Here is an 81,121-nt window from a genome sequence, read left to right on the forward strand (position 1 = left end):
TATTGTCACTGGCTCATTGTATTTCCATGCGCTTATAAATAAAATTATCAGATATTTTTGGAGCATGTATGCATACTCCTTCATTATAGACTTTTACTTCAGCATTATCTCAGGGTATTCGATCGCCGAGGCATCCAACGAGCAAAAAGAGGAGCGAAAGCATTATTACTCTCAAAGCGCCTCCGGTGAGGGGGATGAGCCAATTTTCTTTATATAAACGCTTTTTAAAATCCGCTAAGAAATGTAGAGTTAATTTAATTAATATTCGTGGTGATTTTTTTTTAACTTATAATCATTCGACTCAAAATAAGACCCGAAAATTTCCAAATCGGTCAGGTGATGGTTTTATGAGTCGATGAAAACCGTTTTGCCAGCGCGATTTCTCCCGTGGTAAGTCGCCTCAGGCCACCTTCTTTTGTTTCGTCCATTCGATTCTTCTTTTGAAGTGGCCGCATCTTGGTCTTTTTTAGGGGGGATCAAATTCCAAAATAATGCCTTCTTCTTCGGTCCAATCCATGGTTAGCAAGGTGGCACGTTGTGGTTCGTTCATGCGCACAAGTAACTGCTGACTTAATACCGGAAGGATTTGTTGATTGAGCAGGCTGTCTATGTTGCGTGCTCCAGTTTCTGGAAGCAGGCAGGCGCTGACCAGCGTTTCGTAAAGCGGTTCTTTGAAAATGCATTGCAGGGCGTAATATTTCCCCAGGCGTTTCGCCACTTGGCTCAGCTTCATTTCAACAATAGTGCGCATGGCCCGAGCGCTGAGCGGCCGATAGATAAGCGTTTGGAATCGAGCGAGCAGGGCGGGCTGAAAATAGTCGCGCAGTATAGGATGCAGCAATTCTTGCAGTAAGGCCGTTGGCGCTTCTGGCTGTCGTTCAATCAGTTGCATCAGTTCGCTACTGCCGAGGTTGGCAGTCATTAAAATCACTGTGTTGCGAAAATCAATTTCGCGGCCTTCTCCATCTCGCATCACGCCTTTATCAAATACTTGATAAAAAAGGCTAACGACATCCCGATGTGCCTTTTCAATCTCATCGAGCAACACCACGCTATAGGGCCGTTTGCGCACCGCTTCGGTTAAAATCCCTCCCTGACCGTAACCCACATAACCCGGCGGCGACCCCTTAAGCTGAGAGGCGGTGTGTGATTCCTGATATTCCGACATGTTTAAAGTAATCAGTGCCCGTTCGCCGCCAAAAAGAGCCTCAGAGAGTGCTCGGGCAGTTTCTGTTTTTCCCGTTCCACTCGGCCCGACCAGCAGAAACACCGCAAGCGGCCCTTGTTCTGAAGTTAGGCCGGTTTTGGCAGCTCGAAGGCGCTGCGCCATGTGGGTCAGCGCTTCATCCTGACCCACAACCTGCGTAGCGAGGTGCTGTTCCAACTGTAAAAGGTCGGTTTGTTTATCTTTGAGCAGGTTGCTGAGTGGAATACCTGTCCAATCTGCCACCACCGTCGCTACCGTACGGGCATCAACATCAAGCGAAAGCAGGGAGGTAGTGCTTTGTACGGCCGACAGTTGTTGCTGCAAATCTTTTAACAAAGAAGCCTGGGGATTTTCTCGGCGTGCTTCAATAATAAGCCTGCACAGGCTTTGTTCCTTTGCAAACTGTTGTTCTAGCCGGTATTGCTCAATTTTGAGCTCGCTGCGGCGCAGGCTGATTGCACCCGTATACCCATCAGGTGCAGGCGCTGCAATCAGCAGAATATCTTGTTCAATAGCCTGTTGTTCAACTTCAAGAGCAGAGAGCTCAGCATTTATTTGCATCAACACGGGGGGGAGAGTATCAAGACTTACGCGCACACGAGCGCCTGCGGTATCGAGCAGGTCGATGGCTTTGTCAGGCAGCTGTCGCCCCGTTAAATAACGGCGCGAAAGGGCTACGGCGGCAGTGATGGCAGCATCCGTGATGTATACGCCGTGATGCTGTGCATATCGGCTTTTTAGGCCGCGAAGCATCATGCTGGCCTTGCTGTCGTTGGGCTCGTCAACTTTTACGCGCTGGAATCGGCGTTCAAGAGCGGCGTCACGTTCAAAATACTGCTTGTATTCCGACCAAGTGGTCGCCGCGATGGTGCGTAATTCTCCGCGCGCCAAAGCTGGTTTTAGGAGGTTGGCGGCATCGGTGCCACCGGCCTGATTTCCTGCACCAATTAACGTGTGGGCCTCATCAATAAACAGCAGTATCGGCGTAGGCGATTGCTGCACGGCATCGATGACGTTTTTTAAGCGCTGTTCAAATTCGCCTTTTACCCCAGCTCCGGCCTGTAATAGCCCGAGATCAAGCGTGCGCAGGGTGACGGATTTAAGGCTGTCGGGTACGTTACCTTGAGCGATGAGTAGCGCGAGTCCTTCAACCAGCGCAGTTTTACCTACGCCCGGATCGCCCACCAGAATGGGATTATTTTTACGCCGACGTGAAAGGATGTCGATCATTTGGCGAATTTCATGGTCTCGGCCATAGACAGGGTCTATCTGCTGGGATCTGGCTTTGGCAGTTATGTCTTGGGTGAATTTATTGAGGGCTGATTGATGTGCCTCGCTGAGTGAGCTTTTGGACAGATTTGTGTCTGATAAACTCGATGCACTTAACGTTGATCTCGGTAAATTCAGGCTAGCCAGTTGCTGAATGTCGGGGCGCTCCTCAGACTGGGCATCCAGCAGCGGCCGCAGGCGCAAAATTTGCGGCTGACTGAGGCTAAACAGCTGCCAGGCTCCTTCACAACGCATTATTTGCGGTTGTGCAATGAGTGCTTCAAGCAGGTGGATGCTGCGCACCCGATCGGCATTTTCCTGCAATGAGGCCGTCAGCCAAGCCCCCCGTATTAAAGAGGTCAACGCATCCGAAAGCAGCGGCCGCGTCTGTACCGAACGAGGCAACCTGTCGAGATGGCCGAGCAACTCTTGCCACAAACTGTCGAGGTCCCACTCGTATCGGCGTGCCAGTACGGTAATGTCGCCTTCACCTTGTTCGAGAAGTTTAAGCAGCCAATGTTCGAGGGTTATCTCACTGTGCGCACGGGTTTGGCATAAAGATGCAGCGGCTTCCAGTGCCTTGGCGCAGTAAGGATTTAAACGACGGAGTAAAACGGCGGATTGATTTTGCATACTCACTTTTCCTTTTGGATACGCTACCGCCCTTGGCCTTTACCTTTGCAGGAAACCGAGGCCCATGAGGTCATACCCTATTAAATTATTTCGCTGTGGTTGGCTGATTAATGACGATGTTTGTTAAATAACTTCACGGAAGTGACTTAACAGACAGCATGAAAAGCAGCAGGTGAATGGCCACCTGCTGCGGTTTTCGCTACGCGGTTGCGCGCTCTTTCCATTCGTCGGAGTGAACGATTGTGCCGTCTATATAGGTCCAGATTATTTTGGTATAGCGAAGTTCAACCACTTCTAAGTGGTTGTATTTCTCTTTGGCTATGTCCTTGATATCATGCATTTTTGGTGCAACTTTAACGACTTTCACATTTTCGAGCCTGGTGTTGAAATATTCTCTTTCCTGACCCGAGTCGTCGATTTTGTACCATCTGAATTCTGCCGATTTCAGGGTTTGTCCCGTAGAAACCGCCTTGTATAAATACGGGCTGGAAGAGTCGACTTCTTTAGTAATAACAAAAGGTGTGTGAATGCGCGTGCCGGTCAATTTGCCGGTGTTATTATCGGTTGGGATATACAGGCTGTGGTCCTGTGCTACCACTTCGATGCTGCCTTCACGGCCCTGTACATCAACAGAGCCTTTTATATCTCCATCGTTGTTGTCTTTGAGCCATAAATAAATGGGAATTGCCATGGGTTACTTTTCCTTGTGAGTCGTGATTCCTGCATCATTTCCTGATGAGGATGGGGGAACGAGTGCCTGAAGAGTGTCGTACCCTGGCACCTGTCTTATTTCGACGCGTCGGTTTCTTGCGCGGCCCAGTGGAGTATCGTTTGTAGCAATAGGCTGCGATGAGCCCAGCCCTTGAATTGAAAATGCATTGGGTGAAAGATCACTGTTGGCAAGAATCCAGTCGCGCAACGCTTCAGCTCGTTTCACAGAAAGCTTCTGATTAAAAAGGGAATTGCCGGTTGTATCGGTATGCCCTGAGATTTCAATTAGCCAGCCGGAGCTAACTTTGAGACTGACAAGTACGTTGGTCAGCAATTTTGCACTGTCAGGTTTTAGCTGAGACTTACCGATATCAAAGAGTGCAAGGCTGCTGAGGCGATAAGTTTGCGGTGTAGGCTGCGGTACAAGTTTAATGGGCACCGGAGGCGGGGAGATAACCGGTGCAGTCCAGTTGCTGATAGCCTGCTGAATCGGTAGCCTCAAATTTCCCCCCTGATACAGCGCCATGCTTAATGACAGCGGCACGCCTTCTATCTGATGGCGAGTAATTTGCTGCTCGTCGTCTCTCAACTGCCGCTGAGCCAAAATCTTGTGCTCCGGCGGTGTACCGCTGAGATGTTTATAAACGCGCAGATCGTCGCTGATGGCGTGGATAAATTTTTTATTGTTGGCATAGCTGGCAAGCATCATCGCCATCAGCGCCAGTGCAACAATGCCGCCGCTTGTCAGGATAAAACGTTGCATGGGTGAGAGTACTGCAGGTTGGCGTAACATCGGCAGCAAGCAGTCAGGAAAGGGCAACCCATTACTTTTAAATGTGCGTGCAGAGATCGACAATGTTGTTTTGTCGGTCAGCCTGTGTTGCCAAAGATTATTTTCTACAGACTGGAGCGAGGAGAAGTTTATGGCCACGGCGGTTACGTTAATCACTGGCGTACTTTGCTGAGTCTGAAGTAGCTCATCAATGACCACGGTATTAAGCCAGTCTGTAAGAGTATTCAGCCAGAGAATCTGGCCAATGCCGCCACTCTGCAACTGTTGCCAAGCTGCTATATCTATTCCGCTGCCGTCTGCGGATTGAACGCGTATTATTGATTGCTGGCGGCTGTTAAGTGCACTTTCATGCACAAACCACTGCCCGGAGCACGGCATCGTTGTCGATAGCGGGTTGAGGTATGCACAAAGCAGAATCGGCGGGGCGGCGGGTAGCCAGCGTCGAGATTCATTTATTCTTCTTCTCCAAAGATGGATAACGGCGCGAAATTTGGCTTCGTCATTGTGCTGCTCCGGGGCGATACACAGTACTATTGACAGTTGGCTAAGACGGTCGGGTGCGACGGCGGCAATCCATTTTATGGCCTGCATAAAATCTTCAGGTTCAGGCGTGGCGAGATACCATCCCTGACGAATCTTTCGTGGTTCCGGTTGTTCAGAGGCCTGAGCCGTGGTTGAAAAAAGTAAGCGGCTGTCTCCACACAACAGCACCAGCATGCCATCAAATCCTGCTTCCGGCAGTGACCAACCGCTGGCATTGTCAAGCTGACTCCGTGAGTGACGATGCCATAAAAGGTAAATGCAGCCCGATGTCACCCACAGAATAATGATGCAGGTAAGCGCAATGCTGATGCTGATATTTAGGCGCAGAAATCCCCATAGAATGAGCACGGCCAGTGCGCCAGTAAAACATCCCAACAGGCATTTTGTGATGTCAGGCATGAGTATTCCTCATGGCAGCATCTGCGAAATATACTGCTGTAGCAGCGAGTCTACTTGCCACCACAGGGCAACCAGTGCAAAGGCGGTCAAAGGTAGCCACATCCAAATAGATTTTTTGTGCGCTAGTCTTCTACCTTGACTCGCCATAATGGGCAAATCCTGGCTGACTGTAAAAGGTGCCACCCTTTTTGACAGCGCCTCACGAATGTTTTCACCGCGCGGATCGTCCTGCTCCCTGTAGCGTCCACTGAACCCTAAAAGCAGCACGCGGTGAAAACAGGTAAGCACAGCGATATCGGCGGAGGGCTGGGCCATGACGCAACGGATCCTGTCCCACAGTCGCTCACCTGCCTCAAGCGTATTAAAATATTTTGCCTGCAGAGGGGATTTGAGCCATTCGTGATAACCCTCGTCCAGCTCGTGCCGATTCATTACGCTTTCATCCCAAAGGGCACAGAGGGCATAAAGTATGTGTTCAATGGATTGTGCCGGCGCGTCGAATGATTCAAGTGCTTCTCGAGCGCTGTCGATTTGGTGACAGGCTTGGCGATAAAGTGTCTTACCGTTGCTAATCTTTGCGCCGTTGCGCAACTGACACACGGCCAGCCAAGTGTCGGCAAAGAGTATGTCTACGTTGAATGGCCGTGGGCCGTGGGAATGCGGCGAACTGTTATCGTTCATGTGCGCAGCACCGCAAAGAGTTCGAGTTGGATTTCCCCCAGCGTGGCAGGGACATAAAATACGCAGCTACCGGACTCCAGCATGGCCTGCGCCGCTGGGTGAGAGACGTCTAAAGCAAAGTATTGATTTTCGAGACGCAGTGGAAGGGCGGCAGGGACATGGCTTAATGCCTTAAGCGGCACGCCGTGTAAAGCGACATTAATGACATCGGTAACGTCATCGGGGCTGCCTGCTTTACAAAGCATGGGGAACTGTTTGTGTATCACGTTTGGCGCGAGAGTAGAATGAACCGATAGATAGAGATCCGCTCCCTCACGCAATCGAGCGTCGTGCAGTTCGCCTTTCCAAAACTGCCCATTGTTCGTCAGTTCAATAACGATGACGCGTGAAGGCAGACTCGCTTCAAGAAGATTGCTCAGTAACGCCAGAAGCGGCGGAAATACGCGCTCGGGCACGTTATGCTGATAGGGCGGTATCGCGTCGGTACTGTGCTCAAGAGAGAAAGTCAGCAGACTTCCTGCCAGACGTGCAAGCTCGCGATAAAGCAGTTCGGGATGCAGACGCGGATGTGATAGCAGATTTTCAAGTACCGGCTCATGACTGTTCAAGGCATTCAATAGCCAAAAAAGCGAGACGTCGGCGACGGAAAAGTCAGCCATGCGCTGGTTGTTTTCACGCCGCATCGCCATAAGTCGACTGCGTTTTGCTTTTAAACGATGAGTGAGTTGACGCAGCGACTCCAGCAGCATCGGGCTAGCGGTAAGCGCCATCATCGGAGGAATAAACGCGGAATCAAACGTCCATTCGCCTTGAGAATTACGAGCCAGGCGTGCGATGGGCAACGTCAAATACTCCTTATTCTCCTCATGACCATAGCGCAGAGTCATTGCGTGGCGCATTACGGCGATGTCCGTCTGCTCTAGACCCGCAAGATCCTGCACGCTAACCCATTCTTGCTGATAGCGACGTGGATGCTCGCTGTGCCGGTTTTCATCAACGTTTCCACCGTTGGCATGGAGCAGCGGCAGTGCGAGTACGACTTCGACGGCGCTATGTCCGCTGAGAGTAGACAGGTCGCAAGGCGGTGGCAGGTTGTCGGCAATGGCCGTATTAATCAGCGTGCCATCCTGAAAGCGAACGCTCAGTTTTAGCGCGCTCAGCCGCAATATGGCAAGGGCGCTGTCATCAAATTCTGCCTGCAGTACCCCCCAAGGATGCGCGAGTGCCATATAGGCCAGGCAGTCAGAGGCATGGGCGTTCCACAAAGTTTGTTGCTGAAACATCTGAGGGGCCAGAAAAGCCCCGTCGCTCCAGAGTGGTCGATAAATTCTCATTACAACTCCGGCTTCAGGCTTTCGCTTTCGGCATTTGGGAGACCAGCGATAGGCTTACGTCCATACCTTCAACCTGAAAATGTGGGACGGCATACAGTTTCACGCGGAAAAAGCCCGGGTTGTCGTCGATATCCTCGACTGATACGCGCGCATCGCGCAGCGGATGGGAAGCTTGCAGATCATCGCCAGGGTCTGTCATTTCGGTGACCAGATTGCGCACCCAATTGTTGAGTTCCATTTCAAGCAGGCTGCGGTCTTTGGTCGTACCGATATTTTCGCGTTGTATAAGTTTCAAGTAGTGAGCAATGCGGGAAAGGAGAAAAATGTAAGGCAAGCGGGCGTTGATTCTGCTGTTTGCTGTGGCATCAACCGTGTCATACAGAGCCGGTTTTTGCGTCGAGTTAGCCGAGAAAAAACAGGCATAATCGCGGTTTTTATAGTAGGAAAGCGGTATAAAGCCTAGGTTCGCAAACTCGAACTCACGGGTTTCGGGGATCATCACTTCAGAGGGGATTTTCACCTGATTGCCAGTACCAAGGTCGTAAAGGTGGATAGGCAAATCGGCGACTGCACCGCCGGCCTGCGGGCCACGAATCTGTACACACCAACCGTTCTGAATAAAGCTTTTCACCAGATTTGCAGCAAATGAGAACGATGCATTCGTCCACAGGTATTTTTCGTGATCCGGGCCTTTAACCTCTTCAACATAGTTAAAGCTGCGTACCGGAAGTGTATCGGGGCCGTAAGGCAAGCGTCCGAGTACGCGAGGCATTGTCAGGCCGATGTAGCGCGCATCGTCAGATTCGCGAAACAGTTTCCATTTAATATATTCGGCGCGATCGAAGTAGTTACCGATATCCTTAATAGCAGCAACATCTTCCATGGTTTTTTTAAGAAAGAATTCAGGGCCGACCGAGCCGATGAAAGGCATATGTGCGGCTGATGAGACTTTTGAAATATTGCGCAGCAGGGCGATATCCTGAGGGCTGGCGTCAAATTCGTAATTGGAGATGATCGAGCCGATAGGTTCGCCGCCTGGCGTATCGTATTCCTGAATGTAGGTGTGTCGATAAAGGCCACTTTGAATAATTTCAGGACAGTCCTCAAAGTCCTGTCGCAGAGCGTTTTTAGAGACGTCCAGCAGCTCTACTTTAACATTTTGGCTAAAATCCGTGCGGTCAATTAGAAACTTCAAACCGCGCCATCCTGATTCAATGCGTTGAAATTCAGGATGATGCATGACGACGTCTAGCTGGCTACTGATTTGCTCGTCCAGCATGGCGATATGACAATCCAGCAGACTTTTATTTAGCCTCTCTACTTTTTGGCCAGACTGTTTCAGGCGCTGAAGAAAGACCTGCACGCTAGCCGTGACGCGTTCATCGGTGGTAACGTCCGACAGGGCCTGATTGTCTTGGAAGAGGTTAATATCCCCGAGAGAGGACACCGGTTTCAGATTTATTTTTTCAAACAAAGACGCATAGACACTTCCTTGTTCGGCATGTTCTATCACAGTGGTCTGGCTTTTTTGCGTTGTTTCAATAGCAGGCATCGGTATAGTCTCAAGTTAATTTTGACAAGAAAGAGTTAGGCGTCTTTAGGGGCTAGGGCGGCCAACTCACTGCGCAGGTCGTCGCTCAATACATCACTTTTTAGAATGACCTCAAGCTCTTTACGAAAGGTTGCGTTATCTAAAAGGTTGGATTTTAGATCGCGCAATAAATTACGCATTGAAAGCAGCGCGCGCAGTTGGGGTATTTGTCTTGCCACCTGTTCCGGTTCAAAATCTTTCATGTTTTTGAAACGTAGCTTGATATTTTCCTCACTGTTTTCACCTGAAAGTGTATTTTTAACGGTTAAGTTTAAGAGAGGGTTGAAATCGGCTAATACATTGTTGAAGTTGTTTTTATTGATGCTTGTTTTTTTTCGCTCAGACAGTGAGCTTTGATCTTTTTCATTACTGTAATCCCCCATTACCATTAATTTTAAGGGCAGTTCTACCTTCTTTTTTGCCCCCCCCGTATGCAGGTCGAGTTGAATGTTTACGCGCGCCTTAGGTATTTCTTCCTGAAAGCTATTAGACATATTTAAATTCCTTTTAATGTTTTTTATTACGGTTTTATAGCACGCGGATAAACACTGTTATGCAGTATTACAAGGCTATAAAATGTTTGGATTAATTGTTTTTATAATTATCGGTTTAAGCCTTTTCTTATTTTTGACATGATATTCCTGAGTGGGAAATAATCAAGCGAGTAACGTGTTGCAATGGAAATATTTTTTAAATGTGGGGTTTATTGATTGTTTGATAAATGAGTTGAAAGCATTCATGTAATATACTTATGCTTTATTAGGATTACTGTTAGATAGTTTTTTTATTTATGAAAGATTTAATTAATTAAATTGGTTTTATGCATAAATTTTAAGAAAATAAAATACCTGAAGGGCAGTCGCCACTTCAGGCATTTTTAATAGGGAAGAGGCGCGCTTAACCGTCGGTGCTAGAGGTTTGCATGCTGCACTGATTGCGGTTTCATCGGGGCGACCACTACGTTGATGTTTTTATCCTTCATGCGCTGAATAATTGGCAGCGGTGTGCCCTGATTGACGATGACAACGTCAAACTCCGAAAGGTGAGCAAAACTGTGTAGAGCACGGCGTTCAAATTTCGTGTGATCGACCAGTAAAATGCGTTTTTGGGCTGACTCAAACATGGCACGCTTAGTTTCAACCATTTCTGCCGACTGGTGAAATACCCGGTCGTCAATAATGGCAGACATGCTCACAAAAAACATGTCTGCTCGCAGGTTATTGATTTCATTGCGCGTCATCTGGCCCATAAAGGCATTGCACCAGTTATAAAACTGACCGCCGAGGCCCATCAACGTGATGTCGCGCATCTCTTTCAGTTCGGTCATCACGGTCAGTGAGTTGGTAATCACGGTGAGCGGTGCTTTGGAAGGCAGAAAGCGGGCCATTTGCAAAACGGTGGTGGAATCATCAAAAAATATTGCCTGTCCGGGTTCGAGATAGCCTGCGGCAACCTCGGCGAGCGCGCATTTTTCTTCAAGCTGGCGGGTGGAGCGATAGACGTCGCTAGATTCGATTAGGCTGGTGGGCGTGGCAGAGACGACGCCGCGCGATTTTCTCAGCAGGCCGCGCTCGACCAATTCATCAATATCACGGTGCGCGGTCATCAGACTGATGCTGAAACGCTCGGTGATATCTTCAATGCGCATGGCGCTTTCGGCCATCACCGCTTCAACAATAAGCTGACGACGCGCAAGCTGCCGTGCTTGACGGCTGTCGCTGGGCAGAGCTTCCGCCATAAAAACGTCAACAGCATTATTTTGTGGTGCCTGGGCCATAGTGATATCCAAAAGACGAATTATCGTAACCCCATCATTTAACTAGCCAGTTGGGGTGTCCTGTTGCAAAACGGCCTATTACAACGCTGATTTACCGGTTTGGCAAATCAGCGTTTCGGTTAGGTGAAAATTATTCTGACAGCACAAACGGTGAGGTATATTTCGCTGCGTTTTCTTTAGTGATCAGCACGCAGTCAAACAGTTGCTTTTCCTGAGCTGCACCGGTTTTACCTGTTTTCAAAAAGGTGTCGGCTTCATCAATGGCTTTTGCAGCAAACACGGCCACGGGCTGCATCACCGTATAGGCCAGCGTACCGGCTTTTACAGCGTCAACCGCGTCAGGTGAACCATCAAACGCGCCCACTTTTACTTGGCCCAGTTTACCGGCCTCTTTCAGCGCGGCGATAGCGCCCAGAGCCATTTCATCATTACCGCTGATAACCCCTTTGATATCTGGGTGAGCCTGCAGCATTGACTGCATTTTGTTGTAACCCTGAGTGCGGTCCCAGTTGGCGACGTCTTTCGCGACCTGTTTTAGGTCAGGATACTGCGACAGTACTGTGTCGTAACCATTGGCGCGGGTTGCGGCGTTATTATCTGACTGAGAACCGAGCAGTTCTACATAATTGCCAGAGTCCCCCACCGCTTTAACCCACTGCATGGCGCCCAGTGCTGCACCTTGCGCATTGTTTGAAACCAGCTGTGCTTTTGCAAGTCCGCTTTGGTTAAGCTCGGCGTTAATCACAAATACGGGTATACCGGCGGCAATGGCTTTTTTAACTGAACCGACGGAGCCGTCGGCATTGGCCGGGTCAAGAATAATCGCTTTAGATTTGTTGGTGATCGCCGTATCAATCAGCTGGCTTTCGGTGTTGGTATCGCCTTTATGGGCGCTGACCGTGGCGGAATAGCCCAATTTCTCGGCCTGTGCTTTGGCAACCTGACCTTCTGTGTACCAGTAAGGGTTGGACGGGTCGTTGACGATAATCGTCATCAGCCCTTTAGCCGCCCACGACGGGGTAGAGAACACCGTCATGGCGGCGACGGCGGCAATCATGATGAAACGTTTGCTGTTATGGAACATGTTGGATACTCCAGTGTTGTAGGGGTAGAGTTTTTCTTTTTTATCAACCACAGACTACTTGCTGCGTCGCCCGTATTGCAGGGTGTTAAGCAGTACGGCCAGTACAATAACTGCACCGGTGAACACGGTTTGCCAATAGGCTGAAACGCCGATGATCACCAATCCATCAGAAAGAAAACCGATGACAAACGCGCCCAGCAGCGTACCGCGAACGTTGCCGCGACCGCCGGTCAGAGCCGCACCACCGATAACCACGGCGGCGATGGCGGTCAGTTCATAGGTCGTGCCTGCCGTTGGTCCAGCCGAGGTCAGCTGAGAAGAGAGCACCAGTCCTGCAATAGCCGCGCAGACGCCGGAAAGGACATAAACGGCAATTTTGACTTTTTTAACCGGTACGCCAGAGAGGTCGGCGGCGCGTTCATTGCCACCGGAGGCATACAGCCAGCGGCCAAACGCTGTACGGCTGAGTAAAAATCCGCAGGCCAGGGCAATGACTAACAGCGTCAAGACGCCAATCGGGATAGTAAAGATGCGGTTAAATCCGAGCCAGTCGAAACCGGTATTGCCCAGTGCGGCCTCACCCGACAGTTTGTTGTAGGTCAGTCCGTTGGTCATTAGCAGGGCGATGCCGCGGGCAACATACAAAGAGCCTAGCGTGGCGACGAAGGCCGGTACGCGGAAAATGGCGATCAGTACGCCGTTGATAAGTCCGACAATGGCCCCCAGCGTGAGGGTTAAAATCACCACCGCCCACACCGGGAAGTAAAGAATGACGCCAAAGGCTTGCAGGTTAACGCCCTGCATCAGAAAGCCGGCGAATACGCCAGTCAGGCCCAGCGTTGAGCCTACCGACAGGTCGATACCGCCGTTGAGGATAACCAGCAGCATGCCAATCGCGGGCAGGCCGAAAATAGCGACGTGAGACGCCATGGTCAGGAAATTGGCGGACTCAAAATAGTTCGGCGACAGGAAGGAGAAAACCACAATAATCAGCAGCAAGGCAAAAAATGCCCGCCCCTCAAGCAGCAGCTTGGCCAGACTAAAGCCGCGCGAATTGGCCTTTTTTTTCACCGCCGGCGCATGCGGAGTACTTAAAGCATGGGTTCTGTCGTTCATGATAATTCGTTTCCCATATTGGATGAGATGAGATCTGTGGTTTTATGTGTCAGGCAACAAGCGATTCGCCTGAAGCGGCCATGATCTGTTCTTTACTGACGTTGGCATCGAAAATGGCGGAAATATGTCCCTTGCTCATGACCACTATCCGGTGCGCCACGCTCAGGCATTCCCCCACTTCCGAGGTCGAATAGAGTACCGCCAATCCTCTGCGCGCATTTTCTGCCAGTAGTTTGAACACCTCTGCCTTGGCGCCGATATCAATACCGCGGCTGGGTTCGTCGAGCAAAATAACCTTGGGGTGGGTGGCCAGCATTTTACCAATCACCACTTTTTGCTGATTGCCTCCGGAGAGTGAACCGATGGTTGCTTCGCCGCCGGAGGTTTTCACCGTGACGTTGCGAATAGAGTCATTAACCAGCAGTTTTTCCCGTTTGGGGGAAAGCACCATCCGGCGCACAAATTCACCGATGCTGGCTAAAGTGAGGTTTTCTCCCACGGTCATGGTCTGGATAAGACCGTCGCGCTGGCGATCTTCGGGCACCAGCGCCAGCCCTTTTTCGATACGGTCGGCGATGCTGAGGCTTGAAATTGGCCGATTATTCAGTGTAATGGTGCCTTTTTCGGCGGAGATACGCCCGGCGATGCACTCCATCAGTTCGGTGCGCCCCGCGCCCATCAGGCCGTAAATGCAGACAATTTCTCCCGCCCGCACCTCCAGCGACAGGTTATCGACCACTTTGATGCCGGTCGGGCCTTTCACCGTCAGCTGATTTACCGCGAGCGCAACGTTGCCAAGCTCATAGCCGGTCGGCGGTGAACCCAAGTCGAAGTGCTCGCCGACCATGTTGCGAACGATCCACTCGAGGTTTATCTCTTCGCGTTTGGCGTAGGCGGTCATCACGCCGTCGCGCAGCACCACGGCGCGGTCGGTAATTTCCAGCGCTTCTTCTAAATGATGCGAAATATAAACAATAGCGACGCCGCGACTGGTTAAATCACGAATAATTTTGAACAGTACTTCGACCTCGGTGGCGCTCAGTGCCGAGGTCGGTTCGTCCATAATCAGGATGCGTGATTTCACCGACAGCGCGCGGGCAATTTCCACGATCTGTTGCTGACCTAGACGCAAGTCTTCAACCAACGTCAGCGGATCGATATCTTCTTCAAGTTCCTCCATAAGCGAACGCGCGATGCGCTCCTCTTCAGCGAAATTAACCCCAGTGATGCCGTGAATTTCTCTGCCGACGAAGATGTTGTCGCGCACGTTCATGTTCGGCGACAGATTGAGTTCCTGATGAATTATTGAAATGCCGCATTCACGTGCCTGATTGGTCGAGGCAAACGTAATCGGCTCGCCGTTGAGAATGATTTGCCCTGAACTGGGTGTTACCACGCCGGATAGGATCTTCATCAGCGTTGATTTACCCGCGCCGTTTTCGCCAAACAGGGTCGTCACCTGGCCACGACGAATGTCGAAATCGACCTCTTTCAGCGCGTGCGTTGATCCATAGACTTTACTGACATTGCGTGCCGACAGTACAACCTCACCTTCTGTGCGCGAGGCGTTGGTTTCGGCTGAGTTTAAGGTTTTCATTGCACAGTCATCCTTACCGGTGTGACCAGCCAGTTTTTCGGATTAAGCAGGCGGAACACGCCCGTAACGTTGACGGTTTTTCCCGTAAGATGCTGATTATCAATGCCACCCAGCACCGCTTTTTTCATCGCCCGATTAATCCCCGATCCTGCATTCTGGTACTCAATCTGATTTTTGAAGTCGCCAAACTGAATAGTCCCGGTGGCATCACGCAGGTCAGTGCCGTTAATTGCTGGGCCGGTCTGAAGCCGGACTCTAATGTCATCGGGCAGTCCGGCAACATTCAGTTGATAGACACCCAATTCACCTTCTCCCACTACTCCAGTTAGCGTGATAGAAAACACCGGCATTGGGTTGCCGACGCCGTATTTTGTCGCCGCCGCATTCGCGTCAGCCGCGAGCGCTGTCGCCAACGTTGAAGCATCAACTGCGCGTGCTTCGACGTTTTTTTGAATTTCAGGAAACGCTTTCTCGCCGTATTTATCCGGTGAGAAAGCCTGCTCGGCCACGTCTTGTGCAGAACCGATTTTGACCACTTTGGTGTTCAGGCCAATGGCGGCAGCTACGGCTAGCGCCACGAGCAGGGCGATACCAACCCTTTTTAGGGCTCTGGGTGTCACCTGGTTAGAAAGGGGAGTTACCGTCGTCATTACGTTGACCTCATGGTGTCTTTTACGCACTCATTAGGGTGTTATCCCACAGTTAGTGTGATTACTACCCTATCTTTACGTTATCTTCTGCGCTGCTCAATGTTATAAATATGATAACAAGTAGCGTTAAAAATGTGATAGCCAATAAATCTTGTCAACCGGTTTAGTCGATTTATTTCTGGTTGGAGATCTGGATCTCTTTCCTGACCTGCAAACGACGTTTTGTTGCTATTTTGAACATATTGTCGCTGACTGATTATGTGGGATTTTTGTTTAAATTATTGTTTATATTGTTAATTTATAATTATCACGGTGCGAGGCGATAAGAGGGGTGTGAAATAAACTTAAAAAAGAGTTCCGCCTACTCGCCGCTCATTTTCCCTGGTGCTGGTCTATAAACAATAATGATTTTCACGTTGAATGTGATCATTTATGCAACAAAAATGTGATCGAGTACGCTTACTGAATTGAAAAATTTTATTTGTTGTGAAAATTAATTCATCCTGCGTGTTATGTTAGTGATATGTTTGGTTTGCCCTTCTACTTCGGGAGTGATAAATGGATAACCGCGACATTATTCTCGGCATTGACTCCGGAACCTCGGTGGTAAAGGCCGTCGCGTTTGACCTTGAGGGTCAACAATTGGGCTGTGCTTCGGTAAGAAACACCTATCAGCGCGGTGAGGACGGCTCGGCGCTTCAGTCAATGGAAAGAACTTGGCAAGACTGTGTCTCAGCGATTCGACATTTGGCCGACGAGATTGAAAACCTCTCCTCGCGCGTGGTGGCGTTGGCCGTCACGGCGCAGGGGGATGGGACTTGGCTGGTGGGCAAAGATAATCGCCCGGTCGGAGATGCGTGGATCTGGCTTGACGCCCGTGCGGCTGAAACCGTTAAGGAGCGGGAGCATTCTGCACTTTCGCGTCAGCGCTTCGAAGCCACCGGCACGGGCCTCAATACCTGCCAGCAGGGCGCGCAGCTCGCCTATATGAACGGCAAAAACAGTCCTCATCGTCAGCAGCTCGAGCAGGCCGAAGTGGCGATGCATTGCAAGGACTGGCTGTATCTCAATCTCACCGGCGTGCGTGCCACCGACCCTTCAGAAGCCAGTTTTACCTTCGGCAACTTTCGTCATCGCGGTTATGAAGACGTGGTTATCGAGGCGTTGGGCCTCAGTGACCGCCGTTATCTGCTGCCCGAAATTGTTGAAGGCACCCAGGTTACGCATCCGCTGACGGCAGAAGCGGCCAAGGCGATCGGGCTACTGGCCGGAACGCCGGTTTGTCTGGGCTACGTCGATATGGTAATGACCGGATTAGGGGCAGGGGTTCACACCGGGGATAAAAACACCGCCTGTTCGATTATTGGTTCTACTGGCGTTCATATGCGCTCGGTGCACTCTTCCGAGGTATTCCTAAATCAGCAACAAACCGGCTACGTCATCACGCTGCCTTCGCCGCATCAGGTGACGCAGGTGCAAACCAATATGGCATCAACGCTGAATCTGGACTGGTTGCTGAACATGACGCTGTCATTAATCGAGGAGTTTGGCGGAACGGCGGATCACGCCACGCTGGTTAAGCATCTCGATAAATGGCTGGCGACCACTCATCCCGATGGCCTGATGTATCACCCTTATATCTCCCTCGCCGGGGAGCGCGGCCCTTTTGTTAATGCCGATGCGCGCGCCAGTTTTATTGGCCTGCGCTACAGCCACGGCTATGCCGATTTACTGAGAGCGGTAATAGAAGGTATCGGCATGGCCTCGCGCGACTGTTATCAAGCCATGTCTGACCTTTCTCCCCGCGAGCTGCGTCTTTCCGGCGGGGCTGTGCGCTCGGCCAAAGTGCGGCAAATTTTGTCGGCCTGCATTGGTGCGCCGGTGCGGGTCAGCACACGCGATGAGGCCGGTGCTGCCGGTGCGGCAATGATGGCGGCGGTGGCTATCGGCGCCTATCCGAATATGGACAGCTGCGTCGCCACTTGGGTCACGCCGCTGCTTAACGCTGCCGAAGCGCCACCGTCAGAGTTAGCCGAACATTATCGTCGGCTTTTTGCAACTTATCAGCAAACCCGCCTTACTTTGCCGCCGGTGTGGACTGAGCTTCAGTCAATTCATAAAGGAGTAAACAATGAGTGAGTCAGCCTTATTGGATGTTTTCGTTATTGGCGGCGGGATTAACGGTGCCGGTATTGCTCGCGATGCCGCCGGGCGCGGACTGTCAGTCATGATGTGCGAGAAAGACGATTTGGCGCAGGGCACCTCTTCACGCTCCGGCAAGCTGGTGCACGGCGGCCTGCGTTATCTCGAATATTATGAATTTCGCCTGGTTCGTGAGGCGCTGATTGAGCGCGAAGTGTTGCTCAATTCAGCCTGCCATATCATCTGGCCGATGCGCTTTGTTCTGCCACACAGCCCGCAGGACAGGCCCGCCTGGCTGGTTCGTCTGGGGCTGTTTCTCTATGATCATCTCGGAGGCCGCAAAAAGCTGCCCGGCACCCGTTCGCTGAATCTTGAGCGTTGCCCGGAAGGGGCCCCGCTGCTTAACCGCTATCATCGCGGCTTCGAGTATTCCGACTGCTGGGTGGATGATGCTCGACTCGTCACCTTAAATGCGCTGGATGCCAAAGAGAAGGGTGCGACGATAGCCACTCGCACCACCTGCCTATCGGCCAAGCGTAGCCAGGGCCGCTGGAATATTACCCTGCGTGATGAAAACAGTGGTGAGCTGCGACAGGTGAGCGCCCGTGTGCTGATTAACGCCGCGGGTCCGTGGGTGTTGGATATTGTTAATCAGGTGACGCACACCACCAGTTCCCGCAAGGTTCGGCTGGTGAAAGGCTCTCACATTATTGTGCCGAAGTTCTGGGAAGGGCAGCAGGCCTATCTGGTGCAAAACCATGATAAACGAGTGATATTTATCAATCCCTATGAGGGAGACAAGGCGCTTATTGGCACTACCGATATTCCCTATAAAGGTCGCGCTGAAGACGTGGTGGCCGATGAAAGCGAAATTCAATACCTGATGGATGCGGTGAATCGCTATTTTAAAGTGAAACTGCGCCGCGACGACGTGATTACTCACTTCTCGGGCGTGCGTCCGCTGTTTGACGACGGCAAAGGCAATCCTTCGGCTGTCACCCGCGACTACGTCTTTGACTTGGATACCCAAGGCGGCGCGCCCTTACTGCACGTTTTTGGCGGCAAAATTACCACTTTCCGCAAGCTGGCTGAGCATGCTATGCAGCGCCTGACGCCCTTTTTACCCAATATGGGGCCGGACTGGACGCGAGAGGGCGTATTGCCCGGCGGTGAAATTGAGCACGCCGATTTCGAAACCTTCAGTCAACAACTCCAGCAGGATTACCCTTGGTTGCCGCAGACACTGCGCAAGCATTATGGTCGTCTTTACGGTGCGCGAACTCGCGACGTTATCGGCGGCGCGACGTCGCTTTCGAGCCTTGGCCGTCATTTTGGCAGTCAGTTTTATGAGGCCGAAGCGCGCTATCTGGTGAAAACCGAGTGGGCGCAATGCGCTGAGGACATCCTCAAACGCCGTACCAAACACGGGCTGCATCTTACGCCAGGGCAAATTGAAGCTTTCGAACAGTGGTTTGAACAGACACTGGGCACGCGGCCGCCGGAGATTTTGCAGGCCAACGTCGGTTGATTAAGGGGGCAATGATGGCACTCACACTGTCTTTGAACACCAATCCGCTGGTCAACCGCCTTGCGGAGCCGGAAGATCTGATTTACACCGTCGCGCGCGAAATCCGCATTCGTGACCTTCAGCTGACCCACGAATTTATTAATCCATCGTGGCCCGCTGCAACCCTGCGCCGCCTGACGCGCCGAATGAGTGCCGCGATGGCGAGCACCGGCGTGCGCGTCACGTCGGGCATGACTGGCCCTTACGGACGGCTTAATCATTTTGGTCATCCCGATGCAGACGTGCGCCGCTATTACCTGGATTGGTTTAAAACCTTTGCTGATATCACTGCCGATTTGGGGGGCAAATCGGTCGGTTCGCAATTTGCTATCTTTACTTATCAAGATTATGACTATCCCGCACGACGGGAAGCACTGCAAAATATCGCCGTTGATTGCTGGTGCGAAGTGGCGGAGCATGCCAAAGCCGCAGGCCTGGAGTTTCTTTTTTGGGAACCGATGAGCGTGGGCAGAGAGTTTGGCGAAACCATTCAAGCCAGTATGAGTCTGCAAAAACGGCTGGCCGAGGCATCAATGGCGATACCGATGTGGATGATGGCTGACATCGATCACGGCGACGTGAGCTCTACTAATCCTGAGGATTATGACCCTTACGCCTGGGCCGCTGCCGTGCCGCGCTTCTCGCCAATTATTCATATTAAGCAAAGTATGTTAGATAAAGGTGGTCATCGCCCCTTCACTGCGCAGTATAATGCTAACGGCCGAATTCAACCCGAGCCGTTACTTGATGCTTTTGCCCGCGGGGGAGCAAAGGACAACGAAATTTGTCTGGAGCTAAGTTTCAAAGAGCGTGAGCCCAGCGACAGGCAGGTTGTCGCACAGATTGCCGAAAGTGTGGCTTTCTGGGCACCGCATATTGATGCCGGCGGCCAGCATTTATCACTATAACGGCTGTGTTATCGTGGATGATAAGGGCGATTCCCTTGATTATAATGATGAATATTATTGAACCTTTACTGGAGTTTTTATGACCGCCCCTATTAAGATTGCCTACATCAAAGCCAACTGGCACGCCGATATTGTTAACCAGACGCTGGTAGGTTTTAAACAGTATTTGGAAACCCATCAGCAGGCGTATGAGCTTGAAGTGTTTGACGTCCCCGGCGCATTTGAAATGCCTTTGCTGGCCAAGCGTTTGGCCCAGCGTGGCAACATTGATGCTGTAGTTTGCGCCGCTTTGGTGGTTGACGGTGGTATTTATCGCCATGATTTTGTTGCGCAGGCAGTGGTTAGCGGCCTGATGCAGGTTCAGCTAGAGACCGACGTGCCGGTGTTTTCCGTTTCACTGACCCCACACAACTTCCAGCCAGAAAAAGAGTTCACCGAGTTCTACCATACGCACTTCGTCAAAAAAGGCGCAGAAGCAGCCAAGGCCGTTTGCATGGTTCACGCTATTAAATGATCGAGACGGTTTTGAGGTAATCCATGAAACATTCTTCCTCGCAGGCGGACGCTGACGACTCCCTTGCACTACGAGCCGCTTGGCTGCACTACGTAGGAGGACTGACTCAGGCAGACGTTGCAAAACGTCTGGGGTTACCTTCCCTAAAAACCCATCGAATGATCGCCCGCGTGGTGGCCGACGGTGCGGTAAAGGTGACCATCGATGGCGATATCGTTGAGTGCGTCAAGCTTGAGGATCGGCTGCGGGACAATTTTGGCTTGAGCTTTTGTCGTGTTGCGCCAGATTTGGCCGAAAGCGGCCTGCCGGTCAGAGCCTTGGGCATGGCGGGCGCAGACTATTTGCGCAGCCTGCTGGTTTCCGACCAACTGACGACCTTGGGACTGGGACATGGCCGCACGTTGTCTTCTGTGGTGCATCAACTGCCGCGTATCGATGCGCAACGGGTGCAGTTTGTTTCTCTTTTGGGCTGTCTGACGCGCAATTATGCCCTTAATCCGCACGACGTCATGCACCGCATCGCCGAAAAAACCGGTGCACACGCCTACATCATGCCGGTACCATTTTTAGCTAATACCGTTGAAGATAAAGACGTTCTCCTGTCCCAACGCGGGGTGAGAGAAGTTTTCTCGATGGCTGAAGGTGCCGAAGTAAAACTGGTGGGTATTGGTACGGTAGAAGCCGCGGCGCAGTTGGTGGAGGCCGGTATGGTGCAAGAGGACGAAATGCAGGATATTTCATCCTCCGGCGGCGTGGGCGAGTTAATAGGGCATTTCTTTGACCGCCACGGCCGCGCCATCAATACCCAACTCACCGCCAGAACGCTGGCCGTGACGCTGGATACCAATCGCGCCGATAAAATTGTGGCGATTGCCGGCGGTGAAAATAAAATCGATGCGATCCGCGCCGTGCTGGCCAGCGGCCTGCTGCACGGATTAATCACCGATGAAATTACCGCCAGTGCATTGGTCAAAGAGTAATTAAACAACGATCAGAGGGCGCTGCTGGTTTCATGCAGATGGCGCCACACAATGTTACCCTGCGCCGTGCGTTCAAACACCGCGGTGGAATAACGCAGCGTTGTAATGTCGGCAAGTCGTTGCTTTTCCTGATAACTTACCACAGCACCGGTTGGCCACTCTGCCACCGTGCGAAGATCAAATACCTCAATCTCCAGTCCACTTTTTGCCGAGCCGTTAGCGCGGAAAAATCTGCTCAGCCCGGCAAAGTCCAGTGCATTTCCCGCGACGCCGATCATGCTGTACTGCTCGCTGAAGCGGGTTATCAGCCGATCGCAGACCTCTTCAGGCACCTCGCCTTCGCCCAGCCATTGCTCAATTAAGCGATGGGCCTCAATGACTTCGTTAAAGTATGGATTAGTGTGCAGCATAATATTTCCTGTGTTATGGCGTGAGCCTAGCGACAATGCGGCAATTATCAAGTCGCAGGCAGAGCGCTATGGGGAGAAGGGTGCTGAGTGCCGCGAGGGCAAAACAACTGCGATAGGCTTCACTTGCCGGCTGTAGCGCCGAAAGCAGATTATACAACAGCCCCATTAGCGTAACGCCGAGGCAAAAACTTAGCTGGCGATTGATATTCCACAGCGCGCTGGCATCGCTAAGTTGGGCATTGTCGATATCGATAAAGGCTGCGCTCTGCGCCGTGCTACTGCAAAGACTGCTGCCAAAGCCCATCAGCGCAAAGCAAACAATCTGAGTGATCCTGTCATCGGCTGTGCCAATCAGTGTGAGTCCTGCCAGGCCGCAGCCGTTGATTATGCAGCCGGCAATAAACAGCGGACGTGGACCAAGCTGATTGAATTTTTTACCGGTCAGGCTAATCGCCAAAAAGGCGGCCAGTGCCCAGGGCAGCATCAGTTCACCGACCTGCGTGGCAGGCATCCCCAGCTGGTTTTGCAGATACAGCATCGTCAGCAGACTAACGCCTGTGAAAATGCCGGGCACCAGTTGATAAATAAGCATGGAAATTTTAAACAGCGGCAGTCTGGCAAGCCGCAGATTGAGCAGTGGGTGAGGCTTTTGCAGCGACCGGTAAATGAAAAATAGCATGATTGCTATCCCGGCCATCAGTAACAACGCACCGATAAGTTGGGTGCCGTTGCCGCCTAGCAGCGTCAGCCCGAGAAGAATCAGCAGCAGCGCGGAGGAGGAAGTCAGTAATCCGCCCACGTCTAACCTCTGGACGGGTAGAGCAGACTTTTCGCTACGCAACCAAAGGGCCGCCAACAGCAGGTTCACTGCCGCCAGTGGAACGGAGGCAAAAAACACCCATCGCCAGCCAACGTTGTCGGCAATAATTCCTCCCACCGCCGGTGAAAGCGCGGGCGCCAGCAGCCCAACCAGCATAATAATGGCCGAAAGGCGTGCCCGTTGGCTTGGGGGATAAAGTGCATAAGTTAGCGTCTGACCAATCGGGATGAGCAGGCCGCCTCCTAAGCCTTGCACAACTCGCCAGCCTATCAACGCAGCCAGTGAATTGGCGGTGCCTGCACCCACAGTGGCCACCAAAAAAGTCATCAAAGAGATCAATAAAAGGCGCTTGGCACCGAGTCGGCTGGCCAACCAGCGGCTGGCGGGGATTACCAGCGTAAGGCCGACGATGTAACCGTTGCTTATCCACGCCAACTGCTCCACGTTGGCCTGAAAGTGGTGCGAGATTGCCGGATAGGCCACGTTGGAAATAAACATGTTAATCAAGTCGATGAAGAATCCGAGCAGGTAAACAACAGCGACGCGCGTGCGATAATTCATGGGGTTCTCCGCAAATGAACGGCGAGTGTAATCGACATAATCAGGCGGATAAACCGCACCTCAGCAGTTACACTGTCAAAAAAATTTTGACAGTGGGTTGAGTGATGCTGAATTTTCAACGATTAGAGATATTCGTCAACGTGGCGGCAGCGGGAAGTTTTACCGCCGCCGCCGGTGCGATGGGGCTGACCAAAGCGGTGGTGAGCTTCAACATTAAGCAGCTGGAAGCCGAACTCGGCGTCGCTCTGCTGCATCGCACGACGCGCCGTGTTTCATTAACAGGCGCAGGGGAGGGGTTTTATCAACGCTGTTTACTGTTGCTGCAGGATGCCGAAAGCGTATTGGACGAGGTTCGCCGCGACCATCATGGACTGAGTGGCGTGTTGCGATTAACCACCACGCCTGAATATGGCGCGCGTAAAGTCGTGCCTGCACTGAGTTCGTTTGCTGAACGACATCCTCAGCTGCGGGTGCAGTTAGTGTCGTCATCCACGCATAGCGATTTGATTTCAGACCGCTTTGACGTCGCAATTCGGCTAGGTCAACTTGCAGATTCCAGCCATCACGCTACGCTTATCGACAGTTTTGACATTTTACCTGTTGCCTCACCGGCTTATATACAGCGTTTTGCACCGCAGGGCATTCATTCGTTAGCGCAGTTAGCGCAGGCGCGATGGATTGCCCACAGTCGATTATCGACGCCGCTGAGTTGGGTCGTGACCACGCCCCAGAAGCACAGTTGTCTTTTTAACGTTGAGCCGGGTGCATCAATCATGGCCGACAGCGCGGCGGCGCTGTTATCGTTTGTCCTTAACGCCGCCGGTGTGGCGCTTTTGCCCGCCTGGCTGGTGGCCGACGAAATTGCGCAACAGAAACTGACGGTGTTGCTTGCGGATCACCACTTTCCGCGCCAAGGGATTTATGCGCTGTATCCCAATACACGCTATGTGCCGGAGAAGGTGAGACTGTTTATTGAGCATCTTAAGAACAGGATTTAACGCACTAGAAGAAGTGTGATCTAGGTCACATTTCATCGGTAGAACTTATCTATTTCAATTTATACATAGTTAATACCTATTAGCCCCGAGATATATCGCGATAGCGGGGAAATAATTAATGAAAATATCGTTGAAGAATTAGCGTTAAATAGGCCGTGTGAATAAGTGCGGCATTTGGCGCGATTAGTAGACAGTTGACGTTTTGTAAAGGTCAGTTAAGCGAAATTATGTCTAATAATTGCGCGTAAACAGGCGTGAGCGGTTACAATTTGGCGGCTTTTTCTTTGCATAATAACCCGTGGTTTGGTGTTGATAAAACAGGGGTTGGAATATTATCGGTCGGGTAAATCTGTTTTATAACGCGGGTGATTTCGACATGTTTGGCCGGTTCTCTCCGCCATGTTTTTTTATGTAATTGATTTTTAATGATCTATTTGAAATAATTATTACCGTGATGCAAATGTGAAAAGCCGTTTTTTAAATAATGGGTTATAGATATGATTCATGTATTTTATGTGTGTAATCGATTACACTGATTGGAAGATACATATTTTATACGTACAGATAACTTTTAAAATCATGCACGTTAACTCTGCGTGCTATATTTTTTAAAATACAGCCATCCTGTAAAGTTCTGTATATACTCTCCGTTCGTTTAAATTTATATTATGCAGCTGCGTGACACAGTCTCTGGGGATTGCGTGCCTTGATTGACTTATTCATCTACGTTGTGGGCGCGTGAGCAGGCTTAACTTTAAAAATCGAAAACTTTCCGTGAATAACAAAACTTCAATTTCAACTTTCGTTTTATTGTCTATGTTTCAGCCGTTATCAGTCAGTTATGCGCAAACGTCCGCGCCTGCTGATAAGCCGTCTGCCGCTGACAAAAAGGTTAAGTCCGATTCCCAAGGCAACACGCTGCTTATTGTTGCGCAACAGCAAAACGGTGGACTGTCGGAGCTCGATACGCCCGCTGCGGTTAGCGTAGTCAATGGTGACGATGTGCGTGACAGCCGGCCTCAGGTCAATCTCTCGGAAAGTTTAACCGGCGTTCCTGGCCTACAGGTTCAAAATCGTCAAAACTATTCGCAAGATCTCCAGCTTTCCGTTCGCGGCTTTGGCAGCAGCTCGACTTATGGCGTGAGCGGCGTGCGTATTTACGTTGATGGCATTCCGGCGACCATGCCTGACGGGCAGGGCCAGACGTCAAACATCGACCTCAGTTCTGTTGATAAAATTGAAGTTCTGCGCGGTCCGTTCTCAGCGCTTTATGGCAATGCCTCAGGCGGCGTCGTTAACGTCGAAACACAAACCGGCCAACAGCCGACCACGTTAACCGCCGGGACTTACTTCGGCAGCTACGGCTCATTTCGCAACAGCGTAAAAGCCTCAGGTTCGACCGGCGACGGCACCCACCCCGGTGACGTAAATTACACCATTTCAGCCTCACGCTTTACCACGCAGGGCTTTCGCGACCACAGTTCGGCGCGTAAAAATCTCGGCAACGGCAAACTTGGCGTGCGCATCGACGATCGCAGCACCCTGACGCTGATGTTCAACAGTGTCACCGTTGACGCGGGTGACCCAGGCGGGTTGACCGAATCAGAATGGAAGGCCAACCCAACGCAGTCTCCGCGTGCCGATCAGTACAACACGCGCAAGTCGATAGATCAGACTCAGGTCGGTTTGCGCTATGTGCGCGAAATGACGGACAACGACGAGCTGAGCATCATGACCTATAAGGGTGAACGTCACACCACGCAGTATCAGTCAATTCCACCAGGACCCCAGGCGAGTCCGGCTTATCCGGGCGGCGTTATCGTGCTCGAACGTCGCTATCAGGGCATCGATACGCGCTGGAAACACGACGGCCAGTTAGGCGCGGTGCCGGTCACGCTGATTGGCGGTCTGGACTATGAAACCATGACGGAACGCCGCATGGGGTACAAAAACTTTATCGTTGAAAACGGCGTTAACGAGTACGGCGTCAAGGGTGACGAGCGCCGCAACGAAAAGAACAAGATGTGGAATCTTGACCCTTATTTGCAGAGCACCTGGAAACTGACCGACCGCTGGACGCTGAATGCGGGCGTGCGCTACAGCACCGTCAGTTTCAGCTCAAAAGATTATTACATCGTTCCCGGCAATGGCGACGATAGCGGCAGCACGCGCTATCACAAAGCGTTGCCAATGGGATCGCTGAGCTATGCGCTGACGCCGGCCTCAAATCTCTATGTTTCAGCGGGACGCGGCTTCGAAACGCCAACCATTAACCAACTTTCTTACCGCCCCGACGGTTCTACCGGTTTGAACATCAACCTGAAACCGTCGACCAGCAACACCGTTGAGCTGGGCAGTAAAACGCGTATTGGCTATGGCCTGCTGACGGCGGCTATTTTCCAGACTGACACCGATAATGACTTGGCGGTTGCGACCAGCGGCAGCGGACGCAGCAGCTATGCCAACGTCGGCAAAACGCGCCGTCGCGGTCTCGAGCTGTCATTCGACCAGCAGTTTTCCTCTGACTGGCGTTTGCGCATGGCCTGGACGCTGCTTGATGCCACCTATCGAGACAACGTGAATACCTCGGTCAGCAACATTCCCGCAGGCAACAAGCTGCCGGGCATTGCGCGTAACTCGGCCTATGCTTCATTGGGTTGGGCGCCGCCTGAGGGCTTCCACGCCGGAGCCGAGCTGCGTTACATGAGCGATATTCAGGCCAACGATGCCAACACGGCGCAGGCTCCGGCCTATACCCTCACCAGCCTGAATGCCGGTTACCGACTTAACTGGCGCAGCAACTGGTCACTGGACCTGTTTACCCGCGTCGACAACCTGTTTGACCGCCACTACGTCGGCTCGGTTATCGTGAATGAAACCAATAGCCGTTATTTTGAACCGGCACCTGGAAGAAATTGGGGCGGCGGCGCAACGCTTACCTATACTTTCGAATAATTGCTGAAGAAAACTACATTGGCTCCCGCCAGGGAACAGGACAGGGCCTTTACAGAACCTAGAGCAAGCTGGCTCTTAACGCCGATTTAACCGGGTGTTAAAGAGGGCTTGCCCGAGGAAGGACATTCCGCACTACGCCGAATGTTTTTAAGATCTCCTTTCACGGCGAGATCGAAGACAATGAAAATCTTGTAAGGTTAATAATATGCAAACTAAAGCTTCGTTATCGCGCATAGTCGTCATAATCACCGCTTTGTTCGCCGCGTTAAGCGGATTATATTTATTGGTCGGCGGAATATGGCTGACGGCAATAGGGGGCTCCCTCTATTACATTATCGCCGGTGTTGTTTATCTGGCAACGGCATGGTTGCTTCTGCGCCGCCGTGCTTCAGTTTTGCTGCTTTATGCCGTGTTCCTTTTGGCAACCACTATTTGGGGCCTGTGGGAAGTGGGGTCCGACTTCTGGGCACTGACGCCGCGTTTAGACGTGACGTTCTTCCTGGGCCTGTGGATCCTGCTGCCCATCGTTTACAACACCATGAGCAAAAAGAATGCCTTCGCACGCGCTGCGCTGGCAACCTCGCTGGTGTTCACCGTGGTGGTACTGGTTTACTCAGTATTTAACGATCCGCAGGAAATCAACGGCACCATCCCAGCGGCAGACAATGCACCTGTGCAGTCTACCTCTGGCGTTGCCGATGCAGACTGGCCTGCCTATGGACGTACCCAGGCGGGCACCCGTTACTCCCCGCTGAGCCAGATCAACGATAAAAACGTTGGTCAATTGAAAGAGGCCTGGACCTTCCAGACTGGCGACGTGAAAACGGCGCACGATCCAGGTGAATTCACCGATGAAGTTACGCCGATTAAAATTCGCGATACGCTTTATCTGTGTACGCCGCACCAGAAACTGTTTGCTCTGGATGCCGCAACCGGTAAGCAGAAGTGGGTATTTGATCCGCAGTTGAAAACCGATCCAACCTTCCAGCACGTGACCTGTCGTGGTGTGTCTTACCATGAAGCGCCAGACGTTGCCCAAGGCAATGCTTCAGGTTCTGCTGCACCAGCACTCTGTTCTCGCCGCGTTCTGCTGCCGGTGAATGACGGTCGCATGTTTGCCCTTGATGCTGAAACAGGCGCGCGCTGCCCTGACTTCGGCAACAATGGCGAACTGAATCTGCAGAGCAACATGCCTTACGCTTCTGCGGGTCGTTACGAGCCAACTTCACCGCCGATTGTCACTGATAAAGTGATCGTGGTTGCCGGTGCGGTTACCGATAACTACTCAACCAAAGAGCCTTCAGGCGTTATCCGTGGTTTCGACGTGAACACCGGTAAACTGCTGTGGGCCTTTGATCCCGGCGCTGCTGATCCGAACAAGATCCCTGGTCCGGGCGAAAACTATACGCCTAACTCACCTAACTCTTGGGCACCAGCTGCCTACGATGCGAAGCTGGACCTGGTTTACCTGCCAATCGGTGTGGAAACCCCTGATATCTGGGGCGGTAACCGTACTCCAGACATGGAGCGTTACGCGAGCAGCCTGCTGGCGCTGAATGCTTCTACCGGTAAACTGGCTTGGGTGTATCAGACTGTGCACCATGACCTGTGGGATATGGACGTACCGGCTCAGCCCACTCTGGCAGACATTACCGATAAGAACGGTAACAAAGTTCCGGTTATCTATGTTCCTACCAAAGTGGGTAACATCTTTGTTCTGGACCGTCGTGACGGCAAGCTGGTTGTGCCTGCAACGGAAAGGCCTGTTCCACAGGGCGCAGCCAAAGGCGACCACACGTCTCCTACTCAGCCGTTCTCTGACCTGACTTTCCGTCCAGAAGCCAAGCTGACCGGCAAAGACATGTGGGGCGCAACTATCTACGACCAACTGATGTGTCGTGTGATGTTCCACCGTCTGCGTTATGAAGGCACGTTCACCCCGCCTTCAGAGCAGGGTACGCTGGTGTTCCCGGGTAACCTGGGGATGTTCGAGTGGGGCGGTATCTCCGTTGATACCGATCGTCAGCTGGCTATCGCTAACCCGATCGCGCTGCCGTTTACCTCTAAACTGATCCCACGTGGACCGGGTAACCCAATTGAGCCGCCTGCAGGCTCTACCGGTGGCAGCGGTACCGAGTCTGGTATCCAGACCCAGTACGGCGTGCCTTACGGCGTTGAACTGAATGCGTTCCTGTCTCCGCTGGGCTTCCCATGTAAGCAACCTTCATGGGGTTACATCTCTGGTGTTGACCTGAAAACTAACGATATCGTTTGGAAAAAACGTATCGGTACCGTGCGCGACAGCTCACCAGTGCCGCTGCCGTTCAAGATGGGTATGCCAATGCTGGGTGCGCCAACCTCAACGGCGGGTAACGTATTCTTCATCGCAGCAACCGCAGACAACTACCTGCGCGCGTTCAACATGAGCAACGGCGACCAACTGTGGCAGGCACGTCTGCCAGCGGGCGGTCAGGCTACTCCGATGACTTATGAAGTGAACGGCAAGCAGTATGTGGTGATTGCAGCCGGTGGTCATGGTTCATTCGGCACCAAGCTGGGTGACTACATTATCGCCTACGCACTGCCGGACGATGCTAAAAAATAATTAACTTAATGGCGGCGGAAGCTGTCAGCGGTTAACTCGATATCAAGGGCCACTCAGCAATGGGTGGCCCTTTTTTGATCCCTTTATGAAATTTACTTAGTTGAAACGTTAGAGTTTTATATTGGCCGGCTCGGTAATGTGTTTACCCTTTCAAACACCAACAGGTGTTCGCCTTCAGGACACTTTCACCGAGATCGATTAATGAATAATCAGCCCGTTTCACAACATTATATTGTATCGCCCGCGTTAATCACGGCGGTTAAGGTGATAACCCTTCCACAAAATATTGTCGTTGTTCCGACCGTGCTTATGGTGGTGAACAATCCTGCTCAGCCCGCGTCAACAAGCGGGGAAAGTGGCTTCAGTACCGCCGTAAACCTCCCTGGCAATAATACGTTTAATCGTGCGGAATTTTTTTCCAGGGCGGAATGTATATCAAGACAACAGATCGAGGCGGCAAAATTAGCCACACCAAGACTCCCCCTTCAGACCGGGAGTGAGTATGTGACTACGCTGGTAAATGCACCGGGAGGAGACAGACTTAGTGCAAAACAGTTGGCGGATGCGGCGGATGTTTCACGCTATACGGTGGGCCACATCATAGAAATTAGAGGCGAAACGAAAGGGACGACGTCCTTACGAGAGATTAAACGTGATGAAGGGGAAACCGATTTAAAGTACGGAAGAAGATTAAAATTACTTAGGCCTAACTACTCTAATGATGATTATGTCGCGGTATCGGGTGCGGCTAGAACGACGTTATTAGACTACCCCGAATTTCAGCCAGATACGCCTAAGGTAGCATCGTTAAGAACCAAACCAGAGGCTGAGCAACGTGAACATGAGTCAGTCAAGGACTGGGGGTTACGTTTAATGACTGAGTATAAACTGGCTCCAGCCGAATGTGCCCGTTACTGCGATCAAAAAGTCGGAATTTTCCGGTCATTGAGTCTCAAACGCACTGCTGGGCAGGCCAGTGACCCAAAAAAAGTGGTAAAGGCGCAACAGGCGGCTAATGTGTTCACTAAGCCTGATCTACCTGCGCCCGTTCTCATCAATATTGCCACTGCACCCAATTTGACAATGGCCATGAAAGCGCCAAATAATTTTCCAGCTGCGGACGTACCGCAGGCGACAATTGATCTTTCTGATATTGAATATGCCAATTTCACACCGATAGGTTCACCGGCGCCAGTGCAGAGTCCTCTCTCGCCACCGCCGCTTGCCTCCTCATCCCATGAGCGTGCATATCTATTGCAAGAAGCTAACCAAATCAATTCGCTGCTTAACGCTGCTGATTTCCCGCCGACACGATTCATTACCGTCCAAGGTAATGACGCAACCATTAATACTTACCGAAGAGTAAATATGCCGATTTCGTCAAGTGCTAATCCTCACAACGAAATCCGACTGATGCGGACTAATCTGCCTACTGGCAGTGCGACACAAGCATATTATGAGCTGTGTGACGGTGCCTACCGTGTTCCTAATCGTCACGATGCAGAGTCGCTGTATCGCGCATTGGCGCAGTACGAAGTATTGCAAGTCTCTGCGATTCCTATCGCCCAATTAGATCCTGATACCGTCACGCCGGGTGAAAATAACAGTAAGAATGAAGAAGAAAATAACAGAGAGCATGAAGCTGCCCAGCTGGGAGCAGATGCCAGAATGAGTGTTGTCGAGACAATAAGGCGTTATCAGGAAATGGCGGGAAATGCGTTAATGGCTCAGCCAGCCATGACGACCCACATTACGCGTGTCGATGACTCACCAGAAGGCATCGCGTCGTTATCGAGTTCGATAAGTTCGCTCTCAGTAGAAGAGAGGGCACCCGCGGCGAAAAAGGCCAAGTTACGGCAGATGATATGGAAAGCAGAACCAGAAAAATTACCGGGTTTATTAATCGAACTAGAAAAGGTTACGGCGAAAAGTCCTGCGGAGGTTTTAAATTGGATCAGCAGTGAACAGTTAATGGAGCATGCGGTTCTCGCAGTCTTAAGCGGAAAGGCTCATCATACGGGGTCAAGGGTGATGCGAGATACGGCGAAGGCGCTATTCAATATTCTAGCAACCCAATCTGAATTACTACATCAAGTTTACAATACGCTATTTCCAAATAACCGTGAGCTGGGCCTTCGCTTTGTTAATACAATACCTTTGGTTATCCACTCGACGACGGGCGTAGTTATCACCCAATTGCTTAAAAAATTATGCGAAAATTCTGAAGTCAGGAGAGAGATAAAAGAATTTTTCAAAGAAAAATATGTCGCTGACAGAGAGATGAGCGAAGAATATTCGCTTGGTAGTAATTTTTACGGGCGCCTTGGAATAATGTCCCGTGAAATGGCCCCAGCAAATAATAGTCTGGAGGAACGTAAAAGGAAAAATAAAGAAGACAGTATTGAAGGGGGGGGGCAACAAGCAGATAATTGGAAGTCAAATCTGTCAATATCACTAGAAACTTTGCGCGAAAGTGGATTATCTAGGCGCACATCATTCTGGCGCACGCTAACACACAAAAAACTTTTCAATAAGCCAACGGCAGAAGAGCAAGCACGCCAGCGCAATAACCTTGCCAGGATTATGTATGAGCATGTGCTGCCGATGTCTGAGGATAGGATACAAAGGTTACTGCAACTAGATTTAGAGAAATATACTCGCTGGGAAACGAATACCAACGCATTTCGTGCCTCAGGACGAAAACTTCATGATGAACAACAGAAGGTTAGGGCGCAAAAACGGCTGGAGTCGTTTGCCGCGACGGCGCTAGCTTCGACTTCTTTGGCTATTCATGGGCAGAGACGCGCGGCTGCACGTAATGCCGAAAAATACCTGGAACAGGATGCTCTAAAAAATAGGCAGTGGCAGGAAGACCGGACAGTCCGCGATGTTGCCAACGAGACGCTACGCCTGCGGTCGCCTAATTTTATTGCGGCGGCGGCGGGCGCGGTAATCAATGCGTCGATGGGCGAGCTTCAAAGTCGAGTCAGGCCTTCGGCAGCCAGTATTCGTTCGTTAATTCGTGAAGGCCACGCCCTGCAAGAAAATGAAAAAATGAAATCGAAAATCAGTAGCCCTCAGAGTGTGGCTTTGAATGAAGAGGCCTCAATAGACCAGCCTTATTCGCCATTAACGCGTCCCGGCAGTGTGAGTTCGCAGATTGAAGGCCATATTAATGAAATTGTGGACAGGAGCGAGTTTGCTAGGGAGGAGGACATTCCTTCTATTCATTCAAGCGACTTTGATTCCGATATCGATAATAGCCTATGGACGCTTGACAGTGAAGCAACGGAGGTATATTCCCAGGCAGATGCTATGTCAGTTGATACCAGTATTTACTCGCTGGATGATTCAGTGACAAGTAGAGAACTTACAAACGAACCTAATCTAGGATTCAATGAAACCCTAGACAGAACGATTGTCCTGTTGGACAGATTTAATAATACTCTCGATGCAGAATTGCCCGCTATAGAAGTCGATCAGCAGGAAGTCGACGCTCTTTTGACTCGATATATCGAAGAGCATGATTTGAATTTGCGGATTTCTTTACCAAACACTCCTCTACATGAACCCGGTGTAGATGAACTTTCCCTCGAAAATATAGAGCTTCAGATTATTGAAGAAATAAAAATAGTAGAGGAGGGCAATAAACAACCCTATTCCCGACAAGCTACTCGACCCGTTGATCCGTCGCCGCGGCATGAACAAACCGCCTTGCTGGCGGACTAAGCTCGACGTTTACAGCGTTTAATTAAGGGACATCGCGTTGTCCTTTCTTTTGTCCGTTTCATTAATGGCAGACAGTGAATGTTTCAAGCCGTGTTTACCGATTGAACCATTCGTTAATGGGGTGTCTACTTTTTTTGGCCCTTTTTCGTCATGAAAAAATTATTCAAATGATTGAAAAATAGCAGTGATTTATTAGCCGAACACGTAGTCTCTCTTCTCCTTCTATTGGTAAGTAACGCGTTATTGCAACGCCTCTTCATAGAGAGTGACACCCGATGTCTGATAAAATTACACCGTCGTCAACTCCCCCCTTTATTCCTCTTCCTGATACTCGCGCTATGTCTCAGCCGGTCAGTCCGTGGATTTCCAGTCTGCAAGGCGTGGCTAATCCAGCCTCTTTTATCCCGTTACCTCAGGTAAGACCCTATAAATTGCGTGATAATGAAGCCAAAAATAAAGAGATGTTTGCAGCGAAGGATAAAACGCCAAGGGAAAAGCACGAAACCTCACTTCAGTATGCCTACAGGCTGGGAATTGCCGCACCCCACTTAACGCATGCTCAATTGGCCGATGCGGCAGGGGTGACGCCGATTACGCTGCATCACTCACCTCTATTTCGAAAGCCTAATGAAGCTATCGATAAAATGCGTTCCGAAACGCACTGTCAACCGGACGAAACGCCTTTAGAGTACGGCATCCGTCTAAAGATGCTTTATCCAAACTACTGTCTTAGAGACTATGCGACGGTGGCTGGGGTTAGCGCCAACACACTGGGGACGCGACCCCTATTTCAAAAAGTTACCGAAGGGGTAATACGCGCGCAAACTGAGTCTCCAAGATTACCGGGTGAAACTCAAATTGAGTGGGGGTTACGGCTGAAAGAATTACATGGCTTAAACGCCAGTGAGTGCTCTGCTGCAACCGGCGCTTTATTGAATAATTTTAGAAGAACCAAAGTGTTTGATGCACAGCAGCTCATTGATACATCAGCGTGTGACGCACAGGGGGTCACTGTCCCAGCAAACCTGCTCGACCTCGCCGGGATTGAATATCGCGATACCACGCCGAGTGCCTCACCGGCGCCTTCTACCTCATGCTGCTTACCCGAACCTGGAGTCGCACAACATGACTCCACCAGTGATATTTACAATCTTCCGCTCTCGCCAATGCCCTTATTTGGTCTTCAGGACATTCACAATATAGCGGAGTTGATGCTGCGAGAACCCGGTAGTTTTAATAATCAGCTGGGCGATCAGGTGGTGCAGCTGTTGCTGAATTCGGGGAGGTTGCCCGCTGATCTTGTCATCTCCGTTATTCAAGACGGTGAACAGCAACCGCTTTATTTTCGTGGGGTTACCGATATTCCAGTCAATCGAGCGCCGTCAATCGGTGAGGCGACTATTGCGCTGGTTAGGTCGGGAGAAGAAGACTGCGGACACTATAATTTGTTTCAGGACGGTGTGAAGAAGCCCAATCAACCTGATGGAGACTGCCTGTATCGTGCGATAGCCCAAGGGCTAGGACGTGAAGATACAGCAGCGGCTATCGCAGAATTAAGAGGCCATGCCGCTCAGGAATTCACCAATAACCACCAACAATATCTTCAAGCCGTGGACCTCGACACTTTTCAAATGGAGTATTTACAACTTCTCCATCAAAATAAATTAGTTAACGTCATTCATCCTCCATCCTCAACTTCTATACTTGAGGTGGACAATGTATCAATAGCCAGCTCCGCCAGTACAATCTCATTCGACGATCCTGTGGTCGGTTCTAATAAAAGAAAACAAAAATCCACCGTAAGGGCGGGGCAATCAGAAAAATTACCCGATCTGCTAAGCCGTTTTATTCAAACAAGGAACGTTTATCCTGAAACTCTATTAAATTGGATCAGCGATGAACAGATAATAAGCTGGGCTGCGATGGGGATTGAAAGTGCCGAGGGAGAAAAAGTCGGGGCTTATGTTATTCATGAAGTGACCAGTACGTTGTTAAATCTATTGAATCGGCACGGAGCATCGGTTGATGACGTTGCTGCGGCTTTTTTACCGACAACCCGTGATTTACAACTGTCTTTAGTCAATACCTTGCCACTGATCATGAATCAACGGTCGGGGTTAAGAGTGTCACAGCTAATAAGACGGCTGAGCAGTAATGTCGCAACCAGACAGAAAATTCATAGTGTGATGCGGGAGAAATATACTTCGGATAGTCCGCTAACGCTGGAGTTTATACAAAACCAATCATTCTATGCACGAATAAAAAACATGTCACAAAGGCTTACAGCAGTGCAAACCGCCAAGGCTTTTAAAGAAGCTCAGCAGAAAGGAATAAAAGCATCGTTGGATAGTGCAAAGGAAACGTTTGACCAATCTGTCAAAGAACTCCATGACGCGGGTCTGATAACTGAACCATCAGTACTCAACCAATTTTTCTCTTTTGAGCGACAAAATTTAAAACGGCCTGCCCTCGAGAGAAAGCACAGTCTGGACTCTTTATTGCCGGAAAATAACATCTTTAATGCTGCATTAGTCGATGATTTACAACAACGAGATCGGCAAAATTTCGAACGCTTTCAGAATAGGACGTTAGCGTTACGGGAGCAGACGCGTCAAATCAGAACTCAACAGGATGCCAAAGCCTCACAGAGCTTACGACTGTCATCATTAATGACTGATGCCGCCACGATGACTGCCGCGGCGCGAGGCGCTTACCTGGCGACGGCACGTAATGCGGAAAAAGAGCAGCAGTGGGAGGCTGATAAAGAGATGCAGTGGCAGGAGTCCCGTGCTGTCAGAGACGTGAGCAGTGAACAGCTGCGTCATCAGGCATTGGAGACAATTATGGTTGATGCGCCGATGCATCCACAAAGCGTCAGCAGCGAATGGGCAACCTTGCCTTTGGCACCCACTTTACCTGTTCCTCCGGAAGAAGATCTCACGCTGGAAATCATGCGAAATGCACGTTTTCCGTCGATACCCAGCGGATTACCTGAACTGGATTTTATGCTGCCCGACGTTCCAGACGTTGAACCGAATGAAAGGCACGGTGTAGCGACGGCGATGCTTGACCCTTTTTATTACCGTAAGCCCGATCAATGACCTTCAATATCACTCACAGCAGTCTACAGTTAGATTATTACTGGCTCACTAAGAACTGCTGAAAAATGAACTTATTGCACCCACTTAAGCACTACTATCGCACCCGTCCCAGACTGTTGGTTGCACTGCTGCTGGCCGTCATCAGCTTCTTCTTGTTACCGGCCAATCAGCCGCTAATGCAGCGACTGCTGATGAGTTGGAACGTTCTGGCGTGGCTGTATCTGCTTTTTCTGTGGGTACTTATGTTGAAAACGCCCGCCAAGGGGATTGCCCACCTTGCTCGCGCACAAGATGAAAGTGCGGCCACGGTGCTGGCACTGGTGTGCATAACCTGTCTGGTGAGCATTTTGGCAATATTGTTTGAATTGGGGACAGTAAAAAATCTCGGCGGGGTCGACAAGGTGCAGCATATTGCCTTGACCGCCGCAACGCTGGTGGTGTCGTGGTCTCTGCTGCCCACCGCCTTTACCATGCACTATGCGCACATGCATTATTTGAATAACGACGACGAGAATAAAGTCCTGCTGTTTCCCGACAAAATTGCACTGCCCGGTTATTGGGACTTTGCCTATTACGCCTTCACTATCGCCGTGGCGGCGCAAACCGCGGACGTGGGCACCGGCAATACCTCAGTGAGGAAAATCTCTCTGTTGCAGGCGGTATTATCCTTTATTTTCAATCTGGCTATTTTGGGGCTTTCGATCAACGTTGGGGCGGGCCTGATGAGTTAATTTTTTGCTCTGACAAAATATCGACATCGAGATTCGACTTGAAATTCATTGCTTAAAGAAGGTATTTCTATTCTTCTTTATTTTTTGCAGTTTATTTCAGGGCAGGGCACTCATGATTAAATGTATTAAAAATACTACCGCGATTTTGTGTTTGGTATTCGCTACGCACGCAATGGCAAAAAATTGTACCCAGGTGCGTGCGGGTATTGATATGGGGTCTGGTACCACTAAAATTCTGGTCAGCGAAGTCAACGTTTGCACCAAAACGCTGGGTAAAGTGCTGTTCGCTCAGGAAAAGCCCATTGGCTTTAATGAAGACTTGGCCAAGTCTGCCAACAATCAGCTCAGCCCGGAAATTCAACAGCTGGGCGTGACCACCCTCAAAGCGCTGGTCTTACAGGCACAAAAATTTCATCCTGCGCGCATTACCGGCGTAGCGACTGCCGTTTTTAGAACAGCCGCCAACGGGCCGCAGGTTATTAAGCAGTTTAACCATCAAGCGCACGTTTCCCTGCGCGTTATTTCGCAAAAACAGGAGGCTGAATTAGGTTTCCTCTCGGCCAAGGCTGCGTTGAATGACCCCAAAATTAAAGACACCGATCTGCTGGTGTGGGACATTGGCGGCGGCTCAATGCAGATGACCACTTATAACCGGATAAATGGCGTTAAAACACCTGAAATTTATCAGGGGAAATTAGCGTCGGTCAGCCTGAAAGACATGGTAATTGAAGTGATGATGAACAAAGACCTCAAACAGGTCAGTTCACCGAATCCGGTTGGGCCACTGGCGGGAGAGATTTTACGGTGGGTGAATTTTTATGCCCGTACGCATGTAAATCCACAAATTATGCAGGCAGCGAGCAGCAAAAAAGTGGTGGGTATTGGTGGCGTGCACGGTTATTCTATTAAGGATCAGCTACATCCCATCAACAATCAATACAGTGCTGCCGACCTTGAGCGCGTCGCTCAGATGAAAATTACCCAGTCTGATGCTCAGTTATCGGGTGATTACCGCGCAACGGATGTGACAAATCTGCTGTTAGTCGAAGGTTTTATGCAGGCATTGAATATTTCAGACGTCACTATAGTGAAGGCCAACCTGATTCAAGGTACCTTGCTGCAATAAAAGGTAGCTCAGGACGGTAAACGTCTTACCGTCCTATTTCCTCCGGTTTTCACCGAGGCATTAACAACAGGCACAACATTAGTGATAACAAGATATTGCGCAATGAAGACTTTTTTATTGTGCCTGATGGTTTGCGTCAGCAGCGGCTGTAGTACTTTATCCAAAATGAAAACTGACCCCACTCGCGAACAGGGCCTACGGCTGGCGAGAACCGGTGATATTGGCGCCGAGGTCAACCGTCTTGCACTTCCTCTCATTTTACAGAAACAAACTCCGGGACTGGTGGTCGGCGTACTGCTTCCTGACGGTCAAACCCGCGTTTACAGCTACGGCGTAACCGGTGAGCCAGACGGCGGCAAGGTAACCGGCTCAACACTGTTTGCCGTTGCCTCGGTCAGCAAGGGTTTTTTGGCAGAAATCACCACGCTGATAGTACAAAAGAACGTTTTCCAATGGAATGAAACGCTTGAAACACTGCTGCCACTCAATACCCCGCTGAGTCGCGATGCCCGTAAAATTACACTGCTACAGCTAGTGACGCATACTTCAGGTCTGCCAAGACAAATGATGACTACCGAGATGCTCGGCGGTGTAGTGCAGTACCTGTTTACCGGCGACAATTTCTATCACGCGCTCGACCGGCACAGCCTGGTCGACTACTTGGCCGACTTCTCTGCGCCGCAGGATCTCTCCCCGCGCTATTCCAATATTGGCTATGGGTTGCTTGACTACATCCTTGAGTTGCGCACGGGGAAAAAGGTTGAAACGCTGCTGGCAGAAAATATCACCGGTCCTTTAAAGCTGACGCACACCGGCTATCAGGCCCCAATGCTGCCCGGCTATGCGCAGCGTGCGCTGGGGCATGCTGGTGACCAGCCGAAATTTATCCGCCGTGGCAGTCAGGTTCCCGACTGGCATTTTTCATCGCTAATGATTGGCGCTGCCGGGCTTTATACCAATGCTGACGATCTGCTGACTTACGCCAACGCACATCTCTATCCGACGGGTGACCGCGCCCTTGATAATGCCCTGCGCGACTCCCTTCGCGTGCGCTATGCCCGCAGCAGTGAGGCGGCGGCCAATGGCTGGATTGTTGATGAAGTGGGCAACCAGAACATTACTTATCAGGTTGGGTTTATCGGCGGTTTTTCCAGCTATATCGGGCTGGACACGAGGCACAAAACGGCGGTAGTGGTGTTGCAAAACAGCTTTAACTGGACCAACAACATTGGTCATAAAGTTTTGCAACGAATGGGCGAGGCGATAGACAGCAAAAATGACTATGATAAAAATAGCGATGATGTAACGCATAAGAGTTTGAATCATGAGGCGTTACATTTCCATTAATTGCGGAACCTCATTATTGCCGCCCCATTTTTGCCATAAACGTACGCAGGAGCAGTTTTATGTCATCAGGCACCACGCACCTCCAAGATACTCCCGACGATTTTATCTGGCTTGAAGAGATAAAAGGCGAAACGGCCGTCGATTGGGCCATTCAGCAAAGTAAGCAAACTCGCCGAGAATTCGCCGAAAGCGAACGTTTTGAAGCCGTTCGTGACGACGTCTTGGATTGCCTAAATGCGTCAACGCAAATCCCTGGTGTGCGCAAATGCGGCAACCTTTTTTATAACTTTTGGCAGGATGAAAAAAATCCTCGCGGCCTGCTGCGTCGCACCACGTTCGAGTCTTACCGCAGTGACGCCCCTGAGTGGGAAACTGTACTCGACATCGACGCATTGGGCGAAGCAGAGGGCCAGTCATGGGTCTATTACGGCATTCAGGTGTTAGCGCCAGACTATCAGCATGCCCTGCTGCACCTCTCTCCCGACGGCGGAGATGCCTCGGCTATTCGCGAGTTTGATCTCTCCGCACTGACTTTTGTTGAAGACGGATTTATCCTTCCCGCCGCCAAAAGCCGCGTTTCGTGGATTGACCGTGACCGGTTGTTTGTTGCGACCGATTTCGGCCAGGATTCAATGACCACGTCGGGTTACCCGCGCATCGCCAAAATTTGGCAGCGCGGCACGCCGCTTGAGCAAGCAGAGACGCAGTTTGTGGTGGAGCCAAACGACATGTCAGTGATGGTATTCCATGACGATACGCAGGGCTTTGAGCGCAACTTTGTGGGCAGAGTCATCGATTTCTATCATCGCGAAGTGTTTTTACTTGATGAGGAACAGGGACTGTTGGCGATTGACGTGCCGCAGGACGCCAAGTTCAGCACCTGGCGTGACTGGCTGCTGGTTTCTCCAGCCAGCGACTGGCAGGTTAACGGTGAAACGTACCCTTCCGGCAGTCTGTTGGTGACTGATTTCTCGGACTTTATGGCCGGTGGGCGTCAATTTACATCGCTGTTTACGCCGTGGGCAACCACCACACTCGATAACTATTCGATGACGCGCGATTACCTTATCCTGAGTGTTATGGACAATGTGGTGAATCGACTTGACGTTCTAAAGCCCGAAGGGGGACTTTGGACCCGCGCGGGGCTGGGCGATGCGCCAGACTTGAGTAAAATCAGCGCGTCGGGTATTGACGACGAGACTAATGAATTCTTTATGACGGTGACGGGTTTCCTGCAACCCACCTCGCTGTATTACGGCATATTGGGCGAGGAAAATGGCCGCCCAGCAGAAATTATCAAACAAGCTCCAGGCTATTTTGACGCCTCGGCCTATCAGGTTGCGCAAAATTTTGTCATCTCCGACGACGGTACACAGGTTCCTTACTTCGTTATTTCGGCGAAAAATATCGCACTCGACGGCAGCAACCCGACCCTTCTCTATGGCTACGGCGGATTCGAGATCTCTCTCGACCCTTATTATCTCGGGGTAACCGGTCCGGCGTGGCTCGAGCGCGGCGGCGTGTTTGTCATCGCCAACATTCGCGGCGGGGGAGAATATGGGCCGCGTTGGCATCAGTCGGCACTGAAGGAAAAGCGCCTGCGTGCCTATGAGGATTTTTCGTCGGTAGCGAAAGACCTGATTGCCCGCAAAATTACCTCACCGGCGCACCTTGCCGCACAGGGTGGCAGTAACGGTGGCCTGCTGGTAGGCAATATGCTCACCCGTTACCCTGAACTTTTTGGCGCTATTATCTGTGAAGTTCCACTGCTCGACATGCAGCGTTATACGCAAATTTCTGCCGGCGCTTCGTGGATAGCCGAATACGGTGACCCGCAAAAAGCGGATGAGTGGGCCTATATTCAGGCGTTTTCGCCTTATCATAATATCGATCCGTTAAAAATTTATCCGCCGGTGCTGTTTAGTACCGCGACCAGCGATGACCGCGTTGGCCCTGGGCATGCGCGTAAAATGGCTGCCAAGATGCAGCAGTTGGGCATCGAAGACGTCTATTTTTATGAAAATACCGAGGGTGGCCACAGCGCAGCGGCAGACAAAGCCCAAAACGCCTTTAAACGCGCGTTGGTCAGTGAATTTTTGTGGCGATACATTGCTGACAAGTAACGGCCTTTAAAACAATGCCCGGTGCGCAAGCTCGGGCATTTCATCCGCCATCTTTCCGTTTTAATTCCTTTCATTAATATTTTGAAATAGTTAAATCACTTTCGGTCAGGTAAAAGCGTTGCCCGCCAATCCGTTAACTGTTTATTATTCCGGCATCACTTGATAATGGTTCTTATAATCATTTCTATTTTACTATTAATTGTTCGGGTACAACCATGTTGAAAAATACTGCGCGCGTGCTGTCCGTTGCTGGCCTGATGGCCACCTCTTTTGCGAGTTTTGCGACTACTTATCCGCTGACCGTAACCGATATTTCAGGTCAAAAAATCACGATTAATAAAGAGCCTGAACGTATTATCGTTCAGGACGGTCGCGATATCCTATCGCTGGCAGTATTGGATAAAAGTAACCCGTTCAAGCGCGTTGTAGCCTGGAACAACCTGCTTAAAAATACCGATGCCGGGACTTGGGATATGCTGAAGAGCAAATGGCCAGCATCGGCAAAAATCCTTGATATGGGCTTTAGCGATCAGGGGCAAGTCGATCTGGAAACGGTGATTTCAAAAAAACCTGACTTGATGATTGCCCAGATGAGGGCAAAAAAATCACTGGAGCAGGGCGGCGTTATCGACAAGCTGAATGCGTTGCACATTCCAATCGTATTCGTTGATTACGACATCAATCCTGCAACAGACACCGCGCCTAGCATCGAACTACTGGGTAAAGTATTGAACCAGGAGAAAAATGCCGCAGCCTACACAAAATTCTACCATGAACACTATCAGCGTATTCAAGATGCGATTGCTTCCATCAAGAATCGTCCAAACGTATTTATTGAACCGCTGGCTGGCCGTTCCGACTCATGTTGTTTTACTCACGGCGAAACGGGCTGGGGTAAGCTGATTGAGGCCGTTGGGGCGAAAAATATTGGTTCCGCTCTGCTGCCAGGCGCAACCGGTGAAGTGGCGCTGGAAAAAGTTATTGCAATGAAACCAGACGTCTACCTGTTTACCGGTTCTATTCATCCGGGCAAAGGCCAGACAACGATGATGCCGTTTGGTTATGGCGCTTCGCAGGCTGAGGTAGATAAAGAAGCGAAGGTGCTTATTTCGCGCACTGGCGTTGCTCAGGTGCCTGCGGTGGCCGACAAACATGTTTATGCTGTGTACCACCAGTTCTATAACCATCCTTACAACATCGTAGGGATGGAATATCTGGCAAAATTCATTTATCCGCAGCAGTTTAAAGATTTGGACCCAGCGCATACCTATCACGAAATCATCCGTAACTTCACACAGTTACCGGATCAGAATTTCATTTTCAGCTGGCAGCCTAAGAAGTAGTCGTACAGAACTTTACGCAGATCACATCTGTTGACACTCAGTTAATACATAGAAGAAACTATTTGTATTAGTGTGAGTGTCAGACTCGGCCATGCTTTCGCATGGCCAGTAATAAACAGTGAAAGGTGATCCCATGCAATCCGAAGAACAGCGTTTAATTGAAGGTCTTTTCAGCCGTCTGCAACAGGCTGAGTCCAATACCGCACCGCGTGACGCTGAGGCTGAACGCCTAATCCAGTCTTTTGTGAGCAAGCAACCGGGTGCGCCTTACTACATGGCTCAGGCCATGATCATTCAAGAAGCCGCGCTTAAGCGTATGAATGCGCAAGTTCAGGAGCTGCAACAGCAGGTTGCTCAACTGCAAAGTCAGGCGCAAAACAGCAAACCGCAGAGTACAGGTTTCCTGGCCGGTCTGTTTGGCGGTGGCAGCAGTCAGCCACAGAACACCCCGTCTTCATCAGGCACTGGCCCCATTCCGGGCACTCAAAATAACGCGTGGGGCAATAATGCTGCGCCTGCTCAGCCCGCTTATCAGCAGGCCGCACCGGCAGCCTCTGCGCCAATCGGCTCTGGATTTATTGGCGGTGCGCTTAAAACTGCCGCCGGCGTAGCGGGCGGCGTGATGTTGGCCGACATGCTGACCGGCATGTTCCACCACAGCCAGCCTTCCGAAATCGTTAACATCGTTGAAGATAATCCAGTGACCAATAATAACTTTGATTCAGCCACTGACCCACTTTTGAGCGGTAACAACAGCTGGGATAATCCGGCGTTTAACGACAACAACAGTAATTTTAGCAACGATAACAACGTCGGAAACGACAATGACAACACTTATTCAGGCTTCCTGGATAACTCGGATGACAGCTTCTTTGGCGGTGGTAACGACGACGACGACGATTCATTCTTCTAAGTTTAGGTACTAGGGGCTCCAAAAAAGCCCCTTTTCGCAGAATGAACGTTTGTCGAAAAGCGAAGAGTGAGAGCTTTATCGCTTATTGCAATCGGAATTGTGGACAAAACCTGAATCTGTTGCTGTACTGTTATTGACACACGTTTTGTGTCTTACATTCACGTTAAGGTAAGTTTGATGTCTAAGATTAAAGGTAGCGTTAAGTGGTTCAATGAATCAAAAGGTTTTGGTTTCATTACCCCTGAAGATGGCAGCAAAGATGTTTTCGTTCATTTCTCTGCTATTTCAAGCAATGGTTTCAAAACTCTTGCTGAAGGACAACGTGTAGAGTTCGAAATCACCAATGGTGCCAAAGGCCCGTCGGCTGCTAACGTTATCGCTATCTAACTTTAGCCGAATTCTGAAAAACCCGCCGATGCGGGTTTTTTTTTGTCTGTTATTCAGCATTTCGCTTAAAAGTTGCGATTAAGCAGCGGCAGTTTTTTTAGCAAAAGTAGGGTGCGCCACCAACACGAAAATGAGAATGGCGATGGCGAAGCAGCCGCAGAGGGTCAGCGCCATCGACAGTGCCGACGTACCGCCAATGCCGGTCAGCGGCACGCTGGTGGCACCGAGCGCGAACATACTCACGCCAAGCAGCGCCGAAGCACTGCCGGCATTACGTCCCTGACTCTGCATCGCCAGCGAACCCGCGTTCGGGCCGATAATTCCGATATTTATAATGGAAAAGAACAGCGGCACCAGCAGCGTAACCAGCGGCGCCTGAAGCGCACCGGCAATCACCAGAATGACGGACGCAACGGCGGCAATGATCAGGCCAATTTTTACCATCATCAGCTCACCCCACACGGCCGCCAGACGAGTAGACACCTGCGCAGCAAGCACCAGTCCCATCCCGTTAATGGCAAAGCATAGGCTGAAGGTGACAGGGCTGAGGTGATAAATCTGCTGCAATACAAATGGTGAAGCGCCGATATAGGCAAACATGCCGGCCATGATAAAGCCCTGTGTCAGGCAAAGGCCCATAAACTGGCGTTCGCGCAGTAGCATGCCGAGCGATTTGATCATTGCACCTGCGCCGCCCTGCGAGCGCCGCTCTACCGGCAGTGTTTCGTGCAGTTTGGTGGCCGAGAAGATAAACAGCAGAATAGAAATCGTAGCCAATGCGCCAAAAATTCCGCGCCAACTCAGGAAGGTTAGCAATCCTCCGCCGAGTACTGGCGCAATAATAGGCGCCAGTCCGTTTACCAGCATCAGCAATGCGAAGAACTTGGTCAGGTCGTGGCCGCTGTAAAGGTCGCGGGCGACTGCGCGAGACAGTACAGCACCGCCAGCACCGGCTATGCCCTGCAGCAAACGGGCTATGATTAACTGGTCGATATTGGGCGCCATTGCACACCAGACCGAAGCCCCTAGCAGCAGCATCAGCGAAAGCAACAGCGGCCGCATTCGACCGAAACGATCACTCAACGGACCAAAGATAAGTTGCCCTGCGCCTAAGCCCAGCAGGCCCGCCGTCAGACTTAGCTGGCTGGTGGCGGTATTAGTATTCAGTTCGTTTGCAAGACTCGGCAATGCGGGAAGATAAAGGTCGGTGCAAAGAGGTCCAAGTGCTGCCAGTGAACCTAAAACCAAGGCATAGCCGAGGCGTTTTTTAACTAAATGATCGCTCATTAATTTTCCGCAGTGTGGAGAGGCGAATAATCGCTAAAGACTTTTGTAAAAACCTGATTGTAAACGGTTTTTAATATTTCCGAGTCGGCATGCTTATGCGCTAGGCGGCGAAAAGCCGTTCCTTCACACAGCACAGCCAACATCTCGAGACGCGCTTTAAGTTCTTCTTCGGGCATGTTGGGATAATAGGGCGTCAACATCGCCTTGGCTTCGTTAAATAATTTTGACTCGGCATCACGCAGTATTTTGGCGACGACTGGATTGCGCGTTGCCTCAGCCGTGACTTCAAGCATCAACGCGTGGTCGATTTCATTTTGTTCTGGGCTGAGTTCGGGGCATTGAATCTGGCTGTGATCGACGTTTTGAGCCCCTATAACCCGGTGAGCCAGATTACTGGCCATTTGTTTCAAGTTATGCGCGCCGCCGGTCATTATCTGGATCTTTTTGAAGACGATGCGTCGCACAATTTCTTCAATGATGGCGTCTTTGTTTACGAAATAACGGTAGATTTGGCCCACGCTAAGCTGTGACATTTTGGCAATTTCAGCCATGCCTGCGCCGTGGAATCCGTGCTTACGAAAACAAAGTCGTGAGGCGTCGACAATCTGGTCCCTGCGGGCGCAAACGCGTTGGTCTTTTGTTTGATGTGCGGGATGCATAAAGGCACCTGACAAGTGGATAACATGTTCTTTACTCAAATCAACAGGTTAAATCACACAGTGCCGGATGATGAGAGTTGTGAACGTTCGTTCTCAATTATAGGGAAACTGGAGGGGAAAATAAATAATTGTATTATAAATGTTGCAAAAAGAGCCTTTATCTCTTGACCAAGGCTCTTTTTAAACGGCTGGAGGGTAAAACTATCGCAAATAGCTGTGTAGGAAGCTCAATATTACGACCAGGCACAGAGCGGTGACGGCTATTTCGCTGGCGGTTTTTGGAAGTGAAAACATGGTAAGCCTCATATTATCTGGACAGCGAAGCGCAATAAATCATGCTGTAATAAATTGAGGGTATTATCCCCGCCGAAAGTTAAGAAAACATTAAATCGTCAATAATTCGGCGGGTTAAACGTTAATGAGCGGTGTACCAGCTTACGAGCATAAAGCCCAATATGGTCAACGCCAGCGAGCCAAAAAGGTTGAGGGCGATATTGAGCAGTGCGGCACCAAAACGGCCGTCCTGCAGCATATACACCACCTCGAGCGAGAATGTTGAAAAGGTGGTCATACCGCCGCAAAAGCCGGTGGTGAGCAGCATTTTCCACACGGGATCCCACTGGGTCATACGGTTAAACATCGCAATCACCAGGCCGATAATAAACGCACCGGCAAGGTTGACGGCCAGCGTGCCCAGTGGCACAACGGAAGAGGACGGATTAAGTTTTAGGCTGATATACCAGCGCACAACGCTGCCCACGCCACCGCCGATGAGAACTGCCAGGAAAGTGTTAAACATAAATGCCTTTCAAAAAAAGAGTCAATGTTAAGAAAGGTTCCGGCGTCATGCTACGAACCTCTCAATGAGATTTCGTAGACATCATCAGCCGGTGAAGGCGGTTTGGGAGGAATGTCATCTCCAACAGCTTTGGTTTTCGTTAATAGACAAGCCTGAAGCCAGACAAGTTTACCGAAATAAATCGTCAATTTGTAGTCAAACTCGTGGGCAACGGCCCAAGCGGTAAGGATTTTATATGTTAATTCGTGATGCACAAGCTGGCGATGCTGAGGCTATCGTGGCACTGTTGGCCGATTTGGATTATCCGGCAGGCGTCGAGTTTATCGAAAGCCAGATTAGCCGCATGCGGGGCAACCCCGACAGCGTGCTGTGGGTTTCGGAAATTAACCGACAGGTTTGCGGTTTTATTTCGCTGCATTTTATTCCACAGCTGCCGCTTGAGGGCGATTTTTGTCGCATCAGTTATCTGTGCGTCAGCGGCGAGCATCGCGGCGCGGGTATTGGCCAACGTCTGATCGAGAGGGCAGAGAGTGTGGCGGCTGAACGAGGCTGCGACCGTATGGAGGTTCACAGCCATTCACGCCGAGTGCGCGCCCATCAGTTTTATGCGCGTGCCAATTATGAAGAATCGCCCAAATATCTGATCAAGCGCCTGCGCTGAAAACGGCTATCCCATCGCCAGCAGGATGGCATCGGCGATAATTTCAACCTGATCCAACTTCATCATGCTGGTGCTGGCGCGAATAAATTGTCCGGGTCCAATGCGACTGCGTTCACCGGGTAAAACGGCGATGCCGCGCGCCGCCAGCGTCACCAGCGCAAACTGTTCTGAGGGCACCGGGATTAAAATTGACAGCCCTTCACGTGGCGGCAGATGAATACCGCGCACCGCCAGTGCATCAATGAGCGCCTGTCGGCGCTGCGCATAAACCCTTTTCGCCTCCACAATTTCTTCTTGAGTAATGGGATCGTTAATCAACCATGCCAGCGTGTGCTGCAAAATTCGGCTAGACCATCCGGCACCAAAATTGCGGAACGATTTGATTTGTTTGATTAAGTCGTTTGAGCTTGAGATAACGGCCATGCGCAGGTCTGGGCCGTAGGCTTTAGAATACGAGCGTACATGCACCGTGCGTTTAGGCAAAAAGGTGCCCATGCTTAGCGGTTCGGTACGGGCAAGTTCCCCGATGCCGTCGTCTTCAATAATCAGCGCCTGGCTGTTCTGTAAAATCTCCGCCATGTCCGCTAAACGCTGACGACTAATAATATGGCCAGTGTGGGAATGAGTGCGGGGCTGATAAATAAACGCCGCAGGATTTTTCACCAGTGCGGCCTGTAGTGATTCTGGCGTTGGCCCAAACTCGTCACATTTTACCGCAATCACCTGAGCGCCAATGTTGTCGAGCATATCGAGCAAGCGCGTGGCTGTGGGGTCTTCAATCGCCACTACCGAACCTTGCATGATAAGCGTTTGCAGTGTGAGATTCATGGCATCGAACCCGCCGTCGGCGGCCATAAATGCGTCTGCGGCATAGGGCCAGCTTGGTTTTACTGCATCGACTAACACTGACGAAATAGCTTCACGCTGATAGCTGTTGAGGTTTTCTGTTTCAACGCTGCTTAACAAAGCCTGGTTGAGTCGGGGCAGCAGCTGCGGATCGGGCGCAGCCAAGGTCATATCGGCGATAATATGGTCGCCAAAATTACCAATTTTCTCGAATCTTGCAGGGCGGGGGGAAAGAGTATCTCCGCAGACCCAGACCCCATTGCGGCCTCGACCGGCAATAACTTTCTGGCGTCTTAGCTGACCCCAGGCGGCCGATACCGTGGCAGGGCTCACACCAAGCGCCTGTGCCAATTCGCGAACTGCCGGTAGATGGGTGCCAATTTCAATCACGCCCGAGCGGATCATTGCCGCGGTTTCAATTGCAATGCCACGCATCGATCGGTCCTGCAAATGACCGGCAAACCATTCAGCATCCAGCGCTTTATCATTCACACTTACACCCATCAAATCACCTTTTGTTCAGTAACAAAGATTCTATTGTACATATTAATTTATGCTATTAGTATCAAACTTAGTCAACGGAGGCGATATATTAATCACATCATGATGAATGTGATCACTCTCCGCTCGGGCATGCAGGGTTTGTGTGCTCTTTTGTAAAAAACAATTTTGCAGACATTAAGGGGAAAAACGTGGCAATAACTATCAGGCTGGCGGTTCGCGACTGGGATTATTTTACGCCGTTGGCACTCGGCGATATCAAGCCTGAGGGATTTAATCTCGAAATTGACCGCGTGGGTACCTTGGTTGGAGACCTGGCAACGACTGAGCAGTATGACGCCGCTGAAATCTCTTTTAGCCGCTATGCTCAAGGCCGCGCCAAGGGTGAAGATGACGTGCTAGCCGTGCCGCATTTCCTGATGCGCGGTTTTCGTCAGCGCTGCATTATTACTCGTGAAGACAGCCCGTTGACTAAAATTTCAGAGCTGGCGGGTAAACGCATTGGGTTAACCGGCTGGCAAGATTCGGGTAATACTTGGACGCGTACCGTGCTGGGTGTTGATGGTGTGGGTATAGAAGACGCTTATTGGTATGCCGGTCGTCTGACTGAGGCGCATCCGATTGTCGACCGCCTGAACGGCTTTGGTCGAGAGGGGCGCATTGAGGCTTGCCCAGGTGAGCGGCCAATGATGGAACTGTTGAAAGAAGGCTGGTTGGACGCCGTATTTACGCCATTTATGCCTGAAGGATTCTTTAAACCAGGATCGGGCTTCCGCCAGTTGCAGCCTGATTTTCGTCAGTCCGAGCTTGAGTATTTTAATCGCGTTGGCTATGTGCCGGGCATGCATATTTTGGCTATCAAGACCGACGTTGCCGCCGAGCATCCTTGGCTGGCCGACGCGTTGAGTGAAATTATTGATAAGTCTTATCACGTGTGGATGGACAAGCGCGTGAAGTATGCAGATACCACGCCTTGGCTACTGGACGACATTCGTCGCACCGTGGTGGATTTGCCGGTGAGCTGGAACGACAACGGTTTCGAGCATAACAAGAAAATGATCGACGACTTTGCCAATGAGCTTTATGTTCAAAACATTACCGCAGTGCGCCTGACGTCTGCCGACTTATTCCCCGCTTACGCCAAATAACGGCGAATAATTAAGCGCGAGTGAATGTTACTTCACTGCATCACCTTTTACGTCTAATCAGGGCGTGAGGAATAGAAATGAAAGTTGCAATGGGTCAATTTGCCGTTTCACGCGAGTGGGAAACCAACGTTGAAACATGCCTGACGCTGATGGCGAAATCGCTGGCTGCGGGTGCCGACCTGCTGGTGTTGCCTGAGGGTATTTTAGCGCGAGATATTACCGATCCCGACCTGGTTTTAAAGGCCGCGCAGCCGCTGGACGGCCCGTTTGTTTCCAAGCTGCTCGCCGCCAGCAAGGGCAATCAGTTGACCACCATGATGAGTATTCACACGCCAGCACCGGACGGTCGTGCGTGGAACGTGTTGATTTCTATCCGTAATGGCGAAATTATTTCTCAATACCGCAAGCTGCATCTCTATGATGCCTTTGCCAATAAAGAGTCTAAAAACGTCACTGCAGGAACGGAAGTTCCACCACTGGTTGAGGTGGCAGGCTACAAAGTAGGCCTGATGACCTGTTATGACGTGCGCTTCCCAGAACTGGCCCGTCGCTTGGTATTAGACGGTGCAGAAGTGCTGGTTCTGCCGGCTGCCTGGGTCAAAGGGCCGCTGAAAGAGATGCATTGGGAGGTGCTGGTTACCGCCCGCGCGCTGGAAAACACCAGCTATATCGTTGCAGTCGGCGAATGTGGTGAGCGCAATATTGGTAACAGCATGGTGGTTGACCCACTCGGCGTGGCGATTGCCCGTGCTGCCGAAGCTCCGGCGCTAGTGTTTGCCGAGCTTGACCGTGAACGCTTGGCCTATGCCCGCAAAGCATTGCCAGTACTCGAGAATCGCTGTTTTGGTACTCCACAGCTGAAAGAGGTTTGACCCCAGTAAAACACCTGCCTGATTGCGTCAACCTAACGTTATCGGCAGGTAGGCAGTAAAAGCGCGAACCAACACCAGGGAGCGCGGTACCAAATCCGTTTTTTCAGCGCCGGAAATCACGGTAAAAAATCTAAGGCGTCCAGGAGAATCGCACCACGGAAGGTGCTAAAAATAAGAAATTCACAACATTCACAACACCTATTCCATACAGAGGATTTTGAGATGATGGCAAAACAATTTCGACGTGCCGCTGTTCTGACTACTGCGTTACTTTCAATAAATACCTTTGCAGCTGAAACTGTTGCTATTCCTGACGTTAAAATGGACCCGGCTTTGCACGCCAAATTACCCGCTGAAATTCAAAAATCAGGCGTACTGACCTCGGTAAATAACGGATCTTTTCCTCCGTACGAAATCGTTACCGGCACGAATTCACTAGACGGTGCGAGCGCTGACCTTGCGCACTCCATGGGGCAACTGCTGGGCGTGAAAATTGAGCATGCTTCAGTGAGCGGGCTGTCGGGAATTTTAACCGGTATCTCCTCTGGCCGTTATCAGATGGGCATCGGCCCAATCGGTGACTATCCTGAGCGTCAGGCTAAAAACGATTTTGTCGATTTCGTTAAAGAATACGTGGCCTTTGCCGTGCCAAATGGTAATCCGAAAAATATTCAGTCATTGGCCGACACCTGCGGCCTGCGCATCGCTGTCATGGCGGCGGGTTCTGCCGAAAAAGTTATTAAGCAGCAGTCGGAAGACTGTGTGAAAGCAGGCAAAGAGGCGATTACTGTTCAATCATTTACCGACCAGCCAACCTCGATTTTGGCCGTGCGCTCCAAGCGTTCCGATGCTTTCTTCTCTTCTCAGGCGCCACTGTCTTACTTTATCAAAGAATCAAATGGCCAACTCACGTTGGCGGGCGCGGGCAAATCAAACGGCTTCAACGACATCTTCCAGGGAACCGTGGTGCCAAAAGATTCCGAGATCGGCAAAGTGGTGTTGGCGGCCTATCAGGAGCTGTTCACCAACGGAACCTATGCGGCGATCATGAAAAAATGGGGCCTTGAAGGCAACATGCTTCAGGCGCCGGGCATCAATTTGGGAAAACCCACTAAATGACCGATAAAACGACCCCGGACCCACGACGTAACGTTGAGTTTGCTCATGCGCCGAGAAACTACGGTCGTTGGGTCGCCTGGATAGTGGTCCTGATTCTTGCCGCTGATGTGATTATCAGCGTAGCCCTTAATCCGAACTTCGAGTGGCACGTTGTGGCACAGTGGTTTACCGAAGCATCGGTGATAAAAGGTCTAGGCGTCACGTTGGGTCTTACTGTGGTGTCGATGGTGCTGGGTACGCTGCTGGGCCTGCTTCTGGCGGTGGGGCGCTTGTCACAAAGCCTGCTGCTGCGTCGTCTTTCAGGCCTGTATGTGTGGTTTTTCCGCGGCACGCCGCTGTTGGTGCAGCTGTTGTTCTGGTACAACATGTCTACGCTGTTCCCGCACGTTGCATTGGGACTGCCGTTTGTTGGGCCGACGTTTGCCAGCTGGAACACCAATGACCTGATTACGCCATTGACGGCGGCGATTGCTGGTTTGGCGCTGAATGAAGCGGCATACATGGCCGAAATTATTCGCGCCGGACTGCTGTCGGTTGATAACGGACAGGCGGAAACAGCCCAGGCATTTGGTATGAGCCGAGGCCGTGCGCTGCGCCGCATCATTATTCCACAGGCTATGCGCTCAATCATTCCGCCCACCGGTAACCAGTTGATTAGCATGATTAAAGCAACCTCGCTGGTCAGCGTTATCGCGATGGGTGACCTGCTGTATTCGGTGCAAACCATTTACAACCGCACCTTTGAAGTGGTGCCGATGCTGATGGTGGCGGTGATTTGGTATCTGCTGATCACCTCCGTGCTTAACGTTGGGCAGTCATTCATCGAGCGTTTTTATTCTAAAGGCACACGCCGCACTGTGGCTGCCAAGCGCCGTCCTGCAGCCGCAGCGGGTAAAGTGGTGGCCGAGCAGCCTAATCTGGCTCAGAAGGGGGAGCTATGAGCTCGACGCTGTCCGATGGGCAAGCCCTGCTTGTGACCGCGCGTAACGTGCATAAAAGTTACGGCGACAATGAAGTATTGAAAGGCATCGACCTGGATGTTAAGCCGAGTGAAGTGGTGGTCATTCTAGGCCCTTCTGGTTCGGGAAAATCGACCTTTCTGCGCTGTATCAACCATTTGGAAGATATCGATCGCGGGACCATTATGGTCGGCGGCGAGCAAATAGGTTATGAGCTGCACGGTGACCAGCTGCGCAAGCTTTCCGAGCGTGGTATCGCCCGCCAACGCCGTGATATCGGTATGGTCTTTCAGCAGTTCAACCTCTATCCGCATATGACTGTGTTGCAAAATATTGTAGAAGCGCCGATTGGCGTGCATAAGCAAAACCGCCACGAAGCCGAGGCCTATGCGCGTCAACTGCTGGAAAAAGTCGGACTGAGCGATAAGGCCGATGCATATCCTCGCCATCTATCCGGCGGACAGCAGCAACGTGTGGCGATCGCCCGTGCTTTGGCGATTAAACCCAAACTGATGCTGTTTGATGAACCCACCTCGGCGCTTGACCCGGAGCTGGTGGGCGAAGTGTTGGCGACTATGCGCAGCTTGGCGGAGCAGGGATTGACCATGATTGTTGTGACGCATGAAATTGGTTTTGCGCGAGAAGCCGCCGACCGGGTGGTATTTATGGATGGGGGCCACGTTATCGAGCAGGGACCGCCGGAAGAGGTGCTGGTAAATCCGCAGCATCCGCGTTTCCAGGCGTTTCTAAGCCGCTTTATCTAAGCAGTTGAAAACAGGAAGTGCGGGGGAGTTGAGCTGCAATTTTGATCTCGACCCTCCACCTTTTTTGTTGTAAAGCTGTTGAGTTTTAGTTAAAGGTAGCACGCAAGGTTTGTTTCCATTGGGGGAGCGGGCGTATAATCTCGGCACTTTTCATGCCCTATGGCGCTTTGTAAGAAAAATAATATAACAAAGAAATGCTTTAACGTACGACCATGCAGGCTCATAATGAGTTAATGGTTACAATACGTACAGGGATGGAATTCAGGTCGCCTGCGCGACAATTTTATTCTCCAGCTGTTAAATTCAGCAATCAGTGTAAAGAAGGTATTTATGGAAGGTTTGAGTATTACTAAACTGTTAGTTGTCGGCGTGCTGATTGTGCTGCTTTTCGGTACCAGCAAACTTCGCTCCCTCGGTGGTGACCTTGGCGCAGCGTTGCGTGGCTTCAAAAAAGCCATGAATGACGATCCGGCTCCGGTCGCTAAAGCTGATGCACAGGCTGAACAGCGCGTTGAGCATAAGGACTGATCTCACCCTTCGGCTGTGGCCACGGTGATGTTGGTATAAAAAAAGCTGCTTATATAAGCAGCTTTTTTTCTGTCTGATCAGCCAGAAATAGGACCGAATTACTTAACCTCGATACCCTTGGCCTGCAGATCAGCATGGTAAGACGAGCGAACGAAAGGACCGCAAGCAGCGTGGGTGAAGCCCATCGCCAGCGCTTCTTCTTTCATTTGTTCAAACTCTTCGGGGCTGACGTAGCGCTGCACCGGTAAATGGTGGCGGCTCGGCTGCAAATATTGGCCCAGCGTCAACATCGTTACGCCGTGACGACGCAGATCGCGCATCACTTCAATAATCTCTTCGTTGGTTTCGCCCAGGCCTACCATCAGACCCGATTTGGTTGGGATCTCAGGGTGCGCTTCTTTAAAACGCTCAAGCAGTTTCAACGACCACTCATAGTTTGCACCCGGACGAACCTGACGATAAACGCGCGGCACGTTTTCCAGATTGTGGTTAAACACGTCTGGCGGAGCGGCATTAAGGATCTCAAGAGCGCGATCCATACGGCCACGGAAGTCGGGAACCAGCGTTTCAATCTTAATGGTCGGGTTTTTCTCGCGAATAGCGGTAATGCAGTCAGCAAAGTGCTGAGCGCCGCCGTCGCGCAGGTCATCGCGGTCAACCGAAGTGATAACTACATAGCGCAGACCCATATCGGCGATTGTCTGGGCTAGCTTAAGCGGCTCATTGGTGTCTGGTGCGACCGGACGGCCGTGAGCAACGTCGCAGAACGGACAACGACGGGTACAGATGGCACCAAGGATCATAAAGGTAGCCGTACCGTGGTTGAAACATTCTGAAAGGTTAGGGCATGCGGCTTCTTCACAAACCGAGTGCAGGCCATTTTTGCGCAATGCGGCTTTAATGCCCTGAATACGACTGGAGTCAGCAGGAAGTTTGATTTTCATCCAGGCTGGCTTGCGAAGCATTTCCTGCCGGTCTGTGACCACAGTTTTCACCGGGATTAACGCCATCTTATCAGCATCGCGATACTTGACGCCGCGTTCCATTTGAATCGGTTTACTCATAATCTTGCAGGTTCCAGTATTGTCTCTCGCGGGCGAGATTTTTCAAGACATTCAATGAACTAGCTGCTTCATTAAAAAATAATAGAAAATATGCAGAAATTATATCATTGAAGCGGCATCGCTTAAAGTAACGACAACTTGCTTTGTTAAAAAGATGTAAATGTTTTTATTTTGCGGGCAATGTGTCTGTAGCGCATTGAGGATAATCTTCAAGCTGCCAAGGAAGGTAGTCAACTTGTTGATAGTCAAGCTGTTTGTTAAATGCTCTAACCAAAGCAGGCATCACTTGATCCACCGTAATCCCCGGTTTTTCGAGGCTGGCCTGAGTCATTTGCAATCCGGCATAACCGCACGGATTGATACGCTGGAACGGTTCTAAATCCATATCAATATTCAGCGCCAATCCGTGGAGTGAACAGCCTCGGCGTATACGCAGGCCGAGGGAGCATATTTTTTTACCGTCAACGTAAACACCTGGCGCATCGGCTCTCGGGTAAGCTTCGATGTTAAAAAATGCCAGCGTATCGACAACAGTTTGTTCAATAGCGGTGACAAGCTGACGTACGCCCATTTTTCTGCGCTTGATATCAACCATCACATACATCACCTGCTGACCCGGTCCGTGGTAAGTCACCTGACCGCCGCGATCGCTTTGAATCACCGGAATATCACCGGGAAACAGCACGTGTTCAGCCTTGCCGGCCTGACCCTGAGTAAAAACTTTCGGGTGCTGTACCAGCCAGATTTCATCTTGGGTTTCAGCAGTGCGCAAATCGGTGAAGACGTGCATGGCACGCGAGACGGGTTCGTAAGGTTGCAGGCCAAGCTGGCGCAGGGTGATGCGGTCTTGCAGTTTTTCTCGTTGCACGGCGATTATCGTCTTTCTGAGAATAGAGCAATAAAATGAAATCAGCGTAACACACCAAGGGCGTTACGCTGATATTTACTGTTTTTACAGGACCATACGCACAATTTCGATATTACCTAGCTCTGCGTACAGGGTTTCGACCTGATCGATATGCGTTGCTGTGATGGTAATAGAAACTGAATGGTAGTTGCCCTTGCTGCTTGGTTTTACCTGCGGGTTGTAATCGCCAGGCGCGTGACGCTGCACGACTTCCACAACCTGGTCAACCAACTCGGGCTGCGCCAGACCCATCACTTTGTAAGTGAATGAGCAGGGGAATTCGAGTAGTTCGTTAAGTTTGGTTTTCATGTGCACTCCCGCGTAGTGTTGTTACTGCTAATTTGCTTAGGTTCTATAAATTATAACTCCCGCCGGAGCGGGAGTAGAATTATATACTAATCATGCGGGGTCAAAGTGCACATTTTCAACCCCTCTCGCGAGCTTTTAGCCAAACCAATGATGGAGCATCAGTTTAATATAATCCACGATGCGGCTAACGAAACCGCCTTCTTTAACTTCGTTTAAAACAACAAGAGGACGTTGGTCGATGGTCTTGCCGTCCAGTTGGAAGTTAATGGTGCCAACTACCTGATTTTTCTGCAGTGGTGCATGGAGTTCAGTATTGTTCAACACGTAGCTGGCTTTCAAATCTTTCATGCGGCCGCGTGGAATCGTCAGGTAGGCATCTTTATCAACGCCAAGCTGTACGCTGTTGCTGTCGCCGAACCACACCGGTTCTGAAGCAAATTCTTTGCCCGCTTTCAGCGGCGCAACGGTTTCAAAGAAGCGGAAGCCCCAGGTCAGCAGTTTTTTACTTTCAACTTCACGACCTTTATAGGTATGGCCACCCATCACTGCGGAGATCAAACGCATCTGGCCTTCAGTCGCCGAGGCAACCAAGTTATAACCGGCTGATTCAGTGTGGCCGGTTTTGATGCCGTCAACCTGAAGGCTTGAGTCCCACAGCAGGCCGTTACGGTTCATCTGGCGGATGTTGTTGAAGGTGAACTCTTTCTCTTTGTAGGTCGCATACTCTTCCGGTACGTCGCGGATCAGTGCTTGACCAATCAGCGCCATGTCGCGTGCCGAGCTGTATTGACCTGCTGCATCAAGGCCATGTACGGTGCCAAAATGGGTATTTTTCAGGCCTAGGGCATTCACGTAGTTATTCATCAGGCCAACGAATGCGTCCTGACTGCCGGCGACGTAGTCAGCCATAGCCACGCAGGCATCGTTGCCTGATTGCAGAATAATGCCGCGGTTCAGTTCGGAAACAGGCACGCGATCGCCAGGCTTAAGGAACATCAGCGAGGAGCCTTTGAACACCGGATTACCGGTTGCCCACGCGTCTTTACCCACGGTAACGATGTCGGACGGCGTAATTTTTCCTGATTTAATCGACTGACCAATGACATAGCTGGTCATCATTTTTGTCAAGCTGGCAGGATCGCGGCGCGCGTCGGCGTTCATTTCGGCAAGGACTTTGCCAGAGTTGTAATCAATCAGAACGTAGGCTTCGGCATCGATTTGCGGAACGCCAGGGATCATAGTCTTAAGGTTTACATCGTCGGCGAAGGCGGCAGACGCTGAACTTAGAGAAATGACTGTGCCAAGTGCAATGCCCTTGACTAAACGAGAAGGAGTAGCAAGTTTCATGATTGAGACAACAACATCCGTAAAGGTAAATTAAAAAACGTGCCACACTATATCAGAACAGACACAGTCAGACATCTGCGAATACGGTGGCTTGCGAGCATTTACTGAATTTTACAAGCTGTTACCCGCGACGAACTTCAACTTCCTTGGCTGCGTAAGTTAATCCGAATGGCTTACTGGTGTAAGCATATCGAATTAACTTACTGGCTGCCTTGCTATAGCACCTATGACTTTGCGGGCTTTTGGTCGTTCTTGTCGCTATTGCCTAGGATTTTAGGGGGTTCTTAATTCGTTGCCTTGGTTACATCGCTGAGGCTGATACCACGAACGACTGCTGCTGCGCTTCACTCGACAGACGCTGTTGCAGCTGAGCGGCCTGCTGACGGCTGCTAAATGGCCCCAACTGTACGCGATAATTACTGCCGTTAGGTTGTACTTTGCCCGGCACGGCAAATCGTTTGCTCAGGCTTTTTTGCCACAGTTCGGCATTTTGTGCATTCGCCAACGCGCCGACCTGCACCATAAAGCCACCGCCGGTAACTGGGGCAGACTGGCGTGTAGCAGGACGCGCAACGACTGGCGCAGCAACGACCGGTGCTGCTGCGGCGATAGCGGTGTGTGAGCTATTGCTGCTGGACATTGGGGCGTCGTCTTGTGCGCTGACCGGTGCTGGGGTGCTGCTTTCAAGCACGCCCGAAGGCAAAGGTTTAGGCGCCTGCAGGAAACCGCTGCCAGTGGAGGCCGAAGTCCCCGCTGCGCTGCCGTCGCCGTTGGCATCATCGCCCTGAGTGTTCAATGTGCTGTTATCGACAGGTTTTACAGCAGCACCAACAGCGGGCGGTGCGGCCAGAACCGGCGTGCCAATATCGCTTGCGCCAAGGGTTGGACGTGAAGGCAGAGCATAAGTCTGCTTCGCAACCGTGGTGCCTACCGTACCTGGGCCCGAGAGGGTGCCGTCCGGCGCGACATTAATAATATCGAGTTTAACGCGGGTGCTGTTGGTCAGGTTCAGTCTGTCGAACGCCGATTTTGACAGATCGATAATTTTGTCTGAGGTGAACGGACCGCGATCGTTAATGCGCACAACCAGCATGCGGCCATTCGCCAAGTTAGTGACGCGCACATAGCTTGGAATAGGCAGAGTAGGGTGAGCGGCGGTCATCGCTGAGGAGTCAAACTCTTCACCGCTGGCGGTCACATTGCTGCCCGTTTCACTGCCGTACCAGGTGGCGGTGCCGGTCTGCGTGAAGCGTGAAGCATCTTTAATTATCTTGTAGCTGTTGCCATTCGCTTTGTAGTCGTTATTAGCATTGGCGTTCAAGGGTTCATACACAGGATCGGCGCCGCCAATCTCGACTACCGGCCCGTTATAGGCAGGCTCTGGAGCAGCCTGCTGCGGTTGATTGTCTGGAGAACTACAGGCACTCAATAACAGCCCGGCGATGATCGCCCCAATCCACTGCTTACGCATTGCTCACCTCTATAAATTTTTTGATAACATTTTTCGATGAGTATGTATCGACATGACGATACCAAACCCAGCCATCAGCACAATTAACGCTGAACCACCATAACTGACCAGAGGCAAAGGTACCCCCACTACCGGCACTATACCACTCACCATGCCTATGTTAACAAAGACATAAACAAAGAATATCAACATTAACCCTCCTGACATGACGCGTCCGAAGGTGGTTTGGGCTTTGGCGGCAATCACCAAGCCACGGGTAATCAGGCATAAGTAAAGACCCAATAGCACCAATACGCCAACCAGACCTAGCTCTTCGGCCAATACGGCGAAGATAAAGTCGGTATGACGTTCTGGCAGAAACTCTAGCTGTGACTGGGTGCCGTGCAACCAGCCTTTGCCCGAGAAGCCGCCGGAGCCGATGGCAATTTTTGACTGAATAATGTGATAACCCGCACCAAGTGGGTCGCTTTCCGGATTAAGCAGCATCATCACGCGATCGCGCTGATAGTCATGCATCAGGAAGAACCAGAGTATTGGAATAAATGCCGCCACCAGTATGGCGGCGCAGGCGATAAGCTTCCAGCTCATACCCGACAGGAACAGCACGAAAATGCCCGAAGCGGCGATCAAAATCGAGGTGCCGAGGTCAGGCTGTGCGGCGACCAGCAGCGTAGGCAAGAAGATGAGGATTAAGGCAATCGCGGTGTTTTTCAGCGACGGTGGGCAAATATCGCGGTTGATAAAGCGCGCCACCATCAATGGAACGGCAATTTTAGCTAACTCCGAGGGTTGGAAGCGGATTATGCCAAGGTCTAGCCAGCGCTGTGCGCCTTTACTGACCTGGCCGAAGGCGTCAACCAGCACCAGCAGAAATACACAGAATATATACAGATAGGGCGCCCAGCTTTCATAAACGCGCGGCGGGATCTGCGCCATCACTAGCATGATTACCAGACCGCCAGCTATCTGACCCAGTTTGCGCTCCATCATGCCGATATCCTGCCCGCTGGCGCTCCAGATAACGAAAGCGCTGTAAACCAGCAAAGCCAGCACGATAAGCAGGAGCGTGATGTCGATGTGCATTTTCTGCCACAGCGACCCTTTTTGTTGGCTTTCAGTCATTCTACGTTAATCACCTTCGATGCCGGGCGGAGCAGGTGCTTCGTCCGGTAATTTAGTCGTATTATCGCCCAAGAGTATATGGTCGAGTATCTGCCTTGTTATGGTGCCCACTGCCGGACCAATACCCCCGTTCTCCAACACCACGTTTACTGCCACGGTAGGGTTGTCGTAAGGGGCAAAAGCGTTCATCAGCTTGTGGTCACGCAGATGCTCTGCGATTTTATGTGCGTTATAGGTTTCGTTGGCTTTTAGGCCATAAACCTGCGCCGTACCGGATTTCGCCGCCGCTTTGTAGGGCGCATCCATGAAGTATTTACGCGCCGTTCCGTTTGAACGGTTTGCCACACCAAACATGCCGTCTTTGGCCAGTTCCCAATATCCTGAGTGCACGTCGCCAATCTGTGTCACTTCCTGCTGCTGATAAGGGACTTTAGTCAGGCCTTGCTGCGTGCTGAGCAACAGGTGCGGCGTTTTCACATTGCCGTCGTTAATCAGTGTGGTCAGTGCTTTCATATTCTGAATCGGGGTAGCCGTCCAGTAACCCTGGCCGATGCCCACTGGAATGGTGTCACCCTGATACCACGGCTTTTTAAAGCGTTTAAACTTCCAGTCACGCGTTGGCATGTTGCCGTTGCGCTCTTCCGACAGGTCGATGCCGGTATATTGGCCAAAGCCAAACTTGCTCATCCAGTCAGATAAGCGATCGATACCCATGTCGTACGCCACCTGATAGAAGAAGGTATCGGCGGACTCTTCGAGAGCCTTGGTGACATTTAATCTGCCGTGACCCCAGTGTTTCCAGTCGCGGTAGCGCTTGTCAGATCCCGGAAGCTGCCACCAACCTGGGTCAAACAGCGAGGTGTTTTTGTTGATAACGCCCGCCGTCAGTGAAGACACGGCAATATACGGCTTAACCGTCGAGGCCGGAGGATACACGCCCTGCGTCGCACGGTTGATAAGCGGTCGGTCAGGGTCGTTAAGTAAGGTGTTGTATGCCTTACTCGAAATTCCGTCTACAAACAGGTTTGGATCATAACTTGGATTTGAAACCAGCGCGCGAATGCTGCCGTCTCGCGGGTCGGTCACCACTACCGCGGCGCGGCTGCCGCTGAGCAACTCTTCAATATAGACCTGTAGCGGCAGGTCGAGGGTTAACGTGATGTCTTTACCCGCCTGCGGAGGTTCTTCGTGTAATTGGCGAATCACTCTGCCTCGGTTGTTAACTTCAACCTCGGCATAGCCGGTTTTACCGTGCAGCGTATTCTCGTAGTAGCGCTCTATGCCGAGCTTGCCGATATCGTGGGTGGCGGCGTAGTTAGCAAGAATACCGTCTTTGTCGAGCCTTTCAACGTCGCGATCGTTAATTTTTGAAACATAACCTATCACGTGTGTCAGCGCTGAACCGTAGGGATAGTAGCGACGCTGATAGCCTTTGACTTCTACGCCGGGAAAGTTGAACTGATTGACCGCAAAGCGCGCGACCTGGACCTCGGTCAGCCCAACTTTTACCGGGATAGAGGTAAAACGTCGCGCGCGTTTGCGTTCTTTATAGAAGTTATCAATATCTTCAGGCGTGAGTTCGGCAATCGGCGTTAGCGCGGCCAACGTTGCTTTTACGTCGTCGACCTTCTCCGGCATCATTTCCAACTGATAAATGGTGCGGTTTAGCGCCAGCGGGGTGCCGTTGCGGTCGTAAATAATCCCACGGCTTGGGGCAATAGGAACCAGTTTGATGCGGTTATCATTCGATCGGGTCTGAAAATCCTGAAAACGCACCACCTGGATAGTGTAGAGATTGTAAACCAATATGCTGCTAAGTAGCAGAATGCCAAAAAGCGCCACCAGTGCACGGCGCACAAACAGGGCTGATTCAGCCGTATAGTCGCGAAAAGGGTTACGATCTATTTTCATCCCACTACTTAATTCACTGTGCTGCTGATATTGACCAACCGATTACTCGCGGTGGTACGGATGATTAGTGGTGATACTCCAGGCACGATAAAGGCTTTCAGCCACCAGAACCCGGACCAGCGGGTGTGGCAGCGTCAGCGGAGAGAGCGACCAGCTCTGAACCGCGGCCTCTTTACATGCTGGAGCCAGCCCTTCAGGACCGCCAATAAGCAAACTGACATCTCTGCCATCTTGCTTCCAGCGCTCGAGCTGTTGGGCCAACTGCGGTGTCTCCCAGGGGGTTCCCGGAATATCCAGCGTAACGATACGATTGCCTTTTCCAATCACCGACAGCATCTGTTCGCCTTCTTTTTCAAGAATACGTTTGATATCCGCGTTCTTCCCACGTTTACCAGCGGGCACTTCAATCAATTCAAACGGCATGTCTTTTGGGAAACGGCGAAGATAATCCGTGAAGCCAGTCTGCACCCAATCGGGCATTTTTGTGCCCACGGCGACGAGTTGCAGCTTCACAAATTAACCCCAAAGCTTCTCAAGTTCGTACAGCAAACGGCTCTCTTCCTGCATGACGTGAACGATCACCTCACCCAGGTCAACGACAACCCAGTCAGCCTCGTTAATACCTTTGATACCGTGAGCATCAAGACCGGCGGCTTTGGCTTCTTCAACCAAATGGCCAGCGATGGAAACAACGTGGCGGCTTGATGTACCAGTACAGATAACCATGCAGTCAGTGATGCTTGATTTGCCAGCAACATTAATAGAGATAATGTCTTGTGCTTTGAGGTCATCAATTTTGTCGATGACGAATTCTTGGAGCGCTTTACCTTGCAAAGATTCCCCCTGGGGATTGAGTAGTTCTGGAACCGAAAATTAAGCGGCGGAGTATAACACGCGTTGCTTATACGCGTTATTTATTCACGACGTAAAGTGTTCGCGATACAGCCCCTGTGATTCGATATAGCGCTCAACCGAGAAGGGAAGTAAATCTGAGCAATCGCGGCCCTCATGTCGACGCTGGCGTATTTCTGTCGCAGAAATATCCAGCAGCGGAGTATTGGCTTGATAAATACAGCCTTGAGGACGTTGCCTGAGCTGACCGGCATCTTCTGTTATGTGCGCATCGTACCAACGCTGCAACGCGGGAGTGTCAAGCTCGCGGGCATATCCCGGACGGGCTAAAACCACCAGATGACAGACGTCGAGCAGTGATTCCCAGCGGTACCATTTGTAAAGCGTTAGTAATGAATCTTGGCCAATGATAAACGCCAAAGGCTGTTCAGTGCCACGTTCTTTACGTAACGTTTCAAGAGTCTCGATGGTGTAGGAAGGTGTATCGCGTTGAAGTTCACGTGAATCCACTGAAAACAATGGGTTACCCTCAACGGCCAGCTGTGCCATTTTTAGGCGCTGAGCTGAACTTGCCTCAGGCTGAGGGCGATGAGGCGGCACATTATTGGGCAGCAGAATCACTTTTTCGAGCTGGATCTCACAGGCCAACTGTTCAACCGGACGCAAATGACCGTAATGAATCGGGTCAAAGGTGCCGCCGAACAGCGCCATCAGTTCATTTTCACCAGTATTACCTAAGGTCATTACAACGTTCCTGAATCAATAAAGCTCGGGGGAAGCGGTTTTCCACACAGCAGCATGGAAAGGCTTTCCAGTTCGGGCCATACCGATTGACCATAGTCCTGTTTGAGGCGAATTTCCATTTGTGTCAGCAACTGCACCGCCTGATTAAGCTGCCGAAGGGATAAGCGCTGTAGTGCTTGGGTCACCAGCGTGCGGCGGTTCTGCCACACTTTGTACTGATCGAACAGGTTGCGTAGCGGCTGGTTGTCCATTTTACGGCGCAGGTTAACCAGCATCATCAACTCCCGCTGCAGGGTGCGTAGCAAGATGACCGGCTCGCTGTCTTCCTGTTGCAGTTGGCGCAGAATATGCCACGATCTTTTGCTTTTGCCCGCAAGAAGCGCATCAATCCAGTGATACGGCGTAAAGTGCGCGGCATCGTTTACCGCTTCTTCAACGCGCGGCAGTGTCAGTTTGCCGTCGGGATAGAGTAGGGCGAGCCTTTCGAGCGACTGGGCCAGCGCCAGCAGATTCCCCTCATAGCAATAACAGAGCAACTGATTAGCAGGGTCATCGAGCTCGAGCGACAGTGCTTTGGCGCGTTTGGCGACCCAGCGCGGCAGCTGTGCCTGTTCTGGCGTCTGACAGGTAACAAATACTGTGCGCTCGCTGACGGCCTTAAACCAGGCGCTGTTTTCCTGCGCTTTGGTTAGCTTGCCCGCACGCAGGATAAGTAAAATATCATCATGCAGAAGGCTGACCAGCGTTTTGAGCTGTTCGGCCATCGGTGCAGAAGGGCCATTTTCTGGAAAATGCAGCGTCAGGGTTTGGCGTGTGGCAAAAAGGCTGAGCGCCTGACAGCTGCTGAATATTGTGTCCCACTCGGTGTGGGCATCAAGAATAAAACTGAAGTGTTCGCTAAACTCGGCGGCATTGGCGGCCTGACGCACAGCGTCCTGGCTTTCTTGGAGCAAAAGCGGGTCGTTACCACATAATAAATAACAAGCGCGCAGCCCCTCTCGGAGCTGCGCGGCAAGTTGTTCAGGATAAATACGGATCATTTCGTGACGGTACTGGCCGCAGGGGCTTTTCCAACGCTGATGATTTCAGGCGTGCCGTTCACTTCATCTTTTTTCGTCAGCTCTGAGGCGTGAACCGTCAGGAGTTTACGAATAAGTTGCTGTGCGGCCTGTTCACGCATCTCTTTGTCGATAATATCCTGCTCGGCGTCTTTAGCTAACGCTGCCAGTGGGTTATCGAAGAAAGAGCGGAACACAGTCACGCTAATCGGATAAATATCTTTACCCGGCATCAGCACCTGCGCCCTGACCGTCATCTCTTTCTGGTACTCGGCAGCCTTGCCGTCCTGGAAGATAGAGGCAGTTGACTGACCCGCTGTTGCGCCAATTATACGCAGCTCGGGCAGGCTTTTCTTGGCGGAAACCGTAGGTTCAACAACGGTAACATCGCTCAGTTTAAGCTGATCGCGAATTTCACGCGTTAGCGGACCGTACGGGTCGTAGCTAAAGAGCGTGATGGTTTTCAGCTCTTCAGGAACGTTAGTCGTGCCGCGCAAGTGGAAGCCGCAGCCCGAGGTCACCAGCACGACAGCGCTCAGCAACAGCATCAAAAAACGATGACGCCCGAAATAATTGTGTTCCAAAAGTTTTTCTCGCAAAAAAAGCCTCCTTGACTTAACCCACTACCAGGTTAAGCAGTTTGCCTGGCACGTAGATTACCTTGCGCACTGTAACCCCATCCAGATATTTTGCGACCAGATACTCTTGTGCCGCTAATTCGCGAACCTGCTCTTCCGTCGCGTCTGCTGCAACGGTTATCTTGGCACGTACTTTACCATTTACCTGTACGACTACCAGCTTAGAGTCTTCAACCATCGCTTTTTCGTCCGCTACCGGCCAAGGCGCAGTATCCACGTCACCTTCGCCACCCAGCGTTTGCCACAGGCTAAAGCACACGTGCGGTGTGAACGGATAAAGCATGCGAACGACGGCCAGCAGGGCTTCCTGCACAAGAGCGCGATCCTGCTCGGTGTCCTGAGGTGCACGGCCCATCTTGTTCATCAGTTCCATAATAGCCGCAATGGCGGTATTGAAGGTCTGACGGCGGCCGACATCGTCGGTCACTTTAGCGATGGTTTTGTGCAGGTCGCGACGCAGGTCTTTCTGTTCGGTGGTCAGTGTCGCCACGTCCAGTGCAGCAGTAGCACCTTTTTGCGAATGTTCAAAGGCCAGTTTCCAGACACGTTTCAGGAAGCGGTTAGCACCTTCAACGCCTGATTCCTGCCATTCCAGCGTCATTTCTGCCGGTGAGGCAAACATCATGAACAGACGCACAGTGTCGGCGCCATATTTCTGAACCATCACCTGCGGGTCGATACCGTTATTTTTGGACTTGGACATTTTGCTCATGCCCGCGTACACCAGCTCGCGACCTTCTGGATCGGTAGCTTTAACGATACGGCCTTTCTCGTCACGCTCAAGCGTAGCATCGACGGGAGAAACCCAGACGCGTGCGCCACCGTCATTGAGATAGTAGAAGGCATCTGCCAACACCATGCCCTGACACAGTAGACGTTTTGCCGGTTCGTCTGAGGTAACCAGACCCGCATCACGCATCAGTTTGTGGAAGAAGCGGAAGTACATCAAGTGCATGATGGCGTGTTCAATACCGCCAACGTATTGGTCTACTGGCAGCCAGTAGTTGGCCGCAGCCGGGTCGAGCATGCCCTTGTCGTAGTCTGGGCAGGTGTAGCGTGCGTAGTACCAAGACGACTCCATAAAGGTGTCGAAGGTGTCGGTTTCGCGCAGTCCTGGCATGCCGTTAACGGTGGTCTTGGCCCACTCGGGATCGGCTTTGATAGGGCTGGTGATACCGTCCATTACCACGTCTTCCGGCAGGATAACCGGCAGTTGATCTTCTGGCGTAGGAATAACAGTACCGTCTTCCAGCGTGATCATCGGGATTGGCGCACCCCAGTAACGCTGGCGTGATACACCCCAGTCGCGCAGGCGGTAGTTAACTTTACGCTCACCCACGCCCAGGCTAACCAGCCTGTCGGCAATAGCGTTAAAGCCCTGCTCGTGGTCAAGACCGTCGAACTCGCCTGAATTACACAGCACGCCTTTTTCGGTCATTACGGCCGTTTTAACGTCAGGCACGCTGCCATCGGCGTTAAGGATAACCGCGTCGATAGGCAGGTCGTATTTGGTCGCAAACTCCCAGTCACGGGCGTCATGGCCAGGAACGGCCATCACTGCGCCCGTACCGTATTCCATCAGAACAAAGTTGGCGACCCAGATTGGAATGTTTTTACCGGTCAGCGGATGCACGGCGAACAGGCCTGTCGGCATGCCTTTTTTCTCCATGGTCGCCATTTCTGCTTCGGCAACCTTGGTATTACGGCATTCGTCGATAAAATCGGCCAGCGCAGGCTGTGAGGCGGCCGCCTGGAGTGACAGAGGGTGACCCGCCGCAACCGCCGCGTAGGTTGCACCCATAAAGGTGTCTGGACGCGTGGTGTAAACGGTCAGTTTTTCTTCACTATTTTGAACGTCGAAGGTTATCTCGACGCCTTCTGAACGGCCAATCCAGTTACGCTGCATAGTCTTGACCTGTTCAGGCCAGCTCTCAAGCGTATCCAGGTCGTTCAGCAACTGGTCGGCATAGGCGGTGATTTTAATAAACCACTGTGGGATCTCTTTACGTTCCACCTTGGTATCACAACGCCAGCAGCAGCCATCGATAACCTGCTCATTCGCGAGAACGGTCAGGTCGTGCGGGCACCAGTTAACGGCTGAGGTTTTCTTATAAACTAAGCCTTTTTCGTACAGCTTGGTAAAGAACCATTGCTCCCAGCGATAGTACTCAGGCTGACAGGTCGCAAGTTCGCGGTCCCAGTCATAGCCGAAGCCCAGCAGTTTAAGCTGGTTCTTCATATATTCGATGTTTTCGTAAGTCCACGGAGCCGGCGCGGTGTTGTTTTTAACAGCCGCACCTTCAGCTGGCAAACCAAATGCGTCCCAGCCGATAGGCTGTAGAACGTTTTTACCGAGCATGCGCTGATAGCGGGAAATCACGTCACCAATGGTGTAGTTACGAACGTGACCCATGTGCAGACGGCCTGATGGATAAGGCAACATGGAGAGGCAGTAATACTTCTCTTTTCCAGGCTGTTCGGTAACTTTGAAGGTTTGCTTCTCTTGCCAGTGAAGTTGAACCTGTGACTCTATATCTTCTGGACGGTATTGCTCTTGCATGGCGGCCGATGGTCCTGTGAGTGAAAAACAGCTACATCCGTAGCCCTATTTCGTTAATCAAATATCAAATGATGCGTTAATAACAAAAGTTTCAAACAGATCCGCATAGCATAGCTGATAAGCGGCAAGGGCAACAACACCCAGCGCCATGCCAGAGGCTTTTTATCCTGATCTGCTGAGGATTATTTTTCGGACAAAGCGGAAACTGTGGTCTGCGTCCGCCGCATTCAGGGATTAGTGACTAAAATAAAGTGAAGAGCTTCAAAGTGAAAGCGTTGTTTTAGGTGTGAAAACCGCACGAAAGGAGAAATTATGAATAATGAACAGCAGGACTATCGCCAATTAATGGCGTCATTGACGGAGCGCCTGCGCGGCGGTGAACGCGATATTGACCTGTTAGTGCATGACGCACGGGAAACCCTGAAAAGCGAAGGCCATCTTTCACCAACCGAGATTGACCGCCTGACGCTGTCCGCAAGACGTGACTTGCAGGAGTTTGCCCGCATCTACGGCGAGTATGCGCCGGCACACCGAGCAGCAGTAAAGCCGCCCGAAACGAACAGTGGCGACGAAGACAGCGTATTTATGCGAGTGATAAAAGAAAGTCTGTGGCGTGAGCTGGCCGACATTACTGATAAAACGCAGCTGGAATGGAAAGAGGTGTTTAAAGACGTAAACCATCACGGCGTGTACCACAGCGGTGAGGTGGTCGGACTCGGGGATTTAATCTGCGAGAAGTGTCATTTTCAGCTGTCGGTTTATACCCCGGAAATTCTAACCAAATGTCCCGAGTGTGGTAACGACGAGTTTACCCGCCGAGCGTTTGAACCCTAAACTCCTTCGTTACTGGAGCTACAGCGGCGATGGCTGTAGCTCCAACGACGTTGAAGATTGACTATTAATGTAAAATTTTGGCTAAGAAGTCGCGTGCACGGTCGGATTCTGGATTATTAAAGAAGTCGTCTTTATTACGATCCTCAACAATTTTTCCTTCATCCATAAAGATAACGCGGTTTGCCACTTTGCGGGCAAAGCCCATCTCGTGAGTCACCACCATCATGGTCATGCCTTCGTTCGCCAGTTCGACCATAACGTCGAGCACTTCGTTGATCATTTCCGGGTCAAGCGCCGAGGTCGGCTCATCAAACAGCATGGCGATAGGATCCATGCACAGCGCACGGGCGATGGCCACGCGCTGCTGTTGTCCGCCTGAAAGCTGGCCGGGGAATTTGTTGGCATGCGCAGAAAGGCCGACGCGTTCGAGCAGCTTAAGGCCTTTTTCTCTGGCCGCGGCTTTATCACGCTTCAACACTTTAACCTGCGCCAGGGTCAGGTTTTCAACGATCGACAGGTGGGGGAACAGCTCAAAATGCTGGAACACCATGCCGACTTTTGCACGCAGTTGGGCAAGGTTGGTTTTTTTATCATTAACCGGCGTACCGTTCACCAGAATCTCGCCTTTCTGGATAGGCTCCAGCCCGTTAACGGTTTTGATAAGCGTTGATTTGCCTGAACCAGAAGGACCGCAGACCACCACCACTTCACCTTTCTTAACTTCAGTACTGCAATCGGTCAGCACCTGGAAGTGACCGTACCACTTGGAGACATTTTTCAGCGAAATCATGAAAGGGTCCTTTTCTTCAAATAGCTCACCAGCAAAGAGGCAGAGATGCTGATAACAAAGTAAACAAATCCGGCAAACAGGATCATTTCGACCTGCGTTCCGTCACGCTCGCCGATATTGGTTGCCGTGCGGAAGAAGTCCGCCAGGCTCAACACGTACACCAGCGAAGTATCCTGGAATAATACGATGGCCTGAGTCAGCAGCAGCGGCACCATGGCGCGAAACGCCTGAGGCAAAATAATCAGCTGCATCGACTGCCAGTGGGTCATACCGAGTGCCAGCGCGGCGGAAGACTGTCCGCGGGCAATACTTTGAATACCGGCGCGGATGATCTCGGAATAATAAGCCGCTTCGAACAGCGCAAAGGCCACCATCGCGGAGATCAGACGAATATCGGTTTTTGGCGACAGCCCGAGCACCTTTTGCAGGAAACTTGGCACCACCAGATAAAACCACAGCAGGACCATAACCAGCGGCACGGCGCGGAACAGGTTAACGTAAATGCGCGCAAACCAGCTGATAGGCTTGAAGCTCGACAGGCGCATTACCGCCAGCAGCGTTCCCCACAGGATGCCAAAGACGATAGCAATAGCGGTAATTTCGAGAGTAATCACCATGCCGTTAAGCAGGTAGGGCAGGCTGGGGACTACTGAACTCCAGTCAAATTGATACATAAATTATTTGCTCCCCATTGTGCCCGGCAGGCGAATCTTGCGTTCAACCTGTTGCATGATAAGCATAATGACCGCGTTGATGAGGACGTAAGCCAGCGTGATGGCGGCAAAAGACTCGTAGGCATGGGCGGAATAGTCGAGCAGTTTGCCCGCCTGTGCCGCCATGTCGACCAAGCCGATGGTGGAGGCAATCGCCGAGTTTTTTACCAGGTTAAGCATCTCTGAAGTCAACGGCGGCACAATGACGCGATAGGCGTTGGGCAGCAGCACGTAGCGATAGGTTTGCGGCAGGGTCAGACCCATGGCCAAACCGGCAGCCTGCTGGCCGCTTGGCAGAGATTGAATCGCGGCGCGCACCTGCTCGCAAACGCGGGCAGCGGTGAACAAGCCGAGGCAAACCATGGAAGAGACAAAGAATTGAACGTTTGGATCCAAATCCTGTTTAAACCACATGCCGATATTTTCGGGCAGCAGCTCAGGTACCACTAAATACCAGATAAAGAACTGCACAATCAGCGGTACGTTACGGAAAAGCTCAACGTAACAGGTGCCAAGAGTGGAGAGAAAACGGTTCGGCACCGTGCGTAAAATACCGAACACTGAGCCTATGAAAAATGCAATTACCCAGGCGCAGAGTGAAAGTGCAATCGTGACCTGAAAACCAGACCAGATCCAGCCGAGATACGTGGTATTACCGAACGGGGCCTGTTCGAGAAAAATGCCCCAATTCCAGCCTGAAGACATAAAAAACTCCGATTATGGTGTTGCCTTGCCGAGTGATGACGTTACAGATGAGTGTTTCACTTTTTAAAAGAATTGCGGGGTGGGGAACGACCACCCCGCATTCTCCCTGCTGTTTCGCAGGTTCCTGTCCCTGTCTGTACTCTAGGACATCATCACTTCCCCTTTGCCTAGCCGCAGAGCCGATGGCACAGGGGATACTTCAGTGTTGAGTTACAGCGCTTTGTCATTAGGCGCTTTGAACAAAGCTTTCATGTCGTCGGACAGTTCAAAGTTCATGTTCAGATTTTTTGGAGGAATAGGTTTTTTGAACCAGGTTTCGAACCATTTGGTCGCTTCGCCTGAGGTTTCGGCAGTAGAGATGGTGTCATCAACCAATTTCTTGAACTCAGGATCGTCTTTACGCAGCATACAGCCGTAGGCTTCCTTCGACTGTGGCGTACCCAAAATGACCCAGTCATCAGGTTTTTTGGCTTTAGCACGTTCGCCGGCCAGCAGGGCATCATCCATCATAAAGGCCGCGGCGCGACCGGTTTCCAGCGTGCGGAATGAGTCACCGTGGTCTTTGGTGCTGATGATTTTCATGTCCAGTTTTTTGTCGTCGTTCAGCTTGTGCAGCAGAACTTCAGACGTCGTTCCTGAAGTGACAACCACGGTTTTGCCTTTCAGGTCTTCGAAATCTTTAATCGGCGAGCCTTTCTTAACCAGCAGGCGAGTACCGATCACGAAGATGGTATCTGAGAAAGCGGCCTGTTGCTGACGCTCAAGATTGTTAGTGGTTGAACCACACTCAAAATCGTAAGTGCCGTTTTGCAGCAGCGGGATACGGTTCTGTGAAGTAATCGGCAGCATTTTTACCTGCAGATTAGGTGCGTTCAGCTTTTTCTTGACGGCATCAACGATGGCGTTTGAAAAATCCTGTGAGTAACCCACCACTTTTTGCTCATTGTTGTAATAAGAGAATGGCACGGAAGATTCGCGGTGGCCGACAACGATCACGCCATTATCTTTAATTTTTTTCAGCGTACCAGTCAGTTCTTCGGCATGGGCTAGGCTACTTGCGGCGACACTTGCCAGCAGTACCGACAACACCAGTTTGCGCATTTGCATGGTCCAACTCCTTTGCTTAGTGATGGATCCTCCGTAAAGGATCAAATATGAATCCGGTAATAAATCTTTCGTAAACCCGCTCGCCGCTTAGTTCACAGCGATCTCTGCAATGAGAAGATAGCGTAATGTGAACAATGTGAAATCATTATGTTTCTTTTTTGAGACTAAGCGCGCACCAAATCCAAGCAACCAGCGGCTGTTGCACTGTAATGGTGACCGTTTATTCATCAAAATGTGTCAAAACGATGCAGCGAGCTAATATACGTTTATAAATAAGATATCTTTCAACAAGATGAAGCAAGATGCATGCCAGCTGGATGCATAAGCCGAATTTATCGTCAGCCAGTGACGTTAAGCAAAGTGAATAAAAAACCGAAAAAGGCGGGAAAACAGCAGGCTTAATTTTGGCAATAGGTGATGCCGCACTTAAAAAAGGCAAGGGCACCGCTAAGTGCCCTTGAGGAGTAGATTGTGAAGCTTGGGTCGATTAGTTCTTGCGGCGTCCCAATGCAAAGGCGGCAATGGCAAACAACAGGGTAAGAACCCACAACGGCCATACGCCCAGTCTTGCATACGGCGTGATGCCCTGTGTTGGGGTAATTTTAACGTCCAATACTTGGCGGGTGAACTGCGGTATTACTGCAATCACGTTACCTTCGGCGTCAATTGCGCCAGTGACGCCATTGTTGGTACTGCGCAACAGCGGGCGGCCCAGTTCAACGGCCCGCATACGCGCCATCTGGAAGTGCTGCCACGGACCGATTGAGTGACCAAACCAGGCGTCGTTCGATACGGTGAGCAGTAAATTGGTCTCGGGGCGGAAGTTCTCTCGAACCTGTTCACCTTCGACAATTTCGTAGCAAATTGCAGTGGTGAAGTTCAGCCCTGCAACGTGCAGCGGCGGCTGAATATAATTACCGCGGCTGAAAGAGGACATCGGCAAATCAAAGAAGGGCGCAAGTGGGCGCAGCAGATCTTCCATTGGCACAAACTCACCGAAAGGCACCAGGTGATATTTGGTGTAACGATTTGGATCCGGATAGCGATACTGCTCGGGGCCGCCCAGTGCAATGACGCTGTTGTACGTTTTAGCACCGGCTGGCGTGCGCATATAATCAACAATGCCGGTTATCAGTTGGCTGTTGTGCGAGCGTGTCAGGTCATCCATCATGGTCAGGAACTGCTGCTGATCCGACTCTATATCTGGAATAGCCGACTCAGGCCAGATTATAATTTTTGCCTTGCCGAGATAGGGACGCGTTTCGTCAAGGTAGGCCTGCAGCGTTGAGATAAGCGCTTTAGGGTCCCACTTCATCGACTGTGGAATGTTTCCCTGCACCATCGCAATGTCGACAGTTTTGTCAGTCTGAGGCGTAAACCAGTGAATTTTTTGCAGCGGCCAAGGCAGCAGTAGCATAGCAGCCGCAATGACCGCCGGTACTGCCTTGCGCTGATGCAGCGCATAAACCAGCAGACCGCTGAGAGACATCATCACAAAAGTAATGGTTTCAACGCCACCAAGCGGTGCCAGACCTTTTAGCGGACCGTTGATCTGGCTATAACCGAACTGCAACCACGGGAAGCCGGTAAGCACCCAACCGCGTAAAAACTCGGTGACTTGCCACAGGGCGGGCGCCGCCAGCGCCAGTCGCCACCAGGTGGTTTTTGGCCACAGCTTGGCCAGTAAGCCGGCAAAGAGCAGGGTATAAAGTGACAGATAGACCGCAAGCAGCGCCACCAAAAACAGGTTTACGGCTTCCGGCATGCCGCCAAAGGTCGCGATACTGACGTAAACCCAGTTAACACCGCTGCCAAACAGTCCCAGTCCCCAGCAGAATCCAAGCAGCGCAGACTGGCCAGGACGACGGTCAAGCGTGACCAGCAGTAGGCCAAACAGCGAAACAATCGCCGCAGGCCAAAAATCATAGGGGGAGAAGGAGAGTGTGCCGCAGGCACCAAACAGTATCGCCAGCAGGCCTCTCACCCGCTGACGTTGATACATACCCATCATATTTCACACCACAGATGCGTTGGCTCCACTCTCTTACCCCAGTCACTTAACTGGGTAAGCTCCCGAGGATGCGTTCCTTTGCCGCCTTCCTGTGATACCCAATCTATTGGATATAAAAATCTTGTTGCCATGAATAAATTATTCTTCCAGTTTCGGTTGCGGCGCGTCGTCCGGGATTTTTACGTGAACCTGAATGATACGGCGGCTATCGGCCATGGCAACTTTGAATGAGTAACCGTCGATGTCGATAGTTTCGCCACGGGCCGGGAGGTGCCCAAATGACTGCATAACCAAACCGCCGATGGTATCGACTTCGTCATCGCTGAAGCTGGTGTTAAACACTTCGTTGAAATCTTCGATAGGCGCAAGTGCGCGAACGGTATAGGTGTGACGGCTGAGCTGGCGGATGTCGAGGTCTTCCTCGTCATCGTATTCGTCTTCGATTTCACCCACAATCAGCTCGAGAATGTCTTCAATGGTAACCAGACCGGAAACACCACCAAATTCGTCAACCACAATCGCCATATGATAGCGCTGAGAGCGGAACTCTTTCAGCATGCGGTCAACGCGCTTGCTTTCAGGCACTACCACAGCGGTTCTCAACACTTTATCAATGCTGAACGGCTCAGACTCCGTGCGCATAAATGGCAGTAAATCTTTTGCCATTAAAATGCCTTCAATATGGTCCTTATCCTCGCTGATGATCGGAAAACGCGAGTGAGCCGATTCGATAATGACGTCGAGGCACTCTTCGATCGGTTGATTGCGTTTCAGGGTGATCATTTGTGAACGAGGGATCATGATATCGCGCACGCGCTGCTCGGCGATATCCATCACGCCTTCCAGCATGTCACGGGTATCGGGGTCGATCAGATCGTTTTGTTCGGAATCACGGATCAGCTCAACCAAGTCGCCACGGTTTTTTGGTTCACCGTGAAATAACTGGCTAAGAATAAGGGAAAAGAAGCCCTTCTTGGGACTGGGGCTGTCGCTATTTTGTGGGTGGTCATCGCTCATGGCGTTGGGGTGGTATTCTCATAGTAAGGAAAAGATAGCCATTGACGTTACGGCATTGCGGCAGCGTCAATGACAAGGGTCGAGATAAACTACTGAGTTTTTAACTCATTTAGTCACGTTCGTCGAGCAGGAGCGCACGTCGAATAGACTATTCATCAAGCAAAAGATAAGGGTCCGGATGACCAAGTGATTGCATGATTTCAATCTCGATGGCTTCCATCTCTTCCGCTTCTTCATCAATGATATGGTCATACCCTAGCAGATGCAGGCTACCGTGGACAACCATATGGGCCCAATGCGCATTTAGCGCCTTGTTTTGCTCACCGGCTTCGAGCTCAACCACCTGCCGACAGATAACCAAATCACCGAGCAGAGGTAGCTCCATGCCTGGAGGGGCTTCAAACGGAAAAGAAAGTACGTTAGTGGACTTGTCTTTTCCGCGATAAGTCATGTTCAACTCTTGGCTTTCCGCTTCGTCAACGATGCGAATAGTCACTTCCGACTCTTCCTGAAATTGCGGAAGAACGGCTTCCAGCCACTGCTGGAAGTCGCTTTCGGCCGGCAAGCCTTCACTGCTCTCGCTAGCAATCTGTAAATCTAAAATTACCTGATGACTCATGTATTGCTCTGTTCCGGGGTGGGTTGGGCAGTATACTGCTGTGATTCATGCTTGCGCTGTTTGGCTACCTCGTCGCGGCGTTTCTGGTCTTCTTCTTCCCAGGCCTCATAGGCAACAACGATACGCGCAACGACCGGATGACGAACAACGTCTTCACTGTGGAAGAAATTGAAGCTCAGTTCTTCAACGCCAGAGAGTACTTCAATTGCGTGCCGCAGGCCCGACTTTTGGTGACGGGGCAGGTCGATTTGCGTCACGTCGCCAGTAATCACTGCCTTGGAATTAAAGCCGATACGCGTCAGGAACATTTTCATCTGTTCAATTGAGGTATTCTGGCTTTCGTCCAAAATGATAAATGCATCGTTAAGGGTACGACCGCGCATGTAGGCCAGCGGCGCAACTTCAATCACGTTACGCTCTATCAGCTTCTCGACTTTTTCGAAGCCGAGCATTTCAAACAGTGCGTCATACAGCGGACGCAGATAAGGGTCGACTTTCTGGCTCAGGTCACCGGGGAGGAAACCGAGTTTCTCACCGGCCTCGACCGCGGGGCGGGTCAGCATAATGCGACGCACTTCCTGGCGCTCCAGCGCATCGACTGCTGCCGCAACCGCCAGGTAGGTTTTACCCGTACCGGCAGGGCCAATACCAAAGGTAATGTCGTGGTCCAGAATGTTGGCGATATACTGCGCCTGATTCGGCGTGCGCGGTTTAATCATGCCGCGCTTGGTCTTGATAATCACCGCTTTGCCGTAATCGGGCACGCTCTCGGCGGTTTGCTCCAGCACGCGGCTCTCTTTAATCGCTAGATGAATCTTTTCGGGATTAATGTCCTGCGTTTCGCCGCGCAAAGGGGCGGTGTCGACGTACAGGTCGCGCAGAATGTCTGCCGCGGCTTCTACTACCAGGTTCTTACCCACCAGTTTAAAGGCGTTATCACGACGATTGATCTCGATGCCCAACCGACGTTCCAGTTGTTTGATGTTGTCATCAAACGGGCCGCACAGACTCAGCAAGCGCTGATTGTCTTCCGGCTCCAGCAAAATCTCTTGTGTTACAACGTTCAAACTATTCCTCTGGGCCGCTCTGGACCTGTTGAAGGTGTATCTCGACGGTTTCTCTCTGACTTCTGCTCTATAAAGTAATAATACATGCGCTTGGCAAAATATTCCCAGTGCCGCACGTGCTGTACTAAAGAATATGCGGCCTATCTCGTAAAAATAAAGGGCGCATCAGCGCCCTTATGCACTAAAGGGTAAAAATTAGGGCTGATAGATGCTAACGCCGGTCTCATTTTCTTTGCGAGTGCGGGCGATGATTGCCTGCGGTGATTCATGCATGCGCAGCGCCATTTGCTCTTCGGTGCGCACCACAATTCCGCGCAGGGAGTTGGTCATCACGTCAACGATTTCTAAATCTACGAATTTGCCAATCATGTCCGGCATACCTTCGAAATTCACCACGCGGTTATTTTCGGTGCGGCCGGTCAGTTCCATAATGTCTTTGCGCGAAGTCCCTTCAACCAGAACGCGCTGCACGGTGCCAATCATGGCGCGGCTGATACGCATCGCCTGCTGGGTAATTCTTTCTTGCAGTTGGTAAAGACGCTGCTTTTTCTCCTCGTCACTGACATCGTCCACCAAGTCTGCCGCCGGTGTGCCAGGGCGGGCGGAATAGATGAAGCTGTAGCTGACGTCCATGTTGACATCGCTTATCAGTTTCATGGTCTGCTGGTGGTCCTCATCGGTTTCGCCCGGAAAACCGACAATAAAGTCGGAGCTGAAGGTGATACCGGGACGCGCCTTAAGAATTTTTCGCAGAGTCGATTTATATTCCAGAACCGTATGCGCACGTTTCATCATGGTCAACACGCGGTCTGAGCCGCACTGCACAGGCAGATGGAGGAAACTCACCAGCTCCGGGGTATCTTTGTAAACTTCGATGATGTCGTCGGTGAACTCAATCGGGTGGCTGGTGGTGAAGCGAATCCGGTCGATACCGTCAATGCTGGCCACTAAACGCAGCAGTTCGGCAAAGCTGCAAATCTCGCCGTCAAAGCCGGGGCCGCGATAGGCGTTAACGTTCTGGCCCAGCAGATTGACTTCACGCACGCCCTGAGCGGCAAGCTGAGCGACTTCAAACAGCACGTCATCGCTTGGGCGGCTGACTTCTTCTCCACGCGTATAGGGCACGACGCAGAAGCTGCAGTATTTGTTACAGCCTTCCATGATTGACACAAACGCGGTGGGGCCATCGGCGCGCGGCTCCGGCAAACGGTCGAATTTTTCGATTTCAGGAAAACTGATGTCAACGATGGGGCTTTTACTGCCGCGCACGTGATTGATCATTTCCGGCAGTCGGTGCAGCGTTTGTGGTCCAAAAACGATGTCAACGTAGTGGGCGCGCTGGCGGATCAGTTTACCTTCCTGCGAGGCCACGCAGCCACCAACGCCGATGATCAAGTCAGGATTGGCTTTTTTGAGTATTTTCCAGCGACCCAACTGGTGAAATACCTTCTCTTGGGCCTTCTCCCGGATGGAACAAGTGTTGAGCAGCAGCACATCAGCCTCTTCGGCATTATCTGTCAGTTCAAAACCGTGCGTGCTGTTAAGTAAGTCTGCCATTTTAGATGAGTCATACTCATTCATCTGACAGCCCCAGGTTTTTATATGCAGTTTTTTCTTCATCGGCATGCCATTACTTAAAAAGCGTTAAACAAAACATCCCTATAATTAAATTTGGGGATGCAGCTCAGGAGCCTATTGGTCAATCTTTTAGTTAACGTCGTGGTGGCGAATAGACTCTGCATTACAGCCGGTGCATGAGTATGTGGGGGACCGGGCGGTGTAGCTTAGGGGAGACAGTGTAATCCCACATTAACTGAGTGGCTAGTGCGCTAAATCAGGTTGCGCCCTGATAACGGGTGAAAAATCCGGTACACTTCGCGAAATGCGCGTTTTGTATAAATCCACATTTAACAAAAAACAACGAAGAGCGAGATGGACACGGTCGAAAATATGAGCCTCGAAAATAATACGGTACAGAACCCCTTTGAAGTCATCGTGGTCGGCGGCGGGATGGTCGGCGCAGCAACGGCAGTGGGATTTGCTCAGCAGGGGCTACGTGTGGCCGTTATTGAAGATAAGGCACCGCAGCCATTCGATAATGCCGACCCGATTGATCTGCGGATCTCTGCCATCGGTTGTGCCTCGGTTCGCCTGTTGCAGAGGCTCGGTGCTTGGTCGCAGGTTGAACACATGCGTTCTACGCCCTATCGCCGTCTTGAAACGTGGGAACAGCCTGGATCCGAGGTGCTGTTTGATGCGCACTCTCTGGGTTTATCCGAGCTGGGTTTTATGCTGGAAAATCGCGTTCTGCAGCTCGCGTTATGGCAGCAAATGCAGCAGTTTGAGAATCTGACGCTATTTTGCCCCGACAAGCTCAAAAAACTGCATCAGAATGTCGATGAGAGTTGGTCGCTGGAGTTGGTGAGCGGAGAGCAGCTTAATGCACGTCTTGTGGTGGCCGCCGACGGTGCAAACTCTCTGGTGCGTCAGCAGGCAGGCATCGGCATCGACGGTTGGCAGTACCGCCAGAATTGCATGTTGATTAACGTTGAGACACAGTCACAGGATTTGGACGTGACCTGGCAACAGTTTTTCCCTTCAGGGCCGCGCGCTTTCCTGCCACTGTGGGGAAATCACGCCTCGCTGGTGTGGTATGACAGTCCGCAACGTATCCGCCACCTGCAGTCGCTAAACATGCACCAACTGACCCAAGAGGTTACCGCGGCCTTCCCAGCTCGTCTGGGGGCGATTAAGGCACTGTCATCGGGGTCTTTCCCATTGGTGCGTCGCCACGCCCAGCGCTATGTGTCATCGGGGCTGGTTCTGGTGGGCGATGCGGCTCACACCATTAATCCGCTGGCCGGGCAGGGGGTGAATCTGGGCTATCGTGACGTAGAAGCGCTGCTCGACGTAGTGTCAGTGGCTAATGAAAAGGGTGAAGCCTGGTGGAGTGAGCGCGTACTGCAGCGCTATCAGCGCCGCCGCCGGGTTGATAACTTGATGATGCAAAGCGGCATGGACCTGTTTTATACCGCGTTTAGCAACAGCTTGCCGCCGGTTCGCCTGTTACGTAACCTGGCACTGATGGCGGCGCAGCGCGCTGGCAAATTAAAATCGAAGGCGCTGGAGTATGCACTGGGGCTGTAGGGCCGACTTGTTAAGGCAGGGGAGTTGAATGAATAAGGGCAGTGGCTTCACTGCCTTTTTATTGGCTAACGATTCATTAATGACGAAACGTTAAAAAGCAAAAAGCCCGCCGAAGCGAGCTTTTCTAAATTTGGCTGGGGTGCCAGGATTCGAACCTGGGTATGCTGGTATCAGAAACCAGAGCCTTACCGCTTGGCGACACCCCAATGGTGTTTACTGTTTTACTGCCGTACTGCAAACGCGTTGCTCATCACCAAGTAGACTAAAATGGTGGCTACGACGGGATTCGAACCTGTGACCCCATCATTATGAGTGATGTGCTCTAACCAACTGAGCTACG

General features: G+C 51.2%; 67 protein-coding genes, 1 tRNA gene and 1 riboswitch. Of the genes, 27 read left to right on the forward strand and 41 right to left on the reverse strand.

The window, feature by feature from the left end:
• A partial coding sequence (locus BS639_RS25060; protein WP_206601157.1) for a hypothetical protein occupies positions 1–217 on the forward strand: 217 nt, incomplete at its 5' end.
• 249 nt (positions 218–466) lie between these two features.
• On the opposite strand, the gene tssH is transcribed toward BS639_RS25060, so the two are convergent.
• The 12 genes from tssH to BS639_RS09955 all read right to left on the reverse strand — a co-directional run bounded on the left by tssH (position 467) and on the right by BS639_RS09955 (position 15,385).
• Positions 467–3,109 (reverse strand): type VI secretion system ATPase TssH, encoded by a 2,643-nt coding sequence (tssH, locus tag BS639_RS09900; protein WP_084983001.1) that lies wholly within the window; start codon positions 3,107–3,109, stop codon positions 467–469.
• A gap of 199 nt (positions 3,110–3,308) precedes the next feature.
• A complete protein-coding gene (locus BS639_RS09905; protein WP_055777033.1) occupies positions 3,309–3,800 on the reverse strand; it encodes an Hcp family type VI secretion system effector in 492 nt (163 codons plus the stop codon).
• 3 nt (positions 3,801–3,803) lie between these two features.
• Positions 3,804–5,555, reverse strand: coding sequence for an OmpA family protein (locus tag BS639_RS09910; protein ID WP_084983002.1), 1,752 nt, complete (start codon positions 5,553–5,555; stop codon positions 3,804–3,806).
• Positions 5,556–5,564: 9 nt separating this feature from the next.
• Positions 5,565–6,236 carry a type VI secretion system protein TssL, short form gene (gene tssL / locus BS639_RS09915; protein WP_084983003.1) on the reverse strand — a complete coding sequence of 224 codons (672 nt, stop codon included), beginning with the start codon at positions 6,234–6,236 and terminating at the stop codon, positions 5,565–5,567.
• On the reverse strand, positions 6,233–7,570 hold the full coding sequence (gene tssK / locus BS639_RS09920; RefSeq protein WP_084983004.1) for a type VI secretion system baseplate subunit TssK: 1,338 nt from the start codon (positions 7,568–7,570) through the stop codon (positions 6,233–6,235). Before tssK ends, tssL begins: the two co-directional genes overlap by 4 nt.
• A gap of 13 nt (positions 7,571–7,583) precedes the next feature.
• Entirely contained in the window at positions 7,584–9,122 is a 1,539-nt protein-coding gene (gene tssC / locus BS639_RS09925; RefSeq protein ID WP_084983005.1) for a type VI secretion system contractile sheath large subunit, read from the reverse strand.
• Between the two features lie 35 nt (positions 9,123–9,157).
• Complete coding sequence (tssB, locus tag BS639_RS09930) at positions 9,158–9,655, reverse strand: type VI secretion system contractile sheath small subunit (protein ID WP_084983006.1); 498 nt, start codon at positions 9,653–9,655, stop codon at positions 9,158–9,160.
• A gap of 416 nt (positions 9,656–10,071) precedes the next feature.
• Positions 10,072–10,938 carry a DeoR/GlpR family DNA-binding transcription regulator gene (locus tag BS639_RS09935; RefSeq protein WP_055777050.1) on the reverse strand — a complete coding sequence of 289 codons (867 nt, stop codon included), beginning with the start codon at positions 10,936–10,938 and terminating at the stop codon, positions 10,072–10,074.
• A 130-nt stretch (positions 10,939–11,068) separates the two neighbouring features.
• The gene (locus BS639_RS09940; RefSeq protein WP_055777053.1) at positions 11,069–12,022 is read right to left on the reverse strand and encodes a D-ribose ABC transporter substrate-binding protein; all 954 of its coding nucleotides are present in this window, start codon (positions 12,020–12,022) and stop codon (positions 11,069–11,071) included.
• Between the two features lie 54 nt (positions 12,023–12,076).
• Positions 12,077–13,138 carry an ABC transporter permease gene (locus BS639_RS09945; RefSeq protein WP_055777054.1) on the reverse strand — a complete coding sequence of 354 codons (1,062 nt, stop codon included), beginning with the start codon at positions 13,136–13,138 and terminating at the stop codon, positions 12,077–12,079.
• 49 nt (positions 13,139–13,187) lie between these two features.
• Positions 13,188–14,735, reverse strand: a complete 1,548-nt coding sequence (locus tag BS639_RS09950) for a sugar ABC transporter ATP-binding protein (RefSeq protein ID WP_084983007.1) — start codon at positions 14,733–14,735, stop codon at positions 13,188–13,190.
• Positions 14,732–15,385 (reverse strand): DUF2291 domain-containing protein, encoded by a 654-nt coding sequence (locus tag BS639_RS09955; RefSeq protein ID WP_084983008.1) that lies wholly within the window; start codon positions 15,383–15,385, stop codon positions 14,732–14,734. Before BS639_RS09955 ends, BS639_RS09950 begins: the two co-directional genes overlap by 4 nt.
• A gap of 558 nt (positions 15,386–15,943) precedes the next feature.
• Between BS639_RS09955 and BS639_RS09960 the strand changes: the two genes are divergently transcribed.
• The 5 genes from BS639_RS09960 to BS639_RS09980 all read left to right on the forward strand — a co-directional run bounded on the left by BS639_RS09960 (position 15,944) and on the right by BS639_RS09980 (position 21,496).
• Positions 15,944–17,524: an FGGY-family carbohydrate kinase gene (locus tag BS639_RS09960; RefSeq protein ID WP_084983009.1), complete on the forward strand. Its 1,581-nt coding sequence runs from the start codon at positions 15,944–15,946 to the stop codon at positions 17,522–17,524.
• A complete protein-coding gene (locus BS639_RS09965; RefSeq protein WP_084983010.1) occupies positions 17,517–19,055 on the forward strand; it encodes a glycerol-3-phosphate dehydrogenase in 1,539 nt (512 codons plus the stop codon). The genes BS639_RS09960 and BS639_RS09965 overlap by 8 nt, the downstream gene beginning before the upstream one ends.
• Before the next feature lie 14 nt (positions 19,056–19,069).
• Positions 19,070–20,002 (forward strand): sugar phosphate isomerase/epimerase family protein, encoded by a 933-nt coding sequence (locus tag BS639_RS09970; RefSeq protein ID WP_084983011.1) that lies wholly within the window; start codon positions 19,070–19,072, stop codon positions 20,000–20,002.
• Positions 20,003–20,081: 79 nt separating this feature from the next.
• A complete protein-coding gene (locus tag BS639_RS09975) occupies positions 20,082–20,516 on the forward strand; it encodes a 6,7-dimethyl-8-ribityllumazine synthase (protein WP_084983012.1) in 435 nt (144 codons plus the stop codon).
• A gap of 23 nt (positions 20,517–20,539) precedes the next feature.
• Positions 20,540–21,496 (forward strand): sugar-binding transcriptional regulator, encoded by a 957-nt coding sequence (locus BS639_RS09980; protein WP_084983013.1) that lies wholly within the window; start codon positions 20,540–20,542, stop codon positions 21,494–21,496.
• Between the two features lie 11 nt (positions 21,497–21,507).
• On the opposite strand, the gene BS639_RS09985 is transcribed toward BS639_RS09980, so the two are convergent.
• Both BS639_RS09985 and BS639_RS09990 read right to left on the reverse strand, forming a co-directional pair.
• Positions 21,508–21,906 (reverse strand): hypothetical protein, encoded by a 399-nt coding sequence (locus BS639_RS09985; protein ID WP_055777078.1) that lies wholly within the window; start codon positions 21,904–21,906, stop codon positions 21,508–21,510.
• Between the two features lie 13 nt (positions 21,907–21,919).
• Complete coding sequence (locus BS639_RS09990; protein ID WP_084983014.1) at positions 21,920–23,287, reverse strand: MFS transporter; 1,368 nt, start codon at positions 23,285–23,287, stop codon at positions 21,920–21,922.
• 104 nt (positions 23,288–23,391) lie between these two features.
• On the opposite strand from BS639_RS09990, the gene BS639_RS09995 reads away from it, so the two are divergent.
• The 12 genes from BS639_RS09995 (at position 23,392) to cspE (ending at position 44,645) form a co-directional block, all read left to right on the forward strand.
• Positions 23,392–24,285, forward strand: a complete 894-nt coding sequence (locus BS639_RS09995) for a LysR family transcriptional regulator (RefSeq protein WP_055778206.1) — start codon at positions 23,392–23,394, stop codon at positions 24,283–24,285.
• 774 nt (positions 24,286–25,059) lie between these two features.
• A complete protein-coding gene (gene pqqU, locus BS639_RS10000) occupies positions 25,060–27,240 on the forward strand; it encodes a TonB-dependent receptor PqqU (RefSeq protein WP_233427652.1) in 2,181 nt (726 codons plus the stop codon).
• A gap of 205 nt (positions 27,241–27,445) precedes the next feature.
• Complete coding sequence (locus BS639_RS10005) at positions 27,446–29,845, forward strand: glucose/quinate/shikimate family membrane-bound PQQ-dependent dehydrogenase (protein ID WP_084983015.1); 2,400 nt, start codon at positions 27,446–27,448, stop codon at positions 29,843–29,845.
• 201 nt (positions 29,846–30,046) lie between these two features.
• The gene (locus BS639_RS10010) at positions 30,047–33,574 is read left to right on the forward strand and encodes a hypothetical protein (protein WP_084983016.1); all 3,528 of its coding nucleotides are present in this window, start codon (positions 30,047–30,049) and stop codon (positions 33,572–33,574) included.
• 275 nt (positions 33,575–33,849) lie between these two features.
• Positions 33,850–36,675, forward strand: a complete 2,826-nt coding sequence (locus tag BS639_RS10015; protein WP_139804081.1) for an OTU domain-containing protein — start codon at positions 33,850–33,852, stop codon at positions 36,673–36,675.
• Between the two features lie 65 nt (positions 36,676–36,740).
• Positions 36,741–37,406, forward strand: coding sequence for a DUF1345 domain-containing protein (locus BS639_RS10020; RefSeq protein WP_084983018.1), 666 nt, complete (start codon positions 36,741–36,743; stop codon positions 37,404–37,406).
• 112 nt (positions 37,407–37,518) lie between these two features.
• Positions 37,519–38,532, forward strand: coding sequence for a Ppx/GppA phosphatase family protein (locus BS639_RS10025; protein WP_084983019.1), 1,014 nt, complete (start codon positions 37,519–37,521; stop codon positions 38,530–38,532).
• A gap of 102 nt (positions 38,533–38,634) precedes the next feature.
• Positions 38,635–39,879 (forward strand): serine hydrolase domain-containing protein, encoded by a 1,245-nt coding sequence (locus BS639_RS10030; protein ID WP_173882085.1) that lies wholly within the window; start codon positions 38,635–38,637, stop codon positions 39,877–39,879.
• Between the two features lie 59 nt (positions 39,880–39,938).
• Positions 39,939–42,002, forward strand: coding sequence for a prolyl oligopeptidase family serine peptidase (locus BS639_RS10035; RefSeq protein ID WP_084983020.1), 2,064 nt, complete (start codon positions 39,939–39,941; stop codon positions 42,000–42,002).
• A gap of 215 nt (positions 42,003–42,217) precedes the next feature.
• Entirely contained in the window at positions 42,218–43,345 is a 1,128-nt protein-coding gene (locus BS639_RS10040; RefSeq protein WP_084983021.1) for an ABC transporter substrate-binding protein, read from the forward strand.
• Between the two features lie 133 nt (positions 43,346–43,478).
• Entirely contained in the window at positions 43,479–44,258 is a 780-nt protein-coding gene (locus tag BS639_RS10045) for a DUF2076 domain-containing protein (protein WP_084983022.1), read from the forward strand.
• A gap of 177 nt (positions 44,259–44,435) precedes the next feature.
• A complete protein-coding gene (cspE, locus tag BS639_RS10050) occupies positions 44,436–44,645 on the forward strand; it encodes a transcription antiterminator/RNA stability regulator CspE (protein ID WP_009636912.1) in 210 nt (69 codons plus the stop codon).
• Between the two features lie 78 nt (positions 44,646–44,723).
• On the opposite strand, the gene BS639_RS10055 is transcribed toward cspE, so the two are convergent.
• The 3 genes from BS639_RS10055 to crcB all read right to left on the reverse strand — a co-directional run bounded on the left by BS639_RS10055 (position 44,724) and on the right by crcB (position 47,390).
• Positions 44,724–45,932 carry a multidrug effflux MFS transporter gene (locus tag BS639_RS10055; RefSeq protein WP_084983023.1) on the reverse strand — a complete coding sequence of 403 codons (1,209 nt, stop codon included), beginning with the start codon at positions 45,930–45,932 and terminating at the stop codon, positions 44,724–44,726.
• Entirely contained in the window at positions 45,932–46,591 is a 660-nt protein-coding gene (locus BS639_RS10060) for a TetR/AcrR family transcriptional regulator (protein WP_084983024.1), read from the reverse strand. Before BS639_RS10060 ends, BS639_RS10055 begins: the two co-directional genes overlap by 1 nt.
• A gap of 415 nt (positions 46,592–47,006) precedes the next feature.
• Complete coding sequence (gene crcB, locus BS639_RS10065; RefSeq protein ID WP_055777115.1) at positions 47,007–47,390, reverse strand: fluoride efflux transporter CrcB; 384 nt, start codon at positions 47,388–47,390, stop codon at positions 47,007–47,009.
• A gap of 68 nt (positions 47,391–47,458) precedes the next feature.
• A riboswitch (Fluoride riboswitch) is annotated at positions 47,459–47,521 on the reverse strand.
• Between the two features lie 104 nt (positions 47,522–47,625).
• Here crcB and BS639_RS10070 point away from each other — a divergent pair.
• Entirely contained in the window at positions 47,626–48,051 is a 426-nt protein-coding gene (locus BS639_RS10070; RefSeq protein ID WP_055777118.1) for a GNAT family N-acetyltransferase, read from the forward strand.
• Between the two features lie 6 nt (positions 48,052–48,057).
• Here the strand turns inward: BS639_RS10070 and BS639_RS10075 are convergent, their stop codons facing one another.
• Positions 48,058–49,401, reverse strand: a complete 1,344-nt coding sequence (locus BS639_RS10075) for an aminotransferase class I/II-fold pyridoxal phosphate-dependent enzyme (protein ID WP_084983025.1) — start codon at positions 49,399–49,401, stop codon at positions 48,058–48,060.
• A 188-nt stretch (positions 49,402–49,589) separates the two neighbouring features.
• Between BS639_RS10075 and BS639_RS10080 the strand changes: the two genes are divergently transcribed.
• From BS639_RS10080 to tatA, 6 genes are all read left to right on the forward strand, one after another.
• Positions 49,590–50,546 carry a substrate-binding domain-containing protein gene (locus tag BS639_RS10080; protein WP_084983037.1) on the forward strand — a complete coding sequence of 319 codons (957 nt, stop codon included), beginning with the start codon at positions 49,590–49,592 and terminating at the stop codon, positions 50,544–50,546.
• A gap of 77 nt (positions 50,547–50,623) precedes the next feature.
• The gene (locus tag BS639_RS10085) at positions 50,624–51,418 is read left to right on the forward strand and encodes a deaminated glutathione amidase (protein ID WP_055777124.1); all 795 of its coding nucleotides are present in this window, start codon (positions 50,624–50,626) and stop codon (positions 51,416–51,418) included.
• A gap of 222 nt (positions 51,419–51,640) precedes the next feature.
• Complete coding sequence (locus BS639_RS10090; RefSeq protein ID WP_055777127.1) at positions 51,641–52,537, forward strand: ABC transporter substrate-binding protein; 897 nt, start codon at positions 51,641–51,643, stop codon at positions 52,535–52,537.
• The gene (locus tag BS639_RS10095) at positions 52,534–53,478 is read left to right on the forward strand and encodes an amino acid ABC transporter permease (protein ID WP_084983026.1); all 945 of its coding nucleotides are present in this window, start codon (positions 52,534–52,536) and stop codon (positions 53,476–53,478) included. Before BS639_RS10090 ends, BS639_RS10095 begins: the two co-directional genes overlap by 4 nt.
• Positions 53,475–54,260, forward strand: a complete 786-nt coding sequence (locus BS639_RS10100) for an amino acid ABC transporter ATP-binding protein (RefSeq protein ID WP_055777131.1) — start codon at positions 53,475–53,477, stop codon at positions 54,258–54,260. The genes BS639_RS10095 and BS639_RS10100 overlap by 4 nt, the downstream gene beginning before the upstream one ends.
• Positions 54,261–54,590: 330 nt before the next feature.
• Entirely contained in the window at positions 54,591–54,788 is a 198-nt protein-coding gene (gene tatA, locus BS639_RS10105) for a Sec-independent protein translocase subunit TatA (RefSeq protein WP_017491379.1), read from the forward strand.
• Positions 54,789–54,886: 98 nt separating this feature from the next.
• Here the strand turns inward: tatA and lipA are convergent, their stop codons facing one another.
• The 13 genes from lipA to leuS form a co-directional block, all read right to left on the reverse strand.
• The gene (gene lipA, locus BS639_RS10110; RefSeq protein WP_055777134.1) at positions 54,887–55,852 is read right to left on the reverse strand and encodes a lipoyl synthase; all 966 of its coding nucleotides are present in this window, start codon (positions 55,850–55,852) and stop codon (positions 54,887–54,889) included.
• A gap of 166 nt (positions 55,853–56,018) precedes the next feature.
• On the reverse strand, positions 56,019–56,720 hold the full coding sequence (gene lipB, locus BS639_RS10115; protein WP_084983027.1) for a lipoyl(octanoyl) transferase LipB: 702 nt from the start codon (positions 56,718–56,720) through the stop codon (positions 56,019–56,021).
• Between the two features lie 84 nt (positions 56,721–56,804).
• On the reverse strand, positions 56,805–57,068 hold the full coding sequence (ybeD, locus tag BS639_RS10120) for a DUF493 family protein YbeD (RefSeq protein ID WP_055777140.1): 264 nt from the start codon (positions 57,066–57,068) through the stop codon (positions 56,805–56,807).
• A 135-nt stretch (positions 57,069–57,203) separates the two neighbouring features.
• Positions 57,204–58,415, reverse strand: coding sequence for a D-alanyl-D-alanine carboxypeptidase DacA (gene dacA, locus BS639_RS10125; protein ID WP_055777152.1), 1,212 nt, complete (start codon positions 58,413–58,415; stop codon positions 57,204–57,206).
• Positions 58,416–58,716: 301 nt separating this feature from the next.
• The gene (gene rlpA / locus BS639_RS10130; RefSeq protein ID WP_084983028.1) at positions 58,717–59,886 is read right to left on the reverse strand and encodes an endolytic peptidoglycan transglycosylase RlpA; all 1,170 of its coding nucleotides are present in this window, start codon (positions 59,884–59,886) and stop codon (positions 58,717–58,719) included.
• A 9-nt stretch (positions 59,887–59,895) separates the two neighbouring features.
• The gene (gene mrdB / locus BS639_RS10135; protein WP_055777157.1) at positions 59,896–61,008 is read right to left on the reverse strand and encodes a peptidoglycan glycosyltransferase MrdB; all 1,113 of its coding nucleotides are present in this window, start codon (positions 61,006–61,008) and stop codon (positions 59,896–59,898) included.
• 6 nt (positions 61,009–61,014) lie between these two features.
• Positions 61,015–62,919 (reverse strand): peptidoglycan DD-transpeptidase MrdA, encoded by a 1,905-nt coding sequence (gene mrdA, locus BS639_RS10140; protein WP_084983029.1) that lies wholly within the window; start codon positions 62,917–62,919, stop codon positions 61,015–61,017.
• Positions 62,920–62,961: 42 nt separating this feature from the next.
• Positions 62,962–63,432 (reverse strand): 23S rRNA (pseudouridine(1915)-N(3))-methyltransferase RlmH, encoded by a 471-nt coding sequence (rlmH, locus tag BS639_RS10145; protein ID WP_055777163.1) that lies wholly within the window; start codon positions 63,430–63,432, stop codon positions 62,962–62,964.
• A 3-nt stretch (positions 63,433–63,435) separates the two neighbouring features.
• Complete coding sequence (gene rsfS, locus BS639_RS10150; RefSeq protein ID WP_055777166.1) at positions 63,436–63,753, reverse strand: ribosome silencing factor; 318 nt, start codon at positions 63,751–63,753, stop codon at positions 63,436–63,438.
• Between the two features lie 84 nt (positions 63,754–63,837).
• The gene (nadD, locus tag BS639_RS10155) at positions 63,838–64,515 is read right to left on the reverse strand and encodes a nicotinate-nucleotide adenylyltransferase (protein WP_084983030.1); all 678 of its coding nucleotides are present in this window, start codon (positions 64,513–64,515) and stop codon (positions 63,838–63,840) included.
• Positions 64,515–65,555 carry a DNA polymerase III subunit delta gene (gene holA, locus BS639_RS10160; protein ID WP_055777170.1) on the reverse strand — a complete coding sequence of 347 codons (1,041 nt, stop codon included), beginning with the start codon at positions 65,553–65,555 and terminating at the stop codon, positions 64,515–64,517. The genes nadD and holA overlap by 1 nt, the downstream gene beginning before the upstream one ends.
• Positions 65,552–66,121, reverse strand: a complete 570-nt coding sequence (lptE, locus tag BS639_RS10165) for an LPS assembly lipoprotein LptE (protein ID WP_055778217.1) — start codon at positions 66,119–66,121, stop codon at positions 65,552–65,554. Before lptE ends, holA begins: the two co-directional genes overlap by 4 nt.
• A gap of 67 nt (positions 66,122–66,188) precedes the next feature.
• Positions 66,189–68,771 (reverse strand): leucine--tRNA ligase, encoded by a 2,583-nt coding sequence (gene leuS / locus BS639_RS10170; RefSeq protein ID WP_084983031.1) that lies wholly within the window; start codon positions 68,769–68,771, stop codon positions 66,189–66,191.
• Positions 68,772–69,083: 312 nt separating this feature from the next.
• Here leuS and BS639_RS10175 point away from each other — a divergent pair, with 312 nt between their 5' ends.
• Positions 69,084–69,605: a zinc ribbon-containing protein gene (locus BS639_RS10175; RefSeq protein ID WP_084983032.1), complete on the forward strand. Its 522-nt coding sequence runs from the start codon at positions 69,084–69,086 to the stop codon at positions 69,603–69,605.
• A 64-nt stretch (positions 69,606–69,669) separates the two neighbouring features.
• Here BS639_RS10175 and BS639_RS10180 read toward each other — a convergent pair whose 3' ends face one another.
• The 9 genes from BS639_RS10180 to miaB all read right to left on the reverse strand — a co-directional run bounded on the left by BS639_RS10180 (position 69,670) and on the right by miaB (position 79,254).
• The gene (locus BS639_RS10180; RefSeq protein WP_055777179.1) at positions 69,670–70,395 is read right to left on the reverse strand and encodes an amino acid ABC transporter ATP-binding protein; all 726 of its coding nucleotides are present in this window, start codon (positions 70,393–70,395) and stop codon (positions 69,670–69,672) included.
• Positions 70,392–71,069 (reverse strand): glutamate/aspartate ABC transporter permease GltK, encoded by a 678-nt coding sequence (gene gltK / locus BS639_RS10185; protein ID WP_055777182.1) that lies wholly within the window; start codon positions 71,067–71,069, stop codon positions 70,392–70,394. Before gltK ends, BS639_RS10180 begins: the two co-directional genes overlap by 4 nt.
• Positions 71,070–71,072: 3 nt before the next feature.
• Positions 71,073–71,813 carry an amino acid ABC transporter permease gene (locus BS639_RS10190; protein ID WP_055777184.1) on the reverse strand — a complete coding sequence of 247 codons (741 nt, stop codon included), beginning with the start codon at positions 71,811–71,813 and terminating at the stop codon, positions 71,073–71,075.
• A gap of 210 nt (positions 71,814–72,023) precedes the next feature.
• Complete coding sequence (locus BS639_RS10195; protein ID WP_055777187.1) at positions 72,024–72,920, reverse strand: amino acid ABC transporter substrate-binding protein; 897 nt, start codon at positions 72,918–72,920, stop codon at positions 72,024–72,026.
• 487 nt (positions 72,921–73,407) lie between these two features.
• A complete protein-coding gene (gene lnt, locus BS639_RS10205) occupies positions 73,408–74,931 on the reverse strand; it encodes an apolipoprotein N-acyltransferase (RefSeq protein WP_055777191.1) in 1,524 nt (507 codons plus the stop codon).
• Positions 74,932–75,069: 138 nt separating this feature from the next.
• Complete coding sequence (gene corC, locus BS639_RS10210; RefSeq protein WP_055777194.1) at positions 75,070–75,948, reverse strand: CNNM family magnesium/cobalt transport protein CorC; 879 nt, start codon at positions 75,946–75,948, stop codon at positions 75,070–75,072.
• Positions 75,949–76,096: 148 nt separating this feature from the next.
• On the reverse strand, positions 76,097–76,567 hold the full coding sequence (gene ybeY, locus BS639_RS10215; RefSeq protein WP_055777197.1) for an rRNA maturation RNase YbeY: 471 nt from the start codon (positions 76,565–76,567) through the stop codon (positions 76,097–76,099).
• Positions 76,564–77,634 carry a PhoH family protein gene (locus BS639_RS10220; protein WP_084983034.1) on the reverse strand — a complete coding sequence of 357 codons (1,071 nt, stop codon included), beginning with the start codon at positions 77,632–77,634 and terminating at the stop codon, positions 76,564–76,566. The genes ybeY and BS639_RS10220 overlap by 4 nt, the downstream gene beginning before the upstream one ends.
• Before the next feature lie 195 nt (positions 77,635–77,829).
• A complete protein-coding gene (gene miaB, locus BS639_RS10225; protein ID WP_173882086.1) occupies positions 77,830–79,254 on the reverse strand; it encodes a tRNA (N6-isopentenyl adenosine(37)-C2)-methylthiotransferase MiaB in 1,425 nt (474 codons plus the stop codon).
• 312 nt (positions 79,255–79,566) lie between these two features.
• Here miaB and ubiF point away from each other — a divergent pair, with 312 nt between their 5' ends.
• On the forward strand, positions 79,567–80,781 hold the full coding sequence (gene ubiF, locus BS639_RS10230; protein ID WP_228779432.1) for a 3-demethoxyubiquinol 3-hydroxylase: 1,215 nt from the start codon (positions 79,567–79,569) through the stop codon (positions 80,779–80,781).
• A 131-nt stretch (positions 80,782–80,912) separates the two neighbouring features.
• Here ubiF and BS639_RS10235 read toward each other — a convergent pair.
• A tRNA-Gln gene (locus tag BS639_RS10235) sits at positions 80,913–80,987 on the reverse strand.
• Positions 80,988–81,121 lie beyond the last annotated feature (134 nt).

The sequence above is a fragment of the Rouxiella silvae genome (genome assembly GCF_002093625.1).
In the GTDB taxonomy this organism is placed as follows: Bacteria; Pseudomonadota; Gammaproteobacteria; order Enterobacterales; family Enterobacteriaceae; genus Rouxiella; species Rouxiella silvae.

Bases quoted from the DNA above. Each gene is read 5' to 3' on its own strand.
- BS639_RS10085 (WP_055777124.1), top strand. From the start codon at position 50,624: ATGAAAGTTGCAATGGGTCAATTTGCCGTTTCACGCGAGTGGGAAACC.
- BS639_RS10095 (WP_084983026.1), top strand. From the start codon at position 52,534: ATGACCGATAAAACGACCCCGGACCCACGACGTAACGTTGAGTTTGCT.
- tssK (WP_084983004.1), bottom strand. From the start codon at position 7,570: ATGAGAATTTATCGACCACTCTGGAGCGACGGGGCTTTTCTGGCCCCT.
- mrdB (WP_055777157.1), bottom strand. From the start codon at position 61,008: ATGACTGAAAGCCAACAAAAAGGGTCGCTGTGGCAGAAAATGCACATC.
- BS639_RS10075 (WP_084983025.1), bottom strand. From the start codon at position 49,401: ATGGGTGTAAGTGTGAATGATAAAGCGCTGGATGCTGAATGGTTTGCC.
- BS639_RS10015 (WP_139804081.1), top strand. From the start codon at position 33,850: ATGTCTGATAAAATTACACCGTCGTCAACTCCCCCCTTTATTCCTCTT.
- BS639_RS10020 (WP_084983018.1), top strand. From the start codon at position 36,741: ATGAACTTATTGCACCCACTTAAGCACTACTATCGCACCCGTCCCAGA.
- lipA (WP_055777134.1), bottom strand. From the start codon at position 55,852: ATGAGTAAACCGATTCAAATGGAACGCGGCGTCAAGTATCGCGATGCT.
- BS639_RS10055 (WP_084983023.1), bottom strand. From the start codon at position 45,932: ATGAGCGATCATTTAGTTAAAAAACGCCTCGGCTATGCCTTGGTTTTA.
- rlpA (WP_084983028.1), bottom strand. From the start codon at position 59,886: ATGCGTAAGCAGTGGATTGGGGCGATCATCGCCGGGCTGTTATTGAGT.
- BS639_RS09940 (WP_055777053.1), bottom strand. From the start codon at position 12,022: ATGTTCCATAACAGCAAACGTTTCATCATGATTGCCGCCGTCGCCGCC.
- BS639_RS10195 (WP_055777187.1), bottom strand. From the start codon at position 72,920: ATGCAAATGCGCAAACTGGTGTTGTCGGTACTGCTGGCAAGTGTCGCC.
- BS639_RS10005 (WP_084983015.1), top strand. From the start codon at position 27,446: ATGCAAACTAAAGCTTCGTTATCGCGCATAGTCGTCATAATCACCGCT.
- BS639_RS09965 (WP_084983010.1), top strand. From the start codon at position 17,517: ATGAGTGAGTCAGCCTTATTGGATGTTTTCGTTATTGGCGGCGGGATT.
- lptE (WP_055778217.1), bottom strand. From the start codon at position 66,121: ATGCTGTTGCTGAGCGCTGTCGTGCTGGTGACCTCGGGCTGCGGCTTC.
- BS639_RS10090 (WP_055777127.1), top strand. From the start codon at position 51,641: ATGATGGCAAAACAATTTCGACGTGCCGCTGTTCTGACTACTGCGTTA.
- miaB (WP_173882086.1), bottom strand. From the start codon at position 79,254: ATGAAGAAAAAACTGCATATAAAAACCTGGGGCTGTCAGATGAATGAG.
- BS639_RS09935 (WP_055777050.1), bottom strand. From the start codon at position 10,938: ATGGCCCAGGCACCACAAAATAATGCTGTTGACGTTTTTATGGCGGAA.
- gltK (WP_055777182.1), bottom strand. From the start codon at position 71,069: ATGTATCAATTTGACTGGAGTTCAGTAGTCCCCAGCCTGCCCTACCTG.
- ybeD (WP_055777140.1), bottom strand. From the start codon at position 57,068: ATGAAAACCAAACTTAACGAACTACTCGAATTCCCCTGCTCATTCACT.
- BS639_RS10045 (WP_084983022.1), top strand. From the start codon at position 43,479: ATGCAATCCGAAGAACAGCGTTTAATTGAAGGTCTTTTCAGCCGTCTG.
- crcB (WP_055777115.1), bottom strand. From the start codon at position 47,390: ATGTTTAACACTTTCCTGGCAGTTCTCATCGGCGGTGGCGTGGGCAGC.
- BS639_RS09990 (WP_084983014.1), bottom strand. From the start codon at position 23,287: ATGAATTATCGCACGCGCGTCGCTGTTGTTTACCTGCTCGGATTCTTC.
- corC (WP_055777194.1), bottom strand. From the start codon at position 75,948: ATGAGCGATGACCACCCACAAAATAGCGACAGCCCCAGTCCCAAGAAG.
- lnt (WP_055777191.1), bottom strand. From the start codon at position 74,931: ATGATGGGTATGTATCAACGTCAGCGGGTGAGAGGCCTGCTGGCGATA.
- BS639_RS10070 (WP_055777118.1), top strand. From the start codon at position 47,626: ATGTTAATTCGTGATGCACAAGCTGGCGATGCTGAGGCTATCGTGGCA.
- BS639_RS10190 (WP_055777184.1), bottom strand. From the start codon at position 71,813: ATGTCTTCAGGCTGGAATTGGGGCATTTTTCTCGAACAGGCCCCGTTC.
- BS639_RS09910 (WP_084983002.1), bottom strand. From the start codon at position 5,555: ATGCCTGACATCACAAAATGCCTGTTGGGATGTTTTACTGGCGCACTG.
- dacA (WP_055777152.1), bottom strand. From the start codon at position 58,415: ATGAAACTTGCTACTCCTTCTCGTTTAGTCAAGGGCATTGCACTTGGC.
- BS639_RS09985 (WP_055777078.1), bottom strand. From the start codon at position 21,906: ATGCTGCACACTAATCCATACTTTAACGAAGTCATTGAGGCCCATCGC.
- tssC (WP_084983005.1), bottom strand. From the start codon at position 9,122: ATGCCTGCTATTGAAACAACGCAAAAAAGCCAGACCACTGTGATAGAA.
- BS639_RS10180 (WP_055777179.1), bottom strand. From the start codon at position 70,395: ATGATTTCGCTGAAAAATGTCTCCAAGTGGTACGGTCACTTCCAGGTG.
- BS639_RS10060 (WP_084983024.1), bottom strand. From the start codon at position 46,591: ATGCATCCCGCACATCAAACAAAAGACCAACGCGTTTGCGCCCGCAGG.
- tatA (WP_017491379.1), top strand. From the start codon at position 54,591: ATGGAAGGTTTGAGTATTACTAAACTGTTAGTTGTCGGCGTGCTGATT.
- BS639_RS09960 (WP_084983009.1), top strand. From the start codon at position 15,944: ATGGATAACCGCGACATTATTCTCGGCATTGACTCCGGAACCTCGGTG.
- cspE (WP_009636912.1), top strand. From the start codon at position 44,436: ATGTCTAAGATTAAAGGTAGCGTTAAGTGGTTCAATGAATCAAAAGGT.
- holA (WP_055777170.1), bottom strand. From the start codon at position 65,555: ATGATCCGTATTTATCCTGAACAACTTGCCGCGCAGCTCCGAGAGGGG.
- ubiF (WP_228779432.1), top strand. From the start codon at position 79,567: ATGGACACGGTCGAAAATATGAGCCTCGAAAATAATACGGTACAGAAC.
- BS639_RS09945 (WP_055777054.1), bottom strand. From the start codon at position 13,138: ATGAACGACAGAACCCATGCTTTAAGTACTCCGCATGCGCCGGCGGTG.
- BS639_RS10010 (WP_084983016.1), top strand. From the start codon at position 30,047: ATGAATAATCAGCCCGTTTCACAACATTATATTGTATCGCCCGCGTTA.
- BS639_RS10030 (WP_173882085.1), top strand. From the start codon at position 38,635: ATGAAGACTTTTTTATTGTGCCTGATGGTTTGCGTCAGCAGCGGCTGT.
- tssB (WP_084983006.1), bottom strand. From the start codon at position 9,655: ATGTCTAATAGCTTTCAGGAAGAAATACCTAAGGCGCGCGTAAACATT.
- BS639_RS09955 (WP_084983008.1), bottom strand. From the start codon at position 15,385: ATGACGACGGTAACTCCCCTTTCTAACCAGGTGACACCCAGAGCCCTA.
- BS639_RS09950 (WP_084983007.1), bottom strand. From the start codon at position 14,735: ATGAAAACCTTAAACTCAGCCGAAACCAACGCCTCGCGCACAGAAGGT.
- mrdA (WP_084983029.1), bottom strand. From the start codon at position 62,919: ATGAAAATAGATCGTAACCCTTTTCGCGACTATACGGCTGAATCAGCC.
- BS639_RS10175 (WP_084983032.1), top strand. From the start codon at position 69,084: ATGAATAATGAACAGCAGGACTATCGCCAATTAATGGCGTCATTGACG.
- ybeY (WP_055777197.1), bottom strand. From the start codon at position 76,567: ATGAGTCATCAGGTAATTTTAGATTTACAGATTGCTAGCGAGAGCAGT.
- BS639_RS10035 (WP_084983020.1), top strand. From the start codon at position 39,939: ATGTCATCAGGCACCACGCACCTCCAAGATACTCCCGACGATTTTATC.
- BS639_RS09980 (WP_084983013.1), top strand. From the start codon at position 20,540: ATGAAACATTCTTCCTCGCAGGCGGACGCTGACGACTCCCTTGCACTA.
- BS639_RS10025 (WP_084983019.1), top strand. From the start codon at position 37,519: ATGATTAAATGTATTAAAAATACTACCGCGATTTTGTGTTTGGTATTC.
- tssL (WP_084983003.1), bottom strand. From the start codon at position 6,236: ATGAACGATAACAGTTCGCCGCATTCCCACGGCCCACGGCCATTCAAC.
- tssH (WP_084983001.1), bottom strand. From the start codon at position 3,109: ATGCAAAATCAATCCGCCGTTTTACTCCGTCGTTTAAATCCTTACTGC.
- BS639_RS09970 (WP_084983011.1), top strand. From the start codon at position 19,070: ATGGCACTCACACTGTCTTTGAACACCAATCCGCTGGTCAACCGCCTT.
- BS639_RS09975 (WP_084983012.1), top strand. From the start codon at position 20,082: ATGACCGCCCCTATTAAGATTGCCTACATCAAAGCCAACTGGCACGCC.
- BS639_RS09995 (WP_055778206.1), top strand. From the start codon at position 23,392: ATGCTGAATTTTCAACGATTAGAGATATTCGTCAACGTGGCGGCAGCG.
- nadD (WP_084983030.1), bottom strand. From the start codon at position 64,515: ATGACCTTAGGTAATACTGGTGAAAATGAACTGATGGCGCTGTTCGGC.
- BS639_RS09905 (WP_055777033.1), bottom strand. From the start codon at position 3,800: ATGGCAATTCCCATTTATTTATGGCTCAAAGACAACAACGATGGAGAT.
- BS639_RS10040 (WP_084983021.1), top strand. From the start codon at position 42,218: ATGTTGAAAAATACTGCGCGCGTGCTGTCCGTTGCTGGCCTGATGGCC.
- BS639_RS10100 (WP_055777131.1), top strand. From the start codon at position 53,475: ATGAGCTCGACGCTGTCCGATGGGCAAGCCCTGCTTGTGACCGCGCGT.
- leuS (WP_084983031.1), bottom strand. From the start codon at position 68,771: ATGCAAGAGCAATACCGTCCAGAAGATATAGAGTCACAGGTTCAACTT.